Genomic DNA, 115,343 nt, shown 5'->3' on the forward strand with positions numbered 1-115,343 from the left:
GTAGACCATTCGCACTGCGCGCTCATGGATTTCGGGGGAAAACTTCGATGGGTTCGACATAGTGACTCCAGTGTCTCAAAAGGTGGAGCCTCCTCGATAATCGGGGCGGTTCAGTTTGTAGGCTCGATTAAGCGAAGAATTGCCCGTCAATGATGCCCGCTGTCTTCGGAGCGCCCTCCAGCACCGAACCGATCTTGTAGAGGTGCGTAGCGATGTCGATGTCGGATTTAGACCTCACTGCTCCGCCATGGAGCACCCATAAGAATGGGCTGATCAGCATTTCCCGAACACTTCAAGACTATCAGCATCAGGCTGACCAGCATCCGATCATAATTTTTGTGTGCAGATGTAAAAAATCATAATGGCATAATGCCCTAAAAACCGGCAAAATCCACACGCCTCCAACGGATTTGAAGGACCGGTTCCCATGACATGGCCTGTCATCCTGAAACTCGATAGTGCAGTTTATTCCCTCAGCGTGGTGCAACGGGCGGTGTATTCCCTCGCTGACATCGTCGCCATCCAAGTATCGGTCGAAGACCAACAAATTGCTCTCGAAGCGCTGCCGGCCCACGCCAATCTGACACTTGCCGCGCGATACGCCAGCACACTGATCCTCCAGCATTTGAATGACTTCGCCTTACGCGACCATATCAACCGCGAAACCGCAGGGCTGCGTGAGATTCTAGCCCGAGCCGCGCTCGCTGGATGCGGGATTTCCCAGTGACTCTGATTACAACAGATGCCAGACACTACCGTCTATTACCCTTGCGGTTCATGCGGATGGACACAGGATCCAGCCATGACATCCTGATCACCTCCGACACGGGTGAACACTTGCATGTCAATGACGAGCAATTACGCGCGCTCAGTCAATTTGACGTGCAAACAGGCTCTGCGTTTTACAAGGACTTGCTCGCTCGCCACTTCATTTACGAGCCAGAGCGCCACGACCCCTTTGCGCAAATGGCCGCGCAGTATCGCAGTCGTAAGGATTTCCTGTTCCAGGGTCCTGCTCTACACCTGTTTGTGGTGACCCTGCGCTGCAACCATACTTGCCAGTATTGTCAGGTTTCGCGAGCACCACTAAGCGGCTCTGGCCACGACCTGTCCGAGGAAAATGCACGCGCTGCTGTCGACCGCCTGTTCGAATCGAACGCGCCCGCTCTGACCGTAGAGTTTCAAGGGGGTGAGCCACTTTTGGCTTTTGAGCGAGTCCGCCAGATTGTCGAGTGGGTAGTCGAACGTAATCGAGTGCAACAGCGCGATATCCAGTTCGTCATCACCACCACACTGCATCACCTGACGGACGATGTGCTCGACTTCGCAGCACAGCACGATATTCAATTTTCGACTTCGCTCGATGGCCCGGCGGCCTTGCATAACGCCAATCGTCCCACGCCTTCGCGAGATGCCTACGAGCGTACGGTCGAAGGTATCGAGCGGGTACGTGAACGCCTCGGTCACGATGCAGTGTCAGCGCTGACTACGCTCACCTCCAGAAGTCTCGAACAGCCAGAAGCGATCATTGATGAGTACGTGAAACTGGGGTTCTCCAGTATTTCGCTTCGGCCCTTGAGCCCCTATGGCTTTGCCACCAAAAGCGCCCAGCGCCTTGATTACCCGATTGAGCGATACTTGGACTTCCATGACAGAGCACTGACGTACTTGCTGAACATAAATCAGCAAGGCGTTTACCTGTCCGAGAGTTACACCAGTCTGCTGCTGAAGAACATTCTCACACCCTTCTCATCAGGATACGTAGACCTGCGCTCCCCTGCAGGCGCTGGTACTGCGGCGCTGGTTTACAACTATGACGGCTACGTCTATCCGTCGGACGAAGCGCGGATGTTGCTGGAGATGGGAGAAAGCGGACTGAGACTAGGTTCTGTGCAGCAACCGTTGCCTGAACTGCTCGGATCACCCGTCATGCAGGCACTGCTTGCCAGCGGCGTTGCAGAGGCACTACCGGGCTGCTCGGACTGCGCACTCGTTCCCTACTGTGGCGCAGATCCCATCGAGCACTTCGCACGTCAAGGCGACCCGATCGGACATCGGATGTTCAGCACGTTCTGCAAAAAGAATATGGGGTTGCTCAAGCAGGTCTTCAGACTACTTCGCGACGGCGACGACAATGTGCAAAGAGTACTGCTGTCCTGGTTGAGCAGACGCTCCTACAGCGATGTCCGACTTCCTGGCTACAGGGGCTGATGGTGATGCTGCGAAAGGATACCCATTTCGAAATCCGGCATCTGAACGAACCAAGATTGCTCAAGGTCGTCACGCTCGATGAATTCATCGAACAAGGACTGGCCGTTTGCGCGGGACGTGTGGCGTTCGACGATCTCTTGCTTTGGCTGCCAAACCGGCAACGTTTAGATAGCCCGCAGTTGATCTCATTACCCGTGGGCGGCTTTCTCACACCCGAGCCGTTTATGGACGAGCTCGAAGCTGCACAACTCCATTTGCATACGCCTAGGGACGCGAATGTTGTGCAGCCCGGAGATGTCATTGCTGTCACACCCGGCAGTACGTTGGTGCGAGTGCTCTATCGAAGAGGCTCGGACAGCAACTTGCTTTTCATGACAGATCGTTGCAACAGCCTGTGCTTGATGTGCTCGCAGCCGCCGAAAGATATCGATGATCGTTGGCACATCGAGGAAAACCTCCGGCTGATCGACTTGATGGACCCGGGCGAGGAAAACCTGGGGATCAGCGGCGGAGAGCCCACGCTCTATCGCACTGGCTTGCTGGAAATCCTGGCCAAGTGCAAAGCCGTGTTACCAGATAAGTCCATCCATGTGCTCAGCAACGGACGACTGTTCCAGGACCCGAGCTGGATCCCTGCACTGACTGCTATTGCCCACCCACAACTGAGCTGGGGTATCCCGCTGTATGCCGACAACGCCGAAGACCATGACCATGTGGTGCAGGCTGAAGGAGCATTCAGCGAGACAATGCAGGGTCTGTACAACCTGGCACGAGCAGACCAGATCATAGAAATCCGCGTCGTACTCAATCGCCTGACCACGCCTCGCTTGCCTGAACTGGCCCACTACATCTTCAGGAACCTGCCCTTCGTGCGGCATGTTGCACTGATGGGCATCGAGAGCACCGGCTTGGCCAGGAAGCACTACGAGCAACTGTGGATCGACCCGCTCGACTATCAGGAGTGGTTGAGTCAAGCCACCTACTTCCTGTCCAATCGGGGGATACCGGTTTCCATCTACAACCTTCCTCTGTGCCTGATTCCGCCTGCTCTATCGCGCTTTGCCCGTCAGAGCATTTCGGACTGGAAGAATCTGTTCATAGATGCCTGCCAACACTGCGCAGCCGTCGAACAGTGTTCTGGATTCTTCAAATCCCACACCGACCGCTGGCAGAGCCGAGGTGTACGACAACTATCGACCGAGGCCTTTAGCGCCTATGCAAGGAGTGCACAGTGAAGTTACTCGACCGTTGGAAAGTCTTGATCAGCAGCATGAGCCTGCTCCCCATGGCAGGCACCGCCCTAGCCCAAGCCGGTCCCCTGCCGCTGGCAGATACCGACTGGCAGCCTAGCGACAAGCTGCAACCGCCGGTATTCGCAGATACGCTCAATGCCCCGGATGCCCTGAACATCTATGCGGCACATCGCTCGCACAGTTCGCATCGATCCCACAGTTCGCACAGCTCTCACTACAGTGGCTCGGGTGGCTACAGCGCGCCTCGTGCCTACAGCCCCCCTGCTACCAGCACCCGCAGCTACACCGCGCCGAGCAGCTCAACCGGCAACAGCTTTTACCAACCCTCTGGAACCGCCGGCGCGTCAAGCTCAAGTACGTCGAAAACCCGCGCGACCAATGCACAGAAAAACGACTTGGTGACTCGCGTGCAGACCGCGCTGATGGTGCGCCAGTACTATCAAGGCGCAATCGACGGGGTGATGGGCAAAGCCACGCGCGGGGCATTGATGTCCTTCCAATCCGACAGCGCGCTCACCGTGCATGGACGAATGGATACCCCTACGCTGAACGCACTGGGAATCAAGATTCCATAGCTCCGCCAGAAGCATTTACAGACGCCGTGGCGCTATGATCAAAGGTCAGATCCACGCCACGGCACCGCCCCCAACACCGCCATTGCCACATGAATCCCCTTCCCCACCACAAACACCCGATACCGAAGATCCCGCTCGCCCCCATAGGGAATCGTATCGATCCAGCTCTGCACCCCCAATTCACCCAGCTCGCGCCGCAACGCCACAGCCTCCTCTTCGCGGTCGAAAAAACCCACGCAGTGGTCATGCCGCATCGCCATGACGTGCTCAAAAAAGAACTGGCAAGCCTCTGACTCACTCGCCGATACATAGATCGGCTCAGCATCCCGCCCGCGCTCCGTATAGCAAACCTGCCAACGCCCACCCACTTGGCTCAGATAAAAAACATCGGACGCCGCACCCCGCGTACCGATGGCGTAAAGCGACGGGTTGCAGCCTTGCGCCAACAGCTGCGCGGCGAGTTCATCGACAGTCATGGCATCCAAGATGGCGTCCTCCAGAACGTACCTGTGTCGATCTTAAATCACAGGCCCTTACACTCAATATTCCCCAGGGGAATACAAATAGGATTTTTTATTATTTTTTAAAAGCACCCGACCCCTTTATAACCCTCTGGCTACCAAATCGTTTATCCACGCCAAGCCGCGTGCGCAACTGATAAGGATCGCCATGCAACTGCTGACCCTCCCCCCCTCGCCGACTCTGGCTACCTCGATCCGGGCGACCGCGCAGGTCTTCGAAGACCCTCGTTCGCAAGCGTTGCTCGCCCATTTGCAACAAGTCGCGCCGAGCGAGGCCAGCGTGCTGGTGATCGGCGAAACCGGCACCGGCAAGGAGCTGGTCGCCCGTCACATCCACCATTTGAGCCGCCGACGCGAAGGCCCGTTCGTGGCGGTGAACTGCGGCGCTTTCTCTGAATCACTGGTCGAGGCCGAGCTGTTCGGTCATGAGAAAGGTGCGTTCACCGGCGCCCTGACCGCCAAGGCTGGCTGGTTCGAGGAAGCCAATGGCGGCACCTTGTTCCTCGACGAGATCGGCGACCTGCCCATGGCGATCCAGGTCAAGCTGCTGCGCGTGTTGCAAGAGCGCGAAGTGGTGAGGCTGGGTTCGCGCAAGAGCCTACCGATCGACGTGCGCGTGGTCGCCGCCACCAACGTGCAGTTGGACAAGGCCATCGGCGCAGGTCACTTCCGCGAGGACCTGTATTACCGGCTCAATGTGGTCAGCCTGCAGTTGTATCCACTGCGCGAGCGTCCGGGCGACATCCTGCCGCTGACCCGGCACTTCCTCGACACCTACTGCAACCGGCTCGGCTACGGCCAGGTGCGCCTGACGCACGAGGCCGAGCGCAAGCTGTTGAGCTACGACTGGCCGGGCAACATCCGTGAACTGGAAAACGTCATCCACCACACCCTTCTGGTGTGCCGCAACAATCTGGTGCGTGATGACGACCTGCGCTTGTCGCACCTGCGCATCGAGCGCCAGAGCTCGGTCCAGACCGCTGCGCCGCAAAGCGCCGAGGATCAGTTGCTGCAGGCGTTCCATCGGTTGTTCGAGGAACAGGCGGGCGATCTGCATGAAAAGGTCGAAGACAGCCTGTTGCGCACCGCCTACCGCTTCTGCCACTGCAACCAGGTGCACACGGCCAGTTTGCTGGGCTTGAGCCGCAACATCACCCGCGCGCGGCTGATCGCCATTGGCGAGTTGGTGGTCAATCGGCGCGGCGCGCCTTCCCTGGCGCGTCCGCAGCGGACCCTGCAATTCTCGATCTGAGCGCGTGCTCGGGATCGAACGCCCTAGGCCACCGCCCGGGGCGCCGCCACCTCCTGCTCAAGCTCGCGCACCAGCGGCAGAACCCGTCGACCGAAATATTCCACCTCCTCCTGGAAGTGCAGGAAACCTGACAAGATCAGATCGACCCCCACGGCCTTGAGTGCGACGATGCGCTCGGCGATCTGCCGGGGCGTGCCGATCAAGTTGGTCTTGAAACCATCGTTGTATTGCACCAGGTCCTCGAAACTGGACTGCGCCCAGTTGCCCTCGCCTTCGGGACTGGCCGCCCCGGCGTTCTTCGCTTCGCTGGCAAAGCCTCGCACCGCCTCGGGGTCGGCCTTGGCGATGATTTCAGCCAGCACCGCCTGGGCCTCCTCCTCGCTGTCGCGGGCGATGATGAAGGCGTTGACGCCGACCTTCACCGAGTGACCGTTGGCTGCCGCCTTGGCCCGCAGGTCATCGATCTGGGCCTTGATACCGGCCACGCTGTTGCCGTTGGTGAAGTACCAGTCCGACACCCGCGAGGCCATGTCGCGTGCGGCCCGCGAACTTCCGCCCTGGAAGATTTCCGGGTGCGGACGCTGCAGCGGCTTGGGTCTGAGGCTGTAGTCGTTGAAGCGGTAGAAGTCGCCGTGGAAGCTGAAGTTGTCCTGGGTCCAGATGCCCTTCAGGGCCCGAATGAATTCTTCGGAGCGCCGGTAGCGCTCGTCGTGGTCCAGCCAAGGCTCGCCGATGGCGCGAAACTCGCCCTTGAACCAGCCGGACACCACGTTCACCGCGATGCGCCCGCCGGTGAACTGGTCGATGCTTGCCAGTTGCTTGGCGGCCAAGGCCGGCGTCCAGGGGCCGGGCAGGATCGCGGCGATCACCTTGAGTTTCTCGGTAGCCGCCAGCAGCGCGTGGCTGATGGTCACCGACTCATGCTGATTGTCGGCCCCGTAGCCTGCAGTGAAGCGAATCTGCGACAGCGCGTAATCGAATCCGGCACGTTCGGCGATCTGCGCTAGCGTGCGGTTGTAGTCGATGTCCCAATGGGTGCGCTGCTCGATCTTGCTGACGACAAGACCGCCGCTGACGTTGGGCACCCAGTAGGCAAATTTGATCGCTTGGCTCATGACGAAGTCTCCTGTGGCTCGAAAGTCAGGCCGCACTGGCGACCGCACGAGGGCTGGAGCAGCAACCGTGCCAATACCAGAAATGTCTTCGAATCAATGGTTTGTGAGAATTCGAGGTGATCGTCACTGCCCTGAGACACGCACTCTGCTGAACCCCTGACCACCCGGCAACAGCCGCATCGACAAGCACTGCTGCCTTGCTGCCAACAGTGATTCAGCAAGCTGTTGCGCGCGCCACAGCTCAATCGCCCATCTGAATCACCAAGTTCCTGATTTACGGAGGTTTTCTCATAGGGCACGGAGTTTGCGAGGCCTCTGCCGACTGCATTCGCATCCTCAGGAGAATTGCCATGACCGCTCACGCCCACGTTCCCACGCTGTCCACCGGCACCGACTACGAGACCCTCGCCGCACGCTTTCGACCCTTGTTCGCCCGCATTGCCGAAGGCAGCGTCGAGCGCGAGCGTGAGCGCCGCCTGCCGTTCGAGCCGATCCGCTGGCTTAAGGAAGCGGGCTTCGGCGCCGTGCGCGTGCCGATCGAGCATGGCGGTGCGGGCGCGTCGCTGACGCAACTGGTACACCTGCTGATCGAACTGGCCGAAGCCGACTCGAATCTGCCCCAGGCGCTGCGCGGTCACTTCGCCTTCGTCGAAGATCGCCTCAACGCCCATGCCAGCGCCGCCCAGGACCGCTGGTTCAAACGCTTCGTGGACGGTGACCTGGTCGGCTGCGCCTGGACCGAAATAGGCGCGGTCAAGATCGGCGACGTGCTCACCCGGGTGTCGCGCCAAGGCGACCAGTGGGTGGTCAACGGCACCAAGTACTACAGCACCGGTAGCATTTTCGCGGACTGGATCGACCTGTTCGCCCGCCGCGACGACACCGGCGCCGACGTGATCGCGGCGGTGCGGACGCGGCAACCGGGCGTCACCTTGAGCGACGACTGGGACGGTTTCGGCCAGCGCACCACCGGCAGCGGCACCTCGGTGTTCGACAACGCCGTGGTCGAGCCAGAGGACATCATCGATTTCGCCACCCGTTTCAAGTACCAGACGGCGTTCTATCAACTGGTGCTGCTGGCCGTCATCGTCGGCTCCGGACGCGCTGCGGTGCGTGACTTCAGCAGCGAAACCCGCACCCGCACGCGGGTGTTCAGCCATGGCAATGCTCAGGCCGTAAGCCAAGATGCCCAGGTGTTGCAAGTGATCGGCAAAGCCAGCGGCCTGGTCTACGCCGCCGAGGCCGCGACCCTGCGCGCAGCCGAAGCGGCGCACCAGGCCTACCTGGCCCATTGGGCGGATGCACCCGCAGCCGAACGAGACGCCAACGTGCTGGCCGAACTGACCTCGGCGCAGGCCCAGGTCGCCGCCGTGGAGTTGGTGCTGCGGGCCACCAGCGATCTGTTCAACGCCCTGGGCGCGTCCAGCACCCGCATCACCCGGCAGCTCGATCGCCACTGGCGCAATGCGCGCACGGCCGCCTCGCATAACCCGGTGATCTACAAGGAGCGCATCGTCGGCGACTGGGAAGTCAATGGCAGCGAACCGCCGTATGTCTGGCAAATCGGCGGCGGCGCCCAGGCGTCCTGAACGCCGACCTGCGGCCAGCGTCCGGACGCCCCACAGGGAACGGGCTCAGCCGGCCGCAGGTGCAGCACCGTTGAGGTAGTGATCGCCGAGCAGGCGCCGCTGGGTCGGCAGCGCCGGCTCGGCCTCGGAGGGTGCGGGCGCCGGCAGGCCGTGCCCGACCAACTCCAGGTGCGTCTGCCCGGCCAGGCGCACAGCCTCCGCCGCCGCCAACCGAAAAGCGATGGCCGCCGCAGGCGAATCGTCGGCGCGGGCGCGCAAGGCGTCGGCTGCGTCGATACGAATACGCAGGTCACCGACAGCCGCAATCACCAGCGCTTCATGGCGGGCGCTCTGCCCGCGCAGGTAGTCCAGCAGCGAGGCTTCGACATGGCGGGCATGGGCCAGGTCACCACGGCCTTGAGCATGTGAAATAGACATGGAAAGGTCCTCAGTTCCAGGCGTGACGGGGTGGCGCGATGCCATTGAGCAGTCGGTTGCCGACCAGGTGATACTTCCAGCGCACCGGGTCATGCAAGGTGTGGGTCCGGGCATTGCGCCAGAATCGGTCCAGCCCCTGGCTGGCCGAGACGCTGCGCGTGCCCCCAAGCTCCAGCAAACGACTGGACGCTTGCAGGGCAATTTCGGTGGACAGCACTTTGGCCTGGCCGACGATCACCGACGCCTGCGCCACCCGCGCCTCGCTGGGCTCGGCGACGGCGTCATCCACCGCCTCGCCGGCACGTTGCAAGACCGCCTCGGCGGCGTGCAGGCGCCAGGCCAATTCGCCGATCAGCGCCTGGGCCAGCGGGTCCTGCCAGGCGTGCTCCAGGCCGCTGTCGACCCAGGGGCGGGCCAAGCGCGCCACGCGCAGGGTTTCGGCAAAGGCGCCACGGGCGATGCCAGTGTCCACGGCAGCCTGGATGATCTGCGAGATCGGTCCATCGGCGGTGGGCTGCTCGTAGGCCCTCCAGGCCGGTATCACGGCGCTTGTCGGCACGCGCACGCCCTCGATGCGTACCTGGCCGCTGGCAGTGATGCGCTGGCCGAAGCCGTCCCAGCTGTCGATCACGCTCAGGCCGGAGGCATCGCGGGGGACGAAGGCGATGTGCGGGCGGTCGTGTTCATCGACGCCCGCCACCGGCACGATATGGGCGAACAGCGCGCCGGTGCAGTAGGCTTTCTCACCGTTCAGCACGGCGGTGTCGCCCTCGAAGCGAATCTGCGTCTGGAAGGTGGTTACGTACTGGCTGCGCGCTTCGGAGAAGGCGTTGCCGAAGCGATAGCCCTGCAGCACCTTGGCGTAATAGGCGCGCTTCTGCGCCTCGCTGCCGGTCAGGGCAAGGTTGCTCAGCACCCCGAAGTGGTTCTGCGGCAGTTGCCCGAGTGAAGAGTCGGCGGCGGACACCGTGGCGATCACTTCACTGAGGGTGCGGTAGGACACGCCAGCACCGCCGTAGGCCTTGGGTACGGTGATCGCCCACAGGCCGCTGTCGGAGAAGCGCTCCAGTTCTGCCCAGGGCAAGCGCCGCTCACGGTCGCGTGCGGCGGCCTCGCGGGCGAAATCCGCAGCCAGGCGCTGTGCCACTTCGATGGCTTCGCTGCCGCTACCAATGACCTGCGCCGCACGCAGCGGCGCCGCGCGCGTCTGCGCAGGGAGATCGGGTGAGAGTGCAGTGCTCATATCTACTCCTGTCGAGTCGAAGGTTCTTGAATCGATTGCCCCTGGCCACCCGCCTTGCCGCCCAGGTAGAAGTGGCGGATGTCCTCGCGCGCAGCCAGCGCTGCGGCCGTGCCTTGCCCCACCACACGACCGTTTTCGAGGATGTAGGCATAGCTGGCGTGGCGCAGGGCGACGTTGATGTTCTGTTCGGCCAACAAAAAACTCATCCCTTCCTGGGCGTTGAGTTGAGCGACGATGGCGAAGATTTCCTCGACGATCAGCGGTGCCAGTCCCATGGACGGCTCGTCGAGCAGTACCAGGCGTGGCTGGGTCATCAGCGCCCTGCCGAGAGCGAGCATCTGCTGCTCGCCCCCGGAGGTCAGCCCGGCCTGGGTTTTGCGCTTGGTCTTCAAGCGCGGAAACCAGGCGTAGATCCGCTCCAGGTCCTGCTCCAGTTGCCGTCGCGAGGGCTTGCGCAGGAAGCCGCCGCTGCGCAGGTTTTCCTCGATGGTCAAGTGCGCAAAAACGTGACGGCCCTCCAGCACATGCACGATGCCCTGGCGCGCCAGCCGATTGGCCGCCACGCCCGCCGTATCTTGCCCCTGAAAACGGACAGTCCCTCGACTGACCCGCGCCCGATCGGCCTGGAGCAACCCGGAAATCGCCTTGAGCGTGGTGCTCTTGCCCGCACCGTTAGCCCCAAGCAAGGCGACGATATCGCCCTGCCCCACCTGCAACGAAACCCCACCCACGGCAAGAATGGCCCCGTCATAGATCACCTCGATGTCGTCCACACTTAACAGCGCCATCCGCTCAGCGCCGACATCCCGTGCCTCGATCATGTCCCGCTCCTTTTTTGCAGCGCTGCAAGCCATACGCAGCAAGCTCACTTGTGGCTTGCCGCTTACAGCTTGCGGCTTGAATGGCTGACGATTCAGGCACCGGTGCAATCGCGTGGTGTGATGTCCTTTTGCTTGGCGTAGTCGGCGGCCTTGTCGTCGATCAGTTCGCGCAGGGTGGCGCGGTCGGCGCGTACCCAATCGGTGATCAGGTTCCAGCGTTGGCCATCCCACTGCTGGACCTTCGCCGCGCCGCCCCCCTCGTGGTCGCTGCACGACAACTTCAGCGGCTGCATCAAGCCCAGGAAACCGATCGCTTTCAGGCGCGCATCGTCCAGGTCCAGGTGCTCCAGCCCCCAGCGACCTTCCTCGCCGTTGAGTGGCCGATTGCCGAAGCGCTTCTGCCCGGCGCGGATCGCCTCCACGGCGATGGCGGCGTTCACCAGGCCCGAGTTGTAGTACACGCTGCCGAAGCTGTGCGGGTCTTTCAGGTCGCTCTTGCCCGCGTCGAGGATGTGCTGCTTGAGGCGCTGGTGGATGTCGAACCCGGTGCCACCGGGGTACGGCGTCAACGCCAGGTAGCCCTTGCCCGCGGTGCCGGTGGGCAGCACGTCCTCGTCGGAGCTGGCCCAGATATCGCCGACGATGCGCTCGACCGGGAAACCGAAGCGCGCAGCCGTCTTGATCGCCACCGGGGTCGACACGCCCCAGGTGCGCAGGAACACCCAGTCCGGCTTGAGCTGGCGCACCTGACGCCACTGCGCGGCCTGCTCGTTGCCGGGATCGGCGACGGGAATCTGGATGTTCTCGAAGCCGTATTTCGCCGCCAGCAACTGCAAAGGCCCCTGGGTTTCCCGGCCATAGGCCGAGTCGTGATAGACGGTGGCGATCTTCTTGCCCTTGAGCTTGTCCAGCCCGCCTTCGCGCTCGGCCACGTAATTGATGAAAGCCGACGCCTCGCTGTAGAAGGTCAGCATCACCGGGAAGTTATACGGAAACACACGGCCATCGGTGGCCTCGGTGCGGCCGTAGCCCAGGGTGATCAGCGGGATCTTGTCGGCCTCGGCCTTGTCGCTCAGGGCATAGGCGGCCGGCGCACCGTTGGGTTGATAGACGGCCACGGGGGCGCCGTCCAGGCCATTCTTGAAACGCTCGTAGCACTCAATGCCCTTCTCGGCAGTCCACTCGGTCTCGCACTCCTGCCAGACCAGCTTGACGCCATTGATCCCGCCCTCCACTTCGTTGATGTAGCGCAGGTAGTCGATCATCCCGGCCCATACCGGGATGCCGCTGGAGGCGTAGGCGCCGACCCGGTAGGTGGCCAGGGGAATGAACTGTTGATCGGCGCCCGCCTCGGCGCTGGCCGGCAGAAGAGCCTGACCGCCGAGCGCGAGCAGGCTGGCGAACAAGTAGCGATGCAAGGTTTTGCCCATGATGTGCACGTCTTCTTGAAGGAGTGAAAAACTCCTTTCCCGAGGCCGGGTCAAGGCATGTGAGTGAAACAGGTGAGTTCAGAACCGCAGCGGCCAGACCCGGATGCGTTGCCGCGCGGTGGTCAACAAGCGCGCCAGTCCTTCTGGTTCCTTGATCAGCAGCACGATGATCAGGGCGCCGAAGAGGATCTTCTGCAGGTTCTGCAACTGCCCGGCGTCGACGTGACCGTCGAACAGCCATTGCCCCAGGTGGCTGAGCAGGATCGGTACCAGACTGATGAACGCGGCTCCGATGAAGTTGCCGACGATGCTGCCCATGCCGCCGATGATGATGATGAACAAGATCTGGAACGAGCGGTTGATGTCGAAGCTGCCGGCGCTGGCAGTACCCAGGTAGGCGAACGCCCACAGCGCCCCGGCGATCCCCAGGTAGAACGAACTGACAGCGAAGGCCAGGCGCTTGTAGCGCTCCACCGGGATGCCGATGACCGCCGCGGCGGTGTCCATGTCGCGAATCGCCATCCAGTTGCGCCCGACCTGGCTGCGCACCAGGTTGACCGCGACCCATGTCAGCAACGCCACGCAGCCGAGCGTCAGCAGGTAACGCCCCGCCGGCGTGGCCAGGCTGTAGCCGAACAGTTCCAGGCGTGGGGCGCTGATGGTGCCGGAGGAGGCGTAGTTGTAGAACCAGGGAAACTTGGCGAACACCCATTCCAGAAAGAACTGCGCCGCCAGGGTGGTCACCATCAGGTAGAAGCCTTTGATCCGCGCACTGGGAATGCCGAACAGCAGCCCCACCGCGCCCGCGATCAGCCCGCCGCCCAGCAGGGCCAGCGGTAACGGCAAGCCCGGCACCCGCAGCAACAGCCCATAGGTGGCGAACGCACCCACCGCCATGAAGCCAGCGGCGCCGACCGAAGTCTGGCCGGTGTAGCCGGTGAGCAGGTTCAGGCCCAGGCCGGCCAGCGACAACACGAGGAAGGGGATGAGGATCGCATTGAGCCAATAGTCACTGCCCAGCCAGGCCAGCCCGATGAGGACGGCCAGCGACACCAGCGGTAAAGCTCGCGAGCGGCGGCGTCGGATGAGGATCACTGGCGCTTCGCCAGCGCCTGAAACAAGCGGAGAAACGGTGGCGGTCATGGCGTCATACCCGTTCGATGACCCGGTCGCCGAACAGGCCGGCCGGGCGGATGTAGAGGAAGATCAGGGCGAGGAAATAGGCGAACCAGGGCGTGATGCCACCGCCGATCAGCGGGCCGATGTAGGCCTCGGCCAGGTTCTCCGCCGCGCCGACGATCAAGCCGCCGACGATGGCCCCGCCAATCGACGTGAAGCCTCCGATGATCAGCACCGGCAGCGCCTTGAGCACCACCAGCGAGAGCGAGAACTGCACACCCTGGCGCGCGCCCCAGAGCAGCCCGGCCACCAGCCCGACCACCCCGGCCACGGCCCAGACGATCTGCCAGATACGGTTCAGGTCGATGCCCAGCGATAACGCCGCGCGGGTGTCGTCGGCTACCGCGCGCAGGGACACGCCGATGCGGGTCTTGTTGAACAGCAGCGCCAGCACCGCCACCAGCACAGCGGACACCCCGGCGGCGATCAAGTCGAACTGGCTGACCATGATTTCGCCCAGGAACAGCGGAACATCCTCGATCCCCAAGTCCAACGCGCGCACCTGGGCGCCCATCAGTCCCTGGGCCAGGCCTTCGATCACGAACGACAAGCCCAAGGTGGCCATGAACAGGGTGATCTGCGAGCGATTGACCAGCGGCCGCAGCACCAGGCGCTCGATCAACCAGGCGCCGAGGACCATCACCCCCACCGTGATCGCCAGGGCCAGGGCGAACGGCAGCCCTTGCCCCAGCAGGCTGACGAAGGTCAGCGCAGCGAACAGCAGCATGGCGCCCTGGGCGAAGTTGAACACGCCGCTGGCCTTGTAGATCAGCACGAAGCCGATGGCTACCAACGCGTACATCGAACCGGCGAGCACGCCACCGATCAGGGTTTCGAGAAAGAAATTCATCCGTGCGGCGCTCCCAGGTACGCAGCGATCACCTCAGGATTGGCCTGCACCTCGGCCGGCGTGCCGTCACCCACCTTGCGTCCGTAATCGAGCACCACCACATGGCTGGACAGGCCCATGACCACCTGAATGTCGTGTTCGATGAGAATCACCGTGGTGCCCAGATCGCGGTTGATATCGGCGATGAAGCGACTCATGTCGCGCTTTTCCTGGGCGTTCATGCCGGCCATCGGCTCATCGAGCAGCAGTAACCTGGGCTGGGCGATCAGCGCGCGCCCCAGTTCCACGCGCTTTTGCAGACCGTAGGCGAGACTGCCCACCGCCACCTCGCGCCAAGGCTGAAGGTCGAGAAACTCCAGCACCGCCTCGGCCCGTTCGCTGAAGACGCGCGCCTCGCGCCGCGCACGGGGCAAGCCCAGCGCCTGTTCGAGAAACAGGCTGCGCTGGAAGCGCGACAGCCCGGTAAGCAGGTTGTCCAGCACGCTCAGCGGCTTGAACAGCGCATTGTTCTGGAAGGTCCGGCCGATACCGAGCCGCGCCGCGTGCAAGGGGTGCGCGCGGCGCAGGGGCTTGGCGTCGAACAGCAGCTCGCCCGCATCGGCCCGGTAGACGCCGTTGAGGATGTTCAGCAGTGAACTCTTGCCGGCGCCGTTCGGCCCGATCAGGGCACAGACCTCGCCGCGCCGGACGCTGAACGACAGGTCCGAGATCGCCTTCACGCCCTGGAATGCCAGCGACACATTGCGCACCTCCAGCAAGGCCGTCATGCCGCGCGCTCCAGATACTGCGCCAGCCACGCGCCGGAGACAGGCTGTGGCTGCGCCGTGCCCAAGGCAGCGCTCGGCACCTCGATGCGGCGCAAGCGCTGAAAGCCGAGCAAGCGCCGCACGCGCGCCTTCACCACGCGGGCGAACAGCCGCTGAGGATGGGCCAAGGTCCAGTCGCACCAACGTCGCCGCCAACTGCCCGCCGGCGCCAGGCTGGCCTCGATCTCTTCGGCCAACGTCTCGACCCTGGCCGACGACAGCAGCAGCCCGGTCGGGGCTATTTCGCGACGGTCGCGGCTGGACGACTCGCGGTTTTCAGGAAACGCGACGCTGATCCCCTGCTCCAGCCAGTGCTGCAACAGGTGCCCAAGGCCGTCCTGCCACTCGGTGCCCTCGTCCACCCACAACACCTCATCACCGGCCACCTGCGTCCAGCCTTGCCGCTGGGCAGGCGCCGCCTCGGCGACCAGCAGCGCCGACAGCGGCTGCACCTGCCACAGCGACTTGCCCAGGGTCGTGGCCTGGGCGCAGAACAACTGCAGCGGCCATTGCTCGGCCAAGCCACTGTGCAGCCAGTGCGCCAGGCTCTCGCGGCGCTGGACGAACGCGAAGCTCGGGCGCGCCTGACGCAATTGCCGTTGCAACGCTTGGCCACGACTGTGCGGGCTGATCACCCGGCTGTGGCCACCCAGTTGCCACGCAGCCAGTGCCAGCAGCAGCAGGCTCGGCTCCAGCGCACCACTCAAGGCCAGCCGCGCACCTGCGCTAAAACCCTGCTGGCGCAGGCCATCGGCCAGGCGCTCGACGTCGCGCTGCACATCGATCCAGCGCCAGGCGTGCCACGCCCCGCGACGGCGATGGCGCAGCGCGATCTGCGTCGGCCGCTCCCGGGCCCAGCGTTGCAACGCCACCAGCGCGCGGTCACTGACGGCCTCGGCGGGCGATGGGTGAAGTTCATGAAGAGTCATGGGCAAGGTCTCCTCAGGCTCATGCCAGCTCGACGCTGTCGGCGCGGGCCGGTTGCAGGTGCGCACGCAGATCGCGGTAACCGGCCGCCGGATGGTTGGACGGCAAGCGGGGGCCGTCGCCGAAGAGCTTCTCGCGCAGGGTTCCGGCGCGGTACTCGGTCTTGTACACCCCGCGCCTCTGCAACTCAGGCACCAGCAGCTCGACTACATCGCGGAAGGTTTCGTGGGCCAACGCATAGGCAAAGTTGAAGCCGTCCACATCGGTGTCCTCGACCCAGGCCTGCAGTTCGTCGGCCACGGTCTGCGGGCTGCCGACGATCAGCGGGCCGAAGCCACCGATGCCGACCCAGTCGGCCAACTCCTGTACCGTCCACTGTTTGTCCGGATCCGCCGTGGAGAAGGTTTCCACCGCCGACTGAATGGCGTTGGTGTGAATGTGCTTGAGCACTTGGTCGGGTCGGTACTGGTTGAAGTCGATGCCGGTCCAGCCGGAGATCAGCGCCAGCGCGCCTTCGTAGCTGGCGTATCCCTTCAGTTCACGCCACTTGGCCTGTGCCTTGGCGTCGGTCTCGTCGACGATGACCGTGAGCAGGTTGAAAATCAGCACCTTGCGCGGATCGCGCCCAGCCTCGGCGGCGCGACGGCGGATGTCGGCCACGGTCTTCTTCAGGGTGACTTTCGACGGCGCGGCCACAAAGACGCATTCGGCATGGCCTGCAGCGAATGCCTTGCCGCGACTGGACGCCCCCGCCTGGTAGAGCACCGGGGTGCGCTGCGGCGACGGCTCGCAGAGGTGAATGCCGGGCACCTGGAAGTGTCTACCCTGATGGCGGATTTCGTGGATCTTGCTGGGGTCGCTGAAAATGCCGCGTTCGCGGTCACGCAGCACCGCGCCGTCCTCCCAACTGCCCTCGAACAGTTTGTAGAGCACTTGCAGGTACTCATCGGCGTAGTCGTAGCGCGCATCGTGGTCACTGAGCGCTTTCTGCCCCAGGTTGCGCGCGCCGCTGTCGAGGTAGGAGGTGACGATGTTCCAGCCAATGCGGCCCTGGGTCAGGTGGTCCAGGGTCGACAGACGGCGGGCGAAGGGATAGGGATGCTCGAAGGTCAGTGACGCGGTCAGGCCGAAGCCCAAGTGTTCGGTGACCAACGCCATGGGGGTGATCAGCGCCAGCGGGTCATTGACCGGCACCTGGGTGGCCTGGCGCAGCGCCGCATCGGCGTTGCCGCCCAACACGTCGTAGAGGCCGATGACATCGGCGATGAACAGTCCGTCGAACTTGCCGCGTTCCAGCAGCTTGGCCAGGTCGGTCCAGTAAGACAGGTCCTTGTACTGCCAGGCGCGATCGCGCGGATGGCGCCACAGCCCTGGCGACTGATGGCCCACGCAGTTCATCTCGAAGGCGTTCAAACGGATTTCACGTGGCATGGGGACTCCTGAGCGATAAGCCGCGCACGCTGGGACGTGCAGTTCAAAGGCTGACCAACAGGAATCGTGCCAAGTGAAAATAGCGTTCTAGAACAGTGACTTAAAAATTAAATCGACAGTGTTGGTGTGGCCCTCAGCGCAGCGCTGTTGATCGGCTGCACGCCGATCAACAGCGTCCGATTCACGCGTGGGCCATGCGCTCGGGCGCGCGCAGGCCCGCCACGGCGGCCTGCACCGCCTTGCGCAACCGCTGCGCCAATTCATCGACCTCTTGCTCGGTAATGATCAGTGGCGGCAACAGCCGCACCACCGCGCCGTGGCGCCCGCCCAACTCGACGATCACCCCCAGACGCAGGCACTGCTGCTGAATCGCCTGGGCTAGCGCCGTATCGGCCGGCGGGCGCCGCCGTCCCTCCTCCAGCGCCGCCACCACCTCGATGCCGAGCATCAGGCCACGGCCTCGGACATCGCCCAAGCAGGGAGAGTCGGCCTGCAGTTGGCGCAAGTGATTCATCAGGCGCGCCCCCAGTACCTCGGCACGCTCCGCCAGCCCTTCGTCGATGATATGGCGCAAGGTCGCGCTGCCGGCCGCCATGGCCAGTTGGTTACCGCGGAAAGTGCCGGCGTGCGCGCCGGGCTTCCAGGTGTCCAGCTCGCGGCGATACACCACCACGGCCAACGGCAGGCCGCCGCCGATGGCCTTGGACAGCACCAGCACATCAGGCTCGATGCCGGCATGTTCGAAGGCGAACAGCGTGCCGGTGCGGCCCAGCCCGGTCTGCACCTCGTCGATCACCAGCGCGACACCGTGTTTACGGGTCAGGGCGCGCAGCCCCTGGAGCCAGCGCACCGGCGCGGGGATCACCCCGCCCTCGCCCTGCACCACCTCCACCACCACGGCGGCCGGGGGCAACACCCCGGATTCCGGGTCGTCGAGCATCTGCTCCAGATAATGCAGCCCAGCGTCCACCCCGGCTTCGCCACCGAGGCCAAACGGGCATCGGTAGTCGTAGGGATAGGGCATGAACTGCACGTCGTTGTTGACCGCCCCAGGCCCTTGCTTGGGCGCCAGATTGCCCATCAGGCTCAGGGCGCCCTGAGTCATGCCGTGATAACCACCGCTGAACGACAGCACCGTCCTGCGTCCAGTGGCCGTACGCACCAGTTTCAGCGCGGCCTCGATGGCATCCGAGCCGCTGGGGCCACAGAACTGAATGCGCGCATCCCTGGCCAGGCCCTCGGGCAAGGCCGCGAATAGCGTTTCGACGAAGCGATCCTTGACTGGGGTGGTGAGGTCCAGCGTATGCAGTGGCAGGCCGCTGTCGAGGGTCTGGCGCATGGCCTGCAGGGTCACCGGGTGGTTGTGCCCCAGCGCCAGGGTGCCGGCACCCGCCAGGCAATCCATGAACAATTGGCCTGAGGTGTCCTGCACGTAGATGCCATGGGCCTGTTGCAGCGCCAGCGGGATGCGCCGCGGATAAGTCCGCGCATTGGATTCCCGAGCAGCCTGGCGCTGCAGCAAGGCATTGCTCTCCAGCACGCGGGGGGCCTGCAGCCGGAAGGCTTCCAGGCTGAAGCCGTGGGTGGACACTGATGACATGACGAAACTCCCTGGGCAGTGTGAAGCACAGCGAACTAGTGGTTCTGCGGGTTTTCCTGCATCGCCTTGCGCAGGCTCAGCGGGCGCATGTCGGTCCACACCGCTTCGATGTGGGCCAGGCAGGCTTCACGGCTGTCGGCCTCGCCGACGCCACGCCAGCCCTGGGGAATGTCTTTGTAGGCAGGCCAGAGGGAATACTGCTCTTCGTCATTGACGACGACCCGGTACAGCACCTGCGGATTTTCTGAACTCATCGTGTGACTCCTTGACTGACTGAGTGAGTGTTTCGACTGCTGGTACGACCAACGTGATCAATTCTCATTAAGGCTCGACGGTTTCACCTGTTATCCTTCACCTCGCCGATATCGCCAGCGCCGTGCCGCTCAGCACACCGCCTGGCCTTGATGAACAGGGATGGAGCACCGCCCACCATGGTTTCCCGGACAACCCGATGATTCCCAGCCTCGCACCGCTCTACGTCGGGCCGCTGGCGGATTTCGCCGAAAAACTGCAATGGCGCCAGACGCCGCGTGTCGATCAGGCGGGCGACGCCTTCTTCGCGGCCAAGCCGTTCGCGCGTTTTCTCGATGGCCTGCAGGTGCGCCACCGCACCGATGAGCGCATCGCCCTGGCCTCGCTGTGGTCGAAGTGGTACTTCAGCACCTTCCTCGGCCCGTACATGGGCGCCAATCTGCTGCTGCAGCGGCAGTTGCCGATCGCCTTGGAACAGACGGGCCTGGTGCTCGGCGACGACGACCGTCCGCAGGCGTTGCACCTGGCCAGCGACGGCCAGCTCATCGAGCACCGCGAAGGCTTCGCGCGCTTCCACGACCTGATCGAGCATCACCTCACCCCTGTGATCCAGAGCCTGGCCTCGGCCACCGGCGCCTCCCCCAGGCTGTTCTGGAGCAATGCCGGCAACACCTTCGAGTTCGTCACCACGCGCCTGGAATTGCATCCGCTGGCGGTGAGCGGCTGCACCGCTGCCGCCCATGAGGTGCTCAACGCCCGCCTGCTGCCCGATGGGCGACGCAATCCGCTGTTCGCCCCGGTCCGCTATCTGCCCGCCGCGCCCGGTGATGAAGAGCCGCCACGCCTGCGGCGCATCTGCTGCATCCGCTACCGGCTGGCCGGGGTTGGCTACTGCAGCAGTTGCCCGCTGGAGTGCCGACACGCCGCCCGCACGCGCTGAGGTATTCATCCCTTGGCCAACTGGAAGGGGCTCTCGGCGCTGCGGTCGTAGTCCACCAACTGACCGTAATCGAGCCGGTAGATACGATCGGCCACATCGAAGTAGCGGTCATCGTGGGTGATGGCGATCACCGTCTTGCCTGCGGCCTTGAGCTCGGGCAACAGCTCCTTGTAGAACACGTGGCGGAACACCGGGTCCTGGTCGGCGGCCCATTCGTCGAGCAGGAACACCTCGCGCCCCTCCATCATCAGCAACAGCAGGGCCAGGCGCTTGCGCTGCCCTTGCGAGAGCGAAGTGGTGGACAGCCGACCCTCAACGAAGCGCACCTTATGGGTCAGGCCCAGGCGCTCCAGGTAATGCTCGACCCGCGCCTGCAACCCCTCGCCCTCGCCCAGCTTGCCCAGCACATCGGCGAACAGGTAGAAATCGGCGAAGATCGCTGCGAAATGCTCGCGATGCGCGTCACTCTGCTCAGCGGACATCGACACTCCGTTGAGCAGCACCTGCCCCGCACTGGGGCTGTAGAGGCCAGTGAGCAGCTTGGCCAGGGTCGACTTGCCGCTGCCATTGCCGCCGACGATGAAGATCAGCTCACCGCGACGGATCGTCAGGTCGATCGGGCCCAGCTCGAAGCCGAAGTCGTCGCGCTGACCGGGATAGCGATAACGCACCCCGGACAGTTGCAGCTTCTGGAACGGCTCGACCGCCCGGGCTGCCGTGCCCTGGCCGAAGCCCTCGCCCAGGTCCAGGGCGTCGATGGCCTGCAACGCCACATGGCCGCGAATCACGGCCGGAATGGCATCGAGGATCATCGCGATCGGCGTGCGCAGAAACATGATCGCCAGTACGTAGCCCACCACCACCTCCTGGCTGAGCAGCGCCAGGCCCTGGCCGAGGAAGAACAACGTACCGATCAGCAGGAACACCAGCAGCGTGGTCCAGTTCAGGTTGATCGCCCACAGTGTGTCGGCACGCACCGAGGCGTCCAGCGAGGCGCGGGCGATCGGTTCGAGCTTGCCGTCGTACAGGAAGTAGCGACGGCGACGGCTCAGGCCCAGCTCGCAGCGGCCCTCGATGGCGGCCTCGTACTGCTCGGCCAGCTCGTCGTCCTGCCGTCGCACCGCCTGCATCAGCGCCTTGACCCGGCGTCCCAGGAGGATGTCCAGGCCCACACCCGCGGCGATCACCGCCAGCGTCAAGGCGAAGAACGACAGGCTCAGCCACGCCATGTAGCCCAGACCGGCCAGCAGCAACAGGCCGTTGTACAGCGAGATGGGCAACTGCTTGAACGCCGTGGCCACGGTGTTCACGTCCTTGGTCAGGGCGTTGTAGATGCGCGGCGTGCCCAGGCGCTCGATCCGCTCCAGCGCCGTGACCAGCACCTTGCCGACCAGGCGCATGCGCAACTGATACACCAGACGATGGCCGATCTGCACCAGCAGCCACTGCGAGCACACGCCGCTGACGAACAACAGCACCAGCAAGCCGCCGAACAGCAGCAGCGCCGCGCCGAAGTCCACCACGCCCTGGTCCAGGCTGCGGTTGATGTAGCCGATCAGCCCGATGCTGGTGGCGGCGCTGACCGCGCTGGCGAGCACCGCCAGCAGGATGCGCCAGCGGGCCAGGCGCAACAGCTCTTTCATCAGGTTCATGGCATCGACTCCATCCTGGCCGCGAACGGCGCCAGCAGCGCCACCAACCGTTCGACCAGGCGTGTTTCATCCAGCAGTGCTCGGTGACCGACGTCCAGGGTCCATTGCTGGACCTGAGCGCTGGTGTGCGCCTGCCACTGGGCAGACAGATCGCCATGGGCATTGCCGCGCCACAGCCACACCGGCACATCGACCTGCGGCAAGCGCTGCTGGTAGAGCAGCGTCTTGATCGCCCGCTGCGCCGTCAACACAGCGTGCAGGTGATGCTCGTCAGCCAGCGCGCCCAGGTGCTCACGCGCCTGAGGGTCTTGCAGCAGGCGCGCCACGGCATCCGGATAACTCAGCCCGGCCAGCGTGCGGTCGAGGTGCTCATGCAGCGCCTCGCCCATGGGATGACCCTGCTGACGGCAGTACCAGGCTACATCGGCAGTCAATTGACCCACCTCGTCGTCCTCGCCAGCCAGGCTGCGCTGCGGGTCGTGGTCGATCACCGCCAGCGCCGCCACCTCGAAGCCCTGGGCTTGCAGCACCGGCACCAGCAACAGCGCCAGGCGCGAGGCCACGCTCCAGCCCAGCAATACCAAAGGCCGCGACTTCAGGTGCGCGGGCAAACTGAGCACGTACTGATCGAGCAGCGCCGTCATATCGCGGCCATCCCAGCCCTGCTCCGGAGCACTGAGCCCATACAGCGATACCCGGCCACCGAGCCGTTCGACCAGCGGCTGATAGGTGTGCACGTGGCCTTGGGCGCCGTGCACCAGCAACACGCAGGGCGCGTGCTCACCCGCATCGTGCAGCACCTGGAACGGCGTGTCGCCGCCGTCCTGCAACCCTTCGACCAGCGCCCGCACCGTGTGCCGTTCGAACAGCAGCTTGGTCGGCAGGTCCAGCCCCAGCCGCTCGCGCAGCAGCGAGACCACCTTGATCGCCGCCAGTGAGTGGCCGCCGACCGTGAAGAAGTTGTCGGTGACGCCCAGCTCGGTGTTGTCGAGTACCTCGCTCCAGATCTGCAGCACCGCTGCCTCCTGGGCATCGCGCGGGGGTACGCGGGTGTGTTGCAGTCGCTGCCGGGCCAGGGCCAGCAGCCCCTGGCGGTCGAGCTTGCCGTTGTTGGTGAGCGGCAACGTGCGCAGTGCGAACACGGCGCTGGGCAGCATGTAGTCCGGCAGGCGCAGCGCCAGGCTGTCACGCAGCGACTCGACCTGGCCTGCATCGTCGGCCGTCACGACGAATGCCAGCAACCGCGCGTGGTCGCCCTCGCCGTCCAGCAGGACCGCCGCCTGCTCAACGCCTGGCTCGCTGCGCAGCGCCTGCTCTACTTCTCCCAGTTCCAGGCGCAGGCCACGGATCTTCACCTGCTGGTCATTGCGCCCAAGCAGGCGCAGTGAACCATCGGCCTGGCGCAGGGCCAGATCGCCGCTGCGGTAGCGGCGCCGGCCGTCCTGCGGATCGACGCCAAACGTGCTGCCTTCCACACCGCCCAGGTAGCCGCGCCCGACGCTCGCGCCGGTGATGCACAACTCTCCCGCCTGACCACTGGGCACCGCGCGTCCCTGCTCGTCCAGCAAGGCGATGCGGTTATCGCCCAGCACCTGGTTCAACGTGCTGTCGGTGCGCTGGCCATTGAGGTCCAGTGCGCGCCAGAGCACGCCGACCGTGGTTTCCGTAGGACCGTAATGGTTGTACACGCGACAGCCCGAGCGCGCCTGTTGCAGGCGCTCCAGCAGCGTATCGCTGACCGGCTCGCCACCCAGCACCAGGACCTGACGCGGCAGCGACTGGGCCTCGGTGTGCCCGCCCAGCAGCGCCAGCAGGTGCGACGGGACGATTTTCAAGACATCCAGCGGGTGCTCACGCATAGCCTCGGCGAAGGCCTGGGCGTCGGTGACGACCGATTGTTCCAGCAGGTGCACACAGCCGCCTTGCAGCCAGGCTGGGAACAGCACGGTATTGCCCAGGTCGGCGAGCAACGAGGACACCAGCCCGTAGTGCCCGCCCTCGGGCAGTTGCAAGGCGTGGGTCACCTGCGTCGTGTAATGGCGCAGTTGGCCCTGCTCGATCTGCACGCCCTTGGGCCGACCGCTGGTGCCGGAGGTGTAGAGCACGTAGGCCAGGTCATCGGCGGCGGCGGCTTCGACGCCGTCGATGGGCGGAGCCTGCACGGCAGTTGCCCAGTCCAGGCAGGGCACATCGCTGTCCGGCGCAGCATCTGGCGCGTGCAGCAGCACGCACGGCTGCGCATCCTGGAGGATGCTCGCCAGGCGCATCGGCGGCTGTTGCGGATCCAGCGGCAGGTAGGCGGCCCCGGCCTTGAAGCAGGCGAGCATGGCCACCAGCATCTCGGCGCCCCTGGGCAAGTACAGACCGACCCGCTGATCGCGCCTGGCCCCGTGCTGGCGCAGGCTGGCGGCCACCTGATCGCTCAAGGCATCGAGCTGGGCATAGGTGAACGACTGGCGGGCGAAGCGCAGGGCCGCACGCTCGGGGTGTTCGCGGGCGTGGCGGCGCACGGCGGCGACGATGTCCAGGTCCGCCGGCAGCGTAGGAGTTTCTGGCGCGACGCGCTCGTCATCGAGCAAGGCGTCGACGGCATCCAGCACCTGCTGCGGCGCCAGCAGCAGCCGTTCGAGCCACTGGGCGAAGCGGGACAGCAGGCGCTGCATCTGCGCTTGGCGGTACAGCCCCGCGTCGTAGACCAGCGCCAACTGCCCCCGCCCGGATGAGTCGAGGCTCAGGTGCAGCAGCAGCTCGACAGGCGTTTCGCAGGATACCCACTGCACCGCCTCCAGGCCCTCGACACGGCTCATCTGCACCGCCGCCTGCAAGCTGGCGCGGCAGTCCGGCAGCAACTGCGCCTGCCCCACGTATTCCTGCCACGCCACGGCCTGTTCGAGTTGACGCGAGAGCTGGCGCGACAGGCTCCCCAAGGTGCTGTGCTCAGACAATTGCACCACCATCGGCAGCACCTGCTCGAACACCCCACAGGCGCCTTGCAGTTCTTCATAGTCGTCGCGCGGATCGTGGACGATGCCGACCTGCGCCTGGCGCTGGCCGTTGAGCCGCGCCAGCAAGGCCGCCCAGGCGGCCAACAGCGTGGTCTGTGGATCGCCCTCAGCGGCCAGCAATGCTGATATCACTGCCTCAGGCAGCACCCGTCGCTGCTCGCCGCGCTCGCCGCTGGCCACGCCGTAACGCTCCACCAGGCGCAGGCCCGGCAGCGCGTGCAGCCCCAGGTTGCGCCAGAACTGCGTGCCCTGTTCGGCATCCTCGTCCTGTTGCAGGCCGTTGATCCACAGCACGTAGTCCTCGTACTGCATCGGTTCCTCGACGCCACTGGGCACGCCGAGCAGCGCATCGCGCAACTGCGCCACACTGCGCAGGTCGGCCGAGTAGGCTGGCAGGGCCAATAGCAGACGCTCGCCGAGCAGCCAGGCCAGCAGGTCCGGCTGTTCGGCCGCGCAATGGGCGCGGGCGTCGGCCAACCATTGATCGGCGCTGGTCAGGCGCTCATCCGCCGCGCGGCGCCAGCTCAAGGTCAAGGCGCCTGTCGCCGCACGGCGCTGGCGCAGGCCGGTGGCCCCTTGTGGGCGCTCGTAGCGCATGTGCAGGGCCTGGTGCGCGTGCAGGTAGTCCTGCAGCCGCGTCCAGGTGTGCTCGCCCGCGCCGCCCAGTTGCAACCACGCCCAGCGGTACGGCTGCGGGTTGGCCTGGGCCAGTTGTTTCTGTTGCGGTGACAGATTCAGTCCAAGGTCCATCATGGGTTCGACTCTTCCAGTTGCTGCACGGCAGGCGCCGGGGCCGCCGTGACCTGATCACGGCCATAGATCTCGCCCATGGCCACCACGATCTTGCGTTCGCCCTCGAAGGGGTCGCGGGCATGGGCGGCGAGCATGTTGTCGAGCATCACCACATCGCCCTGCTGCCAGTCGAAACGCACGGCGCAACGTGCGTAGGCGGCGTTGATGGCGTCGATGGCGGCTGTCTCCAGTTCACTGCCGTCGCCGTAGAACACCTGGCGTGGCAGGGCCGCTTCGCCGTCGCGCAGGAACTGCTGGCGAATGTCGTCGTCGAGGAAAGCCGGGTGATACAGCTGGATCTGGTTGAAGAAGCTCTCTTCACCGGTCAGCGGGTGCAGGATCACCGCTGGGCATACCTGACGGGTATGCAGATCGTCGGCGCCCTGCCAGTGGAACTGGATGCCGGTGTCCAGACACAGCCGCTCCACCTCGCTGCGCGACTCGGTCTGGAAGAAATGCTGCCAACTCACATCAAGGCTGCGGCTGAAATTGCGCACGTACATCAGTTGCTTGCGGCGCAGGTTGTCCTGCAGCCACGCGGGCAGTTCGCGGAACACCTCGCGGCTGTCGACGATCGGCGTGGCGCCGCCCACGCGGGCCGGCACCTCGCAGTAGAACCATTGCCGACGCGGCCAGCGGTGCTGGTGCGCGCTTTCGTTGTGGAACAGGATCATGCGGTCCTTCGGATAGGGCGTGGACTTGTAGATGTTCTTGCCACCCTCCTTCTTCGGCAGGTCGCCGTACTGGCCGTACAGCTGCGGGCACAGGGCCTGGCAGAACTGCTCGAAGGCCGCCGGGTCGGGCAGGTCGAAGCCCCGGAACAACAGGCCGCCATGCTCGCGCAGCCACTGTTCAACCTGCTCTCGGTTGCGCTCGGCCCACACCGCCGGGGCCAGTTCACTGTCGCGCAACTGCACCAGCAGCGGGAAACGCGAGCCCTCGCGCAGCGGCCGCGTGTCGATCGGGGCGCGCGGCGCGGCGCCTGCGCCCTGGCGCATCCGCCCCAGCTTGCTCATCTTGCGTTGCAGAGGGTTGTCGGTGGACATGGTGACAGCTCCGGTAGACGTCGGAATCAGTGCCTCCAGGCTGCTGTCCGGCGCGTGCAGCGCCTGCTCCAGCAGCGTGAGGAAGGTATCGCGCAGGCGCTCGATGGTGGCTGCGCGGAACAAGCTCGGGCGGTACACCCAGCGCAGCGCCAGCACATCGCCCTCGGCACGGGCGAACAGCGCCATGTCGAACTTGGAGTGACGCTGCTCGTGCAGCAGCGGCTCGACCTCCAGCTCGCCCAGGCGACGGGTCTGGCGTGGCGTGTTGTCGAGCACGAACAGGGTCTGCAGCAGCGGATGCTGGTTGGCGATGCGCGGCAGTTGCAGGCACTCCACCACTTGGTCGAAGGGCGTGTCCTGCCAGGCGAAGGCCTCCAGGCAGGTTTCACGTACCTGCAGCAGATGCTCGCGGAAACTGCGCTCCGGTTGCAGCGCCAGACGCAGCGCCAGCAGGTTGACGAAGAAGCCGATCAGCGATTCGGTATCCGGGTGTTCGCGGTTGGCCAGGTCGGTGCCGATCACCAGGTCGCGTCCGTGGCTTTCGTGGTGCAGCACGGCGCCGTAGCAGGTCAGCAGCACCATGAACAACGACGTACCGGTGGCCTGGGCCAAGGCGTTCAGACGCGCCACGGTGGCCGCCGGAAGTTGGAAGTCCACCGCCGCGCCGCGGCTGTCGCTGTGCTCGGCGCGCGGGAAATCGAACGGCAGCGGCACCTGCGCGGGCATGCCGGACAAGCGCCTGCGCCAGAATGCCAGGCCTTCGCGGTGCCGCGCCTGGGTCGCGCTGGAGCGCTCCCAGGCGGCGTAGTCCACGTACTGGATAGGCAGTTCGGCCAATGCCGGCACGCGCCCCGCGCACGCCTGCTCGTAGCCTTCGACGATCTCGCCGATCAGCACCGAGCCAGACCAGCCATCGGAAGCGATGTGGTGCAGCACCAGTTGCAGCACGTGCTCATGCTCAGCCAGGCGATACAGCACGGCGCGCAGCGAGGGCTCCTGGCTCAGGTCGAACGGGCGTGTCGCCAGCTCCAGCGCGGCCTGCTCCCAGCCCTGGCCATCGCTGTCGATGCACTGCAGCACGCCCGCCTGGGGCGCGGCGATACGCTGGCGCGGCTCGCCGTCGCGGCCATGGTAGGTCGTGCGCAGAATGGCATGACGTTCGACCACGCGCTGGATCGCGCCGCGCAGCGCCTCGACGTCGAGCGCACCGCGCAGGCGGATCTGGCTGTTCATGTTGAAGCTGCTGTCAGCCGGTTCGAGCTGCTGCATCAGCCACACCCGCTGCTGCGCCGAGGACAACACCTGCTCCTGCGCCAGGTCGACGCGGGTCATCGGCGCCGATGCCCCGCTCTGCCCGGCCTGCAACGTATCGAGGCGGGACGCCAGCGCCGCCAGTTGCGGGGTTTCGAACAGCCAGCGCAGGGGCATGTCGAGCCCTTGCTCGCGCAGCCGCGCCCGCACTTGGGCGGCGTTCAGCGAGTGGCCGCCAAGCCTGAAGAAGTCGGCCTCGGCGGCCAGCACTGGCACGCCCAGCACCTGCTGCCAGACCTCGGCCAGACCGGCTTCGCGGGGTGTCAGCGCCCGCCCCGAAGCCTCTGCTGACGGCATCGACACCTGGGCCAACGGCAACTGCTTGCGGTCGACCTTGCCATTGCTGTTGAGCGGCAAGTGTGCCAGGCGCTGCAGATGGGTCGGCACCATGTACGCCGGCAAGCGCGCCAGCAGGTGCTCGCGCAGTTGACCTTCCTGTTCGAGCGCACCGACCCAGAAACCGGCCAGGTGCTCGCCCTGCACCGCCACCACGGCCTGGCTGACCTGGGCATGGGCCAGCAGCGCGGCTTCGACTTCACCCAGCTCGATGCGGAAACCACGCAGCTTGATCTGGTCATCGTTGCGGCCGAGGAAGTACAACTGACCATCCGCCTGCCGACGCGCCAGGTCGCCGGTACGGTACAGGCGCCCGCCATCGGCGGCGAAGGGATCGGCGATGAAGCGCTCGGCGGTCAGCCCCGGTTGCCCGGCATAGCCCCTGGCGAGTCCTGCCCCGGCGATGTACAGCTCGCCCACGGCGCCCAGCGGCACTTCGCGCAGGTGCTCGTCGAGCACATGGCAGCGCGTATTGAGCAACGCGTGGCCGATGGGGGCGCTGGCTTGATCCAGCGTCTCCAGCAGGGTCTGGGTCGACCAGACGGTGGTCTCGGTCGGTCCATAGACGTTATGCAGGCGCGCAACCCGCGCCGTCAGCGCCTGGGCGAGCTCGGCCGACACCGCCTCGCCCCCGGCCAGGGCAATGCGCCCGTCGAGCACCTGCGGGGCGCTGTCCAGCAGCAGGCGCCAGGTGGCCGGGGTGGCCTGGATCAACTGCACCTGGTGGTGCTCGATCAGGTGCGCCAGCAGCAACGGGTCCTGGCGCTGGGCGTCATCGGCCAGCACCACGGCCGCGCCACGCACCAGCGGCAGGCACAGCTCCAGGCCGGAAATGTCGAAACTCACCGTGGTCAGCGCCAGGTAGCGCTGAACACCGTCCAGGGCCAGCGCCTGCTCCATGGCCAGCAGGAAGTTGGCGAAGTTGCCGCGACTGATCTGCACGCCCTTGGGTTGACCGGTGGAGCCGGAGGTGTACAGCGTGTACGCCAGTTGCGCCAATGCGCGCGGGACGTCAGGCGTCAGGGCCGCGAAGTGCTGCACGTCCAACGCGCTCCAGCGCCACCAGCGCTCAGGTCGCGTCAGCGCAGTCAAGGGTTCATCGCAGAGCACCAGCAGCGGCTGCGCACGTTCGAGGATCTGCGTCAGGCGTGCGGGGGGATGGGTGGGGTCCAGCGGCAGGTAACAGGCCCCGGCTTTCTGGATGGCCAGCAGGCAGATCAGCAGGCGTTCGTCGCGGGGCAGGCAGAACGCGACCGTGCTCTCCGGTCTCACGTCCTGTTCGAGCAGCCAATGGGCCAGGCGGTTGGCCTGGGCATCGAGCTCGTCGTAGCGCAGTTGCCGGTCGGCGCAGTAGACCGCCACCGCGTGCGGCTGCTGCTTGGCCATGGCCTCGAAGCGGCTGACGAAGTCGTCACAGGCCAGCAGCGGGCGTTGCGGCCCTTGTTCGGGTGATGGCGCGAGGCTGCGCAACGGCAGTTCCAGCAGCGGCGCGTGCAGCTCGCCATGGGCCAGCACCTCGAGCATCCCCAAGTAGTCGTCGACCAGGCGCTGCACGGTCGGCGCGTCGAGCAAGGCACAGGCCCGCTCGACGATCAGTTGGGTGCGGGCCTGCTCGCCGCGCCCTTGGCTGAACAGGTTGAAGGTGAGGTCGAACTTGGCGCTGACCACCCCTTCAGGCAGCGGCAACGCCTGCACCTGCACATCCGCCAGTTCCAGGCGCCGCGCCTGATCATGGTCGACCTGGAAGTTGAACAGGGTCTGGAACACCGGCGTGCGGTCCAGGCTGCGCTGCACGCCAAGCACGTCGAGCAGGTGCTCGAACGGCAGCGACTGGTGCTCCAGGTCGTCTGCCAAGCGATCGCCCAACTGGCGCAGGAAGTCCTGCACGGCCTGCTGGACGTCGAGCTGCACTCGGCAGACCAGGGTGTTGACGAACAACCCGACCCAGTGCTGGCCTTCCACCGACTCGCGTCCGGCCACCGGCAGACCGATGGCGAAGTCCTGGCTGCCGGTGTGACGTGACAGCAGCAGTTGGTAGGCCGCGAAATACAGCACGAAGGGCGTGACGCCCAACGTGGCGGCGCGGCTGGCCAGGGCAGCGTCAAGTGCCTGCGGCACTACGAAGCTGTCGCGCGCGCCGCGGTAGTCCTGCACCGTGGGACGTTGCGGTTGCTGCGGCCATTGCAGCGGCTCATCGGGCAGGCCCTGCAAACGCGTCTGCCAGTAGGCTAGCAGCGCGTCGCCCTGCTCACCCTGCAGGTGCGCGCGCTGCTGGGCGATCCATGGCAGCAGACCGTGCGGCGCGGGCGTGGCTTGGCCCTGATAAAGCTGCGCGAGATCCTTCACCAGCAAGCCCATGGACCAGCCATCGACGGCAATGTGGTGGACGTTGAACAACAGGCGGTAGTCCTGCGGCCCCAGGCACAGCAGGTCCACCGCCAGCAGCGGGCCTTCGCCCAGATCGAAGGCGCGCCCCGCACAGCGGGCGATCACTGCCTGTTGCTCGGCCGCGTCGAGATCGTGCAGCGCATGCCGTTTGAAATGCAGCCCGGCGCTCTGCTCCAGGCGCTGCCAGACCTCGCCGTCGGCCTCGAAGAAGCGGCAGCGCAGCGCCTCGTGACGCGTCACCAGCGCCTCGCAGGCACGTTGCAGGCGCGCCACATCCAACGGGCCTCGCAGCGACAGCAATTGGGTGACGTTGTAGGCGGTCTGCTGCGGGTCCAGTTGCTGCATGAACCACACCCGCTGCTGGGCGTGGGACAGCGGATAACGACCACTTGCGGGCGTCGGCGTGTCAGCGACCGGCACGGCCTCGGCGACCGGCGCTGACGGCGCCAGCACCCCGGCCAGGGCGCGCGGCGTGGGATGGGCGTGCAACTGACGCGGCGTGAGGCGCATGTCGGCACGCCGTAGCCGGGCGATCAGTTGCAGGGCCAGGATCGAATCGCCGCCGGCGCCATGAAAATCGTCGTCGGCCCCCAGCGCAGGCTGTGCCAGCACCTCGCGGAAGGCTTCCAGCACGGCCCTCAGCGCCGGCTGCGCCTGGCAATCCAGATGCAGCGCCAGGTCCGCCAGCACCGGGTGCTGCTGGACATCGCGGGGCTTGAGGCGCAGGCTTTCACGGCGGGCCTGGGCGATCAGTTGCAGGCTGAGAATGGAGTCGCCACCCAAGGCGAAGAAGTCGTCGCCGCGTCCGACAGCCTCGACGCCCAGCAACACTTGCCACAACCGCGCCAAGGTCGCTTCGGTCTCACCCTGCGGCGCCTTGCCCGCACCACGCTCGGCCTCGGCAGGCACAGGCAGCGCGCGGCGGTCGAGCTTGCCGTTGGCCGTCAGCGGCAAGGCGTCGAGCAGCACCCAGTGCGCCGGGATCATCGCCTCGGGCAGCGCAGCACGGGCGCTGGCTTGCAACTCGGCAAGGTCGTGCGCCGCCAACGCCGGGCTCAGGTAAGCGAGCAATTGTACGCGGCCCTGATCTTCGCTCGGCACCACCGCCGCTTCGCGCACCTGGGGCTGAGCGTTGAGCCACGCCGTGACCTCGCCCGGCTCCACGCGAAAGCCCCGGATCTTGACCTGTTCGTCGCGCCGACCGAGAAAGGTCAGCAGGCCCGCGCGGTCCAGACGCACGCGATCGCCGGTGCGGTAGTGGCGCTCGCCATCGGCGTCCACGCCAAACACCTGGGCACTGGCCTCGGGCTGATTGAGGTAACCCAGCGCCACCTGCGGGCCGGCGATGATCAGCTCGCCGGCCACGCCACGCGGGACCCGGTTGCCCTGCGCATCGACCACCCGCAGGCGGCAACCGGCCAGGGGCTGGCCCAGGGGCAAGTACTGGCTGCTGGCGCAGTGGAGGGATTCGTCGACTTCACCGCAGACCACACCGACCGTGGTTTCCGAGGGGCCGTAGTGATTGAACACGCGCAGCCCCGGCGCCAATCGGCGCACCTGCGCCAGCAGCGCCGGATCGAAGCCTTCGCCGCCCACGATCAAGCGCTCGCGGGGCAACACCCGCTCGGCATCGGCCAGTGCCAACAGGCCGCGTAGGTGCGAGGGGGCGATCTTCAGGCAATCGACTGGAGACTGGTCGAGGAAGTCGGCCCAGGCCGGTGGATCGAAGGCCAAGGCTGGCGGTGGCAGCACCAACGTCTGCCCGGCCTGCAAGGCGGCGAACACCGAGGTCAGGCCCAGGTCCGCCGCGACCGTGGCCAGGCTTGCCCAGCGGCTGCCCGGCGGGGCCTGCAGGCGTTCGACCACGGCCGCGGCGTAGTGCGCCAGGTTGCCGTGGCTGACCCGCACGCCTTTGGGCTGGCCGCTGGAACCCGAGGTGTAGATCAGGTACGCCGCCAGCGCCGGGTCGCTGAGGCTGGCGACAGCGGTGGGCGCAGCGGCGCTGTGCAGGTCGGCGCGGGTCAGCGGCAGGCTGGCCAGGTCGCTGCCCGGGGGCGGCGCTTCACCCAGGCTCAGCCACAGGCAGGCACCGCTGTCGTGCACCAGTTGCTGATGACGCTGGGCGGGCTGCGCGGGGTCGAGGAACAGGCAGACTGCGCCGCGATGCCAGCAGGCCAGGGTCGCCACCACCTGCTCAGGGCAGCGGCTCATGCACAAGGCCACTACCGCGCCGGGTGCGACGCCACTGTCAGCCAAGCGCTGCGCCAACGCCTGGCTGGCGCCGCCCAAGGTGGCGTAGTCGAGGGTGACGTGCGGCCCGTGCAACGCCACGGCCTTGGGCGTGCGCCGGGCATGCTCGAGGACCTGGCGGTCGAGCGGCTGCGTGGGCGCCTGCAAGGCGGGCGCGCACAGTTCACTGCCCGGCGAGGCCAGGCGCAGGTCGCCCAGCGCCACGGCAGGATCCTCGCAGACCTGACCGAGGAGCGCCGTCAGATCGTCCAGCATCTGCTCAACGGTCGCGGCGTCGAACAGCTCCTCGCTGTATTCCAGTTCGCAGCGCACGGCGCCCTCGCCGCTGCGTACCAGACGCAGGGTGAGGTCGAAGCGGGCATGCCGCTGCGGCGGGTCCAGCACCTCCACGCCCACGCCCGGCAGCGCCAGCGTACGACTGGCCGGCAGGTCGACCTGCACGAACATCACCTGGAACAAGGCGCTGCTGCGCGGCGGTTGCAGGCTCTGCAGCATGTTCTCGAACGGCAGGCACTGGTGATCGTAGGCCCCCGCCACCCGGTCGCGAGTGCTGCGCAGGGCGCTGGCGAAGTCGGCGTCTTGCTGCAGCGTCTGGCGGATCACCAGGGTGTTGAGCAGCGGCCCGATCAGCGGCATCAATTCGGGCCGGTCGCGCAGCGCCACCGAGGTGCCCAGGCAGAAATCGCGCTCGCCACTGTAGCGCGCCAGCAGCCAACTGAAGGCGGTGAGGCCATACAGGTACAGGGTCACGCCCTGGCGGCGGATGGCCACATCGAGCGTCTTGGTCAGGCTGTCCGGCAGCACCCGGGTGATTACGGCGCCAGCATGGCTACGCTGGCTGGGCGCAGGACGCGGGCGGTCCAGTGGCAAGCTCAGCGGCGCCGGGGCATCGTCGAGCTGCGCACGCCAGTAATCGACCTGGCGCTGGCATTCGTCGCTGTCCAGCCATTCCTGCTCCCAGGCCGCGTAGTCGGCGTACTGGATGCTCAGCTCAGGTTGTTGCGCCGTGTCACCGGCCTGCAAGGCCCTGTAGGCCTCGGCCAGTTCCTGGGTCAGTTGCTGCGCCGACCAGGCGTCGTAGGCCACGTGATGCAGGGTCAGGAACAGCCAGGTCGTGCCGGCCTCGGCGTCGCTGAAGGCCTGCCAGCGCCAGGGCACCTGCTGCGCCAGATCGAAGGGCTCGGCCAGTTGCCGGGCGTATTCGTCGGCGCACCAGGCGTCGGTGTCCTGCGCCGTGATGGGTGACATCGGCGGCAGCGCCACCGCCACCGGCGTGCACAGCGCCTGCCACTGACCTTGGGCATCGGCGACATAGCGCGTGCGCAGGATCTGGTGACGGTCGCTGAGCTGTTGCATGGCCTGGCGCAACCGCTCCAGGTCCAGGCGGCCGTCGAAACGCAGCACCGAGGCGAGGTTGTACAGCGCGCGATTGCTCAGCGCCTCGGCGGCGAGGAAACGCCGCTGGGCCTGGGACAGACAGGGGCCACCCCCCTCGCCCGCGGGCTGCGCGACGATGGGCAGGCGCCAACTGTCGATGCCCTTTTCGGCCAAGCGCTGGCGGAACAGCCGCTTCTTGTCCGCTGGCAACGAGGCCAGGCGCTGGGCGATCTCAAGGAAGCCGTTTTGCGTCATGCCACTCATCCTTAGTCTTCCATCTCTGATAACAGGCGTTGCATCTCGTCCAGCGCCTGGTCACCGAGCAGGCCCTGGGGCTGCTCGATCTGTGCGGCCAGCCCGGCGATGGTCGGGTCCTGGAACAGGCTGCGCAGCTCGATGCGCACGCCAAAGCGTGTCTCGATCTGGGTCATCAGGCGCATCGCCAACAACGAGTGCCCGCCCAGTTCGAAGAAACTGCTGGTCACCCCCACCTGCGGCACCTGCAACAGGTCCTGCCAGAGCTCGGCCAACTGCGTCTCCAGCGGCGTACGCGGCGCCACGCCGATCGCGCGGTCGAGCGTCGGCAACGGCAGGGCCTTGCGGTCGATCTTGCCGTTGCTGTTGAGGACGAAGCGGGGTTGCTCGACGAAGGCGGTCGGGATCATGTAGGCCGGCAGCCGCGCTTCCAGCTCGCGGCGCAAGGCCTGTTGATCGAGCGCCGAGGGCGTCTGCAGCCAGGCGAACAACCCCTGGCCGTCGGGCGCGGGCATGACGACCGCCTCCTCCACGCCCGGATAACCGCGCAGCAGCGTCTCCACCTCACCCGGTTCGATGCGGAACCCACGCACCTTGATCTGGAAGTCGCTGCGCCCGACATAGGCCAGGCGACCATCACCCCGGCGGCGCACCAGATCACCGGTGCGGTACATCCGCGCGCCCGGCTCGGGCGCATACGGGTCGGGCAGGAAGCTCGCGGCGGTCAGTTGCGGCGCATGCTGATAGCCGCGCGCAACGCCGCTGCCGGCGATGTACAGCTCGCCGGTGGTGCCCAGCGGCACCGGACGCAGGTGCTCGTCGAGCACGTAGCAGCGGGTGTTGAGCAACGGCGTACCGATGTCGGCGATGCCCTGGGGCGCTGTTTCCAGCGGTTGTAGCGTGGACCAGACCGTGGTCTCGGTCGGCCCGTAGGCATTGATCAGGCGCACCCCCAGTGCCGACAGGCTGCGCACCAGCTCGCCCGGCACCGCTTCGCCGCCGATCAGGCCGCGCACGGCTGGCCAGTGACGCTGTCCGGTTTCCAGCAGCAGTTGCCAGCCGGCCGGCGTGGCCTGGAACACGCTGGCGCGGCGCAGCAGCTCGAACAGCCGATGACCATCGACCACTTGTTCACGCCGCGCCAGCAGCAGCGAGGCACCGTTGACCAACGGCAGGAAGAGCTCGGGCTTGCACATGTCGAAGGCGTAGGTGGTGCTGGCCAGCCAGACATCTTCGGCGCTCAGTGGCAGGTGCCGGTCGAGACCGGCGAGCAGATTGCCCAGGCTCTGGCGGGTGATCTGCACGCCTTTGGGCAGCCCGGTGGAGCCGGAGGTGTAGATCACGTAGGCGCGCTGCAACGGGTGTACGCCAAGCTCAAGGTTGTTTGCCGGCTGCAAGGTCAGCGCCAGCCCATCGACCTCGTGCACGGCAGCCTCGCCCAGCACCTCGGCACTGCCCTGCTCGCCCAGGGTCAGCACTGGGCGCGCGTGGGCGAGGATACTGCGCAGGCGTTCGCCGGGCTGCTGCGGGTCCAGCGGCAGATACGCAGCGCCTGCCTTGAGGATGCCCAGCAGGGTCGGCAACAGCCAGGGGCCACGGCTCAAGCAGACTGCGACCAGGTCGTCGCGACCGACGCCCTGCGCGCGCAGCCAGTGAGCCAGGCGATTGGCCCGCGCGTTAAGCGCAGCGTAGCTCATCTGTTCATCCTGGCAGTCCACCGCCAGGGCCTCGGGGGTGAGCGCCGCATGCCGTTCGAAGCGCTGGATGAGATCGTCGGTGGCCTGCTGCGTGCGACCGGGCAGGTTCCAGGGGCGCTCGGCCAGTGCGTGGTCGGCGTTGGCCAGGTCGATGTCCCACAGCGCAGCCTGCGGACGCTCGAGCATGCCGTGCAGCAGGTGCAGGTATTCATCGACGTAACGCTGGGCCGTGCTCGGCAGGAACAACTCGGTGTTGTACTCCAGCACGCAGGGCCAGCTTGCGCCCTGTTGCTCGACGTGCAGCCCCAGGTCGACCAGCGCGCTGTCGCTCTCCACCGCCAGACGCTGCGCCGACAGGCCAGCGAACTGCTGCGAACCTTGGGTCAGATCGCTCTGGATCAGGTTGAACAGCGCCTGGAACAGCGGCGTGTGGCTCAGGTCGCGACGCACCTGGAGGGCGTCGACCAGGCGCTCGAAGGGGACGTCGGCGTATTGCTGGGCCTGGAGATGGTCAGCCTGCAGTTGCTGCCAGAACGCCTCGACCGTCTGCGTCGGCTCGATGACGCTGCGCACCACCTGGGTGGTGGCGAAGTAGCCGATGAGGGGGTCGGTGTGCGCCTGGTGACGGTGCGCCACCGGTAGCCCCACCCACAACTCGCGCTGCCCACTGTGGCGCGCCAGCAGCACTTTCCAGGCAGCCAGCAACGGTGCGAAGGCCGTCAGGCCTTGCTGGCGGGCGCTGTCACGCAGGCGCTGCACCAACGCCTGCGGCAGCGTGAAGCGCAGGCGCCGGCCCTTGAAGCCCTGCACTGCCGGACGCGGCAGGTCGGTCGGCACATCCAGCACGGGCGGCTCACCCGCCAGCTTGTCGCGCCAGTACTGCAACTGCTGTTCGATCTGTGCTTGCCCGGCAGGGCCTTGCCAACTGTCGGCGATGTCGGCGAACTGCAACGCCAGCGCGGGCAAATCGGCGCTGCGCCCTTCCAGCAGCGCCTGGTAGAGGGCTTGCAGTTCGTGGCAGAAGATCTCCAACGAACGCGCGTCGGCGATGATGTGGTGCAACGTCACCTGCAACACGCTGTGCGTCTGGCCCTGATACAGGCGCACGCGCCACAGCGGCGCAGTGCCCAGGTCGAAGGCGCGCTTGGCCTCGTCGCTGAGGTGCTGGGCGAACGCGGACGAATGGGGATCGAGCGACAGCGTCTGCACGTCCAGGCGCCCCGTCGAGGTGTCCTCGACCCGCTGCACAGGCCCCGTCTCGTCGTCAACGAACAGGGTGCGCAGGCTGTGTTGACGCTGGGCGAGCTGTTCCAAGGCCTGTTCGAGCAGTTCCGGGCGCAACACGCCGTGCAGGTGCAGGGCCACCGACAGGTGATACGCCTGGGTGTCGCCTTGCAGGCGGTCGAGGAACCACAGGCGCTGCTGGGTGAAATGCAGCGGCGCGCTGGACGTCTGCCGCGGGCGTAACAGGCTGTCGCCCTCGGTTTCGGTCTGTTCCAGGCACTTGGCCAGATCGACCAGTCGAGGGTGCTCGAACACCGCCCGCAACGGCAGGCGTCGACCCTGCTGCTCAGCGAGGCGCGCCACCAGTCGCGCCGCCAGCAGCGAGTGGCCGCCCAGCTCGAAGAAGTGATCGAACGCACCGACTTCGTGGCAACCCAGCAGCTCCCGCCAAAGACGGGCCAGCACCTGCTGCCAATGGCCTTCGAGCGCGCTGGCCTGCCCTTGCTGCACGCTCGGCGCCGGCAGCGCCTTGCGCTCGACCTTGCCACTGGGGCTCAGCGGCAGGCGCTGCAGCCAGACGAACTGGCTGGGCAGCATGTAGTCCGGCAACTGCGCGGCGAGCGCTTCGCGCAGCACGCTCGCCGAGCGCTCGTCGCCGCTGTGGTAGGCCACCAGACGCTGCTGCTCGCCCTGCCCCAGCAAGGCCACGGCCGCTTCCTCGACACCGGCGATGGCGGCCATGGCCGCTTCGATCTCGCCCAGCTCGATACGCAGCCCGCGCAGCTTGACTTGGAAATCCACGCGCCCCAGGTAGTCCAGGCTGCCGGCGGCGTTGCGCCGGACCCGGTCGCCGCTGCGGTACATGCGGGCGCCGGGGACGAACGGGTCGGGCAGGAAAGCGCTGGCGGTCAGCGTGGGGGCGGCGAAGTAGCCACGCCCGAGATGCTCACCGGCCAGGTACAGCTCGCCGATCACGCACTCGGGCACCGGTTGCAGGTCGGCATCGAGCACATAGGCGCGGGTGTTGGCCACAGGCATACCGATCGGCACCTCAGTGCCCCGCAGCGCCGCACTGCACACCTCGAAGGTGCTGTAGACCGTGGCTTCGGTGGGACCGTAGCCGTTGATGACCGACGCCCCTCGCGCCTGCATCGCTTCGGCCAAGGCCGCCGGCAGCGCCTCGCCACCGGAAATCGCCCGCACGCCCTGCCAGGTGCTGTGGGTGTGCGCGACCAGCATCCGCCAGGTCGCGGGCGTGGCCTGCATCACGCTGGGACGCAGGTGCTGCAACAGCGCATCGATGGCCTGCGGATCGCGGGCCTGCTCGCGGTCGGCCAGCAGCACGCTGGCGCCACGCGCCAACGGTAGCAGCAGCTCTACGATGGCGATGTCGAAGGTCGCAGTGGTCAGGGCCAGCACGCGATCGCCGGTGGTCAGCGGCAGCACCTGGTCCACCGCCTGCATCAGGTTGTCGAGGTTGCCACGGCTGATGGCCACGCCCTTGGGTTTGCCGGTGGAGCCTGAGGTGTACAGCACATAGGCCAGTTGCGCCGGATGCGGCGGGTTCGGGCATAGCGGCGCGTCGCAGCGCAAGGTATCGAGGTCCAGCAGCGGTGCCTCGGTGGCTGCCCGCAGCGCCGGCAGGGTGTCGGCGGTGCCCAGGCACAGGGCCGGGGCGCAAGAGGCGAGGATGTGCCGAGCGCGCTCGCTGGGCGTGTCTTCGGCAAGCGGTACGTAGGCGGCGCCGCTCTTGAGCACGGCCAGCATCGCCAGCGGCAGGCGATGGTCGCGCGGCAAGCACAGCACGACGCGCTGCTCAGGCCCGGCGCCATGGGCTTGCAGGGCGGCGGCCAAGTGGCTGGAGGCCTGGTCCAGTTCGGCGTAGTTCAACTGCCGCCCGGCGTCCTGCACGGCCAGCGCCTCGGGGTGGCGGGCCGCGTGGGTGGCGAACGCCTGCAACAGGCTTTGCCCAGGCGGCACCGCCACGCCAGGCAGACGCGCAGCGTCGCGCCCTGCCCCGGCCTGGTTCAACTCGCCCAGTGCGCGCTCGGGGTGGGTCAACAGGGCCTCGAGCAGCGACAGGTAGTCCTCGGCCATGGCCTGCACGGTCGATTCGCGGAACAGGTCGGTGCTGTATTGCAGGCTCAGGGCGATGCCATGCTCGCTGTCGCGCACGTCCAGGTTCAGGTCGCACAAGGCGCTGTCGGGCCGGTTGTCGATTGGCTCGGCGATCAGCTCGGTCAGCTCGAAACGCTCCAGGGCATTGCCGGGGAAATAGTTGAACATCACTTGGAACAGCGGGTTGTAGCTGACCTGACGCACCACGCCCAATTGCTCGATCAGGTAGTCGAATGGCAGGTCCTGATGCGACTGCACCGCCACCGACAAGGCCTGCAAATCGCCCATCAGTTGCAGCAGGCTGCGCTCGCCCGGCAGCTGCTGGCGGTAGACCAGGGTGTTGACGAAGCAGCCCACCAGCGGCTGCAGCACGGCATGGTGACGGTTGGCCGCCGGCACGCCGATCAGCACGTCCTGTTCGCCGCTGCGGCTGCGCACCAGCAGCTGGAATGCGCTCAGCAACGGGATGAAGTTGCTCCAGCCGTGGCGCGCACTGAAGGCGCGCAGGCGTGCGGCCAAGGCTTCTGGCAGCCGGACCTCGACACGCGCACCGGCCTGGCTGGCCTGGGTTGGACGCGAAAAGTCCGGCGACAGGTCGAGCACCGGCAGCTCACCGGCCAGTTGCTCGCGCCAGAAGGCCAGTTCCTGGCGGCAGTCCTGGCCCTGCATCCACTGGTGCTGCCAGACCGCATAGTCGGCGTACTGCAATTGCAGCGGCGTCTGCTCAAGGGCCTGGCCGCTGCGCAGGGCGCGGTAGTGATGGCACATGCCGTCGATCAGCAGGTGCAGCGACCAGCCGTCGGCCACGATGTGGTGGCAGTTCAGCGACAGCACATGCTGGTCTGCTTGCAGCCGGTACAGACGCACCCGCAGCAACGGCTCGTGGTCGAGCCGGAACGGCGTCATCGCGTCTTGGCGCAGCTTCTGGTGCAGCGCCGCTTCGTCATCGACCTCGATTACCGGCAGCGCCAGGTGCAGGTGCGCCAGCACGTGCTGGACGGGACCGTCGGTGCCGTCATGGAAGCGAGTGCGCAACACCTCGTGCTGGTCCACCAGGCATTGCAGCGCCTGCTGCAGGTCGTCTACCGCCAGCGCGCCGCTCAGGCGCACCGCGCCACTGAGGTTGTACGCCGGGCTCTGGGGGTCGAGCTGCTGGAGGAACCACAGGCGTTGCTGGGCGAAGGACAGCGGCACCGGCGTCGGCCGTGGCAAACGGCGCGGCCCCTGTTTGGCCGGCTGCTCGCGCGTGTCGAGCCATTCGGCCATCGCGGTGATGGTGGGATGCTCGAACACCACCCGCAGAGGCAGGTCCTTGCCGGTCAGCTTGCCGACCAGGCCGATCAGTTGCGTGGCCAGCAGCGAATGGCCGCCCAGCTCGAAGAAGTTGTCCTGCACGCCCACCTGCGCCAGCCCCAGCACCTGCTGCCAGGCGTCGACCATCTGCTGTTGCAGTGCACTGCTCGGCGCCACGTAGCGGGCCAGGCTCTGCGCTGCGAAGTCCGGCGCCGGCAGCGCCTTGCGGTCGACCTTGCCATTACCGTTCAGTGGCAAGCGCTCGAGCAACATGAAGGCGCTCGGCACCATGTACGGCGGCAGGTGCGCCAGCACATGCTCGCGCAGCGCCTCGACGCTCGGCTCGCCGTCAGCGGTGACGTACGCCACCAGCACCTTGGCGCGCTGGGCATCGTCGCGCGCGACCACCACCACCTCGCGCACGCCCGGATGACGAGCCAGGCAGGCTTCGATTTCATCCAGCTCGATGCGGTGCCCGCGAATCTTCACCTGATGGTCGGTACGCCCGACGTATTCCAGATCGCCGTCAGGCAGCCAGCGCGCCAGATCGCCGGTGCGGTACAGGCGACTGCCGTCGTTGGCCAGCGGATCGGGCAGGAACACCGCGGCCGTGCGCGCCGGATCGGCCATGTAGCCACGCCCGACGCCGACCCCGGCAACGAAGATCTCGCCCACCGCACCCAGAGGCACCGGCTGCAGGTCGGCATCGAGCAGGTACAGCCGGTTGTTCAGGGTCGCCTTGCCGATCGGCACGTTGCTGCGCGTCTGCGGCAGGCGCTCGAACAAGGGGTGGAAGGCGACGTCGTCCGAACATTCGGCCGGGCCATAGGCGTTCATCAGCACGATCTGGGGGTGCTGGTCGAACCAGCGCCGCGCCAGGGCGGCGGGCAAGGCCTCGCCGGTGGCCAGCAGCCAGCGCAGGCGCGTGTGCTGCAGGTCGATGTCGAGCAGGCTCTGCATCAACGAGGGCACGGCTTCGAGCACGGTGATCCCTTGCGTGACCAGGGTGTCGGCCAGTCGCTGCGGATGCTGCATCACGCAGTCGGCCAGGATCACGGTGCGCGCGCCGAAGATCATTCCGGCCAAGGTCTGCCACACGGAAATGTCGAAGCACTGCGGCGCGCTCTGGGCGATGACATCGTCGGCATCGAGCGCCAGACCCGGCAGCTTGCCGAGCATGTTGTTGAGCATCCCTGCATGGGCGACCATGGCGCCCTTCGGCGTGCCGGTGGAGCCGGAGGTGAAGATGCAGTAGGCCAGCGACGCGGGATGGACCGGCAGGTCGAGGTCGGTGTCGCTGTAGTGCACCAGCTCGGCAGCGTCGTAGCGCAGATGCCGTGGCGGCGCGTCGAGCAGCGCCAGCGCTTCGGCGGACAGCTCGGCCATCTCGGCGCTGTGCAGCAGCAGTGGCGTGCGGCTCTGGCGCAGCACCTGGGCCAGACGCTGCGCCGGGTTGCGCGGATCCAGCGGCAGCCAGCCGGCGCCGGCCTTGAGGATGGCCACGATCATGACCACCAGGTCCAGGCCGCGCTCGTCGAACACGGCGATCAACTGGTCGGGCTGCACGCCCTGCTCGCGCAAGTGGCGCGCCAGGCGGTTGGCGGCGCGGTTGAGCTGGTCGAAGGTCAGTTGCTGCTGATCGTGGATCAGGGCCACGTGGTGCGGGGTGGCGCGCACTTGTCGCTGCAAGCGCTCGATGTACAGCGGTTGCAGTGCCTCGGGTTGCGCGGCCAGTTCGCCGCCGGCCCAGGCGTGCTGGGTGGCGATTTCGCTGTCGTCGAGCATGCTCAAGCGGTGCAGCGGCGTGTCCGGGTCACGGCCCAGGGCTTGAGCCATCTCCAGCAGCAACCGGCGCAGGTGACCGAGCATGCGCTCCACTTCCGGGCGCAGGAACCAGTCGGTGAGGTAGGTCAACTGCAGGTGCAGGCACTCGCCGGGGATGATCACCACGGTGATCGGGTAGTTGGTGTGGGTTCGGTTGTGCATGTCGCTGATCAGGTAATCCAACTGCCCCTGCCGGACATCGTCGGTGATCGGCGCGTTTTCGAAGACGAACAGGCTGTGGAACAGGTCCTGGCGCTGCACGTCGCTCCAGCCCTGAATCTCGGCCAGTGACACGCTCTCGTGCTCGCGCAGGCTCAGGCTTTCGTCCTGCAGCCCGCGCAGCCAGGCGCCGAGGCGATCCTGAGGATTGCACTGCCAACGCAGCGGCAGGCTGTTGATGAACAAACCGACGATGCTGTCCATGCCCGCCAGGTGCACCGGGCGCCCGGCCACGGTGATGCCGACCACCAGGTCGCGATCGCCGCTGTAGCGGCTCATGAGCAAGGTCCAGGCGCCCTGCACCAGGGTGTTCAGGGTGATGCCATGCTGCGCGGCGACCTGTTGCAGGCTGCGGGTCTGTTCGGCGCTGAGCCGCTGCACGCAGTCCTCGACCGGCTCGGCGGCCTCGGTGACGCGCCCGGCGTAGCCGAAGCCGAATTCGTTGGGCGTGTCGAAACCGGCCAGGCGCTGTTGCCAGAACTGCCGGTGGTCCTCGCTGTTCTGGCTTTCCAGCCAGCGCACGAAGTCGCGGTAGGGTCGCGGCTTGGGCTGCTCCAGGCGCTGGCCTTGCGAAGCGGCGCGGTAGTTCTTGAAGAAGTCGACCATGATGATCGAAAAGCACCAGGCATCCATGAGGATGTGGTGATAGCTGCGCACGAACTGATAGGTGTCTGGCGCCAGCTTGTACAGGCGGATGCGCATGAGCGGCGCTTTGGTAAAGTCCAGGCCTTCGGCGCGTTCTTCGGCCAGCAGGCGGTCGAGGCGCTGCTGCTGGGTGTCGCTGTCCAGGTGCGACCAGTCCTCGAAGGTCAGCGGCAGCTCGACCTGTTTGTGCACCACCTGCATCGGCCGCTTCTGCTGCTTCCAGACGAACGAGGTGCGCAACAGTTCGTGGCGCTCGATCACCTGGGCCCAGGCCTGGCGAAAGGCTTCCAGGTCCAGGTCCGGGAGCACCATGACATGCCGGTACTGCAGCAGGTACATGCCTTTGCCGGGATTGAGCAGGCTGTGGAACAGCAGTCCCTGCTGCATCGGCGCCAAGGGATAGATCGCTTCGATGTTGCGCGAAAGTGCTTTGACCTTGTCGTTCATGCTGTCGGTATCCGAACCTTTGAAAGAAACACCGCAGGGGTGGTCACTGCTCCAGTTGCTCGAGCAGGGCGAGGAATTCGTCGTCGGACAGGCCTGAGTCGGCGAAGTCCGAGGCGGTCGCGCGGCCTGCCGAGGGGCCTTGGCAGTGCTCCAGCAGCGCCTCCAGCGTCTGCACCATCTGCCTGGCCAGCTCGCTGACCTGCGCCGTGCTGTGGCGCTGGGGGGCGTAACGCCACTCCAGGTGCAACTGGCCCTGCTCCACCAGCGCGGTGACATCCAGCCAGTGGGTGCGGGCGGTGCTGGCGGCGCGCATCCCCGGACACAGCGGACGCGCCAGTTGCCAGAGCTGCGACTGGGCGAACCACTGATCGGCGCGGCCCAGGTAGTTGAAGGTCAGCAGGTCGGCAGCGCCCAGGCCATGGGCCGGGTCGGCGCGCAGCAGGCCATAGCCGATGCCTTGTTCGGGCACCTCGCGCAGCGCTTCCTTGGCCTGGACGATGGCGCTCGCCGGATCTTCGCTGGCCCTGACCGCCAGCGGATAACGGCTGGTGTGCCAGCCCACCGAGCGCGACAGTTCGGGGCTGTCGTCCCAGGCGCTGCGGCCATGGCTCTCCAGCTCCAGGGTGACCTGCTCGCGGCCCAGCCAGCGGGCGATCACCCTGCCCAGTGCCGCGACCAGCAGGTCCTGGGTCTGGGTGGCATAGGCGCTGTTGGCTTCGCCCAGCAGGCGGTCGGTGTGCTCGGCCGACAGGCGCACCTCAAGCGTGCGGCTGTCGCCGTAGCGATTGTCCCCTGCAGCATTGACCACGCTGTCGGTGAGCTGGCGGCGCCAGTACTCGGCCTGGGCCTGCACGCGGGGTTCGGCGGCATGCTGAGCCAAAGCTGCGCTCCAGCGGTGGAAACCCGCCGAGACCGGCGGCAACGCTTGCTCGGGACGCAGATAGAGCTGTTCGAGCTCCTCCATCAGCACTTGCCAGGACACCGAATCGATCAGCAGGTGATGGGCATTGCACAGCAGTTGCTGGTCGTGGGTGAAGTACACCCAGCGGATCATCGGTGCCTGGTCCAGCGACCAGCCGCCTTGCCAGTGAGCGAGCAAGTCGTCATCCAACGGGCGTGTTTCGAGGTGCAGCACCTGCAGGTCAGGCGTGGCGGGCTGGTAGCGCTGGGCCCAGCCCGTCGCATCGCGTTCGAAGACCAGTCGCAGGCTGGCGTGACGCTCCACCAGACGCGCCAGTGCAGCGGTCAGGCGCTCGGTGTCCAGGGGCTGCTGCACGGTCAGCAGGATCGACTGATCCCAGTGTCCCGGCGTCTGCTGCTCCTGCTCGAAGAACCAGCGCTGGATCGGCGTGAGGGCGAACGTCGTCTTCGGTTCGACGGCATCGGCAGTGCTCGCGGCGGGCGTATCCTTGCGCACGGCGACCTCGGCCCAGCCGCGCACGCTGGGATACTCGAAAATCTGCTTGGGCTTGAGCGTCAGCCCAGCCTGCTTGGCCTTGGCGATAATTTGCAGGCTGAGGATCGAATCGCCGCCGACGGCGAAGAAGTTGTCGTCCAGTTGCAGCGCCGGCTTGCCGAGAATCTCCTGGGCAATGGCCAGCAGACACTGTTCGGTCTCGCTGCGCGGGGTGCGAGCGACCCGCGCCAGTTGCCGCACGGTGGGCTCGGCGAACAGTTGCTTGGGCGTCAACGTGATCTGCTGCTGGCGCGCCAGGGCGATGATCTGCAAGCCCAGGATGGAGTCGCCGCCGTGCTGGAAGAAGTTGTCGTCCACGCCCAGCGTCGGCTTGCCCAGCAGCGTGCGCCAGATCTCCAGCAACTGGGCTTCCAGCGCGTTGGACGGCGCTGCATCGGCCTGCGGCTGGGCCTCTGCGAGCGGCACCTGATCGACCCGGCGCAGCAGCGCCTGACGGTCCACCTTGCCGTTGGCCAGGCGCTCGAAGCGCTCGACACGATGCCACTGGGCCGGCTGCATATAGTCCGGCAACAGCGCTTGCAAGCGTGCCTGGATCGGCTGGAGGTCGTCGCTGTCGCTAATGAGGAAGGCCACCAGGCGGTTGCCGGTCAGGGCAACGGGCGCGTTCAGCACCTGGGCATCGTGCACACCGGGCAGTGCACGCAGTTGCTCGGCCACCTCGCCGGGCTCGACGCGATAGCCGCGAATCTTCACCTGCTCGTCCAGGCGGCCGAAGAATTCCACCCGCCCGGCAGTGTTGATCTTCACGCGGTCGCCGGTGCGATAACCGTGGGCGGTGAACCGGGCTTGGTCGGCCTCGCTGGCCTGGACATAGCCCAGCGCAACGGTCGGCCCCTGGATGCACAGTTCGCCTGCGACACCAATCGGCAGCAACCGCCCGGCGGGGTCGCGCACGCTGACCTGCACATTGGCCAGCGGTCGTCCCAGCGGGGCCGTGCCCACGCTGTCCACCTCGTGGGTGAGCACGCCAATAGTGGTTTCACTGGGGCCGTAGTGGTTGACGATGCGCAGCGCGGGACGCAACTCACGCACCCGAGCGATCAGCTCGGCGCCGAGCGCATCGCCCCCGCACATCAGGCACAGGCGCGGCAACACGCGCTGCGGCTGGGACGCCACCAGCAAGGCGTTGAGGTGCGATGGCACGATCTTCAGCAGGTCCACGGGCTGGTCTTGCAGGGTATCGGCCAGGCCCTCGGCATCGAACGCAAGTGATTCGTCCAACAAGCGCAGGCGTCGGCCGCTGAGCAGCGCACCGAACAGCGCCGTGTGTCCCAGGTCGGTGGCGCAACTGGCCAGGCTGGCCAAGCTGGCATCGGCGGGCAGGTCCAGTCGGGCCAGGCAGGCGCTGACGTAGTGGATGAGGTTGCCGTGGCTGACGATCACGCCCTTGGGACGGCCACTGGAACCGGAGGTGTAGACCACGTAGGCCGGCGTCTCGGGCGCCAACTGCGGGCGCAGGCCGATGGTTGGAACGTCTTTCAAGGAGGTGGGCTCCAGCCAGGCGATGGCGGCCGGCAGCCACTCAGGCCGCGCCGCTTGGCCAATCCACAGACACGGCTGCGCGTCTTCGCAGATGGCCTGCTGGCGGGAGGCGGGCCAGGCCGGGTCGACCACCAGGAAGGTCGCGCCGCACTGCCACGCGGCCAGCATGTGCAGCACCAGCGCGCGGCTGCGGGGCAGGCACAGGGCGATGCGCTGGCCTGGCAGAGGCGCGCCCTGCCCTTGCAGGTGGGCGGCGAGCACGGCGACCTGGCGACCCAGGGTGGCATAGTCCAGGCAGCCGTGCAGGTCTTCGAGGGCCACGGCCGCAGGGCGCTGCACGGTCTGCTCGACGAAGGCCTGCCAGGCATTGTCGAACACCGGCGCGCAGGTCTCGCCCTGCAATTGCGCCTGCTCGTGGGGCGCCAGCCAGTCCAGGTCGGCGAACGGCACATCCGGGCGCTCCAGCACTGCCTGCACCAAGCCGATGAACTGGTCACGCAAGCGGTCGACAGTGTCCTGCCGATACAGCGCCTTGCTGAAACGCCAGCGGCAATGGAAATGCCGGTCTTCGTCGTTGATCACCAGGTTCAGCGCATGGGCAGCGCCGCGCTGCTCGGCGAACAGGCGCTCGACATGCACCTCGTAGGGCATGGAACGGTCCTTGTTCAGCGTGAACATGTGCTGGAACAGGGCGCGGCCGTGCTCGCGCGGCAGCGCCAATTGCTGCATCAGGCGGGCGAACGGGTAATGCCGGTGCTGCAAGGTCTCTTTCACCTCGCGCTCTACGCAGCGCGCCCAGTCGATGCTCGATAGCGTCGGTTGCAGGGTGCAGCGCAAGGCCAGCGGATTGACCAGGTAGCCTGGCATGCGCAGGTGCTCGCGACGCAGTCGCCATCCGGCAGGCGTGCCCAGCACGAAATCGGTCTGCCCCGACAGCACGCCGAGGTATTGCTGGAATAGCGAAAGCAACAGCACGTAGGGCGTCACGCCAATGGAACGGGCCAGGGCGCGAATGCGTGCAGTATCGGTCTCGTCGAACCTGGCCGAGGTATCGCCGCCTACGTGGGCGGGCGTGTCGCTGGTAACGAAGTCAGTCGGCAGCACCAGCGCCGGGGCGTCCTGCAAGCGCGCCTGCCACCAGGCCAGCTCGCTCGCCTGCTCGGCCTCGCTGCGCCGATACAGGGCGCTGCCGAAGTCGCGGTAGGCCTGCGCATCGACCGGCGCCAGGGGCTGGCCGGCGAGGTGCGAGATCAGCTCGTCGACGATGATCTGGTAGATGGTCGCACCATCGGCGGCGATGTGGTGGATGCCCAACAGCAGGATGTAGTCGCAGCCTTCGGCGTGCCGGTTACAGACCAGCGTCAGGCGGCTGACGTCGCCACTGGCCAGATCGAACGGTTCGTCGGCCAAGTCCGTGAGACGTTGGTGCAGGGCCTTCGGGTCGGCCGCCTGCAACTCGACCTGGCGCAACCCAAGCCACTGGGTCGGCGCGCCGCGCTGCACAGGCACGCCGTCGCGCTCGGCGAACGGGCTGCACAGCAGCGGATGGCGGTGCTGGACGTCATGCCAGGCGCGTTGCAGACGCGGCACCAAGTCTTCATCGAGCAGCGACGGCTTGAGCCGTGCGGCATAGGCGATGTTGTAGGCGCAGCTTTGCGGCTCCAGGCGGTGCAGGAACCACAGCGCCTGTTCGTTATCGGTCAGCGCACGGTCGCGGAAATACGCCGGGTGGGCGTCGAGCCAGCGCACCACGTCGGCGCCGTGGCTGCGTAGCGCTTGGGCGATCGACTCGTCCAGCGCGCCAGGTGGCGCATGGTCGACAAGCACTTCACCTGCGCGGGCGGACAGACGAATGCCGCGCAGCCAGCAACCCTGCATCAGACGATCGAGCATTGGAGATCCTTCATGTATGAATGCGGTCAGGGCCGATCGCTCGGCCCAGCGAATGGATCACTGGCCGGCGAACGGCTCTGCCATGGCGACCACGACCTTGCGTGGACCCTGGAAGGTCGAACGGCCATGGGCCACGAGCATGTTGTCGAGCATCAGCACGTCGCCGGCCTGCCAAGCGAAGGTGACCTGGCACTGCTCGAGAACCTCGCGGATGTGCGCCAGCGCCTGCTCTTCGATGGGCGAGCCGTCGCCGTAGAAGACATTGCGTGGCACCCCCTGCTCGCCGACGATCGACACCAGGGTTTCGCGTACCGCAGGCGCCAGGTTGGAGAGATGGAACAGGTGGGCCTGGTTGAACCAGACCCACTCGCCACTGACCGGGTGTTGAGCGACCGCCTGGCACACCTGGCGGGTGGACAGTTCGCCCTCCTCGTCCCACTGGAAATCGATCTGGCTGGCGCGGCAGTAACGTTCCACCTGATCACGGTCGTCGGTGCTGAAGGCCTGTTGCCAGGTCAGGTCCAGGCCGTTGCCGTAGTTGCGCACGTACATCAGGCGCTTGTCGGCGAAACGCTGGCGAATGGCGGGGTCGAGTCGCTGGAACACCTCGCGGCTGTCGGCAATCGGCGTTTCGCCGCCGACCGGCGAGGCGGTGATGCAGTGGAACCAGATCTTCATCGGCCAGCCTAGCGAGTAGGACTGTTCGTTGTGCAGGGGAATGACTTGGTGCGCGGGGTATTCGGTGGAGGTGTAGACGCGGCTGTTGAGCCGGGTGCGGGGCGTGGATGCGTAGTCGTAGGTCAGCAGTTCGTGGCCGAAGCTGCGGGCGAAGGCTTCGAAATCCGTCTCGTCGGAAAAGTCGAAGCCCCTGAGCAGCACGCCACCGACCTGTGGCAACTGCTGCTCGATGCGGTGTACGAGCTCCGGCAGTTCACCGCGCCAACCGGCGCCGGGCTGTCGGGGCGTGATCACCAGCGGGAGAGCCCTCTGGCCCTCAAGATCGACTGCCCGCTCCTGCACCCGTACCAACATGCTCTCCATGGACCAGTCCTCGCCTGAAATTACTGTGCGATTTTTTACCTGGCCGACAACCTAATACAAAGATGTTACGAATTCAATTCCGAATCATTTGCATTTGTGACATCAAAATGGAGGCATCACGGCGCATCTTGCAGCAAATGGTCGCGCTCGGCGATGTGTGACATCAGCAGATACGCCGAACCGATCAGACCTTGCATCGTGTCCGGAAAACGGCTGCGGTTGAAGTAAAGAAACTGTCGATTCTTCACGGCGAACAGATTCTGCCATTGCGCCGAGCGGCGGAACGCAGCGGTGCTGGCTTCGGAGCCGAGCATCTCTTCGTAGGTGTCGATGATGAAATCGCTGTTGAAGTCGCCAATGCGCTCAAGGCTGTAGGGCACATTGCGACGCGCCTCGCGGTAGGCCGCCACGCGGCCCAGGCCGAAATCGGCGATCACATCGTCCATGCCGCCACGACCGATCAATTGAAAGCCGTCCGGGTACACCTCCAGGGTGGTCACGGTAATGCGTTCGGGCTGCTTGACGCGCTTTTTGAACTCACTCACCACCCATTGGTATTCCTTGAGCAATTCCTGATAGCGCGACTGCTTGCCGACCAGGTCGGCGAGCTGACTGGCGTAGGTCTTGATATCGCCCTCGCGTACCGGCAGCAGCACCACGGGCGCAATGCCCGCCAGTTTTTCCTTGAGATCGGCCTGATAGGACAGCCCGACGATCAGGTCGGGCTTGAGCGCGGCGATGGCTTCGATATCCGGTGCCTGATGCGAGCCGACGTAGCGGATGGCACTGACATCGAAACGCTCCTGCACGCCACGCAGGGTGACATCGGAGAACAGCTTCTTGCGCCCCGTGGAGCCGCAGGGCGTGATACCCAGTTCGAGCAACTGCGCTGTCAGGCTGAAATCATGCAGCGACACCACGCAGCGCGGCGCCACGGGCACTTGCACGCGGCCGAACTGATTCTCGAAGGTGCGGGTCTCGGCTGCCGTGGCGGGCGGTATGAGGCAGATCAGCAGCAGGCACAGCAGTCCGGTCAATTGGCGCAACATCATCGGTTCTCGGCTCTCTCTCGAATGAATATTCAGGGCATCAACGACTGCGTTGGCGCGCCAGCAGCAGCATCAGGTACGGCGCACCGAGCAAGGCCACCACCAGCCCCGCCGGGATCTGCAATGGCGGCAGCAGGCCTCGCCCGAGGGTATCGCCTGCCAGCACCAGCAACGCACCGAACAGGGCCGACAGCGGCAGCAACGCGCCGTGTCGATCGCCGGCGAGCTGGCGGGCCAGATGCGGCGCCACCAGGCCGACGAAGGTCATGGTGCCGACGTTGGCCACCGCTGCCGCGGTCAGCATCACACTGCTCAACAGCAGCAAGCCCATGGTGCGGGTCACGTTCAGGCCGCGACTCAAGGCCACGCTCTCGCCCAGTTGCAGCAGGTTCAGCAGCCGATGGCACAGCAGCAGCGGCAGGCCCGCCAGCAGCAGCCAGAGGCCGAGGCTGTACACCTGCGGCCAACCGCTGCGGTGCAGGCTGCCACCCAGCCACATCAAGGCCGACTCGACATGATCGATATCGCCGTAGGTGATGATCAGGTCGGCGACGGCGCTGAGAATGGCGGTGAGCCCTACCCCGATCAGGATCAGGCGCAATGGCGAGATGCCCTGGCGCCAGGACAGCACCGCAACCAGTGCCGCTACCGCCAGGCCACCGCCCAGTGCGGCCAGCGGATAGAGCGCAGGGGACAGCAACTGCGGCCAGAGCACCATGATCAGCAACATGGTGACGCTGGCGCCCGACTCCACCCCCACCAGACCAGGCGCGGCCAGCGGATTGCGCGTCAGCGACTGCATCAACAGGCCGGCCAGGGCCATGGCGGCGCCGGCCAGGACCGCCAGCAGCACGCGCGGCAGACGCAACTCCCTGACCAGGTTGAGCACCGTGGGGTCAGCCCGCTCAGGTTGGGTCAACGCCTGCCAGACCGTGCTCAGCCCCATGGGGTAGCTGCCCACGGTGAGCGCGTAGAGTCCAAGCGCCACCGTGGCCAGTATCAATAGCAGCGTCCAGATCAGATCGATGGGGCGACCGAACACCGGCAGCGGATGCCAGCGTCGAGGCAACAGCAGAACGCTTTTCATCAACGTACCTTTCTCAAGACCAGCACGACGAAGATCGGCCCGCCGATCAGCGCGGTGACGATGCCGGTGTTCAGCTCGAACGGCCGCACCAGGGTGCGAGCGGCGAGGTCGGCCAGCATGACCAGTTGCGCGCCCAGCAATGGCGCTGCCAGCAGCAGCCGCCGGTAGTCGTTGCCGAACAGCAAGCGCGCCGCATGCGGCACCACCAGCCCGACGAAACCGATGGGACCGGCCAGGGCGACGGCGCAGCCGGAAAGCAGCACCACCGCCAGCAGACCCAGCAGACGCATCTTCAACAGATTCACGCCCATGCCGGCCGCCGCCTGGGCACCCAGCCGGTGGATGTTCAAGGCGCGCAGGTTGATCAGGCACAGCAGCATGCCCAGGGCCATCCACGGCCAGACCCAGCGCTGCACCGAGCTGTCGGTCAGACCGATGGAGCCGGTGAGCCAGCGTCGCAGGCTGTCCATGCCTTGCTGATCGAGCAGCAACAGGATCGCGGTAATGGCACTGAACAGCGCCGCGATCATCGCCCCGGACAGGGTCAGGCGTACCGGGTTATGCCCTCGGCCAGCCAGCGCCAGGACGCCGACCGCCGCGACCAGGGCGCCGGCGAAGGCGAACAGCGGGATCATCGACAGGTCGTTGCCGGGCAGCACCAGCAGGCCGAACACCACGAACAGCGCCGCGCCACTGTTGATGCCGAGGATGCCGGGGTCGGCCAGTGGGTTGTCGCCGATCGCCTGCATCAGGGTACCGGCCAGGCCGAGGCTGGCGCCGACCATGATCGCCACCAGCAAGCGCGGCAAGCGCGAGCCGCGCACGATGCTTTGGTCCGGGTCCGAGGGCACGTAGGCCACCAGCGCCTGCCAGGCCTCGCTCCAGGGAATCGACTTGGCGCCGAAGGCCAGGTGCGCCAGCGCCGTGACCAGCAATACCGCCAGCACGGCGAACCACAGCGGCAGGCGCAGTGAAGTGGACGGCTTCACTGCGCCACCCGCAGCGCACTGGCACGCACCGCGGACTTGGCGGCTGGCACGCACAGCGGCACGCCCGTGTGGGGATCGGTGATGATGTGGGCGTCGAGGTCGAACACCGCTTTGAGATTGGCGGCGGTGAACACCTCGCGCGGCGGGCCTTCGGCTTGCAACTGACCGTCACGCAGCATGACCAGATGGTCGGCGTAGCGCGCGGCCTGGTTGAGGTCATGCAGCACAGCGACGATGGTCTTGCCCTGCTCGCGCAGGCTGACCAGCAGTTCGAGCAGGGTCACTTGGTGGGCGATGTCGAGGAAGGTGGTGGGTTCGTCAAGCAGGATCACCGGCGTGTCCTGCGCCAGCGTCATGGCGATCCAGCAGCGCTGCAACTGCCCGCCCGAGAGCGTGGCCAGGGAGCGGTCGAGCAAGGGTTCGATGCCGGCCAGGGCGATGGCCTGATCGCAGGCCTGCTGATCGGCGGGCGACCACTGTTGCCACCAGCTCTGCCAGGGAAAACGCCCCTGCATCACCAGTTCGCGCACGCTCATGCCTGCCGGCGAGGTGGTGCGCTGGGGCAGCAGCGCCATGCGCTGGGCCAGCTCGCGACGGGAAAAGTGCGTCACGGGTTGGCCGGCCAACCGCACCTCGCCGGCCTCGGGGCGCAACATCCGCGCCAGCACGTTCAACAAAGTGGTCTTGCCGCAGCCGTTGGCGCCGATCAACGCGGTGAAGGCCCCTTGCGGAACCTCAAGCGTCACGCCCTTCAACACCTGTTGCTCACCGTAGCTCAGCTTGACTCCGCTGGCCTCGAGCATCTGTTTCTCCTAGCCCTGCGGCGCGCGCGGCGCCTGTTTTGCGTGCGAAACCCGAAGCGCATTGTGCCGTGTTCGGGCGGATAAAAGGCCACAGGATAAGACGAAAAGCGACGCAGCCGCCACACGGCAACAGAATAGTAATGTGAACATTTATCATTTGGCGTTAAAGTATCGGCCGTCGTTCCGGCCCGGGTTCGGCCAGAGTCGTCGTGGATCAAGGGCACATTGGCATTCAACTGCGTCAATTCAAGGACATTTAGATGCTGCGCATAACAACAGCCCGCACTCGCAAGAACCTTCCTGCATTCAAGTTCACGACGATCGCCCTGGCCCTGGGAGGGATGCTCTCGGCGCAGGCTCACGGGGCCGAACAGAGCGCCGCGCCCGGCGCCGCCGTCATCGAGCTGGGCGACACCACGGTCAGCGCCCAGGCCCTGGAAAACCCCACCGGCACGCTGCCCGGCAAAGTCGCCCTGCGCAACGCCAGTGCCACCAAATCCAATGCAGCCATTACCGAAACGCCGCAGTCGGTGTCGGTGGTGACCGCCGATGACATGAATGAGCGCAAGGCCGACACCTTGGCAGACGCACTGAGCTACACGCCAGGGTTCACCAGCCAGCCGAGCAGCTTCAACCGCACCGCCGACCGCTTCCGCATGCGCGGCTTCGATGTGGAGTCCGCGACCGGCGGTTCGATGCGCGACGGCATGCGCCTGCAGAACAACTCCTACGAGGGCGTGCAGGAGCCGTTCGGCCTGGAGCGCGTCGAAGTGGTGCGCGGCGCGGCCTCGGTGCTGTACGGCCAGTTGTCGCCCGGCGGCTTCGTCAACGGCATCAGCAAGCGTCCGACCGAGACGCCGTTGCACGAGCTGGGCCTGCAATATGGCAACCACGACCGCAAGCAGTTGACCGGCGACTTCAGCGGCCCGCTGGGTGACAGCGACACCCTGAGCTATCGCCTGACCCTGTTGCAGCGCGACAGCAACACCTCCCAGGACCACATCAACGACGACAAGCTCTACATCGCCCCGGCGCTGACCTGGCGTCCCAACGAGGACACCTCGCTGACCCTGCTGTCGTTCTACCAGAAGAGCGACACGCGCTTCTCCGCGCCCCTGCCCTACCAGATGGTCAAGCATGTGGGTAAAGGCCCGTTCACCATCGGCCGTCACGACTTCATCGGTGAGCCGTCCTACGACGACATGAATGGCGAGATGTCCGCCATTGGTTACGAATTCGAGCATCGGTTCGATGAGCACACGCGCATCAGCAACAAGCTGCGGTATTACGAATCGGATGTGAAGTGGAAGTACCTGCAGGCCACCCCCGCCTCGGTGGCTGCCTCGGCCAGCACAGGGGTGTTGCGTCGCCAGTACAGCGACCGCCGTGAGCGTTCACGTGCGCTGGCCAGCGACACCAACGTGGAAAGCCGCTGGAACATCGCCGGTATGGAGCACACCTTCCTGGTGGGCGTGGATACCTACGATGCGTCTTATGACTCGCACAACTTCCGCGGCAATGCGCCCAGCCTCGACCTGAGCCGCTACAACTATGGTCAGCCCGTTGTGGTCAACAAGAACCCAAGCCAGGACCGCGGCTCGCAACTCGACACCCTGCAAACCGGCCTTTATTTCCAGGACCAGATCCGTTTCGACGAGCGCTGGTTGCTGTTGCTCGGCGGTCGTCGCGACTGGGCCGACCAGGATCAACGCGCCTTCCGCAACGGTCAGAAGCTCAAGCAAGACGACCAGGCTACCACCTGGCGCGCAGGGCTTGTCTACCAGGCCGACAACGGTCTTGCGCCGTACGTCAGCTACAGCGAGTCGTTCTTCCCGGTGGGTGTGGCCGAATTCACCGGGCAGACCTTCGACCCGACCAAAGGCAAGCAGTATGAAATGGGCATCCGCTACCAGCCCCATGACAGCAACATGCTGCTCAGCGCGGCGGTGTACGAGTTGACCCAGGAAAACGTGGTGAAGACCGATTTCAACGGCAATGCGCAGCAGATCGGCGAGCAGCGCTCGCGTGGCCTGGAACTGGAAGCCAAGGCGGACGTCACACCCCAGCTGACCCTGCTGGCGTCGTACGCCTACACCGATGCGCGCATCACCAAAAGCGCCAATCCCAGCGAGAAAGGCCAGCGCAGCGAAGACACGCCCTACCACCAGGCGGCCCTGTGGGCCGACTACAACTTCGGCCTGTTCGGCGTGCCGCAACTGAAAGTCGGCGCCGGAGCCCGTTATAAAGGCACCACCCAGGCCTCGGGCATCGACTCGCAGATGCCCGCCTACACCCTGTTCGACCTGCGCGCCAGCTACCAGTTGAACAAGAACTGGGACGTGGCCATCAACGCCAACAACGTCACCAACAAAGCCTATACGTATTGCGAGTTCGCCATCTGCCGCTACGGTGACGAACGCGAAGTGGTCACTTCGGTGAACTTCCGCTGGTAAAGGCCTGTGAGCAGCGCAGCACGCCGCCTACGGCGGCTGCGCTTTAAATGCCAGGGGCCTGCGGTTTGTGCCCCAGACTGCGCATCAAATCCCGCGCCGTCTCGAAGAACATCTGCTTGAGGCTTTCGGCACACTCCTCGGTCAGCCGATTGGCAGGCCCCGAGATGACCAACGCCCCCATCGACTCCCCCTGCGCCCCATAGATCGGCAAGGCCATTGAAGCCGCGTGCGGATCGGTGGCGCCCCGGGAAAAGAACGGCTTCTGCAGAGCGATGCCGATGTCATACGGTGCCCGCAACGCCTGCGCACCGGCCGCCTCGTCCATGGGACGCATGTCGCCAGGCTGTAGGTTCAGGCGCAGCCGGTGCGACGAGTTCACTCGGTACTGGCACATCCGGTACGCGCCGTGCCTGACGTAGAACGACGCCGTCTCGCCGGACTGCTCGGCCAAGTGGTGCAGACGCGGCATGACATGCCGCTCCAGATCCAGTGCCTCTTGATACACCGCATTCAGACGCATCACCTCGCTGGCCAGTTGGTAACGGCCATCGGCCATGCGCGTGATGAAGCCGTGGGTTTCCAACGAGACCATCAAACGCATGATGGTGCTCTTGATCAACCCGGTACGCTCCACCAACTGCACCAGACTCAGGGCGGTATCACCGATCTGGAACGCCGTGAGCACGGTCAGCACACGGTCGGCCGATGCCACACCATTGACTGCGGGACGTGGCCGCGCTTTTACCATTTGAACAACCTCGTCTGATCGGTAGTCTGGTCCCCTCGTGGGCCAAGCGCGCATTATCCGCCAATGCCCTGCTCGGCGCCACGGTCAGCCTCGCAGCGCGGCCTTGTAGCGGGCTACGCAGGCAGTACCGAGCGCCAGCAGCAATAGCGCCCCGGCCACGCCCAGCGTCGCCGGGGCACCGAATTGAGCGGCCAACACCCCGGCGATCATGCCGCCCAGCGCCTCGAAGCCAAAGCGCAACGCGATGTAGAACGCCACCACGCGGCCGCGCAAAGGCCCTGGCGCCTCGCTCTGCAACTGCATATTGGTACTGACATTGCTCAGGGTGATGCCGAAACCGAGTATCGCCAAGGCGGCCAACGCCAGCGGTAGCACGTTGGCCAGGCACAGGCCGACCAGCGACACCGCGCACAGCAACGCGCCTGCGACCGTGAACCGACCCAGCCGATGCAGCGCGCCGCCTACCGCCAACACCACGGTGGCGACGAATGCACCTGCCCCTGCAGCTCCCCACAGCCAGCCCAGGATGCGGGCATCGCCGGCGAACACTGCCTTGGCCAGAATGGGCAACAGTGCTGCGTAGCAAGATGCCAGCAGATTGACCAGCACCACATTGATCAGCAACTGGCGCACGCTGGCGGTGTGCCAGAGATAAGCCAGGCCTTCACGAAACACCTGCGCGGTCGAACCGCTGGCGCGCGGGCTATCACCGCCGCGCACCTCGAGCAGCCCTGCGAGCAAGGCGGTGAAACCGATCGCCGTCAGGGCGAAACAGGCCGCCTCGCCGGCCAGCGCGATCAAGCCACCGGCCAACGGCGGGCCGACGAAACGCGCGGCATTGATCAGCATGGCATTGAGCACCAGCGCATTGGGCAAGTCCGCAGGCTCATCGACGAAGCTGCCGATCAACGCTTGGCGCAGCGGGGTTTCCAGCGCGTTGAGCAGCCCAAGCAGCAGCGCCATGCCGGCGATGAAGGGGCCATCGACCCATTCACACCACGTGGCTAGGGCCAGCACGGCAGACTGCCCCACCAGGATCGACTGAACGATGATCAGCAGTCGCCGTTTGTCGTGACGATCGATCCAGGCACCGGCCTGTGGGCCGATGAGCAGTTGCGGTATGAGCGACAGAAAGGTGATCAGACCGAGCAGCACCGCAGAACCGGTCAGGTGATAGGCCAGCCACGCCAGCGCCACCTGCTGCACCCACTTGCCTAACGTGGAGATGCCCTGGCCGGCGAAATAGATCTGGAAGTTGCGATGAGCGAGCGCCCGAATGGCCGAAGGCCAGCGGGCGCGAGGGGATGACGACAGGTGGGGCAACGAGCGAATCCTCAGTGACGGACCCACCGCCAGCATCGCCCATCGCCTGCGACGCGCCCTGGACAAGGCGCGCCGTGGATAGGGTTCAGCCTGGCAGCAGGCAACCTTTCTTCTTCAAGGACTCCAGGACCCAGGAGCGGTCGTTGGTGCCTTGGGCAATGTGTTCCATTTGAGCCGTTTCCGCCTTGTGCTTGGCGGTAGCACGCGCGTAGACCTCAGCGACCTCATCATAAGGCACGCACAGCAGTCCATCGTCATCGCCGATCATCAGATCGCCGGGGTGGATCACCATACCGTCGAGGGCGATCGGCACGTTGATCTCGCCGGGGCCGTCCTTATAGGGACCGCGGTGCGAAACGCCAGCCGCAAACAGCGGGAATTGGCCCGCGCCAATGTTAGCCGCATCGCGAATGGCGCCGTTGATGACGATACCGGCGACGCCGCGCTTGACCGCATAGGCCACCATCATTTCGCCGATCAGGGCATTGGTCAGGTCGCCGCCGGCATCGACCACGATCACATCGCCCGGCTCGGCGATATCGATCGCGTAGTGCAGCATGAGGTTGTCACCTGGGCGGGCCTTGACGGTCAGCGCCGCGCCGCACAGCACGCCTTCGCGGTGCATGGGCCGCAGACGTGCGCCGCCGGCTGTCATGCGATTCATCGAGTCGCTGACGTTCGCAACCGGTACCTCGCGATAGCGAGCCACCCAGTCGTCGCCCACTTTACGAGCGCGTTCAAGCACTTGGAAGCCAATGCTCATGTGACCTACCTCTATTGGATTTATTCGATTTCATCGGCTCGGCCGACTATGTTTTTAGAATGTCATTTCGTTAATTGAATATCAATGGGTTTTTGACGCTGATGAAAAGCCTTATGGCCAGTTAGCACACACATGGTTGCAACGCCATTTCATTATGGTAGTGTTCACCCATGCCGCACCTGCACGGCCATACCGTCCCCTACAAGAACAAGGTATCGATGATGTCCCGCACCATTCTGCTGACCGGCCCAGCGTTGGCCGAAGAGGCCATGCGCCTGGCCGCCGCCCAAGGCGTCCGAATCATCCCGACCACGCCCTATTTGCCGGCCGAGGAGCTGGAGGCGATCATTCGCGCCGAACAGCCCGACGCCATCGTCGTGCGCCAGGGCAGCCTGACCCGCGCCATGATCGATGCGTCAGCCAACCTCAAAGTGATCGCCAAGCACGGGGTGGGCTACAACACCATCGACATCCAGGCTGCTGCCGAGCGCTGCATCCCGGTCTCCATCGCGGTGGGTGCCAATGCCCAATCGGTCGCCGAACACGCCTTCGCCCTGATGTTCAGCGTGGCCCGGCAGACCGCCCTGCTCGATGCGCGATTGCGCGACGGGCACTGGGACAAGGCCTCGGCCAATGGCATCGAGCTCAGCGGCAAGACGCTCGGCCTGATAGGCCTGGGCTCGATCGGCGGCATTCTCATGGACCTGGTGGCGCCGCTGCGCATGAAGGTCAAGGTCTACGACCCCTACCTCAAGCAGTTGCCGGCACGCGAGCATGTCGAGCGCGAAGAGGATTTCGATCGCCTGCTGGCCGACAGCGACGTGATCAGCCTGCATTGCCCGCTGACCGAGACCAACCACAACCTCATCGGCGCCGCGCAAATCGCGCGCATGCGTCCCGGCGCCATCCTGATCAACACGGCACGCGGTGAACTGGTCGACACGCCAGCGCTGGTCAGTGCCTTGAGCGAGCGACGCCTCGGCGGCGCAGGCCTGGATACCTTCAACCCTGAACCACCACCGGCCGACAGCCCGCTGTGGGGACTGCCGACGTTGGTCGCCACCCCGCACGTGGGCGCCAATACCACCGAGGCCCGCGACCGCGTTGGTCTGGTGGCGCTCCAGCAGATCCTCGACGTCTGGGAGGGCAAGGCCCTGGAGCCACGTTGCGTCGTCAACCGGCACCTGTTCGACAGCTGATCATCCATCCCTGGCGCGTCACCGCCCGTGCGGCAGGCGCCAGGGCCAAGCCTCACTCCAGAAAAACAACAATTGGAGAGCACCATGATTTCAGTGACTTCACAGCCCAGTGAGCTCGAGCGCGCGACCATGCGCCGCGTCGCCTGGCGCCTGCTGCCGTTTCTCATCGTCTGCTACCTGATCGCGATCATCGACCGCGGCAACATCGGCATGGCTTCGCTGCAGATGAACCAGGACCTGGAACTGTCCGCCAAGGTCTTCGGTTTCGCCAGCAGCCTGTTCTTCTTCGCCTATTTCCTGGTCGAAGTACCCAGCAACCTGGCCATGCAGCGCTATGGCGCGCGGATCTGGATCGCCCGCATCATGATCACCTGGGGCCTGATCTCCGCCGGTACCGCATTCGTCCAGGGCGCCAACTCGCTGTACGTGATGCGTTTCCTGCTCGGCGCCGCTGAAGCTGGCTTCTTCCCCGGCGTCCTGCTCTACCTCACCTACTGGTTGCCCTCGGCCTACCGTGCGCGAATGGTGGCGTTGTTCATGGTGGCCATTCCGGCCGCCAATTTCATCGGCTCGCCGCTTTCCGGCCTGCTGCTGAGCCTGGACGGCTGGATGGGCATGCGCGGCTGGCACTGGCTGTTCATTCTCGAAGGCATTCCCGCCGTGCTGCTGGGCATCGCTTGTCTGTTCGTGCTGACCGACCGCCCCGAGCAGGCCAAGTGGCTGAGCGACGAACAACGCGCCTGGCTGACCACACGCCTGGCCGAGGAAGCGGCGAAGAAAACCACCATTGGCCATATTTCGTTGTGGAAACTGTTGCGCCACAAGGACATCTGGGTGCTGGCGCTGATTTACTCGGGCGCCTCTGCTGCGGGCAGCACCATGAGCGTCTGGGCCCCGCAACTGCTCAAGACCTTTGGCCTGACGTCGATGGAGATCGGCCTGGTCAACGCCATTCCCTACGGCATCGCCTCAGTCCTGATGATCGTCTGGGGTCGCAGCTCCGACCGCACGGGCGAACGTCGTTGGCACACGGCAATGACCATGTTACTGATCGCGGCTGGCCTGCTGATGACCCTGTTCACCTCGTCGTTGCCGGCCACCGTGGTGATGCTGACCATGGTGCTGGTGGGCGCCTACTCGATGAAAGGTCCGTTCTGGGCGCTGGTGTCCGGCTGGCTGTCCTCCTCCACCGCTGCCGCCGGCCTGGCGGCCGTGGGCGCGATGGCCAACCTCATCGGCGGTGGCCTGATGGTGAACGTCTACGGCGCCATCCACGACGCCACCAACAGCTACGCGCTGGCGCTGATGCCACTGGCGGCGCTGTGCACCCTGGCCGGCGTCATGGTGTTGGTGATCGGTCGCAAACGCCAGCTTGAGCAAGCCGAAGCGGCGGCGGCGCTCGGCGCCAAGTAATTCTGCACCGTACGCATCGACGCCCGCCTTCCGTCGAGGAACGTGGGCGTCGTCTTTTCACTACAACAATAAAACGAGGTTTGCGATGTCTCTTACTCGTCGCCATTTTCTGCAGGTGGCCGGCGCCCTTGGCGCTGCCGCTTCCACTGGGGTGTTGGCCAAGGTGCCGTTCAGCCAAGGCGAGGCGCCAGCTCGCCTGGTGCCACCTCAAGGCAGCGTCGACTGCCATATGCATGTGTACGACAGCCGTATTCCCGCATCACCGATGCCGAGCTTGAGCACCTCCATCAGGCCGGCGTTCGCGGTATCCGCTTCAACCTCAGCGTCGGCACCCAGGCCCTGGATGGCATCGAAGCGCTGGCCGCCCGTGTGGACGAACTGGGCTGGAACGTCCAGGTCGCGACCGGGCCGCTGCTGCCGGAGGTGGCACCGCGCCTGGCCAAGCTGCCGAGCAAGCTGGTGATCGATCACCTGGGCCACGTACCGCAGCCAGAGGGCCTGAAATCCACGGCATTCGCCGCGCTCACAGGACTGCTCGACGCTGGGCGCACCTGGGTCAAGCTGTCGGCGCCCTACCTGCGCTCAGCAGTCGGTGCGCCGGGTTATCAGGATGTGGGCATAGTCGTCAGCACGCTGATCGCGCGCTATCCCCAGCACCTGGTGTGGGGCAGCGACTGGCCGCACCCGACGTTGGCGCCAGAGCAGAAGCCGGACGATGCAGCGCTGCTGGACCTGTTGCTGCAATGGGCACCGGATGACCGCGTGCGCACGATGATCCTGCGCGATACGCCCGTGAAGCTGTACGACTTCTAAGCAAGCGTGCCGGCCAACGAGGGCGGGCTGTCAGGGGCCTCTGTTCTTCGGCTCGACCTTGCACCTCACACACCGCCCTTCTGCTAACCCCCTCAACTTCCGTTCGTTCAGCCTTCGTTCAGACTGCTTGAAGAAAACCTTGATGCGACCTCGCTAGGATCCCGGCGCTTCGAGGAACCAATGGGTTCCTTGCCTTCAAGTCGGCTACCGAGGTCTGCATGACCGAGCATTTTCTACCCTTTTCTCGTCCGAGCATTGGCGAGCAAGAGATTACCGCCGTTGCACAGGTGCTCCGATCAGGCTGGATCACCAGCGGGTCGAAAAATCTGGAGCTCGAACAGCGCTTTGCCGAGTACGTGGGCGGCAAACATGCAGTTGCACTGTCCAGTGCTACCGGCGCATTGCACGTCACGCTGCTGGCGTTGGGGATCGGCCTAGCAGATGAAGTCATCACGCCTTCGCTGACCTGGGTTTCGACAGCCAACATCATTTCACTGATCGGCGCCACGCCGGTGTTCGTGGACGTCGATCGGCACACCCTGATGTGCGATGCACAGCATGTACAGGCCGCCATCACCCCGCGAACGCGGGCAATCATACCCGTTCATTTCGCCGGAGCCGCACTGGACCTGCGACCTCTGCGAGCCCTTGCAGAACAGCACGGCATTGCGCTGATCGAAGACGCTGCCCATGCGGTGGGAACCGAGTATTGCGATGCTCGGATCGGCGCCAGCGGCACCGCCATCTTTTCATTCCACGCCATCAAGAACCTGACCTGCGCCGAAGGCGCCATGCTGGTCACCGACGACCACGCGTTGGCCGATCGCGTGCGGCGCCTGAAATTCCATGGACTGGAAGTTGACGCGTTTGATCGCTCGAGCCAAGGCCGGCGCCCCCAGGCGCAGGTCATCGAGCCAGGCTTCAAGTACAACCTGGCGGACATCAATGCGGCCATGGCGCTGGTTCAGTTGCGACGGTTGGAAGCACTCAATGCCAGGCGCCACGCGCTGGCCGAACAGTACACCGCTCGCCTGGCCGATCTGCCCGTCAAGCCGCTGGCTGTTCCGACCTACCCGATCCGCCACGTCTGGCACCTGTTCATCCTGCGCATCGATGAGCAGGCCTGTGGCCTGACTCGCGACGCGTTCATGGACGCCATGAAGCACCAGGGTATTGGCTGCGGCATCCACTTCATTCCTGCACACCTGCACCCCTACTACCGCCAGGCCTATCCGGATGTTCGACTGCCGGAGAGTGAATGGAATGCTTCGCGGCTGTGCTCGATTCCACTGTTCCCCGACATGCAGAGCCACGACGTTGAACGGGTTGTTTCAGCCATCGAACACTGCCTGGAGCGCCGAGGATGAAGCCGGCATCATTCAAACTCGTCTCGATCGTGATTCCGGTATTCAACGAAGAGGCAAGCCTTCCCCAGTTGTTGAGCAGGACGCTTGCCGCCTGCAGTCGTCTGTCGCAACCGTTCGAACTCATCCTGGTGGATGACGGCAGTCGCGATCGTTCCTCGATGATCATGCAGGAAGCAGCCTCGGTCGAGGGCAGCCCGGTGGTGGCCGTACTGCTGAACCGAAACTATGGCCAGCATGCGGCGATTTTTGCAGGCTTCGAGCAGTCCGCCGGGGATCTGATCATCACCCTGGATGCCGACCTGCAGAATCCACCTGAGGAAATCCCACGGCTGGTCGAGCAAGCCGCCTGTGGCTATGACGTGGTGGGCTCGGTCCGCGCGCGCCGCCAGGACTCAGCATGGCGACGCTGGCCCTCGCGGCTTGTCAATCGAGCGGTCAAGAGCGCCACCGGGGTGGCCATGCACGACTATGGCTGCATGCTGCGCGCCTACCGTCGCCCGATTGTCGACGCCATGCTCAAGTGCCAGGAACGCAGCACCTTCATTCCCGTGCTGGCCAACAGCTTCGCCCGCCACACCTGCGAAATCCACGTCGCCCATGCCGAGCGTGAGCATGGCGAGTCAAAGTACAGCCCGATGGGCCTGCTCAACCTCATGTTCGATCTGCTCACCTGCATGACCAACATGCCCCTGCGCCTGTTGAGTCTGTGCGGTGCAGCCATGGCCAGTGCTGGCTTCGTGCTGGCCTGCGCGCTGGTGCTGCTGCGCCTGACATTTGGCGCGGCCTGGGCCGGTAACGGTCTGTTCGTGTTGTTCGCCGTGTTGTTCATGTTCAGCGGCGTCCAGTTGCTGGGCATGGGGCTGCTGGGCGAATACCTGGGCCGCCTGTACAGCGACGTCAGGGCGCGCCCGCGATTTCTGATCGAGCACGTTATCAGAGCCTGTCCTGCTTCGCGCCCGGTACCGCCGGAGCCTGCCAATCCGCTTCCTTCTGCCAGGGAATCCTGACGACATGAACGTCAAAACCGTTGTCTTTGCCTATCACGATATCGGTTGCACCGGCATCGAATCACTTCTCGAGGCCGGCTACGATATTTGCGCGGTCTTCACCCACATCGATCAGCCTCAGGAACGGATCTTCTTCGGCTCCGTAGCGCGTCTGTGCGCTGAGCGTGGCATCCCGGTTTACGCCCCCGAAGACGTCAATCATCCCCTGTGGGTGCAGCGCATTCGCGAGCTCGAGCCGGACTTCCTGTTTTCCTTCTATTACCGCCAGCTCTTGGGCGAGTGTATCCTCGCCTGCGCCAAGCGCGGCGCATTCAACCTGCACGGGTCCCTGCTGCCACGCTACCGAGGCAGAGCCCCAGCGAACTGGGCCATCATCAACGGCGAGACGCAGACCGGCGTCACCCTGCACCGAATGGTCGGACGCGCCGATGCCGGACCGATCCTTGCTCAAGTTCCGGTAGCCATCGCCGAGACCGATACTGGTCTGAGGCTTCAACAGAAACTGCGCGCAGCAACCATTGGCTTGCTGCGCGAAAAGCTACCACTACTGGCGGCCGGTGGTCTCTCAGAGGTGCGGCAGGATGAAGCCCAGGCCAGCTACTACGGCCGCCGTACGGCCGCCGATGGCCTGATCGACTGGCAGCACCCGGCCAAACGACTCTACGACCTGATCCGCGCGTTGACCCATCCCTACCCTAGCGCCTATTGCCAGACCAGTGAGCACAAGTTGTTGATCTGGGACGCCGATGTCATCCTGGGCAACCTCGGTCAGCCGCCTGGCACGGTGCTGTGCGCCGATCCGTTGCGCATCGCCTGCGGGGAAGATTCGCTGGTGGTGCGCCATGCACAGCGCGGCGACCATGGTCTGTATCTCTGCGGTGCGGGCTTGGCCCGTGAGCTGGGCCTTGTGGAGGGAGCGTCGCTGAACGCGGCGCACCCGCCTGCAAAACGCCCGACGCGGGTGCTGATCCTCGGCGTCAATGGCTTCATCGGCAATCACCTGTCCGAGCGACTGTTGAGTGACGGCAACTACGAAATCCATGGCATGGACATTGGCTCGGATGCCATCGAACGGTTGAAGGACAATCCACAGTTCCACTTCGTCGAGGGCGACATCAGCATCCACAGCGAATGGATCGAATACCACGTCAAGAAATGCGACGTCGTACTGCCGCTGGTCGCCATCGCCACCCCCATCGAGTACACCCGCAACCCGTTGCGCGTCTTCGAACTGGACTTCGAAGAAAACCTCAAGATCATCCGCTACTGCGTGAAGTACGGAAAACGCGTGATATTCCCTTCCACTTCGGAAGTCTATGGCATGTGCCAGGATCCGGAGTTCGACGAGGACAGGTCGAACCTGGTCGTAGGCCCCATCAACAAACAGCGCTGGATCTACTCGGTTTCCAAGCAACTGCTGGACCGAGTCATCTGGGCCTACGGGAAGCAAGGTCTGCGTTTTACTTTGTTCCGTCCGTTCAACTGGGTAGGCCCGCGCCTGGATCGCCTGGACTCGGCGCGCATTGGCAGCTCGCGAGCGATCACCCAGCTGATCCTGCACCTGGTGGAAGGCACCCCCATACGCCTGGTCGACGGTGGCGAACAGAAGCGCTGCTTCACCGATGTCGCCGACGGCATCGAAGCGCTGGCGCGCATTATCGACAACGAAGGAAGTTGTTGCGATGGGCAGATCATCAATATAGGCAACCCCGAGAACGAGGCGAGCATCCGCGAGTTGGGCGAAGCCTTGCTGCGTCAGTTCGATGCGCACCCGCTACGCGGCGAGTTCCCGCCCTTTGCCGGGTTTCAGTTGGTGGAGAACCGCACGTTCTACGGCGACGGCTACCAGGATGTCAGCCACCGCAAACCGCGCATCGCCAATGCACGGCGCTTGCTGCACTGGCAGCCGACCGTCGATCTGGAACAGACCATCGCCAAGACCCTGGACTTTTTCCTCAACGAAGCGCTCCGCGAGCGCGGGAGAGGCCAATGAGTCGGGTGGGATTGCGGATCGATGTGGACACCTTTACCGGCACGCGTGAAGGCGTGCCCGCGCTGCTCGATCTGCTCGACGCCGCTGCGGTCAAGGCCACCTTCTTTTTCAGCGTGGGCCCCGACAACATGGGGCGTCACCTCTGGCGACTGGCCCGCCCGGCATTCCTGCACAAGATGCTGCGCTCGAAGGCCGCCAGCCTTTATGGATGGGACGTGCTCCTGGCCGGCACGGCATGGCCTGGAAAGTCGATAGGCAACAAATTGGCACCGATCATGCGGCGCGCCCAGGAGGCGGGTCATGAGATCGGCTTGCACGCCTGGGATCACTACGCCTGGCAAGCCCACGCCGGCCGATGGCCGGATCACGTTCTGGTCGATCAGGTGCGTCAGGGCAAGGAATGCCTCGAAGACATCATTGGCCAATCGGTGACCTGTTCGGCAGCACCCGGCTGGCGGGCTGACACCCCTATCCTTTCGGCCAAGCAGGCGCTCGATTTTCGCTACAACAGCGACTGCCGAGGCTGCGGAATCTTCCTGCCGCTACTGTCCGACGAATGCCCAGGCACCCCGCAGATTCCTGTGAGCCTACCGACTTTCGACGAAATGACGAGGCCTGGATTGTCCTTGAACAGCTTCAACGAGCTCATCCTCGATCAACTGACCGCCAGCCGCGATGGCGTCTATACCGTCCATGCCGAAGTGGAAGGCCGGAGCATGGCCAGTGGATTCGAACAACTGCTCAAACGCGCCGCCTGGCGCGGCATCGACTTCAAGCCCCTCGGTACGCTGCTGCCGCAGGATATCCAGAGGCTGCCGATCGCCCCTGTAGTACGCGGGGCGGTGGCGGGCCGCGAAGGCTGGGTGGGGGTTCGTCATACATGAGTCGCGTCCAACAGTGGTCACTGATCGTCCTGATCTTCGTCCTGTTCTATGCCCTGCCGTTAAGCAACCATGGTCTATGGATCCCGGACGAAACGCGCTACGCGCAAATCGGCCAGGAAATACTGCTCAGCGGTGATTGGGTTTCCCCCCATTTCATGGGCCTGCGCTATTTCGAAAAGCCCATAGCCGGTTACTGGATGATCGCCGCAGGGCAAGCCCTGTTCGGCGAGAACCTTGTCGGGGTACGCATCGCATCGCTGCTCGCCACAGCCATGAGCACCCTGCTGATATTCCTGCTGGCCCAGCGCATCTGGCACAACCGGCGTACCAGTTGGCTGGCAGCGGCGTTCTACGCAAGCTTCGGGTTGATTGCCGGGCAGGCCGGTTACAGCAACCTGGACCCTCAGTTCACCTGGTGGGTCAATCTCAGCCTTGCGGCACTGTGGTGCGCGCTTAACGCCTCAACGATCCAACAGCGACTCGGGCTGTGGGTGGTGCTTGGACTGGCCTGCGGCATGGGATTCCTGACCAAAGGGTTCCTCGCTCTGCTGTTGCCGGTGCTGATCGCCGTGCCCTACGCCGTTTGTCACAAGTGCTTCAAGCCACTGCTGAAGTTTGGGCCGCTCGCAGTGCTAGTGGCGCTGTTGGTGTGCGCACCCTGGGCGTTGAGCGTGCATGCCAGGGAGGCGGATTACTGGAGCTTCTTCTTCTGGCATGAGCACATTCGACGCTTCGCTGCCGAAGACGCCCAACACCTGCGGCCCTGGTGGTTCTACCTGCCCCTCATGCTCGCCGCCACACTGCCCTGGGCCGGCCTGCTCCCGGTCAGCCTCAAGCACGCGTGGCGCGAGCGCTCATCCGCCGACATGGTCTTCCTGGGGCTCTGGCTGGTGTTACCGTTCCTGTTCTTCAGCCTGAGCCGTGGCAAGCTACCGACCTACATCATGCCGTGCCTGATGCCCCTGGCACTGATGATGGCCCATGCCATCGACCGGCGCCTGAGCGAGCACGAGGGTGCAGCCCTTCGCTTCAACGGCTGGATCAATCTCGGCATCGCCGTGATTGCCAGCGGCGGCCTGGTCTTCGTGCAGTGGAAACAGCCTGTCTATGTCGATGAACCTCTGGCGTTAAGCCTGATAGTCATCGTCATCGTCGTGTGGGGACTGTGTGGTCTGGTCCAGGCAATCATGCCCATCCGCTTGTGGTATGCCCCGCTGTTGGGTCTTTGGATGCTGATCGCGATCCTGCCAGCGGCGATGCCCGCACGTGTGGTGAACAACAAGACACCTGACACGTTCATTGCCACGCATCTGCCGGAACTGATGAACGTAACGCACCTGGTGAGCAATGACCTGGGCGCCGCCTCGGCGTTGGCGTGGCTTACAAAAAGACCCGATGTCACCCTCTACGGCACCAGAGGTGAACTGAAGTACGGCTTGTCATACCCCGAACACAGTCATCGCAGCGTCGCACCCGACGCCTTTCAGGCGTGGTTGCACGAGACACGAAAAACGGGATCGGTCGCCGTCGTACTGAGAAGCAAGGACGGCTCTGGCCGCCATCTGCCGCAGCTCCCTGGCGGCAGACGGTACGCATCGGGGCACTTGTCGCTCGTCATTCTCGAGCAGACCCCATGATCATCCTGCTGATACTCGCCACCTCGCTGCTGACCTGCTGCGGGCAGATCGCGCAGAAGTTCACGGCTCAATCCTGGGCGGCGCTGGCCAGCGGCACCTCGCGGTGGGCCATTCTGGACTGCCCCTGGCCATGGCTGGCATCGATCAGTCTGGTGCTGGGCCTGGGCTGCTGGTTGGGCGTGCTTCGGCACATGGATGTCGGTGTCGCCTATCCAATGCTGAGCCTGAACTTCGTGCTGGTGGCGCTAGCTGGGCGCTACCTGTTCGGCGAAGTGCTGCCAGGCCGAAATCTGGCAGGCATCGCCCTGATCGCAAGTGGCGTGCTGATGCTGGGGGGGCTGTCATGAGCCCCCGCACAGGTCTGGCCGCTGCCTGGACGAGCGTGCTGCTGGTCAGCGCTGCACAGCTAGCCATGCACTGGGGCATGACTCGGCTGCCAGCGATTTGCGACTGGGCCACGTGGCCCAGGGGTGCAGTCGCCTGGGTAGCGGGCGGTGTCGTGGCCTACGCGGTTTCACTCGGCTTCTGGCTACGAGCCCTAAGCCAGCTGCCTCTGGGCAGGGCCTACGGCCTGCTTGGCCTGAGCTACGCGCTGGTCTACATCCTGTCGGCCAGCCTGCCCTTTTTCGACACCCATTTCTCGGCCATCAAGACAGTGGGCGTGGGCCTGATCGTGGCCGGCGTATGGCTAATGAATACCTGCGGTGCGAGCCGCGACTGCCCTGTGCAGTGTTGCAAGGAGAGTCAATGAAAATCACGGTCTATGGAAGCGGCTACGTCGGTTTGGTTCAGTCCAGTGTGCTGGCGGAAGTCGGTCATGATGTCGTGTGCATGGACATCGATCAGAACAAGGTGGACGCACTGTCGCGGGGCCTGGCAACGATCTTCGAGCCGGGGCTCGAGACACTGCTGCGCGAAGGTCTGGACAGCGGCCGATTGCAGTTCACCGGCGACTCTCGTCTGGCTGCGGAGCACGGGCATGTGCAATTCATCGCGGTCGGCACGCCCCCGGGGGCAGACGGTGCGGCAGATCTGGGGGCAGTCTTCGCGGTGGCGGATCAGATCAGCCTTCACCGCTCAGCACCGGTCATCATCGTGGAGAAATCCACGGTGCCGGTGGGTACCGGTGATCGCCTGCGCCAGCACATTCGCCGGCGACTCGACGATGCGGGGCGCTCACTGGAGTTCGAAATTGCCTCGAACCCGGAGTTTCTCAAGGAGGGGGCGGCACTGGCTGATTGTCGCCGACCCGACCGGATCGTCATCGGGACCGAGAGCGAAGCGGTGCGTCAGGTGATGCGCGAACTCTATGAGCCATTCAATCGCAACCATGACCGCATGCTGTTCATGACGCTGCGCAGCGCCGAACTGACCAAATACGCAGCTAATGGCATGCTGGCCACCAAGATCAGCTTCATCAACCAACTCGCCGAACTTGCCGAACACGTGGGCGCCGACATTGAGTCGGTGCGTTTGGGCATGGGGGCAGATCCCCGAATTGGCTACCACTTTATCTACCCAGGCTGCGGCTACGGCGGCTCATGCTTTCCCAAGGACATGCGCGCGCTCATCAACAGCGCGCAGCAGGTGCAATGCCCGAGCGACCTGCTGGAGGCTGTGGAAGCGATCAATGGGCGGCAAAAAAGCAAGTTGTTCGAACGCATCAAGAGCTACTTCGGCGGCGATCTTACCGGCAAGGTGTTCGCGCTCTGGGGACTGGCGTTCAAGCCCAACACCGATGACATTCGTGATGCGCCCAGCCGAGTACTCATGGAATCACTGTGGGCCCACGGGGCGCGGGTCAATGCCTACGATCCAGAGGCGATGCTGGAAACCCAACGCGCCTACGGCCACGATGCGCGCCTGTCGTTGATGGGCACGCCTGAGGCGGCGCTGACGGGGGCGGACGCCTTGGTTATCTGCACGGAGTGGCAACAGTTCAAGGCCCCGGATTTCGAGGCAATCAAAGACCGCCTGAACGCACCGGTCATCATCGACGGCAGAAATCTCTTCGATCCCGAGCGGATGCACAGGCACGGTATCACCTACTTCCCCATTGGCCGTGGACGGTCGTGTGCCCCCTCAGATGATGGACGTCTGTCGGACGGAGTGCCGGAGTCGCTTTTGGCCCAGTGATCTGAAGAAAAGTCGGCGGGCGTTGATCGGGCATCTTGCGTAAAACGGCTGATTTCCATGCAGCGCTCGCCCTGTTGTTCACGGTGGACTGAGCGCGGTTTGTCACCCGAGGTGCTTTTGAATCATCGACGAATCCTCATCATTGAAGACCGCTCCGAGGGGGCAGGCGTGCTGGCGGCCTATCTGAAAAGGGAAGGTTTCGAAACCACGGTCGTACACGACGGCATTCCAAGCCAAGCCCTATTTCGCCATTTCGATCCAGCGCTGGTCCTGCTGGATATCACCTTGCCAGGAAGAGACATACATCGATTTCTCTTCGAACTGCGTCAAACCTGCCTAACGCCCGTCATCGTCCTCACCGCCGCGGCCGACGTCACGGAAAAAATCGGCGTACTGCGCCAAGGGGCGGACGATTACATTCTCAAACCCTATAACCCAAGAGAGGTTGCGGCGCGCATTCAGACTGTACTGCGCCGTGCTTGGCCAGCGCAGGCGTCGCGAAGCGTCCTCGAATGCGACGGCGTCTGGGTGGACCTCGACGCCCTGGTCGGTGGCGTGCGCACTGCCGACGGAGACTCGGTCCTGCTGAGTCTGACTCGGACCGAACTGGGCGTGCTGACTGCACTGCTTAAAACCCCCTACAAAGCTTTCACCCGCGAAGAGCTGCTGGCGTCGAGCATGCCCGACAGCGATGCCCAGAGCCGCGTGATCGACACGCATGTCCATAATTTGCGGCGCAAGCTCGAAGCCGCAGGGGTCATGCAAGTACCGAGCACGGTCAGGGCCGTGGGCTACCGATTCAGGTCGGTGGCCAAGCTGCGGCAAATGGGCGCGCGCTAAAGCTTTTACAGACTCACCCAGCTGCGGCTTAATAGCGCCGTCCCGCTCAAGGATGGCCAATGCCCACCACGCGTCAAACGCCCCTGCTGCTGCTTGCCTGCCTCGTCGTGCTGTTCAACCTCCTGGCGATGCCGCTCGACCGCGCGCTACGCCCTCCGGCAGTCGATTCATCGTTGCTGCTGGGCAGTTTCTGCAGCCTGCATGGTGTGCAGAACCTGCCCAAGTCGGTGCTGGCGCAACTCAAGCTCGACCAGGCCGAGTTGTCCGATCAGCTCGACAGCACGCCTGCGCCCGGCGATTGCTGCTGCGGCCACGCAGGCCAGGCCGCCTTGGCCTCGACCTATTTCAGACATCTGATCCCGCGCTTCTGGCCCGACGTCCTGCTCCTCAGCCCGGCGCCTGACCGGCCAGTCCCGCGCGAGCAACGACCCGCCCTCACACCGCGCGCCTCTCCCCTGGCTTGAAGACTCGTCCCTAGAGCACCGCGCTGCGCACTGCTGCGCGCGTGCACACGACTGTCCTGCCAGGAACCGCTTTCCATGACTGCGTCACGCCATGCCGCACGCGCCGCCCTGCCCGCGCTTGCCCTCACCTGCACCCTCGCTCCGGCCCCCCAGGCACAAGCCGAGACGATCCCTCCCGCGACTACCCCCCTGACCTTGGGCGCTGTCAGCGTCTCAGGCCGCGAAACCGGCCCACTGTCCAGCGCCGCGCTGATCGGTTCGGTCGATGTGCTGCGCGCCGACACGCTCGACACCCTGCCCGTTGCCTACGCCTGGGAATTGTTCAGGCGCGCGCCGGGTGTGCTGCTGACCGAATTCAACCAGGGCACCACCTCGGGGAAGCTGTCGATGCGCGGCTTCAATGGCGAGGGGGAAGTCAACGCCGTGAAGTTGCTGATCGATGGCATCCCCAGCAACACCAACGACGGCAACATGCCCTTCATCGATGCGGTGTTCCCGCTCGACATCGACAACATCCAGGTGGTGCGCGGCACCCAGGACCCGCGTTATGGACTGAACAACATCGCCGGCAACGTTTCGATCAACACCCGCACCGGGGGCGACTACAACCAGGCACGGCTGCGCTATGGCAGTTTCGACACCCGTGAAGTGCAACTGGCCAAAGGCATCGAAGGCACGAACTGGACTCAGAACTACTTCTTCGCCCGCCAACAGGTCGGCGGATACCGGGACCACGCCGACACCGAGCGCTATACGTTTTCCGGCAAATGGTTCTACACCCCGGATGACGGCCGCTACCGCGCAGGTTTGATCGCACGCCACTACCAGAGCACCGCCCAGGAGGCCGGTTACCTCAGCGCAGACGACGCCCGCCACGATCCACGCCAAAGCAATGCCTTCAATGCGACCGACCAAGGCACGCGGCGCGTCAACCAACTGAGCCTGCATCTGGACACCGACCTGACCGACGACCTCGCCTGGTCCACCAAGGTCTACCTCAACACCTTCGACGACCGGCGCTGGACGCAGTACTGGCGCACGAGCGCACAGCAGGAGCGCTACGCGAACGAAACCCAGTATGGCGCCCTCACCTCGCTCACCTGGCGACCCGAGGTTCAGGGCCTGCACGGCTTTGCCCTGGAAGGTGGCAGCGACGTAAACCGCCAGGACAATCGCAGCCAGCGCTATCGCACCCTCGACCGAACCCGCCAGGCCCGTAGCCGCGACCAGCAGTTCGATTTCGACACGCTCGGCGCTTATGTGCAGGCCGAGATCGAGCCAGTCGCCTCGCTGAAGGTCGTCCCGGCCTATCGCGTCGACAGGCTCAGTGGCCACTTCGACAACCGCGCCAATGGACAGCAGGCGCCGATCAACGACTACGGCCTGATCCGCCAACCGAAACTCAGCATCGCCTGGACGCCATGGGACGTGGCGGGTCTGTACGCGAACTGGGGTCGTACCTTCCAGGTCGGCACCGGCGCGGCGGCGTACAAGATCCCGCCAAGCCACCAGGACCTGGCGCCCTCGATCAACGAAGGCTGGGAGACAGGCATCACCTTCAACCCCACGCGCTGGCTGGACGGTCGCCTCGCTTACTGGCGCCAGGAGGCCAGTGGCGAAGTCAGCCGGCGCCTGAACGATCCCAGTGGCGAGTCCGACAACGTCGGCGAAACCCGGCGCTGGGGCTATGACCTGCAGATGAACCTGCACCCGGACGAGCGCACCGCGTGGTGGCTGGCCTATACCTGGCAGTATTCGCGCATCCTGGAGCCCAGCGCCGCCTTGCCGGCAAGCCGAGGACAGGAGATCGATCATGTCCCCCATCACGTGTGGAATGCCGGAGTCCGCTATCAGGCCTCGCCAGCATTGCAACTGGGCGCCTGGATGAACGGCCAGTCGCGCTATTACCTGGAACGCGAAAACACCCAGGGCCGTTACGGCAGCTTCGTGCTGATGAACCTGAGCGCAAGCTACCGACTGAGCGAGTCGGTCAGCGTCGACCTGCAGTTGAAGAACCTCGCCAACCGCTACTACGCATACGTCTGGTACGACCCCGATGGCGCGCAGGCTTCGCTGCATTCGCCAGGCGACGGGCGCGCGCTGTACGCCGGGGTCACCTTCGACTTCTAAGTCCGCCAGCCGGTCCGATCAACGCAGGTGCTGGGCGAGCTCGGCGATGTGTTGCGGACCGATGCCGCAGCAGCCGCCGATCATGCTCGCACCGCGCTCACGCCAGTCCTGGGCCCACTTCAGGTAACCCGGCGGGTCCAGGTCGTCGCGCAACTCATCCAGACCGTCGTTGGCGGTGGCCTCTTTCGGCTGGGGCGGGAAGGCATTGGCATAGGCGCCGATAGCGATGTCGGCTTGACGCGCTTCGATTACCGCACGCGCGGCGTCGATCGCGGCACCGATGACCTCGGGCTGGCTGCAGTTGAACAGCACGGCCGCCACGCCGAGTTCGGCTGCCGCCGCCACCGCCTCGCTCACCGGCTCGCCGGAGCGCAGGCGTGGGATCGGGTCGACCTCTTCGTCCTGGAGGGTGAACGACACCCAGAACGGCTTGCCGTCCTTGGGCAGATGGGCATGGATGGCGCGCACTTCGGCAATGGCGCTCTGCGTCTCGGCCAGCCAGACGTCTACATGTGCAGCCAGGCCCTGAACCAGCGGCGTGAGGACCTCGGCAACGCGCTCAGGCTGGAACAGGTCCGGCCGGTACGAACCGAACAGCGGCGGCAACGACCCGGCCACCTGCACAGGATGCGCACTGGCCCTGGCGGCCTGGCGCGCCAGTTGGCCGGCGATGTCGGCCAGGTGCTGGCCTTCTTCGGCAAACCGCGCCTCACCGATGTGGAACGGCACCACCGCATAGCTGTTGCTCGTGATCACCCGCGCCCCGGCCTCGATGAACGCGGCATGCACGCCGACTACCGCTTCGGGAGCCTCGCTGAGGGCGAGCGCCGACCACTCCGGCTGGCGGAACGGTGCGCCGCTGCGTTGCAACTCCCGTCCCATGCCCCCGTCAAGAATCACCATGTCACGCTGTTTCATATAACGCCTCTGCAGGTTCTTATGAAGAAAATTCATTATGAACGTCGGATTTATACCTATTAAATATCCGAATTAACTTTCCGCCAACCTTTCAGGTACTTACATGCGTTTTCCTGCCTTGCTCGGCGCGGGCCTCGTGCTGCTCGCCACCGCCACTCACGCGCTTGCCGGCGCCACGCTGGAGCGGGTCGAATCTCGCAAGGAACTGGTCAACGTGCTGATGGAGAGCTACCCGCCGTTTTCTTTCCTGAACGAGCAGAACCAGCTGGATGGTTTCGACGTCGACGTGGCCAAGGCCGTCGCTGAGCGGCTGGGCGTCAAGTTGCGCCTGGAAACGCCGTCGTGGGACGTAATTGCCGCCGGTCGCTGGAGCGGGCGCTACGACATCTGCATCTGCTCCATGACCCCCAGCAAGGCGCGCGCCGAGGTCTTCGACTTCCCCGTCGAGTATTACGCCTCCCCTGCGGTGATCGTGGTCAATGCCCAGGACGACCGTATCCACGGCGCCAAGGACCTGGACGGCCGCAAGGTCGGCCTGACCAGCGCGTCGAGCTATGAAAGCTACCTGAACAAGAACCTGGTGATCGAAGGCGACGAAGGCCGCAAGATCGACTATCCGTTCGACGTCGTCCAGATCGCCCCCTACGACACCGACAACGTCGCCTTCCAGGACCTGGGCCTGGGTGCCGGCGTGCGCCTGGATGCCATTCTCACCAATCTGGTGACTGCCCAGCCGCGATTGAACCAGGACAAGCGCTTCAAACTGGCCGGCGCGCCGCTTTATGAAGAACCGAACTCCGTCGCTATCGAAAAAGGCGATCCCGAATGGGATGCCAAGGTGCGTCAGGTGTTCGCCGAGCTCAAGGCCGACGGCACGCTGACCAAGCTGTCGCAGAAGTGGATCGGTGCCGATATCAGCAAATGAACGGCGAACGTTGCGCTTCAAGACCCTTGCTGGGCTTTCGCACCCGCCTGTACCTGACATGGCTGGCGCTGTTCGTCCTGTTCATCGGCTTTTTCCTGAGCTTCGACCTGAAGTTCTCGATCATTCTGGAGAAGTTTCCCAACCTCGCCGGTTTCAAGCTCGGACCCAATGGCTTCCTGCAAGGCGCTGCCCTGACGCTGTTCCTGTGCCTGTGCTCGATGCTGGCCTCGGTACTGCTGGGCTTCGCCGCCGCACTGGCCCGGCTGTCGGGCAGTGCCGTGCTGGTGGGCATCGCCAGTTTCTACACGTCGTTTTTCCGCGGTACACCGCTGTTGATCCAGATCCTGCTGATCTATCTGGGCTTGCCGCAACTGGGGCTGGTGCCCGGCGCCATCAGTGCCGGAATCATCGCCCTGTCGCTGAACTACGGCGCTTATCTGAGCGAAATTTTCCGCGCCGGTATCCTGGGCGTCGCCCGTGGCCAGCGCGAAGCAGCCCTGGCGCTGGGCATGCGCAGCCGGCAGATCTTCAGCCATATCGTTCTGCCCCAGGCCATGCGGGTCATCATTCCGCCGACCGCGAACCAGTTCATTTCCATGCTCAAGGACTCGTCGCTGATCTCGGTGATGGGCGTTTGGGAGGTGATGTTCCTGGCCCAGTCCTATGGCCGCTCGAGTTATCGCTACCTGGAGATGCTCACCACCGCTGCCGTGATCTACTGGGTGCTGTCGATCCTGCTGGAGTTGATCCAGGCGCGACTCGAACGGCATTTCGCCAAGGCGTACCTGCGCTGATCCCTCAGCGCACCTGATCCCGCGCCGGCACCGCCCGAGCCAGCTGCGCCGCTGAAGGCTGCGCCCGGTGCAACGTGACCGGCACCGACTTGGCCGCCGGCACCTTGCTACGCTCGGCATGATGCCAGAGCGGCACCAACGGGTTGCATTCGGGGTAGTAAGCGGCCGCGCAGCCTTCGGGAATGTCGTAGCCGATGATCTGCAGGGGCCCCGCCTCGCGCACCACCTCGGGTTCCACGGCGGTGCGCAGCGTGACCCAATCCCCTGCCGCAAACCCCAGGCGAACCAGGTCGCTGCGGTTGAGGAACACCACGCTGCGGGTGCCATGCACACCGCGAAAACGGTCGTCGTAGCCGTAGACGGTGGTGTTGAATTGATCGTTGCTGCGCAGCGTCATCAATTGCAGCACATCACGCGGCATCGGCTCATGGAGCACGTCGTCGTCAGGATTGAGCCGCCCCGGCGCGACGAATTGTGCCTTGCCCGACTCGGTGGGCCATTGTCGCTGGTTGACCGCAACGGGACGGTGGAAGCCACCGGTCTGCCACATTCGCGATTCCATGTCGTGGAAGATCTCCGGGTACACCTGGCCGATCGCGCTGCGAATCAGCGCATAGTCCTGTCGCCAGGCAGACCAGGGAACACGGGAGTTATCGCCCAGCGTACCGCTGGCCAGGCCGGCGATGATCGCCACTTCCGAGCGCAACTGCTCGCCGGCCGGCTCGTTGGTGCCCAACCAGGCACGCACGCAGCCGGTGCTGTCCTCGGTGCTATAGGCCTGCACCACGCCGTCCTGGCGATCGATCTCGATGTGCCCCAGGCACGGCAGCAACCAAGTGCTGGCGCCGGGTACCAGATGGGTTCGGTTGAGTTTGGTCGCCACCTGGACATCGAGGGCTAGGTCGGACCAGGCCCGCTCCAGACGCCGGGTGTCGGGGATCGCCCTGAGGAAGTTGCCGCCCAGGCCGATGAACCCCTTGACCCTCCCGTCGAGAATGGCCTCGCAGGTGTCCACCGTCGCCAGGCCTTTGTTCGGCGGCACCTCGATGCCGAACAACGCGCGCAATGTGTCGGCCGGCACTTTGGCCGGGTCTTCGGTGATGCCCACCGTGCGCTGGCCCTGCACATTGGAGTGCCCGCGGACCGGGCAGATTCCAGCACCGGGTTTGCCGAAGTTGCCGCGCAATAGCAGGAGGTTGACCAGCATCTGCACGTTTTCCACCCCATGCCGGTGCTGGGTCATGCCCATGCCATAGACCACCATCACCTTTTCGCTGCGGGCATACACCGTGGCAGCTGCCTCCAATGCAGCGCGTCCCAGGCCGGAACGGCGCTCAAGGGTTTCCCAACTGTAGCCATCCACTTCTTGGCAAAGGCTATCGAAGCCCTGGGTATGTTCGCGGATGAAGGCATGGTCGAGTACCGACACGCGACCACTGGCCAGGGCTTCGCGCTCCATGGCCAGCAGCGCTTTGATGATGCCGGTCACGGCCGCCAGGTCGCCGCCGATCTTCACTTGGTGATACTGCGTGCTGATCACCGTGGACTCGGGACCGATCATCTCGCGTGGCGACTGCGGATTGACGAAACGTTCCAGGCCGCGCTCGCGCAGCGGGTTGAAGGTAATGATCGGGATCTGTCGCTTGCGCGCCGCCTGCAGCGGATGGAGCATGCGCGGCGCGTTGCTGCCCACGTTCTGGCCGAAGAAGAAGATGCAGTCGGTGTGCTCGAAGTCGGCCAGGGTCACGGTGCCGACAGGCACGCCGATGCTCTCCTGCAAGCCGACCGAGGTGCTCTCGTGGCACATGTTCGAGCTGTCCGGCAAGTTGTTGGTGCCATAGGCGCGGGCGAACAGTTGATACATGAACGAGGCTTCCAGGGACGCCCGTCCCGAGGCGTAGAAGACCACCTGCTGCGGATCGAGCAGACGCAACTGCGCGCCGATCTCGCGGTAGGCGTGCTCCCAGGTGGTGACCTGATAGCGGTCGCTGGCGGCATCGTAGCGCAGCGGGTGGGTCAAGCGACCGTGCTGTTCGAGCGCGTGGTCACTCCAGGTACGCAGCTCCGTCAGCGTATGGGCCTCGAAGAAGGCCGGGCCGGTGCGGTGGCGAGTCAGTTCCCAGGCAGTGGCCTTGACGCCGTTCTCGCAGATTTCAAGGCCATGGGGATCACCCGGCTTGCCCCACGCACAGCTCACGCAAGCGAAGCCCTTGGGCTTGTTCTGCTTGAGCAGCGCGCGGGGCGCGGTGGCCAGGGCCTGCTCGCGCCAGAGAATGGCCATGACCGACCTGGCCGAGCCCCAGCCGCCAGCGGCCGAGCGATAAGGTGTGTAATGCGCCTGGGGATGAATGAGCGACATGGGCCGCCTCGCTGGTCAGAGTTCAGAGGGTCTGAACGTTCGAGGAAGCCCTGCAAATTAAAGTTCAAGCGCAGTGGAGCGGCATAATCACGGCGTGCGGGTGTCTGCCTGCAACGCGGCATGGGTGTCCAGCTCTTCATTGATGAAGGCCGCGATCATGGCCCGATAAACCTGTTCGACCACCACCGGCGAAGCGCCGGTCTGCTCGGCCAATCCCCTCACTTTGCTGATCACCTGCTCGACCCGCGCCGGTGCGCGCACGTCATCGGTGGTCTTCTTGAAACGGGCGGCCTGGGTAACCAGGCCACCCCGCTTGGCGAGCAACGTCACCAGTTCGCGGTCGATCTGGTCGATACGTTGGCGAACCTGATCGAGTGAGGTGCAGGGTGCGTCCATCGGGGCGATTTCCTTTTCGTGAAGTCGAGACAAGCGCCCATTATTGCCTGACGTCAGTCTCCGCAGCCATATGCGTAGCGAAGCGCCCGACTGCCGTGACCACCTCTTGCGCACCGTCCTGGATCTCGGAAATCACCTTGCCGGCCTGGCTGGCCAAGGACAAGCCGATCTCGGCCTGCTTCCTGCTCTCGCCCATGCTCAACACCGCTTCTTCCACCAAGGCATTGTTCTTCTGCACCACCTCGACGATTTCCTCGGTGGCGACACTGGTGCGCCCTGCCAGCTTTCTCACCTCATCGGCCACCACGGCGAAACCGCGCCCCTGATCGCCAGCCCGCGCAGCTTCGATGGCCGCATTGAGCGCCAGCAAGTTGGTCTGTTGGGCGATTCCACCGATGGTCGAGACTATGGAGGTGATCAACTGCGACTGATGGCCCAGGGCTTCGACACCCGCCGAAGCGCTGCTGACCTGGGTAACGATCCGGTTCATGGTCTGCACCGTGTCGGTCACTGCTTCGGCGCCGCGCCGCGCCGAGTCATCGGTTTTGCGGGACACCTCGTAAGCCACTCCGGCCGCCGAACTGACCTCCATTTCGCGATGGACCTGCTCGGTGATATCGGTGGCGAACTTGACGATCTTGTACAACTGGCCACGCGTGTCGCGAACAGGGTTGTAGGAGGCTTCCAGCCACAGCTCACGACCGGACTTGTCCAGACGCCTGAAGCGGTCCGCGACGAAATGCCCTTCGTTGAGCTGGCGCCACAGCTGCTGATACTCCTGCGAGTTGGCATAGGCCGCGTCGCAAAAGAGGCGGTGATGCTTGCCGACGATTTCGGCCAGCGGGTATCTGACGGTGTCGAGAAAATTCTGGTTGGCGTTAAGGATGGTGCCATCCAAATCGAACTCGATCACCGCAGTAGAGCGCGACAGCGCGCTGATGAACTCATTGTCCTCGCGCGCTTTGTTGATCGCCGAGGTGACATCGATACCGTAGGCCGACATGTGGGTCACGGTGCCATCTGCCGCTTTGGTCGGACACCAGGCCGCGCGCATCCACACCATCTTGCCGTCAGCCGCGATGTAGCGGTAATCATCGCTGACCCCACGACCGTTGCGCACCGCCAACATAAAGTTCTTGTAGCACTGCAGCTCTTTCACATAGCTGGGTGCAAGGGTGCCGAGGGACTTGCCGACCAGCCGCGACGGCTCCACCCCAACCAACCGCGCGAAGTTGTCATTGACCGCCGTGATCTGCATGTCGCGGTCCACGGTGATTTCCAGCATCTGATCGCTTCGGCTGCGTTCAGCGCTGCGCAGTTGCTCCACTTCCCGTTGGAGTCGGTCGATCTCTTTCTTGAGGTTGGCGTTGAACATGTCACTTCCCTTGAGTTGGCAGGGGTCTGTGTAGGGCCAAGGATCGTCAACCCTCAGCGCTGGAGGTCATCGGGTGTACACAACACGCTAGTTCAAGGTGGCTGGAGACACGCCGCCTTTTTGTAGCCAACCTGCAAGGTCCGCCGGCGACATCGGCTTGGCGTAGTAATAGCCCTGCCCCTGATCGCAACCCCATCCGCGCAGCAGATGGTGATGCAGATCGGTTTCGATGCCTTCGGCCACCACCGTCAGGCGCAAGTCGCGCAGCAGGCTGACGAGGTTGCGGATGATGTGCCATTCGTTACTGCCCGGCTGCAGGTTGGCCAGCAGCGAGCGGTCGAGCTTGACGCTGGTGGCCGGAATCTTCCTCAGGTACACCCAGTTGCTGTAGCCACTGCCGAAGTCGTCGATGCCGATGGCCACGCCCAGCGTGCGGAAACGCTGCAGTTGTTCCTGGACCATGTCGAAGTCGGTGACCAGCGCACTCTCGGTGAATTCCAGCTCCAGGTGCCGAGGGTCGACGTCATACTCGCGCAGGGCTCGGGTGAGGTCGTCGAACAAGTGGCCGTCGGCCAGATCGAGCGCGGAAATGTTCAGCGAGACCACCATGTCCAGACCGTCGGCGCGCCAAGCGGCGAGCTGTTCGCACGCATGGCGAACCACCCAGCGGGTGATTCCGCGGATCGACGCGGTGGTTTCCGCCAGGGGGATGAACTCCGCAGGGCTGATCGAACCGAGCGCCGGATGGGTCCAGCGCAGCAGGGCTTCGACGGCCACGCAGCGATTGACCGACAGGTCGATGCGCGGTTGATAGACCAAGTGCAGTTGATCCGGTGCGATCAGCGCACCCTCCAGGGCATTGAGCAACACCGTGCTGCGGCGCAAGCTGGCATCGATCAGCGGGTCGTAGCCTAGCCAGCGTCGCTCACTGCGGCGCGCCGTGTCGGTCATGCTGGCCAGCAGCCGAAGGTTGTCGATGGAGGCGTCGGTTTCGATGCCCAACTGCAGGAAACTGATGCCGACGTCGGCGAAGACCGGCACCCTGCCACAATGCAGCGGGCGGGCCAGCGCGGCGACGATGCTGTCGAGCTGCCCTTGCAGGCTCGCGGGATCGGAGCGTTCCAATACGGTGAGAAAACTCAGGGTGCCGGTCCGATACAGGCGCGCGCCGCTCGGCAGCGCTTCGAACAGCGCCTCTTTGACCGCCAGCATGAACTGCACGAAGAATTCCACGCCCAGCGCCTTGACCAAGCCGTCCATCGCCGAGGCGGAAATCGGCTCGATGAACACGGCCGTCTGGCTCTTGAAGGCGTGCACCTCGTTCAGGTCGGCTTCGAAACGCTTGCGGTTGGGCAAGCCGGTCATCGGATCGAAGAAATGCTGTTTGTGGATGGACTTCAAGCGAGCGACCACGATGTCAGCGGCATTGACCAGCAATGCGCGATCACGCGCACTCAACGTCGGTCGCGCCTGCTGGTCGATGATGCACAGGCGGCCAAGGCTGAGCCCTGGGCTCACCACCAGGGACGCGCCAGCGTAGTAACGGATGTGAGGATCGCCGGTCACCAGCGCGTTATCGGCGAAGCGATCGTCCTGGGTGGTGTCGCAGACCTCCAGCACCGCGTCGAGCACCAGCCCATGCGCGCAGAACGACAACTCCCGTGGTGTACGCTCGGCATCCATGCCCATACGGGCCTTGAACACCTGGTAGTCGCGGTCGATGATACTGACCAGTGCGGTGGGCACACCGAAGTAGCTGCAGAGCATGGACACTACGCTGTTGAGCACAGGGTCCGAGCCGTTCGGGATCGATGACGTCAGGCGGTCCACTTCGACCAACCGCAGGCGTTCATCCTGTGCAATTGCCGAAATTCCCATGGGACCTCCAGAAATCAGGGTAAACAAGAAACGGTGTTGCATAGCGGCATATAGCCAGCTTAGACAAACAACAGCGGTGCAACATAACGGAGTTCATACGCAGCCACAGTGAAAAAAACTATTGGACGGAGGGCCACGAATAGCCTATTTGTCCGCCGGGCCAAGCTATTTTCGCCCTATACCGAGGTTGTCGGCCGCCGGGCCGATTGATTGAACATCTGTAAGCCGGAGTGTTATTTGACCCGATTCATCGGATGGACCGCCCGTGTCATCAAGCGCTGGAACGGCGCGCAGCTCAGTGTTCTGATGCGTTATCTGGGCGCACTGGCCGTCGTGGCCCTGTGCAGCTTCGCGCGCTCGCAGATGCCGGCGACGGCGCTGCCCTACCTGTTCTTCATCCCTGGCCTGATGCTGATCGGCTTCTGGTTCGGCATCGGGCCGTCGGCGCTCGGCTGCACACTGGCGGTGCTGGCGGCGCAATACTTCTTCATCGGCCCGATCGGCTTCGAGGCAGACTGGGGCTCGTGGGCCAACAGCGCCAGTTTCGGCCTGGTCACCTTCGCCATGGCGGTGGTGTGTGCGCTGTTTCGTCGCAACCTGAGGGCATTGGGTCAGGCCAACCACCGGCTGGCGGCCGAAGCTCAGCGACGCAAGGATGAGCGCGATGGTGTCTGGAACGTGTCGCCCGACCTGATCTGCACTTTGTCCGAGAACGGCGCGGTGCTGGCGATGAATCCAGCCTGGGAGATCCACACCGGCTGGACTGACCAGCAACTGCGCGACGGCGCGTTCTACAGCCTGATCGCGCCCTCGCAGATCGCCGATGCCCTGCGCAGCTTGAGCGAACGCAGCATCGCCGAACTAGACACCCAGAGCGTGCGCAGCGATGGCCAGCCGCTGCTGCTGAACTGGCGTATTGCCGGACGCGCTGGCCGCTACTTCGCCATTGCCCGAGACGTCACCCAATACCGTGAGCGTCAGCAGGCGTTCGAGCAGGTCAGCTCGCAGTTGCAGCAGAGCCAGAAGATGCAGGCGCTGGGCCAGCTCACCGGCGGCCTGGCCCACGATTTCAACAACTTGCTCACGGTCATCACCAGCACCCAGGACATGATCGAAAAGCGTCTGGCCCAGGGTCGCCACGCTGAGCTGCCGCGTTACGTCACCCTGTCCAGGACCGCCACACGGCGCGCCAGCTCGCTCACCCAGCGCCTGCTGGCGTATGCCAGACGCCAGCCGCCAGCCAGCGAAGCGGTCGATCCAGCGCTGCTGATCGACGACATGAAAGACCTGATCAGCAGAACCCTGACGCCACAGATCGACTTCCAAGTGCTGCCCGCCTGCGCGACCGTGCTTTGCTATTGCGATGTCCATCAGTTGGAAAGCGCGGTCATGAACCTGTGCCTGAACGCCCGCGACGCCATGCCCCAGGGCGGCCGTCTGCAGGTCGAGGTGGGCGTGAGCACAGTGAACAGCGAACAGGCCGATGCCGAGTTGCGCGCCGGTGAGTACGTGCTCATCCGCGTCAGCGACAGCGGCAGCGGCATGCCCCCCAGCGTGGCCGAACGGGCGTTCGAACCGTTCTTCACCACCAAGCCCCTGGGTTCAGGCACCGGCCTGGGCTTGTCGCTGGTCAGGGATTTCGTGCGCCAGGCCGGCGGCGCTGCGAGGATCGAGTCGGCGCTGGGCCAAGGTACGGTGGTCAGCCTGTTCCTGCCGGTGTACCAAGGCGCAACGGCCACGGACATTGCTGAGGACTCACCTCAAGTCTTACACCCGGAACATCGGTCACGGGGCATGGCCTTGGTCCTGGATGATGAAGCCGCGATTCGCGAACTGGTCGGCGAAGTGCTGCGGGACATGGGCTTGCAGGTCACCGAGGCGGCCACAGCCGAGCAGGCGCTGACCTGCATCGACGAACTGACGGCGCTGGAACTGATCGTCACCGACCTGATCCTGCCCGGTGGTATCAAGGGCGATGCAGTGGCCGACCGTGCCCAGGCGATACACCCGCAGGCCCGAGTGCTGTTCATTTCCGGCTTCATCGACGCGACGACAGAGATCGAGTACCGCCAAGGCCAGGTGATGCGTCTGGCCAAGCCCTTCACCGTCCATCAGTTGCAGGCCAGCGTCGGGAGACTGTTGGATCAGCAAAACAGCACGCCTCAAAAGGACGACTCATGCTCTATGTCGTGATGCTCGGTGGACGTCATCCCCGTGCCCGTATCGAAGTCCACGATGTGGTCTTCGCCCATGCGACGTCCCTCACCGACGCCTACCCGCAGCTACGCGAGGCCTGGTTTGGGAGTGCCAAGGGCCTGCATATCGACTCTTGGCTGGAAGTTGACGGTATCGATGACTATCGCATCGAGCTGAGTCATGCCGCGCCCGCTGCCGACGCCATGCGGCTGTTCTTCATCAACTTGGGTGGCTACGAACGGGGGGTATTCGGCGAAGCCCACCGGTATCTGCTGGTGGCGGCCCCGGACAAGGCTCAAGCCAAGGCCATCGGCAAGCAGCGTATGGGCAGCGGCTGGGCCAAGCCGCACACGGATGCGGTGTTGGAAGTGGATGATTGCCTGCCGATCGACCTGGTTGGCGGCCGCTATCTTCACTTGGTCGAGGGCACACACCGTGGTGTCGTGCAACGCAGCGATTACATCGTCATCTGAGTAAGGCGGTGTCGTTGCGCAGGTGATGACGTTATTCTGCTGGTCTTCTCCCTGTCACGAGCCTGTCATGTCCGCCGCCGCCCCGCCGTCCACCCTGCGCGCCGACCGGGATTCGCGCAACGCTGCCCAGGTGCTGGGGCTGTGCCTGCCCAGTGACGTACTGCTGTACCTGCTGTTGCCGATGTACGCCGAGGATTTCGGTGTCACCCTGGCCCAGGCCGGTGTGCTGCTGGCCGCCAATCGCCTGGTGCGTATCGTCGGCTACGGCTGGGTAGTGCGCTTCTATGCCCGCCACGGGGATCGCGCGGCGTGCAGCCTGGCCGCAGGGGCCGCAGCCGTTTGCGCGCTGGGCAACGCCACGCTGTCGGGGTTCGCCGCACTGTTGGTACTGCGGTTGGTTTGGGGCTTGTGCTTCGCCACCTTCAACCTCAGCACCCAGACCTTGGCCACTGCCCAGGCGCAGGGTGCAGCCCGCCGCGCCGGGCGCTCCAGGGCCACGCTGTCCATCGGGCCGATGCTGGCCCTGCCCCTGGGCGCGGTCATGGCCCAGGCCTGGGGGCCGCGCAGCGTGTTCTTCGTGCTCTGCATCAGCGCCCTCCTCGGCTTATGGCGCGCGCGGGCACTGCCTGGCGAAGGGCACTCGATTCCAGCGCGCAGCGGCCGACGGCTGCGCCTGCCGGACAGCATCGCGACCTGGTCGTTCATCGAGGGGGTGGCGCTGGACGGCCTGTTCATCTTCGGCCTGTCACTCTATGCGCAGGTGCACGTCGGCGAGTCCGGCGTGCTGGTGGCTGGTGTGCTGATGGCGGTGCGTTACCTGAGCGAGATGCTGTTCAGCCCGCTGGGTGGGCGCCTGGCCGATCGATTCGGGCCGCTGCGCATGCTGGTGCTGCTGTCACTGGCCACGGCGCTGGCGCTGCTGGTGTTCGCCAGCCAATGGCTGTTCATCGGTGCATTCTTCGTACTGCTGCTGCGCGCCCTGCAGCTACCGCTGGTGATGACCTTGGTAGCCTTGCGCAACCCCCATGAGCGCATCCAGGCCCTGGCGGGCAATGCGGTGTGGCGCGATATCGGTGCTGGCCTGGGGCCGATGCTTGCCGGTCTGCTGCTGCCGCTGGTGCCAGCGATCTGGGCGTATGGGGCTGCGGCGCTGGCGATCGCCTTGGCCGCGCTCAACTGCGCCCGATCAGCCAGAGGCTGACCGCGCGGCAGCGATCCGGGTCAGGACAACAGCGCCTGCGCGGGCACGCGGTGTCTGAGCGGCTGCTGCCAGGCCAACTGGGCCTGGACGGCAGCGGCGGCAGCCATGACCTTGTGGGTCCAGTCGCCGTCCTTGGGACAGACCACCACGACGCGGAAGCCATGGTCGTCGCCTTCGATACCAACGCCTTCGGAATCGTCCACATGCAGGTCGATGTCGAACGCCGAGGGCAGCTTCGAGGGGCCTTTTTCCACGCCCTTGGCAGCCAACACCTGCTGGTGCCGGTCACTGTTGACCACGCCATCGACATGGATGCCGTACAGCAGCAGCCAGCGGCGGATGTAGGCCGGGCTGCGCCCGGACGAGGTGTAGATCCAGATGCTGTAGCCCTGGCGGCGCAGATCGCGCATCAGCTCACGGGTGCCGCGTCGCAACGGCTCGCCGAGCCAGCGGTGCACGCAGTCGGGCAGCTTGCTGTGTTCGGTCGGGCTGTGCTCGGGCAGGCAGGCGAGCGTGTCGTCGATATCGAACGAGATGCGCACGCGCGGGCGTCTGAACAGCCGGGCCACGCCCTGGCACGCCTTGCGGCTGCCGCTGCGCCATTGATCGAACCTGGAATGACGGGCCATCAGCGCCCCTCCCCGGACAGTCGCGGCGAGGCGCGGTGCACGAAGAAGACATCGGCGTCGGGGGCCTGCGCCTCGAGGAAGGCCGCGTACTTCTTCTTGATCTTGGGCAATTCGTACAAGGCTTTCACACCATGCTTGGCAGAGTTGCGGATGACCGAGGACGGGTTGAAATAGCCCTCGGCGTTGTCCAGCGTGAGCACGAACGGCGGCAACCCGGCCCGCATCAACAGGTAGCTGACGATCAGCGACCCGGTGCGGTTGTTGCCTTCGATGAACAATTGCGGCTTGCTCAGGATACGCACGTAGACACCTGCTGCCCGCTTCCACACCGAGTCGCTGCGGTAGGAGCAGTACCAGTTGTACAAGTCCTTGATGCCACCTTCGACATTGTTGAAGAAATGCGCTTCGGTGGCGGCCAGATGCTGGGCGAACTCGCGGCGATCGGCCGGATCGGTGCCACAGAGCACGGTAGCGTTGATCTCCAGCATCAGGTTCACCTGCTGCAAATCGAACAGGTCGACGCCCCGGGCGACATAATCGTCAATCAGCGCGTAGCCTTCAAGCACATTGTTCAGCACCTCATCGGTGAACGGATCACGCGGCTCGGTAAAGTGGCGGCTCAGCTCGGCAAAACGGCCCTGCACCTCCCGCAGGGCGCGTTCCACGGCTGACAGGTCTAGACGACGTGTCGCAGGCATATTCAATCTCTGGTTACACAAAATGGAAATGCGGTCGAGGGACGCAGAGGCCATCCCTGGCCTGCGCCCCTCGACCGCCTCGGGCCAGTGACCGTCAGCTGAACTTGCCGCTGATGTAGTCACTGGTCAGTTGCTCGCGCGGGTTCTGGAAGATCTCGGTGGTCGGTCCCATCTCCACCAGATAGCCGGTGCGCGTGCCCTGGGAAATATCCACCGAGAAGAAGGCCGTGGTATCAGCGACACGGATGGCCTGCTGCATGTTGTGGGTGACCAGGGCGATGGTGTAGTCCTTCTTCAGCTCGACCATCAGTTCCTCGACCCGCCGGGTGGCGATCGGGTCCAGTGCCGAGCACGGCTCGTCGAGCAGCAGCACTTCCGGCTCGGTGGCAATGGCGCGGGCGATGCACAGACGCTGCTGCTGGCCACCGGACAATGACAGGCCACTGACCTTGAGCTTGTCCTTGACCTCGTCCCACAGCGCGGCGCCCTGCAGGGCGTGCTTGACGCGGTCGCCGATATCGCCCTTGTAGCGGTTCAGGCGCAGGCCGAAAGCGACGTTGTCGAAGATGCTCATCGAAAACGGGTTCGGCTGCTGGAACACCATGCCGATGTAGCGACGCACCACAACCGGATCGACACCCTTGCCGTAGACGTCCTGGCCGAGAAAGTGCACATGGCCTTCGAAGCGAAACCCCTTCACCAGGTCGTTCATGCGGTTCAGGCTTCGCAGCACGGTGCTCTTGCCGCAGCCGGAGGGACCGATGAAGCCGGTGATCTTGTTCTTCTCGATCGGCACATGGCTGTCACGCACGGCCATGAAGTTGCCGTAGAAGATCTTGTCCAGCTTGCAGTCCATCACCACTGGTGCCTGGTCGACCAACGGTGCGGCACGTTGCGCAGTCGATACGTTCAAGTTATAGGCTCCCGTACTCAATACTTAGGCTTGCCGAAAATACGGCTGAGAATATTCACGACCAGCACGATCATCACCAGCACCAGCGAGGCCGCCCAAGCGAGCTCCAGCTGGTTGTCGAAGGGCATGCCGGAGAAGTTGTAGATCAGTACCGCCAGCGACGCGGTGGGGTTCATCACCGCCAGGCTGCCGTCGTGGTAGATCCAGTAGTTGCTGAACAAGGCGGTGAACAGCAGCGGCGCGGTTTCACCGGCGGCGCGTGCCACAGCCAGCATGACCCCGGTCAAGATCGCCGGCATACCGGTGGGCAGGACGATCTTCCAGATCACCTGGGCGCGGGTACAGCCCATGCCGTAGGCGGCGTCTTTCATGATCTTGGGCACCATTTTCATGGCCTCCTCGGCGGTCAGCACCACGATCGGCAGCATCAGCACGGCCAGGGCGATGCCGCCTGCCGGGGCCGAGTAGGTGCCAGTGGTCATCACCACCAAGGCGTAGGCGAACACGCCGGCGAGGATCGACGGCAGGCCGGTGAGCATCTTCGCGGCGAAGCGCGACGCGTTGGCCAGCTTGCTGTCCGGGCCAAGCTCGGCGAGGAAGATCGCCGCGAGGATGCCCACGGGCACGGCGATGGCCGCGGCGATACCGACCATGACGAAGGTACCGGCCATGGCGTTACCGAAGCCGCCGCCCATCTCGAAGCCGGTCGGCGGCAGCTCGGTGAACACCTCCAGGCTCAGCCGCGCACCGCCACGGGTGATCAGCATGTACAGCACGGAAATCAGCGGCACGCTGGCCAGCAAAGCCACGCACCACACCAGGGTGGTCAGGCTCAGGCTGCGCAGGGCGCGGCCTTCGAAACGGCGCTGCAGGCTCGGCATTGCGGCCACGGGGGTGGTGAGGTTGGTCATGATTTATGTCCCCGCTGGGCGTACAGCATGATCAGCGATCCGACGACGTTCACCAGCAAGGTGATGAACATCAGGACCAGGGCGGCGTACATCAACACCTCCACCTCGTTCGGGCCGGCCTCCGGGAAATTCAGCGCCAGCAGCGCCGCCAGGGTGTTGGCCGGGGCGAACAGCGACAGGGTGATGGTGTTGGCGTTGCCCACCAGCATGGCCAGCGCCATGGTCTCGCCCAGGGCACGGCCCAGGCCTAGCACCAGCGAGCCGAAGATACCGGTGGCAGCCGAAGGCACCATGACCTTGAGAATGGCTTCCCAGTGCGTGGTGCCCATGCCGTAGGCAGCCTGTTTGGTCTTCATCGGCACGCTGGTCAGGGCATCCTGGGACACTGCGGCCACGGTGGGCAGAATCATGATCGCCAGCACCAGCGCCGCCGGCAGCAGGCCGGGACCGCTGAGCGACGAGCCGAAGAATGGAATCCAGCCCAGTTCGCTGTTCAGCCAGGCGGTCAGCGGCCGGATGGCCGGAATCACCACGTAGATGCCCCACAGGCCATAGACCACGCTGGGGATGGCCGCGAGCAACTCGACGATGGTGCGAAACACCGCCGCCAGCCGCGGGGGAAGAAAGTCCTGGGTCAGGAAGATTGCCATGCTGACGCCGAAGAAGCCGGCGATCAACAACGCGATCAAGGCGCTGTACAGCGTGCCCCAGATCGCTGGCAGAATGCCGTATTTGCCTTGGTTAACATCCCAGACGCTGCCGAAGATAACGTCGAAGCCATGCTTCTCCATACCTGGCAGGGCCTTGCGCCCGACCTCGTAGATCAGCGCGAAGACCAGCGCCAGCACCAGCACCACGCCGATGCGGGCCAGGGCACGGAAGGTCCGGTCGACCAGGAAATCCTTCGCTGAAGGCGGCTGGCAGGCGGAATCGGGGTTATCCGGAATGGCAAAGGGTGTGTTCATGAATGGTTTCCGGGACAGGGGGAAGGCGCGCGACGAGCGCCTCACGCTACGCCGCGCGCAACCTGACGAGTCTTACTTGATGTTCTCGGCGGCCTTGCGAACCTTCTCGACCACCGACGCCGGCAGCGGGATGTAACCCATCGAGTCGGCGATCTTCTGGCCTTCGGTCAAGCTGTACTCGACCATTTCACGCATGGCCTTGGCCTTGGCCGGGTTGCCGTTGTCCTTGCGGAAGATCATCCAGGTGTAGGACGTGATCGGATAGGACTTGGCGCCATCCGGATCCGGCAGCCAGGCCACCAGGTTCTCCGGCATGTTCACCGCCGCCAGCGCCTCGGCACCGCTTTCGGCGTTCGGCACTACGTACTGGCCAGCCTTGTTCTGCAGGGCAGCGAAGTCGACCTTGGCCAGCTTGGCGAAGCCGTACTCGATGTAGCCGATGGCACCTGGGGTCTGGCGTACGGTGGCGGTCACGCCATCGTTCTTCGGCGACTTGATGAACTTGTCGGTCGCCGGCCAGTTGACGGTGTTGCCCTCACCCAGGGTCTGCTTGAAGTCTGGATTGATGGCCGACAGGTGCTTGGTGAACACCGCGGTGGTACCGCTGGAGTCAGCGCGCACGACGACGGTGATCGGCGTGGCCGGCAGTTTCAGCTCAGGGTTGGCGGCAGCGATCTTCGGATCGTTCCACTGGGTGATCTTGCCCAGGAAGATGTCCGAGTAGACCTCGCGCGGCAGCTTCAAGCCCTTGGGGTTGCCCGGCAGGTTGTAGGCCAGGACGATCTCGCCCGCGGTCATCGGCAGCAACTGCACGCCTTCTGCCACCTTGGCAATTTCTTCGTCTTTCATGGCCGAGTCGCTGGCGGCGAAATCGACGGTCTTGTTCAGGAAGTCCTGGACACCGGCACCGCTACCTTTTGACTGGTAGTCGACGGTGACGCCGTCGGTCTTCTTGCTGAAATCCTTGAACCAGGTCAGGTAGATCGGGGCCGGGAAGCTGGCGCCGGAACCTGTCAGGCGGACGTTCTCTGCAGCGAAGGTCGAAGTGGCGCTGAGCGAGACCGCAACGGCGAGTGCAGCAGATTTCATCAGGCGTATCATGGAAAAGCGCTCCGTGTGATGGCCGGGACACTGTGCAGCAGCTGTGTGACAACTTTGTGACTATTGAATGGCAGAGTTGCTGGTCATCGCCGTTGGTCGTGGCGAAATGCCTGCAATGCGAACCTGTGCAACCCCGCCGCAGTCCCCTCTTCAGGCACCGAAAAAGAGCGCCAAGGGCCCGTGATGCCCTCTGTCCTGACCTGGAGAATCTCGATGACCGACCAAGCCCCGCTTCCTCCACACCGCTGCGCTTCGAGCCCGGCTTCGAGCAGATCCCCGACGACGAGGCGCAGACCAGCCAGGAGCTGGCCGACACCCTGAGGTCGATCATGCAGAAGACCTTCGAGGACCGCGGCCACGCCGACCGCAGCGTCCACGCCAAGGGCCACGGCCTGCTGCAAGGCACCCTGACCGTGCTCGACAACCTGCCGCCGCACCTGGCCCAGGGCGCCTTCGCCAAGCCCGGCACGCTGCCGGTGTACCTGCGCCTGTCCACCAATCCGGGCGATATTCTCGACGACAAGGTCTCTACCCCGCGCGGCCTGGCGATCAAGCTGGTCGGCGTGGAGGGTCCGCGCCTGCCGGGCAGCGAAGGCGACATCACGCAGGACTTCGTCATGCAGAACGCCAAGGCCTTCACCGCCGCCACGCCCAAGCAGTTCCTCAAGACCTTGAAACTGCTGGCCAAGACCACCGACAAGATGCCGCGCACCAAAGAAGTGATGTCGGCCGTGCTGCGCGGCACCGAGGCGGTGATCGAGGCGCTGGGCGGTGAGAGCGGCACGCTCAAGAGCCTGGGCGGCCATCCGCAGACTCATATCCTTGGCGAAACCTTCACCACTGTGGCGCCGCTGCTGTATGGCGACCACTACGCCAAGCTGGCACTGGTGCCAGTGTCCCCGGCGCTCACCGCACTGACCGACCAACACCTGGACTTCGACGGTGACCCCAACGGTCTGCGCTCGGCCGTGACCCGCTACTTCGAGCAACAAGGCGGGGAGTGGGAGCTGCGGGTGCAATTGGCCACCGACCTGGAAAAGATGCCGATCGAAGACGCCTCGGTAGAGTGGCCGGAAGACCTCAGCCCCTACGTGACGGTCGCGCGCGTCGAGGTGAAACCGCAGTTCACCTGGTCCGACGACAAGGTCAGGACGATCGACGACGGGATGGCGTTCAGTCCCTGGCACGGCTTGGCCGCACACCGCCCACTGGGCGGCGTGATGCGCGTGCGCAAGCCCTCTTATGAAATGTCGTCGGCGTTCCGCGCTCGTCACAACGGTTGCCCGATCCACGAGCCCAAAGGCTAGCGTCCGACGGGATCGGCACACGCGGTCGGAACGAACGATTGGCGTCCTGGGCCGTCATAAAAATTGCCCATGGACGCCGCCGAGGAACCTTGCATGACCCGACCCGATGATGCCTACATCCAGTGGCTGGAAGAGCGCTCGATGCTGCAAGCCTCCCAGCAGCGCGCCCGCCTCTATGCCGGCCAGTCGCGCCTGTGGCAGAACCCCTACGCCGAAGCCCAGCCGCGCCGCGCCAGCGAAATCGCCTCGGTGTGGCTGACGGTCTACCCCGACGCCATCATTGCCCCGGAGGGTAGCAGCGTGCTGTCCGCCCTGGGCCACGAAGCCCTGTGGAAGCGCCTGTCCGAAATCGGCATCCAGGGCATCCACACCGGCCCGATCAAGCAGTCAGGCGGCATCAGCGGTCGGCAGACCACCCCCAGCATCGACGGCAACTTCGACCGCATCAGCTTCGATATCGACCCGCTGTACGGCACCGAGCAGGAACTGGTGCAGATGAGCCGACTGGCCGCCGCGCACAATGCGGTGACCATCGACGACCTGATTCCCTCGCACACCGGCAAAGGCGCGGACTTCCGCTTGGCCGAGCTGGGGCATGGCAGCTATCCCGGTCTCTACCACATGGTCGAGATCCGCGAAGAAGACTGGTCGCTGCTGCCCGACGTGCCGCCGGGCCGTGACGCGGTCAACCTGCTGCCGGCCGTTTGCGATGAACTCAAGCAGCGCCATTACATCGTCGGTCAGTTGCAGCGGGTGATCTTCTTCGAGCCCGGTGTCAAGGAGACCGACTGGAGCGCCACCCCGCCGATCGTCGGGGTGGATGGCAAGACCCGACGCTGGGTCTATCTGCACTACTTCAAGGAAGGCCAGCCGTCGTTGAACTGGCTGGATCCCACTTTCGCGGCCCAGCAGATGATCATCGGTGACGCCCTGCACGCGCTCGATTGCCTCGGCGCGCGCGGCCTGCGCCTGGATGCCAATGGCTTCCTCGGCGTGGAGATTCGCGCTGAAGGCACTGCCTGGTCCGAAAGCCATCCGCTGTCGCTGACCGGCAACCAACTGATCGGCGGCATGATCCGCAAGGCCGGCGGCTTCAGCTTCCAGGAGCTGAACCTGACCCTGGACGACATCGCGCAGATGTCCAAGGGCGGCGCCGACTTGTCTTATGACTTCGTCACTCGCCCGGCCTACCAGCACGCGCTGCTCACCGGCGACACCGAATTCCTGCGCCTGATGCTCAAGGAGATGCACGCGTTCGGCATCGACCCGGCCTCCTTGATCCACGCCTTGCAGAACCACGACGAACTGACCGCCGAACTGGTGCATTTCTGGACCCTGCACGCCCATGACATGTACCTGTACAAGGGCCAGACCCTGCCTGGCAGCGTGTTGCGCGAGCACATTCGCGAAGAGATCTACGAACGCGCCTCCGGCGAGCATGCGCCCTACAACCTGCGCTTCGTCACCAACGGCATTTCCTGCACCACCGTCAGCCTGATTACCGCAGCACTGGGGATTCGCGACCTGGAGCAGATCGGCGCGGCCGATATCGAAAGGATCCAGCGGGTGCATCTGCTGCTGGTGATGTACAACGCCATGCAGCCGGGGGTGGTGGCAGTGTCCGGCTGGGACATGGTCGGCGCCCTGCCCTTGCCCGCCGAAGCGGTGGCCGAGCGCATGGGTGATGGCGACACGCGCTGGATTCACCGGGGCGGCTACGACCTGGCGGGGCTGAATCCAGACGCGCAGGCCTCGGTGCGCGGCATGCCACGCGCTCGCAGTCTGTATGGCAGCCTGGATGAGCAGCTGCAGCGTCCGGATTCGTTCGCCAGTCAGGTCAAGAAGCTGTTGGCCGTGCGTCAGGCCTACGGCATCGCGGCCAGCCGCCAGGTATTGGTGCCCGAGGTCAGCAGCCCCGGCTTGCTGGTGATGGTCCATGAGTTGCCGGCGGGCCGTGGCACCCAGATCAGCGCGTTGAACTTCGGCGCCGAGCCCATCAGCGAAACCTTGCAACTGACCGGTTTCCAACCCGGCCCGGTGGTGGACATGATCAACGAAACCGTCGAAGGCGACCTGGATGAGGACGGCAAGCTGCTGATCAACCTCGATCCGTTCGAAGCCTTGTGCCTACGTATCGTCAACAGCAGCGGCCACCACGCCTGAAGTCGCGCTGGCAGCCCCGCAGGCAACGATTGCCGGGGCTGCCCATCCCTACTGCATCATGGCTTCGCACTGATGGCCTGGCGGACTTCACGCACCTCATCAGCGCTGACCGCCGCCGCTTGGTTGGACCAGCCCTGACGCAGGAACGACGCCAACTCCGCCACCTCCTGGTCGTCGAGTCGCTCGGCGAAGCCTGGCATCGGCAGCACCGAAGGCGCTCGGGCGGTCGAAGGGGTGCTGGCGCCTTGAAGAATGACCTGGATCAGCGCCTGCGGGCTTTGGGCATTCACCACGGTGGCGCCGTCCAGACGCGGGAACACCTGCTCGGCACCTCGGCCGGAGACGAAGTGGCAGGCGTTGCAGTTGTCCAGGTAAAGGCGCTCGCCCAGGGTCAGATCCTTGGCCGCCGTGAGCTTGGCCGCCGTCTGTGCACTGCGCGCCTCATTGTCCTGCCCAGATGCGGTGTCAGTCGGCGCCAGCGACTTGAGGTACGCCGCCATGGCCTGCAGGTCGGTGTCGCTCATGTGCGAAGTGCTGTGCAGGATGACGTCGGTCATTTCGCCGGCCACCGCGGCCTTGGCATTGCGCCCGGTGCCCAGGTAGTCGACCAGTTCCTGCGTGCTCCAGTGCGGCAGGCCGCGCAACGCTGGCACATTCCAGCCGTTGAGCTGGGTGCCGGAGAGGTACACAGGTGAGCGTTCGTCCAAGGCCTTTTCCTGAAGGGTCAGCGCACGCGGCGTGTGGCAGGAACCACAGTGGCCCAGTCCCTGCACCAGGTAAGCACCGCGGGCGATGTCGCGCGGTTCGTTAGCGGGCGTTTCAGGCGTCGGCGCGGGTGCGAACAGTGCACGCCAATAGGCCAGAGGCCAACGGATCGACAGCGGCCAGGGCACAGCGTTGGCCTTGTTGGCCTGCTCCACCGCTGGCACGCCTTGCATGAAGTAGGCATAGAGCGCCTGCGTGTCGGCATCGGTGACCTTGGCATACGACGGATACGGCATGGCCGGGTACAGCGCACTGCCGTCGTGACCGACACCGCGACGCAACGCGCGCTCGAACTCACCGTAGGTCCAGCCACCAATCCCGGTACGCTTGTCTGGCGTGATGTTGGTCGAGTACAGCGTACCGATCGGCGACGCGATACCCAGCCCTCCAGCGAAGGCTTTGCCGCCCTCGCGGGCCGTGTGGCAGGCCACGCAGTCGCCGACCCTGGCCAGGTAGGCGCCCTGCTCGATCAGCTCAGGCGTGACGGCCACGCTCATCTGCGCCTGGGCATCGCCCACACGGTTCAGCCAGACGGCCAGCAGCCAGGCCAGGCATGCCGCCACCAGGACCAGCACCAGCAACTTGAGCAGCCACGAGCGCTTGCGGTGTTTCATCGCGGCCCCCCTCATGCCTGCACCAACGGGCCGGGGTTCTTCAAGTACTGATCCTTGATGGCCTGGGCCGAAAACAGCGTCAACGCCCCGATCAGCGCCGTCGGATTGGCCTGGAAGTTCTGCGGGAAGGCATTACCGCCAGGCACGAACACGTTGTGCACGTCCCAACTCTGCAGATAGCGGTTCAGCGCGCTGGTGCGTGGCGAGTCGCCCATCACCGCACCGCCGACGTTGTGGGTGGAGACGTACTTGGTGATGTCCCAGTGGTCATCCATGCCGAGGAAGTTCTCGCTATAGCTGTCCGGTCCCAATTCGCGGGTGATGTCGCGCACGATGCCGCGCAGGTACTGCTGCAACTTCAGCTCGTTGGGCTTCCAGTCGAAGGTGATACGCAGCAGTGGCTGACCCCAAGGGTCTTTGTAGGTCGGGTCGAGGTCGACGTAGTGGCCTCGGTAGGACATGCAGCCGGTGGAGATGCTGACCTTCATCGAGTGCCCGTACCAGTCCTGCATGCCTTCCTTCCAGGCCTGCCCCCACTGCGGCGTGCCGGCCGGCAGCGCGGTGCCGATCGGCGCACCGGTGGCTTGGGAACTGTGGATCTTGGCGCCGCCGATGATGCCCAGGCCCGGCCCGTCGAAGTTGCCCGGAGAGATGTCGTTGAACATCTGCCCGGTGGCCCCGGCGGTGGCGAAGGGGTTGAAGCGCCGGCCTTTGAAGAACAAGGTGGTGTCGCCGACGCTGAGGTACGCGTAGTTACGACCTACCACGCCTTCGCCGCTGATCGGATCATAGGGCTTGCCGATACCCGACAGCAGCATCAGCCGCACATTGACGAACTGGAACGCGGCCAACACCACGATCCGCGCAGGCTGGAACACTTCATTGCCTTGGCCGTCGATGTAAGTGATGCCACGGGCCGTCTTGCCATCAGGGTGCAGTTCGACCCGCAGCACATTGGCGTTGACCCGGTAATCGAAATTGTCCATGCGCTTGAGTGCATCGAGCACGGCGGTCTGCGGCGAGGCCTTGGAGTAGTTCAGGCACGGGTACTTGCTGCAGAACCCGCAGTAATTGCACGGCGCGATCTGATTGCCGTAGGGGTTCTTCCAGGCCCGCGACACATTGGCCGACGGGTTGGGAAATGGGTGGTAACCCAACGTGCGCGCCGCTTGGGCGAACATCGTGTTGTTCAGCGTGTCCTCGAGCGCCGGCAGTGGAAAAGGACTGGAGCGCGGTCCCTCGAACGGGTCGCCGCCGACCATGATCTGCCCGCCGAGGTTGCCGGTGTTGCCCGACAGGCCACAGATCTTGTCGAAACGGTCGAGGAACGGCTCGATCTCTTCCCAGGTGAAGGGGTAATCCTGGATCTGCATGTCGGCGGGCAGCACACCTGGAGCGTAGGCTTGATCGGCGTAGGTCTTGAGCTTGAGGTCGGTCGGCGTGGGTCGGATCAGCACGCCAGTCCAGTGCAGACCAGAGCCGCCGACCCCAGTGCCCGGCACGAAAGCGCCCCACTGGCGGGTGGGCAACGCGGTGCCTTGCAGGTTGTGGCGCACCGTCAGCGCGCCATCCTTGGGTGCGAGCATGATCTTGTTGCGTACCCCATAGGCATACTGATCGGCCGGCTTGGGGTAGCTGAAATCGGCATTGCGGCGGTCCTCGCCACGCTCGAAGGCGCGAACCTTGAGGCCGGCCTGGGCCAGTTCGATGCTCATCAGCGAGCCGGTCCAGCCCAGGCCGACCACAGCCACGTCGACTTCGTCATTGGTTAGCGTTGCCATGCACACCCCTTGCTTGCGAAAACGTCGGAAACCCGGCTCATGCCCGCTCTCCCGTCAGGCTCACCGGCCCGAGCGGGTAGACCACTTCGTGCTGCGCCACCCACTCCAGATAGCTGGCCCGCGCGCCTGGGAAACCGATGGCGACCCAAGCCTTCATGCCCTTGTTGCCGCCATAGATCGGGTCGGCCAGCCAGCCCTGGCGGGTCAGGTTGAGCAGCTCGTTGAAGAACAACGTGCTGCTCATCAACGGCTCGCCGTGCTCGGCGAAGTCGATCTCGCCCGCCTGCAGGCGATGCAACGTCTGCTCCTGCGCGCCCAGCGACAACAGCGCAAAGGGATGGCCATAGTTCATCAGCGAGGCGTGCTCCACGGCAGAAATGCCTTTGTGGAAAATCTCCTGCAGGGTGTAGGGCAACTGATAGCCCAACGTCGCCGGCGCCTGGGGCTCGAAGGGGCCTTGCAGGTAGACCTCGCTGCCCAGGCCCGCTGCCAGTTGCTGGTCGATGAAGATCGGTACATTGGTTTCCAATGCGCCGGGACCACGGCCGTCGGCGGGGATCAGGCGGTCGCAGGCAGCCAGCAGAAAAGTCCACTCACTGCGGCTGAAAAAGGTCGGGGAATAACGCTCAAGGCTCGGCGCGATCATCTCGGCGGCCAGCGCCGCGCTCAGGCCCTTGACGGTGACGCCCAGCGCCGGCAAGGCGATCAAGGACGACAGCAGGAACTTGCGGCGTGAAGATTGTTTGGCTGACAACATCGGTTTCCACCTGTGACCAAGCACTCAGCATCGCCGTGCCGGCCTGCTCCAAGCAGGGGCACGAAAACGAATTGCAGCGTGCAGGCGTTGGATAACGCGCGGCAGGGATACAGGCCCTGGCGCGTCGAGTTACAAAATGTTACCCAAAGTGGACCCGCTTACGTGCGACATCGTTCCGCCAAGATGTCAGCCATTTGCCATCACCACGGACGATCCATCGACAGCGGCACCCGCAGCGGCGCCAGCGGGCCGTCGCGCAAGCCGCACATTTCGTCGTGAACCACGTGTTGCACCAGCCAGCACGGCAGCGTCGGGGTATCGGCCAGCACCTGGCGTACTTCGGTGGTAGAGCGCAGGCGCATCACCTCGCCGTGTTCGTCGTGCAGCGACAGCGGGCCGTCGCCGGTGAACGCACGCAGCACGTAGAAGCCGCCTTCCAGGGACAGCACTTCCAGTTCGTTGATGCGGCCGGCCGCGGCCATCTCGTTCAGTTGCTGAATGTTCATGGGACCTCGCACGCCTATCGGTTTAGGATGATCAGCGTGCAAAGTTGTACACGCTTGATTATTTGTACAAGCTCAGCCCGATTAATTCCCAAAATCTCATGAGATCGACAGGAGTCGAAGATGGCATTGATTGCAGAGCTGCCAGGTCCAGGTCAGGTGCTGGTCTGCGGCGCCAGTCGCGGCATCGGTCTCGCGCTGTGCCAACGCCTGCTGGCACGCAGCGATGTCGAACGGGTATTCGCGGTATCGCGTCGAGCCTCCGCCAGCCAGGCGCTTCAGACGCTGGCGCAACAACACCCTGGCCGCCTGGTGCTGCTGGACTGCGATGCCCGTGACGAGTCGGCACTGGCCGACCTGGCCAGCACCCTGCGCCAGCAGTGCAGCCATCTGCACCTGGTGCTGTGCACCCTGGGCGTCCTGCATGAGGCGCCGGCCCGGCCCGAAAAGTCACTGGCGCAGTTGGACCTGGCCAGCCTGCAGGCGGCGTTTCTCAGCAACAGCTTCGCGCCGATCCTGTTGCTCAAGCACCTCGCGCCACTGCTGCGCCAGCATCCGGCCACCTTTGCCGCACTCTCGGCGCGGGTCGGCTCCATCGGCGACAATCACCTCGGCGGTTGGTACAGCTACCGGGCCAGCAAGGCGGCGCTGAATCAACTGCTGCGCACCGCGAGCATCGAGTTGCGGCGACTGAATCCGCTGTCGACGGTGCTGATGCTGCACCCCGGCACCACCGACACCGACCTGTCCCAGCCCTTCCAAGCCAATGTGCCGGCAGAGCGACTATTCGAACCGGCCTTCACGGCCGAGCGCCTGCTGGACCTGGTCGCCCGTCACGGCCCTGCGCACAACGGTGCGTTCCTGGCCTGGGACGGGCAGCCGATCGAGTGGTGAGCGGGCCTGGAACCTATCGCCTGACGCCACAGTCATTGTGCTCAGAGACTGCCTGATCAGGAGCCGACGGCCACCCCACTCATCGACCACCTGGGTTCACTTCGTTTGCACCGACTCACGGCGCCGCCGCTCGCGCGGCCCGTGTCCTGCTCTTGGGCCTCATCGAGATGCCATCTTGGACAACCACACCCCTCTCGCTTCGCACCAACGCGGCCTGGACTGGCTGAACTTCTTCCTCGCCGATGTCCGTGACGGCCTGGGCCCCTACCTGGCGATTTACCTGCTGGCCGTGCACCAATGGCAGCCGGCGAGCATCGGCCTGGTGATGAGCCTGGCCGGGATCGCCGCGCTGGTGGCGCAGACCCCAGCCGGAGCGCTGATCGACCGCACCCCGGCCAAACGGGCGGTGGTGGTGATCGCGGCCCTGCTGGTGACCGGCAGTTGCCTGCTGCTGCCGCTGATGGCCTCGTTCAGCCTGGTGGCCCTGACCCAGACCATCAGCGCCCTGGCCGGCTCGGTGTTCGCACCGGCCATCGCCGCCATTTCTCTGGGCATCACCGGGCCCAAGGCGTTCACCCGGCGCATGGGTCGCAACGAATCGTTCAACCATGCCGGCAACGCCTTCTCGGCGCTGCTGGCGGGGGGGCTGGCCTATCTGTACGGGCCGGTGGTGGTGTTCTACCTGATGGCCGTGATGACGGTGGCCAGTATCATCGCCGTGAGCCGCATTCCGGCAGCGGCGATCGATCACCAGGTGGCGCGGGGGCTGGGTCACGGGCCAGCCGGGGACGCTGCGCCCGCCGGCTTCAAGCTGCTCTTGCACAACCGTACCCTGCTGCTGTTCGCCGTGTGCTGCGCGTTGTTCCACCTGGCCAACGCAGCCATGCTGCCGCTGGTGAGCCAGAAGCTGTCGCAGGTGGACCTGCGCCTGGCCACGCCCTTGACCTCGGCCTGCATCGTCGCCGCACAACTGGTGATGGTGCCGATGGCGCTGCTGGTGGGCGCCAAGGCCGAGCACTGGGGACGCAAGCCGTTTCTGCTGGTGGGCTTCCTGATTCTGCCGCTGCGCGGTGCGCTGTACGTGGTCTCGGACAATCCGTTCTGGCTGGTCGGGGTGCAATTGCTCGACGGCATTGGCGCCGGGATTTTCGGCGCGCTGTTCCCGATCATCGTCAAGGACCTGACCGAGGGCACCGGCCGCTTCAACATCAGCCTCGGCGCCTTGACCGCGATCTTTGGCCTGGGCGCAGCGTTGAGCCCCGGCATCGCTGGCCTGGTGGTGCAGTCCTCAGGCTATGATGCGGCCTTTCTGACCCTGGCCGGAATCGCCGCCGTGGCCTTCGTGCTGGTGCTGGTGGCCCTGCCGGAAACCCACCCCCGTTCGAGCGATACGCCGACGGTCATGCCGACCCCCGCTGGAAACTGAACCACCCATGAGTTTTTCTACGAGCACCTTGATTATCTGGACGGTGGCCGCGTTGGCCACCGGCGGCGTCATCCTGCGCCCATGGCGCATCCCCGAATACGTCTGGGCACTGGGCGGGGCGCTGCTGCTGACCGTGCTGGGGCTGATTCCACTACCCGCCGCGCTGCACGCCGTAGCCGAAGGTGGCGACGTCTATCTGTTCCTCATCGGCATGATGGTGTTGGCCGAACTGGCGCGCCAGGAAGGGCTGTTCGACTGGTTGGCGCGCTATGCCGTGGTGCACGCGCGCGGCTCCGGCCAGCGCCTGTTCGACCTGGTGTTCCTGGTCGGCACCCTGGTCACCGTGTTCCTGTCCAACGACGCCACCGCCGTGGTGCTGACCCCTGCCGTGTATGCAGCGTGCAAGGCAGCGAAAGCCAATCCCCTGCCCTACCTGTTCATCTGCGCGTTCCTCGCCAACGCCGCCAGTTTCGTGCTGCCGATCTCCAACCCGGCCAACCTGGTGGTGTTCGGCAGCCAGATGCCGCCGCTGCTGGACTGGTTGCGTCAGTTCAGCCTGCCGTCATTGGCGGCCATCGTGCTGACCTACCTGGCCCTGCGCCTGACCCAGCGCCAGCAGATCAGCCAGCCACTGGCACTGAGCATCGACCCGCAACCGCTGTCGCGGGGCGCGCGCCTGTGCGCGCTCGGCATCGTGCTGACGGGCGCGCTGCTGTTGTTGGCTTCGGCCCTGGATACACCGCTGGGCCTGCCGACGTTCTGTGCCGGGGTGGCGACCACCGCGCTGATCCACCTGAGCCAGCGGCGCAGCCCGATGCCAGTGCTGCGGCAGGTGGCCTGGGGCGTCCTGCCTCTGGTGGCGGGCTTGTTCGTGCTGGTCGAAGCCGTGGCCCAGACCGGCATAATCCGCCAGTTGGCCCAGTCCTTGGCGGCGCTGGCCCACGACGCACCGACCCAGGCAAGTTGGGCCGCCGGCATTGGCGTGGCAATCGCCAGCAACCTGATGAACAACCTGCCCACTGGGCTGATCGCCGGCTCCATGGGGCACTTGGCCGAATTGCCGGTGCAGACCACCGCTGCACTGCTGATTGGCGTGGACCTGGGGCCGAACCTGTCGATCACCGGCTCGCTGGCCACCCTGCTGTGGCTGGTCGCCATTCGCCGGGAAGGCGAACAGGTCGGCGCCTGGCAGTTCCTGCGCCTGGGCATGGTAGTCATGCCGCCCGCACTGCTGGCGGCACTGCTGGCACTGACGCTGTAACGAGGACCAATTACTGAATTAATTTCATTAGTTTCGGGAATTAATGCCAGAAACGGGAAATGGATTAACGAATAGACTGATCGGCCTTTACATCGAGCCCGATCATGTCCGTCTACCAAACGCCCCCTCTGGCAGCACCTTCCACGCAGAAGACCGGGATCAGCATCGCGATCCTGGCCTTCTCGGCTTTTCTGATCGTCACTACTGAATTCCTCATCGTCGGCTTGCTGCCGCAGATCGCGCGCGATCTGGATCTGTCGGTTTCAGCCGCCGGGCAACTGGTCACTCTGTTCGCCTTCACCGTCATGCTGCTCGGTCCGCCCCTGACCGCCGCGCTCTCCCACCTCGACCGCAAGCGCCTGTTCATCGCGATCCTGTGCCTGTTCGCGGCGACCAACGCCTTGGCCGCCGTGGCGCAGAACTTCACCGTGCTGGCAATCGCCCGCATCGTGCCGGCCATGGCGCTGCCGGTGTTCTGGGGCACGGCGAGCGAAACCGCCGGGCATCTGGCCGGAAAACAGCACGCCGGGCGCGCGGTTGCCAGGGTCTACCTGGGCATCTCGGCGGCCATGTTGCTGGGCATTCCACTGGGCACGGTCGCCTCGACGCTGATCGGCTGGCGCGGGGCGTTCTGGGTGCTGGCCGGGCTGTCGTTGCTGATGGCCGTGGCCCTGTGGTGGCTGATGCCCCAGGTCGCCCGCACGGCGAAACTGGACCTGCGCCAGCAGGCGACGATCTTCAAGGACGCCTATTTCGTGGGCAATGTGCTGCTGTCGGTGGTGGTCTTCACGGCGATGTTCATCGGCTACACCTACCTGGCCGATCTACTGGAGCGCGTGGCTGGCGTGCCGCCCGCGCAGGTCGGCTGGTGGTTGATGGGCTTCGGCGCGGTCGGCCTGATCGGCAACTGGATCGGCGGCAAGCTCGTCGATCGCTCGCCGCTCAATGCCACCCGGTTGTTCCTGATCCTGCTGGCGCTGGGTATGGCAGCGTTGGTTCCCGTCGCCCACTCCACCGTGCTGCTGTGCGCCGTGCTGGGGCTGTGGGGCATCGCCAACACCGCGCTGTACCCCATCTGTCAGGTGCGGGTGATGGCCTGCGTGTCGCAGGCCAAGGCCCTGGCGGGCACCAGCAACGTGTCGGCGGCCAATGCCGGCATCGGCCTGGGCGCAATCATCGGCGGGCTGACCCTGACGCACCTGGGCACCGACTGCCTGGGCTACGTGGCCGCCTGCGTCGCGCTGCTGGCCTTGGTGCTGTTGGCGGTGGTTCGGCGGCTCGCGCCCTGACCGGCAGCGCTCATTGTGCCGTGTCAGGCGGCGCAGGCCGTCTGCCGTGGGCGCACAGGCGCGGCGCCAGGTAGTCGAGCAGGGCGCGGACCTTGGGCAGGTTTTCCCGGCTCTTCAACCAGACCAGGTTGATCGGCAAGCCATCGGTGGACAGTTCAGGCAACACCTCCACCACGCTGCCTTGCTCCATGTGCGGTTGGGTCAGCCAGGTGGGCAACTGGGCGATACCGAGCCCCGCCAACACGGCCGCCACCTCGCCTTCGCCATCGCCGACGGCGATGCGCGAAGGCATGCTGCGTCGTTCGATATCCCCGGCCTCGCGGCCCTTGAGGTACCAGGGCCCGACACCGCCATCACGCTGGCCATAGACCACGCAGGCATGGCCGTGCAATTGGGCCTGGTCGCGGGGCTCGCCATGGCGTTGCAGATACCGGGGTGCGGCGCAGAACACCAGGCGCTGCGCACCGAGGAACTGGTGCCCTAGGCTGGCTGGCCAGGCATCGGGACCACCGATACGCACCACGATGTCGATGCCTTCGGCCACCGGATCGACGAAACGGTCGGTGAAGGACACATGCGGATCGACCTTGGGAAACAGGTGCAGAAAATCCAGGATCAGCGGCAGCACGTGCAGGCGTCCGAAAGACGCCGGCAAGTCGATGCGTACCCTGCCCTGCGGCGTTTCGCTGTCGTTGAGCAACGCCGACTCCACGTCCTCCAGCTCGCCCAACACGCGGGTGCAGGTGCGCTGGAAGGTCACCCCGGCCTCAGTCAGTGCCAGGGTGCGGGTGGTCCGCTCGAACAACCGCACGCCCAACCGTGCCTCCAAGCGCGCCACGCTCTTGCTGACCGCCGAGGCGGTGAGGTTCAAGCGCTCTGCCGCCGCAGTGAAGCTGGCGCACTCGGCCACCGCGACGAACACGTCGAGGCCTTTTAGCCGCTCAGAGGTGTGCATGGGCGTGCCCCTGCCTAGACGACCGGCTCTGGCTCATTCGGCCGCCTCCAGCACACCTTGGTCTTCGCCGAGGAAGCCCCCGCTCTGGTGCTGCCAAAGCCGGGCGTAGGTGCCGTTGCGCGCCAGCAGCTCGGCATGGGTGCCCTGCTCGATGATGCGCCCTTCGTCCATCACGATCAGCCGGTCCATCGCGGCGATGGTCGACAAGCGGTGGGCGATGGCGATCACCGTCTTGCCCTGCATCATCTCGTCGAGGCTTTCCTGGATGGCCACTTCCACCTCCGAGTCCAGCGCGCTGGTGGCTTCGTCGAGCAGCAGGATCGGCGCGTTCTTGAGCATGACCCGCGCGATCGCCACGCGCTGGCGCTGGCCGCCGGAGAGCTTGATGCCGCGCTCGCCAACCAAGGTGTCGTAGCCGGTATGGCCCTGGCGGTCGCTGAGCTGGCGGATGAAGTCATCGGCCTGGGCGTCGACGGCGGCCTGGCGGATCTGCGCCTCGGTGGCGTCAGGCCGGCCGTAGGCGATGTTGTCGCGAATCGAGCGGTGCAACAGCGAGGTGTCCTGGGTGACCATGCCGATGGCACTGCGCAAGCTGTCCTGGGTGACCTGGGCGATATCCTGGCCGTCGATGCGGATCTGTCCTTGGTCGACGTCGTGGAACCGCAGCAGCAGGTTGATCAAGGTCGACTTGCCGGCCCCGGAGCGGCCGACCAGGCCGATCTTCTCGCCGGCACGGATCTCCAGACTCAGGCCATCGAGCACCTGACGTTCGCCGTTGTAGTTGAAGTGCACGTTGTCGAAGCTTACGGCCCCGCCCTGGGTCTGCAGCACACCGGCACCGGGCGCGTCCTGCACCTTGGGACCGGTGGCCAGGGTGGCCATGCCGTCCTGCACGGTGCCGATGCTCTCGAACAGCGAGGTCATCTGCCACATGATCCAGTGCGACATGCCATTGATGCGCAGCGCCATGGCGGTGATCGCCGCCACCGCACCGGCGCCGACCTGACCCTGATGCCAGAGCCACAGGGCATAGCCGCCGGCACTCATGATCAAACCGACCACCAGCGCCTGATTGGCGATCTCGAACTGGCTGACCAGGCGCATCTGTCGGAAACCGGTGTGCTTGAAGTCTTCCATCGCCGCCCGGGCGAAATGCGCCTCGCGCTTGGAATGGGAGAACAGCTTGACCGTGGTGATGTTGGTATAGGCGTCCGACACCCGCCCGGTCATGGACGAGCGGGCGTTGGCTTGCTCCTGCCCCACTTTGCCCAGGCGCGGCACGAAGTACAGCATGGTCAGTCCGAACAGCAGCAACCAGGCCACGAACGGCAGCATCAGCTTGGGCGCGAAGCCGCCCGCCAAGGCGATGATCGCCACGAAGTACACCCCGATACCCGGCAGGATCTCGATCAAGGTGAACAGCACCTCGCGCACCGCCAGGGCGGTCTGCATCACCTTGGTGGTCACCCGCCCGGAGAACTCATCGGAAAAGAACGACAGGCTCTGGCGAAGCATCAGACGGTGGAAATCCCACCGCAGGCGCAGAGGCAAACTGATCGCCAGGACCTGGTGCTGGACCATGGTGCGTGCAGCCACCAGCGCAATGCTGATCACCAATACGGCGCCAACGCCCCACAGCACGCGAGTCTCCTCGGCGGTTACGGCTTCGCCGACCTGCCATTTGGCCAGCAGGTCCACCACTTGTCCGAGAAAGGCGAACAGCCAGGCTTCATACACCGACACCGCGGCGCTCAGCAGTGCCAGGGCGACGATGTAGCCGCGCGCGCCGCGGGTGCAGGCCCACATGAAGCGCGCCAGCCCCATGGGCGGTGGTGGGGCCTCGTCGGGCGGGAAAGGGTCAAGCCAGCGTTCGAGTACACGCAGCATGAAGGTCTCCAGACACAGGAAAAGGAAGGGATTCTGCCAGATGGGCGGCCGTGCTGACTGTAAGTGAAATGTGAAGGCGGTCCGTCAACTCAGCTGAATGAACAGCGCGTAACCGCCCAAAATCACCCAGAACGCCAGGAAGATCCACGGCGTGCGCAGGGAAAACAGCAGCGACTTGCGATGCGACGCCCGTGAGGTCTCGGCCTCGGCGAACAGCGGCGACTCGTCGTAGGCCAGGCCCATCAGCGGTTCGCTGCGCAGTAGATTGCTCTGCTTGAGCTGCCAGTGGTCGATGATCTTGTAGGCGGCATGGATCCCCGGCCAGGCGTTGAGCGAACTGAGCACGCCCAGCAGCGCCAGGAAGGGCGGCACCAGCAACGTGAACATCTGCCCCCAGCTCTCGTTGAGGTTGCTCATGGCGGAGACGAAGGCGATGACCAGGAAGGATTGCGCGGTGAGGTAGGCGTCGGTGCGGTTGGCCAGGATGGTGGTCTCGTACTGGATTTCCCGGCGATAGAAATCCAGGCGCTCTTTCGGCGAGCCGAACATCCGTGCTTCGCGCTCGCTGGAGATTTCATGCTCGGGAGTAGCGGGGGTGATGATGCGTGGCACGCGATCGCTCCTGATCGTTGTGTGACTCGATAGGGGATAGAGACAGGCGCGCGAGAAAGATTCAGATCAATCGCCCGCCGACCGTCTGTCGTGGCAGGCGTAGATCCGTTCCAACCCTGAGCACTGGCTCGCTTCATAGGCAAAGAGACCTTTTTCTTCAGCAGGAGTGACCGCCATGCGCAACTACCCCACCCCACCGTTCGCCTCGCAGCCGCAGACCGTGCCCGGCAGCCAGAAGCACATGGACCCGGTACCCGATTGCGGCGAACAGTCTTACACCGGCAGCGGTCGGCTGACGGGCAAGAAGGCGCTGATAACCGGGGGTGACAGCGGCATCGGCCGCGCGGTGGCCATCGCCTATGCCCGCGAGGGCGCCGATGTGGCCATTGCCTACCTCGACGAGCACGAAGACGCCAAGGACACCGCCAAATGGGTGGAGGCCGAAGGTCGTCAGTGCCTGTTGCTGCCGGGCGATCTGGCGCAAAAACAGCACTGCCACGACATCGTTAGCAAAACCGTCGGGCAGTTCGGGCGCATCGACATTCTGGTCAACAACGCGGCGTTCCAGATGTCGCATGAAACCCTCGACGAAATCGACGACGAGGAATGGGTGAAGACGTTCGACATCAACATCACCGCCATCTTCCGCATCTGCAAGGCGGCGCTGCCGTCCATGCCGCGCGGCAGTTCGATCATCAACACCAGTTCGGTGAACTCCGACGACCCGTCGCCAAGCCTGCTGGCCTATGCCACCACCAAAGGCGCCATCGCCAACTTCAGCGCGGGGCTGGCGCAGATGCTCGGCCCGCAGGGCATCCGGGTCAACAGCGTGGCGCCAGGCCCGATCTGGACACCCTTGATCCCCGCGACCATGCCGGATGAGGCGGTGCGCAACTTCGGTTCGAAAACGCCGCTGGGACGGCCAGGACAGCCGGTGGAGGTGGCGCCGATCTATGTGCTGCTGGGCTCGGACGAGAGCAGCTACATTTCCGGGTCGCGCTATGCGGTGACCGGCGGCAAGCCGATCCTGTGAGGGCTTTGCACTGAATGCGATTGGGGCCGCACACTGCGGCCCCAATGCGTCACGCCTTCCACTGGACTCAGTAGTAGGCGTTCTCTTTCTGACTGTGGTCAGTCACATCCCGTACGCCTTTCAACTCCGGCACGCGCTCGAGCAAGGTGCGCTCGATACCGTCCTTGAGCGTCACGTCGGCCTGGCCGCAGCCCTGGCAACCGCCGCCGAATTGCAACACGGCGATACCGTCCTCGACCACGTCGATCAGGCTCACCTGCCCACCGTGGCTGGCCAGACCCGGATTGATCTCGGTCTGCAGGTAGTAGTTGATGCGCTCGTTGAGCGGGCTGTCTTCGTTGACCATCGGCACCTTGGCGTTCGGCGCCTTGATGGTCAGTTGCCCGCCCATGCGATCGGTGGCGTAGTCCACCAGCGCGTCTTCGAGAAACGGCTCGCTGACGGCATCGATGTAAGCGGTGAAGCTCTTCAGACCCACGGCGGTGTCGTCAGGCTTCTCTTCGCCCGGCTTGCAATACGCGATGCAGGTCTCGGCGTACTGGGTGCCCGGCTGGGTGATGAAGACGCGGATGCCGATCCCGGGCGTGTTCTGCTTGGAAAGCAGATCGGCCAGATAATCATGGGCGGCGTCGGTAATGGTTATAGCGCTCATGGAAGTTCCTCACAGACTTGCCGTGCAGTGTACGCCAAAGCCCGGCATCGGACAAAGTCCTAGTATTTGACTCGGGATAGCGCCGGTGCAGCCTGGTTCGTGGCGAACTGCGCCTTCAATCGCCGGTACAGGCCGCACTCCAGCCACTGGTAACTGAACCACGACAGCAAGCCGATGGCCGGCACGCAGACGGCGAACACCAGGTACGGGTTCAGCGCCAGGCGCTGGCTGACGAACCAGCCGGCCCAGAGCACCAGCACGTGGATCAGGTACACCGAGTAGGAACAATCGCCCAGCGCCTTGAGCACCCGGTTGCCGCGAAAGTACGGCTCCAGGGCGATGAACGCCAGCACCACCATGGCACTGGGCAAGCCCCAGTGCAGCAGGCGTTGCGAGGCGTCGAGCCGATACAACGCAAAGCCGGCCGCGACCAGCACCGCCAAAGGTAGCCAGAGTCCCTCGCGAATCAAACCACGGCGGTACAGCACACCCAGCCCGATCCCCAGCACGAACTCGTAGATGATGTCGTTGTTGTAGAAGCGGCTGAGCACACCAAGACGGCCGAGCACTTCACTGACCAGCAGCAACGCAGCGGTGACCAGAATCAGGTGGTGGCGCTGGCGCACCAGAAAGGCCAGGCCGAACAGCAGGTAGAAGAACATCTCGAAGTTCAGCGTCCAGCCGACGTTGAGCGTTGGATAGAGGCCGTAGCCACCGGGGTTTTCGGACGGCACGAACAACAGCGACAGCAGCAGATGCTGCCAGTCGAACACCTGATGCGGCATCCAGCGACTGGCCGCCAGCAGCATCACGGCCATGAGCAAGGTGTAGAACCAGTAGGCCGGGACGATGCGCAGCACGCGGTTGAGGAGGAATTCGCGGGGCGCGATGTCTTTGTCGCGGGTCGAGAGGTAGATCACCAGACCACTGATGACGAAGAAGATGTCCACGCCCACCGCACCGCGCTCGGCGAGCAGGCGGCCCACGGGGCCGTCGGCATGGAAGTCGAAGAATATCTGCATGAAGTGGTGGCAGACCACCACCCAGGCGGCGAACGCGCGGAGCGCCTGAAGCGAATACAGCATGGGTTGTCCTGCGATTGTCGGTGCATTCAGGCCCGGCCGTGGCAGCGCGCTGAGCGCTGCCACGGCCGGGCCACCCACCTGTCCGACCACAGTCGACCCGGAAAGGTCCGATCAGAGGTTCTCGTAGCGGTTCATGTCCAGTACCCCGGCTTCGACCGGATCGGTTTCCTCGATGAAGGTGCTCAGGTCATGGAAGTACTGCCAGAACTGCGGATGGCTGCGGCGAATGCCCCAGCGCTCGACGATGCGCTCGAACTTGCCGGTGTCGTCGCGCGCCGCTTCCATGGCGTCCACGAATGCCGCCACCTCAGTGGCCGGAATGTTGAACATGAAGTTGGGGTAACTGCTCAGCACGCCCGGGTACAGGGTCAAGGTATCCAGACCCGGCTGGTAGCGATAGGCCTCGCCGAGCAGGAACGCGACATTGCTGTGGGCGCGGTTGCGCAGCAGGCTGTAGACCTGGCGCTGACCGCCCTGCCCCTCGATGCGCAGCATGGTCGCCTCGGGCAGCTGGCCGATCACCTTGAGCCCGGCCGCCGGACGCGACACCAGGCGGCTGAGCGACTGCTCGACGTCACGGAACTGCGCGTTCATCTGCGGCCGCGAGCAATAGGCCCCGGTGCAGCGGTTGATCGGGTCGGGAGCCGCGTTGAGGCTGGCGGTGCGCTGCAGCAGCTTGAGGCCGAAATCGCGTTCGGCGTGGTGCTTGTCCAGTTGCAGCCCGCTGGGCGTGTCGGTGTCGATGTCGGTGTAGTCCAGCCACATCTTCACCTTGCCGCTGTTCTGGTACCAATCGTCGAGGATCGCCCCGCGCTTCTCGGCGGGCATCAGGCGCAGGAAATTGACCTCGGCGCCATTGCGGATCAGGTCGAAGTACAGACGCGTCTGCAACTGGTGAGAGACGTTGCCGAACACGTCGAAGTTGACCGCCAACTGGTAATAGGTGCGCTCGAGCAGCGGGTAGTCGAACAACCACATGGTGGTCGGCACATCGCCGATCAGGCCCTTGCTCACCGAGGCGCTGTCGAAGTGGCGGAAGATGCTCAGCAAGGCGTTGTCATTGCCGGCCCACAGCGTCGACCAACTCGGTGGCGGCATTTCGGCATAGGCCTCGCGGCGCAGGGTTTCGTAGTCGTTGCGCTTGTTGCGGTAAGCGCGCCACAGGCTCAACACGCTGCCGACGTCGTCGATCTGTCCAGGCATGGCCAGCAGCGGCGTCGCCTGGCCACGGTACACCGCGTCGGTGACATAGCGGTCGTGGGCCGGCTCCTGGAACAGCGCCCAGAAGTTGTCGCGGATCACGTCGGTGGCGATCTGCCCACGGCAGACCGGGCCGCGGATGAAGGTGCGCACGAAGTATTCGGCGTTGTCGAGCATGAATTGGTAGCGCGCCACCGCCGGGATCGCTTCGAAGGTCTCGAACGGATTGGCGCGGCGCTGCGGGCCATAGCCTGGCAGCGAAGTGGTCTGCCAATCGCCGCTGTAGAACAGCTGCTTGACGCGCTTGAGCTTCTGCGGACCCATCGGGTAGGTGATGTGGGTCTTGTGCACGATCACGCCCTGCACCGGCATCAATCGGTAGTAGAAATCGCTACCCGGCGGATCGTTGGGCCGCCGCGTGGCGATCAGGTCCACCGGCTGGCCACTGGGCGTGCGCGAACGCACCCACTGGAAGAAGTGACCCGGCTCACCGCCGGTGAAATAGATGTGCGCCAGGAACAGGTGCTCGTACAGCCAGCGACCGACCAGCGCTTCGCTGGCGCCTGGGCGGTTGAGCAGTGCCTCCCACTCGGCGATCTGGCTGGCCTCGCTGGCGCTTGGCTGGATCGGCTGGTACTCCACCGGCGCGCCGGCGGCGAGCCAGCGCTGCAAGGTCTGGTGTTCCTGATCGGTGAGCCCGGTGACCGCCAACGGCATGCCCTCCTTGGGATGGGCGCCGGCGTAGGCGTCGAACTCGTGGGGCAGCGGGCACATGTTGTTGCGCTCCAGGCCCAGGACGATCTCGTCCGGCAACTTGGCATTGGGCGTGAGTGGGGTCTTGTGGCCCAGCTCGAGCATGCGCGCCATCAGCGCCGCCTGGCTGCCTTGGGCGTCGAGCACCGAGTAGAAACCCTTCTTGCGCCAGGCTTCTTCACCCTGGGCATCGTAGAACAGCCGCGTGGTCGGCACCGCCTCGCTGCGCTCGCCCTGGTACACCGGCACTTTCGAGGCGCCGCGCTGCACGCCTTCGGCACTGCCCAAGTTGAGCTGGCAGGCCGCATCGTTGCAGGCGTGGCAGGCCACGCACTTCTGGGTAAAGATCGGCTGGATGTCCCGGGTATAAGAAATGCTCGGGCTCGATTGAGGGGCTTGGGCCCATGCGGCGCCACCGAGCAGCAAGGCAAAGGAGGCGGCGATAAAACGTTGCACCATGTGCGCAGTGTCCTGGTTCTTGAGAGCTGTCACGATTGTCTGTGTTTCCAACGGGTCTGCGCCTGGCATCGCCAACATGAATCAAATTCATGCAATTGGCCGATGCACCTAAAATCCGTGCAGCTTTGTTATTATCCCGCACTTCCGATCTTCGTCCGACCAGGTTAGTTCTCATGCCCGACCGCAGCGCTCGTCTCCAAGCACTTCAGCACGCACTGAAGGAGCGTATCCTGATTCTGGACGGCGGTATGGGTACCATGATCCAGAGCTATCGTCTGGAGGAAAAGGACTATCGTGGCACGCGCTTCGCCGATTGGCCAAGCGATGTTAAGGGCAACAACGACTTGCTGCTGCTGACCCAGCCCCAGGTGATCGCCGCCATCGAGAAGGCGTACCTGGACGCCGGCGCCGATATTCTCGAGACCAACACCTTCAACGCCACCCAGGTGTCCCAGGCCGACTACGGCATGGAAGCGCTGGTCTACGAGCTCAACGTCGAAGGCGCGCGCATCGCCCGCCAGGTGGCGGACGCCAAGACCCTGGAAACCCCGGAACGCCCACGTTTCGTCGCTGGCGTGCTCGGCCCCACCAGCCGCACCTGCTCGATTTCCCCGGACGTCAACGACCCAGGCTATCGCAACGTCACCTTCGACGAACTGGTGCTCAACTACACCGAGGCCACCCGCGGTCTGATCGAAGGCGGCGCGGACCTGATCCTGATCGAAACCATCTTCGACACGCTCAACGCCAAGGCCGCGATCTTCGCCGTGCAGCAGGTGTTCGAGGAAGATCGGGTCGAATTGCCGATCATGATCTCCGGCACCATCACCGACGCCTCTGGCCGCACCCTGTCCGGACAGACCACCGAAGCCTTCTGGAACTCGGTACGCCACGCCAAGCCTATTTCGGTAGGCCTGAACTGCGCACTCGGCG

The 115,343-nt window shown here is 65.0% G+C and carries 82 protein-coding genes and 3 pseudogenes (2 of these 85 running past the window's edge); 36 read left to right on the top strand and 49 right to left on the bottom strand.

Annotated features, from left to right (window positions below; all coding sequences use genetic code 11):
• A pseudogene (locus NJ69_RS08480) lies at positions 1 to 60 on the bottom strand (IS3 family transposase); it reaches 1,149 nt to the left of the window's first position.
• A 367-nt stretch (positions 61 to 427) separates the two neighbouring features.
• Between NJ69_RS08480 and hxsD the strand changes: the two are divergent.
• From hxsD to hxsA, 4 genes are read left to right on the top strand one after another with little or no spacing between them, the layout of a single operon-like run.
• On the top strand, positions 428 to 727 hold the full coding sequence (gene hxsD / locus NJ69_RS08490; RefSeq protein WP_039578066.1) for a His-Xaa-Ser system protein HxsD: 300 nt from the start codon (positions 428 to 430) through the stop codon (positions 725 to 727).
• Complete coding sequence (gene hxsB / locus NJ69_RS08495; RefSeq protein WP_039578068.1) at positions 724 to 2,211, top strand: His-Xaa-Ser system radical SAM maturase HxsB; 1,488 nt, start codon at positions 724 to 726, stop codon at positions 2,209 to 2,211. Before hxsD ends, hxsB begins: the two co-directional genes overlap by 4 nt.
• Complete coding sequence (hxsC, locus tag NJ69_RS08500; protein ID WP_039578071.1) at positions 2,211 to 3,446, top strand: His-Xaa-Ser system radical SAM maturase HxsC; 1,236 nt, start codon at positions 2,211 to 2,213, stop codon at positions 3,444 to 3,446. Before hxsB ends, hxsC begins: the two co-directional genes overlap by 1 nt.
• A complete protein-coding gene (gene hxsA, locus NJ69_RS08505) occupies positions 3,443 to 4,039 on the top strand; it encodes a His-Xaa-Ser repeat protein HxsA (RefSeq protein WP_039578073.1) in 597 nt (198 codons plus the stop codon). Before hxsC ends, hxsA begins: the two co-directional genes overlap by 4 nt.
• A 38-nt stretch (positions 4,040 to 4,077) precedes the next feature.
• Here hxsA and NJ69_RS08510 read toward each other — a convergent pair whose 3' ends face one another.
• Positions 4,078 to 4,524, bottom strand: coding sequence for a hypothetical protein (locus NJ69_RS08510; RefSeq protein WP_052192055.1), 447 nt, complete (start codon positions 4,522 to 4,524; stop codon positions 4,078 to 4,080).
• 184 nt (positions 4,525 to 4,708) lie between these two features.
• Here NJ69_RS08510 and NJ69_RS08515 point away from each other — a divergent pair, with 184 nt between their 5' ends.
• A complete protein-coding gene (locus NJ69_RS08515; RefSeq protein WP_039578076.1) occupies positions 4,709 to 5,812 on the top strand; it encodes a sigma-54 interaction domain-containing protein in 1,104 nt (367 codons plus the stop codon).
• Between the two features lie 23 nt (positions 5,813 to 5,835).
• Here NJ69_RS08515 and sfnG read toward each other — a convergent pair whose 3' ends face one another.
• Complete coding sequence (gene sfnG, locus NJ69_RS08520; RefSeq protein ID WP_039578078.1) at positions 5,836 to 6,927, bottom strand: dimethylsulfone monooxygenase SfnG; 1,092 nt, start codon at positions 6,925 to 6,927, stop codon at positions 5,836 to 5,838.
• 350 nt (positions 6,928 to 7,277) lie between these two features.
• Between sfnG and NJ69_RS08525 the strand changes: the two genes are divergently transcribed.
• Positions 7,278 to 8,516, top strand: a complete 1,239-nt coding sequence (locus NJ69_RS08525) for an acyl-CoA dehydrogenase family protein (protein WP_039578080.1) — start codon at positions 7,278 to 7,280, stop codon at positions 8,514 to 8,516.
• Positions 8,517 to 8,561: 45 nt separating this feature from the next.
• On the opposite strand, the gene NJ69_RS08530 is transcribed toward NJ69_RS08525, so the two are convergent.
• From NJ69_RS08530 to NJ69_RS08580, 11 genes are all read right to left on the bottom strand, one after another.
• Complete coding sequence (locus NJ69_RS08530; RefSeq protein ID WP_039578083.1) at positions 8,562 to 8,933, bottom strand: hypothetical protein; 372 nt, start codon at positions 8,931 to 8,933, stop codon at positions 8,562 to 8,564.
• Positions 8,934 to 8,943: 10 nt separating this feature from the next.
• Positions 8,944 to 10,176 carry an SfnB family sulfur acquisition oxidoreductase gene (locus NJ69_RS08535; protein WP_039578085.1) on the bottom strand — a complete coding sequence of 411 codons (1,233 nt, stop codon included), beginning with the start codon at positions 10,174 to 10,176 and terminating at the stop codon, positions 8,944 to 8,946.
• A gap of 2 nt (positions 10,177 to 10,178) precedes the next feature.
• Positions 10,179 to 10,997 carry an ABC transporter ATP-binding protein gene (locus NJ69_RS08540; protein WP_052192056.1) on the bottom strand — a complete coding sequence of 273 codons (819 nt, stop codon included), beginning with the start codon at positions 10,995 to 10,997 and terminating at the stop codon, positions 10,179 to 10,181.
• Positions 10,998 to 11,089: 92 nt separating this feature from the next.
• Positions 11,090 to 12,427: an ABC transporter substrate-binding protein gene (locus NJ69_RS08545; protein WP_039578088.1), complete on the bottom strand. Its 1,338-nt coding sequence runs from the start codon at positions 12,425 to 12,427 to the stop codon at positions 11,090 to 11,092.
• A 78-nt stretch (positions 12,428 to 12,505) separates the two neighbouring features.
• Positions 12,506 to 13,570: a branched-chain amino acid ABC transporter permease gene (locus NJ69_RS08550; protein WP_039578090.1), complete on the bottom strand. Its 1,065-nt coding sequence runs from the start codon at positions 13,568 to 13,570 to the stop codon at positions 12,506 to 12,508.
• A gap of 4 nt (positions 13,571 to 13,574) precedes the next feature.
• Entirely contained in the window at positions 13,575 to 14,456 is an 882-nt protein-coding gene (locus NJ69_RS08555) for a branched-chain amino acid ABC transporter permease (RefSeq protein ID WP_039578093.1), read from the bottom strand.
• Positions 14,453 to 15,223: an ABC transporter ATP-binding protein gene (locus tag NJ69_RS08560; RefSeq protein WP_039578094.1), complete on the bottom strand. Its 771-nt coding sequence runs from the start codon at positions 15,221 to 15,223 to the stop codon at positions 14,453 to 14,455. Before NJ69_RS08560 ends, NJ69_RS08555 begins: the two co-directional genes overlap by 4 nt.
• Positions 15,220 to 16,191, bottom strand: coding sequence for an AMP-binding protein (locus tag NJ69_RS08565; RefSeq protein ID WP_039578097.1), 972 nt, complete (start codon positions 16,189 to 16,191; stop codon positions 15,220 to 15,222). The genes NJ69_RS08560 and NJ69_RS08565 overlap by 4 nt, the downstream gene beginning before the upstream one ends.
• A gap of 19 nt (positions 16,192 to 16,210) precedes the next feature.
• Complete coding sequence (locus NJ69_RS08570) at positions 16,211 to 17,620, bottom strand: LLM class flavin-dependent oxidoreductase (RefSeq protein WP_039578099.1); 1,410 nt, start codon at positions 17,618 to 17,620, stop codon at positions 16,211 to 16,213.
• Positions 17,621 to 17,801: 181 nt separating this feature from the next.
• Entirely contained in the window at positions 17,802 to 19,220 is a 1,419-nt protein-coding gene (locus NJ69_RS08575) for a diaminobutyrate--2-oxoglutarate transaminase (protein WP_039578102.1), read from the bottom strand.
• 35 nt (positions 19,221 to 19,255) lie between these two features.
• The gene (locus NJ69_RS08580) at positions 19,256 to 19,474 is read right to left on the bottom strand and encodes an MbtH family protein (RefSeq protein WP_039578105.1); all 219 of its coding nucleotides are present in this window, start codon (positions 19,472 to 19,474) and stop codon (positions 19,256 to 19,258) included.
• Positions 19,475 to 19,671: 197 nt separating this feature from the next.
• Here NJ69_RS08580 and fhuF point away from each other — a divergent pair, with 197 nt between their 5' ends.
• A complete protein-coding gene (gene fhuF / locus NJ69_RS08585; protein ID WP_029612479.1) occupies positions 19,672 to 20,412 on the top strand; it encodes a siderophore-iron reductase FhuF in 741 nt (246 codons plus the stop codon).
• A gap of 5 nt (positions 20,413 to 20,417) precedes the next feature.
• On the opposite strand, the gene NJ69_RS08590 is transcribed toward fhuF, so the two are convergent.
• From NJ69_RS08590 to NJ69_RS08635, 10 genes are all read right to left on the bottom strand, one after another.
• A complete protein-coding gene (locus NJ69_RS08590; RefSeq protein WP_039578108.1) occupies positions 20,418 to 22,064 on the bottom strand; it encodes a cyclic peptide export ABC transporter in 1,647 nt (548 codons plus the stop codon).
• Positions 22,061 to 25,822, bottom strand: coding sequence for a non-ribosomal peptide synthetase (locus NJ69_RS08595; RefSeq protein ID WP_039578111.1), 3,762 nt, complete (start codon positions 25,820 to 25,822; stop codon positions 22,061 to 22,063). Before NJ69_RS08595 ends, NJ69_RS08590 begins: the two co-directional genes overlap by 4 nt.
• Positions 25,819 to 34,824: a non-ribosomal peptide synthetase gene (locus tag NJ69_RS08600; protein ID WP_167335967.1), complete on the bottom strand. Its 9,006-nt coding sequence runs from the start codon at positions 34,822 to 34,824 to the stop codon at positions 25,819 to 25,821. Before NJ69_RS08600 ends, NJ69_RS08595 begins: the two co-directional genes overlap by 4 nt.
• An 11-nt stretch (positions 34,825 to 34,835) precedes the next feature.
• Positions 34,836 to 44,291 carry a non-ribosomal peptide synthetase gene (locus NJ69_RS08605; protein WP_052192059.1) on the bottom strand — a complete coding sequence of 3,152 codons (9,456 nt, stop codon included), beginning with the start codon at positions 44,289 to 44,291 and terminating at the stop codon, positions 34,836 to 34,838.
• A 43-nt stretch (positions 44,292 to 44,334) separates the two neighbouring features.
• Positions 44,335 to 49,143, bottom strand: a complete 4,809-nt coding sequence (locus NJ69_RS08610) for a non-ribosomal peptide synthetase (RefSeq protein WP_039578114.1) — start codon at positions 49,141 to 49,143, stop codon at positions 44,335 to 44,337.
• A gap of 57 nt (positions 49,144 to 49,200) precedes the next feature.
• Positions 49,201 to 50,175: a TauD/TfdA family dioxygenase gene (locus NJ69_RS08615; protein WP_369811454.1), complete on the bottom strand. Its 975-nt coding sequence runs from the start codon at positions 50,173 to 50,175 to the stop codon at positions 49,201 to 49,203.
• Positions 50,176 to 50,300: 125 nt separating this feature from the next.
• Positions 50,301 to 51,236: an ABC transporter substrate-binding protein gene (locus NJ69_RS08620; protein WP_245219531.1), complete on the bottom strand. Its 936-nt coding sequence runs from the start codon at positions 51,234 to 51,236 to the stop codon at positions 50,301 to 50,303.
• Between the two features lie 37 nt (positions 51,237 to 51,273).
• The gene (locus NJ69_RS08625) at positions 51,274 to 52,320 is read right to left on the bottom strand and encodes a FecCD family ABC transporter permease (protein ID WP_039578120.1); all 1,047 of its coding nucleotides are present in this window, start codon (positions 52,318 to 52,320) and stop codon (positions 51,274 to 51,276) included.
• Positions 52,320 to 53,309, bottom strand: coding sequence for a FecCD family ABC transporter permease (locus NJ69_RS08630; RefSeq protein WP_052192062.1), 990 nt, complete (start codon positions 53,307 to 53,309; stop codon positions 52,320 to 52,322). The genes NJ69_RS08625 and NJ69_RS08630 overlap by 1 nt, the downstream gene beginning before the upstream one ends.
• Positions 53,306 to 54,112 carry an ABC transporter ATP-binding protein gene (locus NJ69_RS08635; protein WP_039578123.1) on the bottom strand — a complete coding sequence of 269 codons (807 nt, stop codon included), beginning with the start codon at positions 54,110 to 54,112 and terminating at the stop codon, positions 53,306 to 53,308. Before NJ69_RS08635 ends, NJ69_RS08630 begins: the two co-directional genes overlap by 4 nt.
• Positions 54,113 to 54,372: 260 nt before the next feature.
• On the opposite strand from NJ69_RS08635, the gene NJ69_RS08640 reads away from it, so the two are divergent.
• The gene (locus NJ69_RS08640; RefSeq protein WP_039578125.1) at positions 54,373 to 56,565 is read left to right on the top strand and encodes a TonB-dependent siderophore receptor; all 2,193 of its coding nucleotides are present in this window, start codon (positions 54,373 to 54,375) and stop codon (positions 56,563 to 56,565) included.
• Positions 56,566 to 56,608: 43 nt separating this feature from the next.
• Here NJ69_RS08640 and NJ69_RS08645 read toward each other — a convergent pair whose 3' ends face one another.
• The 3 genes from NJ69_RS08645 to NJ69_RS08655 form a co-directional block, all read right to left on the bottom strand.
• The gene (locus tag NJ69_RS08645; RefSeq protein WP_080754735.1) at positions 56,609 to 57,313 is read right to left on the bottom strand and encodes an IclR family transcriptional regulator; all 705 of its coding nucleotides are present in this window, start codon (positions 57,311 to 57,313) and stop codon (positions 56,609 to 56,611) included.
• 84 nt (positions 57,314 to 57,397) lie between these two features.
• Entirely contained in the window at positions 57,398 to 58,591 is a 1,194-nt protein-coding gene (locus NJ69_RS08650) for an MFS transporter (RefSeq protein WP_039583206.1), read from the bottom strand.
• 130 nt (positions 58,592 to 58,721) lie between these two features.
• Positions 58,722 to 59,399 carry an RraA family protein gene (locus NJ69_RS08655; protein ID WP_039578129.1) on the bottom strand — a complete coding sequence of 226 codons (678 nt, stop codon included), beginning with the start codon at positions 59,397 to 59,399 and terminating at the stop codon, positions 58,722 to 58,724.
• Positions 59,400 to 59,620: 221 nt separating this feature from the next.
• Between NJ69_RS08655 and NJ69_RS08660 the strand changes: the two genes are divergently transcribed.
• The 15 genes and pseudogenes from NJ69_RS08660 (at position 59,621) to NJ69_RS08725 (ending at position 75,282) form a co-directional block, all read left to right on the top strand.
• Positions 59,621 to 60,598, top strand: coding sequence for a hydroxyacid dehydrogenase (locus NJ69_RS08660; RefSeq protein ID WP_039583207.1), 978 nt, complete (start codon positions 59,621 to 59,623; stop codon positions 60,596 to 60,598).
• Positions 60,599 to 60,682: 84 nt separating this feature from the next.
• A complete protein-coding gene (locus NJ69_RS08665; protein WP_029613404.1) occupies positions 60,683 to 62,011 on the top strand; it encodes an MFS transporter in 1,329 nt (442 codons plus the stop codon).
• Positions 62,012 to 62,096: 85 nt separating this feature from the next.
• Positions 62,097 to 62,141 (top strand): annotated as a pseudogene (locus NJ69_RS22900) (hypothetical protein); the annotation flags it as partial.
• 128 nt (positions 62,142 to 62,269) lie between these two features.
• A complete protein-coding gene (locus NJ69_RS08670) occupies positions 62,270 to 62,824 on the top strand; it encodes an amidohydrolase family protein (RefSeq protein ID WP_245219550.1) in 555 nt (184 codons plus the stop codon).
• A 218-nt stretch (positions 62,825 to 63,042) separates the two neighbouring features.
• Positions 63,043 to 64,191, top strand: a complete 1,149-nt coding sequence (gene arnB / locus NJ69_RS08675) for a UDP-4-amino-4-deoxy-L-arabinose aminotransferase (protein WP_039578131.1) — start codon at positions 63,043 to 63,045, stop codon at positions 64,189 to 64,191.
• Positions 64,188 to 65,198 carry a glycosyltransferase gene (locus tag NJ69_RS08680; RefSeq protein ID WP_052192063.1) on the top strand — a complete coding sequence of 337 codons (1,011 nt, stop codon included), beginning with the start codon at positions 64,188 to 64,190 and terminating at the stop codon, positions 65,196 to 65,198. Before arnB ends, NJ69_RS08680 begins: the two co-directional genes overlap by 4 nt.
• A 4-nt stretch (positions 65,199 to 65,202) precedes the next feature.
• On the top strand, positions 65,203 to 67,191 hold the full coding sequence (arnA, locus tag NJ69_RS08685) for a bifunctional UDP-4-amino-4-deoxy-L-arabinose formyltransferase/UDP-glucuronic acid oxidase ArnA (RefSeq protein WP_039578132.1): 1,989 nt from the start codon (positions 65,203 to 65,205) through the stop codon (positions 67,189 to 67,191).
• Positions 67,188 to 68,075: a 4-deoxy-4-formamido-L-arabinose-phosphoundecaprenol deformylase gene (gene arnD / locus NJ69_RS08690; RefSeq protein WP_039578135.1), complete on the top strand. Its 888-nt coding sequence runs from the start codon at positions 67,188 to 67,190 to the stop codon at positions 68,073 to 68,075. The genes arnA and arnD overlap by 4 nt, the downstream gene beginning before the upstream one ends.
• On the top strand, positions 68,072 to 69,712 hold the full coding sequence (gene arnT / locus NJ69_RS08695; RefSeq protein WP_039578137.1) for a lipid IV(A) 4-amino-4-deoxy-L-arabinosyltransferase: 1,641 nt from the start codon (positions 68,072 to 68,074) through the stop codon (positions 69,710 to 69,712). Before arnD ends, arnT begins: the two co-directional genes overlap by 4 nt.
• A complete protein-coding gene (locus NJ69_RS08700; protein ID WP_029613407.1) occupies positions 69,709 to 70,059 on the top strand; it encodes a hypothetical protein in 351 nt (116 codons plus the stop codon). Before arnT ends, NJ69_RS08700 begins: the two co-directional genes overlap by 4 nt.
• A complete protein-coding gene (gene arnF / locus NJ69_RS08705) occupies positions 70,056 to 70,463 on the top strand; it encodes a 4-amino-4-deoxy-L-arabinose-phosphoundecaprenol flippase subunit ArnF (protein ID WP_039578140.1) in 408 nt (135 codons plus the stop codon). Before NJ69_RS08700 ends, arnF begins: the two co-directional genes overlap by 4 nt.
• A complete protein-coding gene (locus tag NJ69_RS08710) occupies positions 70,460 to 71,848 on the top strand; it encodes a UDP-glucose dehydrogenase family protein (protein WP_039578143.1) in 1,389 nt (462 codons plus the stop codon). The genes arnF and NJ69_RS08710 overlap by 4 nt, the downstream gene beginning before the upstream one ends.
• 99 nt (positions 71,849 to 71,947) lie before the next feature.
• Positions 71,948 to 72,688: a response regulator transcription factor gene (locus NJ69_RS08715; RefSeq protein ID WP_245219534.1), complete on the top strand. Its 741-nt coding sequence runs from the start codon at positions 71,948 to 71,950 to the stop codon at positions 72,686 to 72,688.
• Positions 72,689 to 72,747: 59 nt separating this feature from the next.
• Positions 72,748 to 73,152, top strand: coding sequence for a DUF2946 family protein (locus tag NJ69_RS08720; protein ID WP_039578146.1), 405 nt, complete (start codon positions 72,748 to 72,750; stop codon positions 73,150 to 73,152).
• Positions 73,153 to 73,227: 75 nt separating this feature from the next.
• Complete coding sequence (locus tag NJ69_RS08725; protein WP_039578148.1) at positions 73,228 to 75,282, top strand: TonB-dependent receptor; 2,055 nt, start codon at positions 73,228 to 73,230, stop codon at positions 75,280 to 75,282.
• 18 nt (positions 75,283 to 75,300) lie between these two features.
• Here the strand turns inward: NJ69_RS08725 and NJ69_RS08730 are convergent, their stop codons facing one another.
• Entirely contained in the window at positions 75,301 to 76,185 is an 885-nt protein-coding gene (locus NJ69_RS08730) for a homocysteine S-methyltransferase family protein (protein WP_209435534.1), read from the bottom strand.
• 118 nt (positions 76,186 to 76,303) lie between these two features.
• Here NJ69_RS08730 and NJ69_RS08735 point away from each other — a divergent pair, with 118 nt between their 5' ends.
• Together NJ69_RS08735 and NJ69_RS08740 are read left to right on the top strand one after the other, a co-directional pair.
• Entirely contained in the window at positions 76,304 to 77,125 is an 822-nt protein-coding gene (locus NJ69_RS08735; protein ID WP_039578151.1) for an ABC transporter substrate-binding protein, read from the top strand.
• Positions 77,122 to 77,919 (top strand): amino acid ABC transporter permease, encoded by a 798-nt coding sequence (locus tag NJ69_RS08740; protein WP_039578153.1) that lies wholly within the window; start codon positions 77,122 to 77,124, stop codon positions 77,917 to 77,919. Before NJ69_RS08735 ends, NJ69_RS08740 begins: the two co-directional genes overlap by 4 nt.
• A 4-nt stretch (positions 77,920 to 77,923) precedes the next feature.
• Here the strand turns inward: NJ69_RS08740 and NJ69_RS08745 are convergent, their stop codons facing one another.
• The 5 genes and pseudogenes from NJ69_RS08745 to NJ69_RS08760 all read right to left on the bottom strand — a co-directional run bounded on the left by NJ69_RS08745 (position 77,924) and on the right by NJ69_RS08760 (position 83,927).
• The gene (locus NJ69_RS08745) at positions 77,924 to 80,278 is read right to left on the bottom strand and encodes an FdhF/YdeP family oxidoreductase (RefSeq protein WP_039578155.1); all 2,355 of its coding nucleotides are present in this window, start codon (positions 80,276 to 80,278) and stop codon (positions 77,924 to 77,926) included.
• A gap of 87 nt (positions 80,279 to 80,365) precedes the next feature.
• Positions 80,366 to 80,674 (bottom strand): chorismate mutase, encoded by a 309-nt coding sequence (locus NJ69_RS08750; RefSeq protein ID WP_029613873.1) that lies wholly within the window; start codon positions 80,672 to 80,674, stop codon positions 80,366 to 80,368.
• Positions 80,675 to 80,714: 40 nt separating this feature from the next.
• The gene (locus NJ69_RS23150) at positions 80,715 to 81,266 is read right to left on the bottom strand and encodes a methyl-accepting chemotaxis protein (protein WP_240327012.1); all 552 of its coding nucleotides are present in this window, start codon (positions 81,264 to 81,266) and stop codon (positions 80,715 to 80,717) included.
• 12 nt (positions 81,267 to 81,278) lie between these two features.
• Positions 81,279 to 82,049: pseudogene (locus tag NJ69_RS23155) on the bottom strand (PAS domain-containing protein); the annotation flags it as partial.
• 87 nt (positions 82,050 to 82,136) lie between these two features.
• Complete coding sequence (locus NJ69_RS08760; RefSeq protein WP_039578157.1) at positions 82,137 to 83,927, bottom strand: sensor domain-containing phosphodiesterase; 1,791 nt, start codon at positions 83,925 to 83,927, stop codon at positions 82,137 to 82,139.
• Between the two features lie 237 nt (positions 83,928 to 84,164).
• Here NJ69_RS08760 and NJ69_RS08765 point away from each other — a divergent pair, with 237 nt between their 5' ends.
• From NJ69_RS08765 to NJ69_RS08775, 3 genes are all read left to right on the top strand, one after another.
• Positions 84,165 to 86,120, top strand: a complete 1,956-nt coding sequence (locus NJ69_RS08765) for an ATP-binding protein (protein ID WP_052192067.1) — start codon at positions 84,165 to 84,167, stop codon at positions 86,118 to 86,120.
• Positions 86,105 to 86,596 (top strand): DUF1543 domain-containing protein, encoded by a 492-nt coding sequence (locus tag NJ69_RS08770; protein ID WP_039578159.1) that lies wholly within the window; start codon positions 86,105 to 86,107, stop codon positions 86,594 to 86,596. Before NJ69_RS08765 ends, NJ69_RS08770 begins: the two co-directional genes overlap by 16 nt.
• A 67-nt stretch (positions 86,597 to 86,663) precedes the next feature.
• Positions 86,664 to 87,797 (top strand): MFS transporter, encoded by a 1,134-nt coding sequence (locus tag NJ69_RS08775; RefSeq protein ID WP_039578161.1) that lies wholly within the window; start codon positions 86,664 to 86,666, stop codon positions 87,795 to 87,797.
• Positions 87,798 to 87,817: 20 nt separating this feature from the next.
• Here NJ69_RS08775 and NJ69_RS08780 read toward each other — a convergent pair whose 3' ends face one another.
• The 6 genes from NJ69_RS08780 to pstS form a co-directional block, all read right to left on the bottom strand.
• On the bottom strand, positions 87,818 to 88,426 hold the full coding sequence (locus NJ69_RS08780) for an HAD family hydrolase (RefSeq protein WP_039578164.1): 609 nt from the start codon (positions 88,424 to 88,426) through the stop codon (positions 87,818 to 87,820).
• Complete coding sequence (locus tag NJ69_RS08785; protein WP_029613879.1) at positions 88,426 to 89,124, bottom strand: hypothetical protein; 699 nt, start codon at positions 89,122 to 89,124, stop codon at positions 88,426 to 88,428. The genes NJ69_RS08780 and NJ69_RS08785 overlap by 1 nt, the downstream gene beginning before the upstream one ends.
• A 94-nt stretch (positions 89,125 to 89,218) precedes the next feature.
• Positions 89,219 to 89,980, bottom strand: coding sequence for a phosphate ABC transporter ATP-binding protein PstB (gene pstB, locus NJ69_RS08790; protein WP_233630991.1), 762 nt, complete (start codon positions 89,978 to 89,980; stop codon positions 89,219 to 89,221).
• 74 nt (positions 89,981 to 90,054) lie between these two features.
• Entirely contained in the window at positions 90,055 to 90,948 is an 894-nt protein-coding gene (gene pstA / locus NJ69_RS08795; protein WP_039578166.1) for a phosphate ABC transporter permease PstA, read from the bottom strand.
• Positions 90,945 to 91,913, bottom strand: a complete 969-nt coding sequence (gene pstC, locus NJ69_RS08800) for a phosphate ABC transporter permease subunit PstC (RefSeq protein WP_039578169.1) — start codon at positions 91,911 to 91,913, stop codon at positions 90,945 to 90,947. The genes pstA and pstC overlap by 4 nt, the downstream gene beginning before the upstream one ends.
• 72 nt (positions 91,914 to 91,985) lie before the next feature.
• Positions 91,986 to 93,014, bottom strand: a complete 1,029-nt coding sequence (gene pstS / locus NJ69_RS08805) for a phosphate ABC transporter substrate-binding protein PstS (RefSeq protein WP_039578172.1) — start codon at positions 93,012 to 93,014, stop codon at positions 91,986 to 91,988.
• A gap of 200 nt (positions 93,015 to 93,214) precedes the next feature.
• On the opposite strand from pstS, the gene NJ69_RS08810 reads away from it, so the two are divergent.
• On the top strand, positions 93,215 to 94,321 hold the full coding sequence (locus NJ69_RS08810) for a catalase family protein (protein WP_052192214.1): 1,107 nt from the start codon (positions 93,215 to 93,217) through the stop codon (positions 94,319 to 94,321).
• 93 nt (positions 94,322 to 94,414) lie between these two features.
• On the top strand, positions 94,415 to 96,484 hold the full coding sequence (gene treS / locus NJ69_RS08815; protein WP_039578175.1) for a maltose alpha-D-glucosyltransferase: 2,070 nt from the start codon (positions 94,415 to 94,417) through the stop codon (positions 96,482 to 96,484).
• Between the two features lie 56 nt (positions 96,485 to 96,540).
• On the opposite strand, the gene NJ69_RS08820 is transcribed toward treS, so the two are convergent.
• The 4 genes from NJ69_RS08820 to NJ69_RS08835 form a co-directional block, all read right to left on the bottom strand.
• A complete protein-coding gene (locus NJ69_RS08820; protein ID WP_039578177.1) occupies positions 96,541 to 97,863 on the bottom strand; it encodes a c-type cytochrome in 1,323 nt (440 codons plus the stop codon).
• Between the two features lie 11 nt (positions 97,864 to 97,874).
• Complete coding sequence (locus NJ69_RS08825) at positions 97,875 to 99,644, bottom strand: GMC family oxidoreductase (protein ID WP_039578179.1); 1,770 nt, start codon at positions 99,642 to 99,644, stop codon at positions 97,875 to 97,877.
• A 37-nt stretch (positions 99,645 to 99,681) separates the two neighbouring features.
• Complete coding sequence (locus tag NJ69_RS08830) at positions 99,682 to 100,401, bottom strand: gluconate 2-dehydrogenase subunit 3 family protein (protein WP_039578181.1); 720 nt, start codon at positions 100,399 to 100,401, stop codon at positions 99,682 to 99,684.
• A gap of 200 nt (positions 100,402 to 100,601) precedes the next feature.
• A complete protein-coding gene (locus NJ69_RS08835) occupies positions 100,602 to 100,907 on the bottom strand; it encodes a DUF6482 family protein (RefSeq protein ID WP_029613572.1) in 306 nt (101 codons plus the stop codon).
• A 120-nt stretch (positions 100,908 to 101,027) separates the two neighbouring features.
• Here NJ69_RS08835 and NJ69_RS08840 point away from each other — a divergent pair, with 120 nt between their 5' ends.
• The 4 genes from NJ69_RS08840 (at position 101,028) to NJ69_RS08855 (ending at position 105,774) form a co-directional block, all read left to right on the top strand.
• Positions 101,028 to 101,798, top strand: coding sequence for an SDR family NAD(P)-dependent oxidoreductase (locus tag NJ69_RS08840; RefSeq protein WP_039578183.1), 771 nt, complete (start codon positions 101,028 to 101,030; stop codon positions 101,796 to 101,798).
• Between the two features lie 175 nt (positions 101,799 to 101,973).
• The gene (locus NJ69_RS08845) at positions 101,974 to 103,224 is read left to right on the top strand and encodes an MFS transporter (RefSeq protein ID WP_039578186.1); all 1,251 of its coding nucleotides are present in this window, start codon (positions 101,974 to 101,976) and stop codon (positions 103,222 to 103,224) included.
• Positions 103,225 to 103,231: 7 nt separating this feature from the next.
• Positions 103,232 to 104,485 carry an arsenic transporter gene (locus tag NJ69_RS08850; RefSeq protein WP_039578188.1) on the top strand — a complete coding sequence of 418 codons (1,254 nt, stop codon included), beginning with the start codon at positions 103,232 to 103,234 and terminating at the stop codon, positions 104,483 to 104,485.
• A gap of 104 nt (positions 104,486 to 104,589) precedes the next feature.
• Positions 104,590 to 105,774, top strand: a complete 1,185-nt coding sequence (locus tag NJ69_RS08855) for an MFS transporter (protein ID WP_039578190.1) — start codon at positions 104,590 to 104,592, stop codon at positions 105,772 to 105,774.
• Positions 105,775 to 105,784: 10 nt separating this feature from the next.
• On the opposite strand, the gene NJ69_RS08860 is transcribed toward NJ69_RS08855, so the two are convergent.
• The 3 genes from NJ69_RS08860 to NJ69_RS08870 all read right to left on the bottom strand — a co-directional run bounded on the left by NJ69_RS08860 (position 105,785) and on the right by NJ69_RS08870 (position 109,228).
• Positions 105,785 to 106,729, bottom strand: a complete 945-nt coding sequence (locus NJ69_RS08860; protein ID WP_039578192.1) for a LysR family transcriptional regulator — start codon at positions 106,727 to 106,729, stop codon at positions 105,785 to 105,787.
• A gap of 33 nt (positions 106,730 to 106,762) precedes the next feature.
• The gene (locus NJ69_RS08865) at positions 106,763 to 108,616 is read right to left on the bottom strand and encodes an ABC transporter ATP-binding protein (protein ID WP_039578195.1); all 1,854 of its coding nucleotides are present in this window, start codon (positions 108,614 to 108,616) and stop codon (positions 106,763 to 106,765) included.
• A gap of 84 nt (positions 108,617 to 108,700) precedes the next feature.
• The gene (locus NJ69_RS08870) at positions 108,701 to 109,228 is read right to left on the bottom strand and encodes a hypothetical protein (protein WP_039578196.1); all 528 of its coding nucleotides are present in this window, start codon (positions 109,226 to 109,228) and stop codon (positions 108,701 to 108,703) included.
• Positions 109,229 to 109,403: 175 nt separating this feature from the next.
• On the opposite strand from NJ69_RS08870, the gene NJ69_RS08875 reads away from it, so the two are divergent.
• On the top strand, positions 109,404 to 110,261 hold the full coding sequence (locus NJ69_RS08875; protein WP_039578199.1) for an SDR family oxidoreductase: 858 nt from the start codon (positions 109,404 to 109,406) through the stop codon (positions 110,259 to 110,261).
• A gap of 67 nt (positions 110,262 to 110,328) precedes the next feature.
• Here the strand turns inward: NJ69_RS08875 and nfuA are convergent, their stop codons facing one another.
• From nfuA to NJ69_RS08890, 3 genes are all read right to left on the bottom strand, one after another.
• Positions 110,329 to 110,913, bottom strand: a complete 585-nt coding sequence (gene nfuA / locus NJ69_RS08880; protein WP_029613566.1) for a Fe-S biogenesis protein NfuA — start codon at positions 110,911 to 110,913, stop codon at positions 110,329 to 110,331.
• A gap of 59 nt (positions 110,914 to 110,972) precedes the next feature.
• Positions 110,973 to 111,998: an acyltransferase family protein gene (locus NJ69_RS08885; RefSeq protein WP_029613565.1), complete on the bottom strand. Its 1,026-nt coding sequence runs from the start codon at positions 111,996 to 111,998 to the stop codon at positions 110,973 to 110,975.
• Positions 111,999 to 112,109: 111 nt separating this feature from the next.
• A complete protein-coding gene (locus NJ69_RS08890) occupies positions 112,110 to 114,410 on the bottom strand; it encodes a fatty acid cis/trans isomerase (protein ID WP_039578202.1) in 2,301 nt (766 codons plus the stop codon).
• 173 nt (positions 114,411 to 114,583) lie between these two features.
• On the opposite strand from NJ69_RS08890, the gene metH reads away from it, so the two are divergent.
• A protein-coding gene (gene metH, locus NJ69_RS08895) for a methionine synthase (protein ID WP_039578204.1) crosses the window boundary here: on the top strand, positions 114,584 to 115,343 show its beginning. The gene runs 2,948 nt beyond the window's last position; 760 of the gene's 3,708 nt are visible here — the first part of the coding sequence; the start codon lies at positions 114,584 to 114,586; the stop codon falls past the right edge of the window.

The sequence above is a fragment of the Pseudomonas parafulva genome (assembly GCF_000800255.1).
In the GTDB taxonomy this organism is placed as follows: Bacteria; Pseudomonadota; Gammaproteobacteria; order Pseudomonadales; family Pseudomonadaceae; genus Aquipseudomonas; species Aquipseudomonas boreofloridensis.

What these genes read in the sequence shown, in the direction of transcription:
- NJ69_RS08515 (WP_039578076.1), top strand. Translation starts at nt 4,709, where the DNA reads ATGCAACTGCTGACCCTCCCCCCCTCGCCGACTCTGGCTACCTCGATC.
- NJ69_RS08635 (WP_039578123.1), bottom strand. Translation starts at nt 54,112, where the DNA reads ATGCTCGAGGCCAGCGGAGTCAAGCTGAGCTACGGTGAGCAACAGGTG.
- NJ69_RS08525 (WP_039578080.1), top strand. Translation starts at nt 7,278, where the DNA reads ATGACCGCTCACGCCCACGTTCCCACGCTGTCCACCGGCACCGACTAC.
- NJ69_RS08760 (WP_039578157.1), bottom strand. Translation starts at nt 83,927, where the DNA reads ATGGGAATTTCGGCAATTGCACAGGATGAACGCCTGCGGTTGGTCGAA.
- arnA (WP_039578132.1), top strand. Translation starts at nt 65,203, where the DNA reads ATGAACGTCAAAACCGTTGTCTTTGCCTATCACGATATCGGTTGCACC.
- NJ69_RS08745 (WP_039578155.1), bottom strand. Translation starts at nt 80,278, where the DNA reads ATGTCGCTCATTCATCCCCAGGCGCATTACACACCTTATCGCTCGGCC.
- NJ69_RS08830 (WP_039578181.1), bottom strand. Translation starts at nt 100,401, where the DNA reads ATGTTGTCAGCCAAACAATCTTCACGCCGCAAGTTCCTGCTGTCGTCC.
- pstB (WP_233630991.1), bottom strand. Translation starts at nt 89,980, where the DNA reads ATGGACTGCAAGCTGGACAAGATCTTCTACGGCAACTTCATGGCCGTG.
- NJ69_RS08730 (WP_209435534.1), bottom strand. Translation starts at nt 76,185, where the DNA reads ATGGTGATTCTTGACGGGGGCATGGGACGGGAGTTGCAACGCAGCGGC.
- NJ69_RS08655 (WP_039578129.1), bottom strand. Translation starts at nt 59,399, where the DNA reads ATGAGCATTGGCTTCCAAGTGCTTGAACGCGCTCGTAAAGTGGGCGAC.
- NJ69_RS08550 (WP_039578090.1), bottom strand. Translation starts at nt 13,570, where the DNA reads ATGACCGCCACCGTTTCTCCGCTTGTTTCAGGCGCTGGCGAAGCGCCA.
- NJ69_RS08625 (WP_039578120.1), bottom strand. Translation starts at nt 52,320, where the DNA reads ATGAAAAGCGTTCTGCTGTTGCCTCGACGCTGGCATCCGCTGCCGGTG.
- NJ69_RS08860 (WP_039578192.1), bottom strand. Translation starts at nt 106,729, where the DNA reads ATGCACACCTCTGAGCGGCTAAAAGGCCTCGACGTGTTCGTCGCGGTG.
- hxsC (WP_039578071.1), top strand. Translation starts at nt 2,211, where the DNA reads ATGGTGATGCTGCGAAAGGATACCCATTTCGAAATCCGGCATCTGAAC.
- pstA (WP_039578166.1), bottom strand. Translation starts at nt 90,948, where the DNA reads ATGACCAACCTCACCACCCCCGTGGCCGCAATGCCGAGCCTGCAGCGC.
- pstC (WP_039578169.1), bottom strand. Translation starts at nt 91,913, where the DNA reads ATGAACACACCCTTTGCCATTCCGGATAACCCCGATTCCGCCTGCCAG.
- NJ69_RS08780 (WP_039578164.1), bottom strand. Translation starts at nt 88,426, where the DNA reads ATGGCCCGTCATTCCAGGTTCGATCAATGGCGCAGCGGCAGCCGCAAG.
- arnF (WP_039578140.1), top strand. Translation starts at nt 70,056, where the DNA reads ATGAGCCCCCGCACAGGTCTGGCCGCTGCCTGGACGAGCGTGCTGCTG.
- treS (WP_039578175.1), top strand. Translation starts at nt 94,415, where the DNA reads ATGACCCGACCCGATGATGCCTACATCCAGTGGCTGGAAGAGCGCTCG.
- NJ69_RS08605 (WP_052192059.1), bottom strand. Translation starts at nt 44,291, where the DNA reads ATGAACGACAAGGTCAAAGCACTTTCGCGCAACATCGAAGCGATCTAT.
- NJ69_RS08890 (WP_039578202.1), bottom strand. Translation starts at nt 114,410, where the DNA reads ATGGTGCAACGTTTTATCGCCGCCTCCTTTGCCTTGCTGCTCGGTGGC.
- NJ69_RS08725 (WP_039578148.1), top strand. Translation starts at nt 73,228, where the DNA reads ATGACTGCGTCACGCCATGCCGCACGCGCCGCCCTGCCCGCGCTTGCC.
- NJ69_RS23150 (WP_240327012.1), bottom strand. Translation starts at nt 81,266, where the DNA reads ATGGAGGTCAGTTCGGCGGCCGGAGTGGCTTACGAGGTGTCCCGCAAA.
- NJ69_RS08720 (WP_039578146.1), top strand. Translation starts at nt 72,748, where the DNA reads ATGCCCACCACGCGTCAAACGCCCCTGCTGCTGCTTGCCTGCCTCGTC.
- NJ69_RS08570 (WP_039578099.1), bottom strand. Translation starts at nt 17,620, where the DNA reads ATGCCACGTGAAATCCGTTTGAACGCCTTCGAGATGAACTGCGTGGGC.
- NJ69_RS08555 (WP_039578093.1), bottom strand. Translation starts at nt 14,456, where the DNA reads ATGAATTTCTTTCTCGAAACCCTGATCGGTGGCGTGCTCGCCGGTTCG.
- NJ69_RS08770 (WP_039578159.1), top strand. Translation starts at nt 86,105, where the DNA reads ATGCTCTATGTCGTGATGCTCGGTGGACGTCATCCCCGTGCCCGTATC.
- arnB (WP_039578131.1), top strand. Translation starts at nt 63,043, where the DNA reads ATGACCGAGCATTTTCTACCCTTTTCTCGTCCGAGCATTGGCGAGCAA.
- NJ69_RS08735 (WP_039578151.1), top strand. Translation starts at nt 76,304, where the DNA reads ATGCGTTTTCCTGCCTTGCTCGGCGCGGGCCTCGTGCTGCTCGCCACC.
- NJ69_RS08680 (WP_052192063.1), top strand. Translation starts at nt 64,188, where the DNA reads ATGAAGCCGGCATCATTCAAACTCGTCTCGATCGTGATTCCGGTATTC.
- sfnG (WP_039578078.1), bottom strand. Translation starts at nt 6,927, where the DNA reads ATGAGCCAAGCGATCAAATTTGCCTACTGGGTGCCCAACGTCAGCGGC.
- NJ69_RS08665 (WP_029613404.1), top strand. Translation starts at nt 60,683, where the DNA reads ATGATTTCAGTGACTTCACAGCCCAGTGAGCTCGAGCGCGCGACCATG.
- NJ69_RS08740 (WP_039578153.1), top strand. Translation starts at nt 77,122, where the DNA reads ATGAACGGCGAACGTTGCGCTTCAAGACCCTTGCTGGGCTTTCGCACC.
- NJ69_RS08595 (WP_039578111.1), bottom strand. Translation starts at nt 25,822, where the DNA reads ATGATGGACCTTGGACTGAATCTGTCACCGCAACAGAAACAACTGGCC.
- NJ69_RS08545 (WP_039578088.1), bottom strand. Translation starts at nt 12,427, where the DNA reads ATGGGCAAAACCTTGCATCGCTACTTGTTCGCCAGCCTGCTCGCGCTC.
- arnT (WP_039578137.1), top strand. Translation starts at nt 68,072, where the DNA reads ATGAGTCGCGTCCAACAGTGGTCACTGATCGTCCTGATCTTCGTCCTG.
- NJ69_RS08540 (WP_052192056.1), bottom strand. Translation starts at nt 10,997, where the DNA reads ATGATCGAGGCACGGGATGTCGGCGCTGAGCGGATGGCGCTGTTAAGT.
- NJ69_RS08700 (WP_029613407.1), top strand. Translation starts at nt 69,709, where the DNA reads ATGATCATCCTGCTGATACTCGCCACCTCGCTGCTGACCTGCTGCGGG.
- NJ69_RS08820 (WP_039578177.1), bottom strand. Translation starts at nt 97,863, where the DNA reads ATGAAACACCGCAAGCGCTCGTGGCTGCTCAAGTTGCTGGTGCTGGTC.
- NJ69_RS08840 (WP_039578183.1), top strand. Translation starts at nt 101,028, where the DNA reads ATGGCATTGATTGCAGAGCTGCCAGGTCCAGGTCAGGTGCTGGTCTGC.
- NJ69_RS08560 (WP_039578094.1), bottom strand. Translation starts at nt 15,223, where the DNA reads ATGACGGCCTTGCTGGAGGTGCGCAATGTGTCGCTGGCATTCCAGGGC.
- NJ69_RS08660 (WP_039583207.1), top strand. Translation starts at nt 59,621, where the DNA reads ATGTCCCGCACCATTCTGCTGACCGGCCCAGCGTTGGCCGAAGAGGCC.
- hxsD (WP_039578066.1), top strand. Translation starts at nt 428, where the DNA reads ATGACATGGCCTGTCATCCTGAAACTCGATAGTGCAGTTTATTCCCTC.
- NJ69_RS08620 (WP_245219531.1), bottom strand. Translation starts at nt 51,236, where the DNA reads ATGATGTTGCGCCAATTGACCGGACTGCTGTGCCTGCTGCTGATCTGC.
- nfuA (WP_029613566.1), bottom strand. Translation starts at nt 110,913, where the DNA reads ATGAGCGCTATAACCATTACCGACGCCGCCCATGATTATCTGGCCGAT.
- NJ69_RS08580 (WP_039578105.1), bottom strand. Translation starts at nt 19,474, where the DNA reads ATGAGTTCAGAAAATCCGCAGGTGCTGTACCGGGTCGTCGTCAATGAC.
- NJ69_RS08850 (WP_039578188.1), top strand. Translation starts at nt 103,232, where the DNA reads ATGAGTTTTTCTACGAGCACCTTGATTATCTGGACGGTGGCCGCGTTG.
- NJ69_RS08710 (WP_039578143.1), top strand. Translation starts at nt 70,460, where the DNA reads ATGAAAATCACGGTCTATGGAAGCGGCTACGTCGGTTTGGTTCAGTCC.
- NJ69_RS08865 (WP_039578195.1), bottom strand. Translation starts at nt 108,616, where the DNA reads ATGCTGCGTGTACTCGAACGCTGGCTTGACCCTTTCCCGCCCGACGAG.
- NJ69_RS08535 (WP_039578085.1), bottom strand. Translation starts at nt 10,176, where the DNA reads ATGAGCACTGCACTCTCACCCGATCTCCCTGCGCAGACGCGCGCGGCG.
- NJ69_RS08575 (WP_039578102.1), bottom strand. Translation starts at nt 19,220, where the DNA reads ATGTCATCAGTGTCCACCCACGGCTTCAGCCTGGAAGCCTTCCGGCTG.
- arnD (WP_039578135.1), top strand. Translation starts at nt 67,188, where the DNA reads ATGAGTCGGGTGGGATTGCGGATCGATGTGGACACCTTTACCGGCACG.
- NJ69_RS08835 (WP_029613572.1), bottom strand. Translation starts at nt 100,907, where the DNA reads ATGAACATTCAGCAACTGAACGAGATGGCCGCGGCCGGCCGCATCAAC.
- NJ69_RS08750 (WP_029613873.1), bottom strand. Translation starts at nt 80,674, where the DNA reads ATGGACGCACCCTGCACCTCACTCGATCAGGTTCGCCAACGTATCGAC.
- NJ69_RS08875 (WP_039578199.1), top strand. Translation starts at nt 109,404, where the DNA reads ATGCGCAACTACCCCACCCCACCGTTCGCCTCGCAGCCGCAGACCGTG.
- NJ69_RS08600 (WP_167335967.1), bottom strand. Translation starts at nt 34,824, where the DNA reads ATGACGCAAAACGGCTTCCTTGAGATCGCCCAGCGCCTGGCCTCGTTG.
- fhuF (WP_029612479.1), top strand. Translation starts at nt 19,672, where the DNA reads ATGATTCCCAGCCTCGCACCGCTCTACGTCGGGCCGCTGGCGGATTTC.
- NJ69_RS08645 (WP_080754735.1), bottom strand. Translation starts at nt 57,313, where the DNA reads ATGGTAAAAGCGCGGCCACGTCCCGCAGTCAATGGTGTGGCATCGGCC.
- NJ69_RS08640 (WP_039578125.1), top strand. Translation starts at nt 54,373, where the DNA reads ATGCTGCGCATAACAACAGCCCGCACTCGCAAGAACCTTCCTGCATTC.
- NJ69_RS08615 (WP_369811454.1), bottom strand. Translation starts at nt 50,175, where the DNA reads ATGTTGGTACGGGTGCAGGAGCGGGCAGTCGATCTTGAGGGCCAGAGG.
- NJ69_RS08775 (WP_039578161.1), top strand. Translation starts at nt 86,664, where the DNA reads ATGTCCGCCGCCGCCCCGCCGTCCACCCTGCGCGCCGACCGGGATTCG.
- pstS (WP_039578172.1), bottom strand. Translation starts at nt 93,014, where the DNA reads ATGATACGCCTGATGAAATCTGCTGCACTCGCCGTTGCGGTCTCGCTC.
- NJ69_RS08610 (WP_039578114.1), bottom strand. Translation starts at nt 49,143, where the DNA reads ATGCTCGATCGTCTGATGCAGGGTTGCTGGCTGCGCGGCATTCGTCTG.
- NJ69_RS08785 (WP_029613879.1), bottom strand. Translation starts at nt 89,124, where the DNA reads ATGCCTGCGACACGTCGTCTAGACCTGTCAGCCGTGGAACGCGCCCTG.
- NJ69_RS08855 (WP_039578190.1), top strand. Translation starts at nt 104,590, where the DNA reads ATGTCCGTCTACCAAACGCCCCCTCTGGCAGCACCTTCCACGCAGAAG.
- NJ69_RS08885 (WP_029613565.1), bottom strand. Translation starts at nt 111,998, where the DNA reads ATGCTGTATTCGCTTCAGGCGCTCCGCGCGTTCGCCGCCTGGGTGGTG.
- NJ69_RS08825 (WP_039578179.1), bottom strand. Translation starts at nt 99,644, where the DNA reads ATGGCAACGCTAACCAATGACGAAGTCGACGTGGCTGTGGTCGGCCTG.
- NJ69_RS08565 (WP_039578097.1), bottom strand. Translation starts at nt 16,191, where the DNA reads ATGACTCTTCATGAACTTCACCCATCGCCCGCCGAGGCCGTCAGTGAC.
- NJ69_RS08590 (WP_039578108.1), bottom strand. Translation starts at nt 22,064, where the DNA reads ATGAACCTGATGAAAGAGCTGTTGCGCCTGGCCCGCTGGCGCATCCTG.
- NJ69_RS08530 (WP_039578083.1), bottom strand. Translation starts at nt 8,933, where the DNA reads ATGTCTATTTCACATGCTCAAGGCCGTGGTGACCTGGCCCATGCCCGC.